This window comes from Bifidobacterium sp. LH_449 (assembly GCF_056356755.1).
Map to the genome: position 1 here is coordinate 57672 of NZ_JBKEUV010000004.1, position 115343 is coordinate 173014.

The 115343-nt window shown below is 60.2% G+C and carries 88 protein-coding genes, 5 tRNA genes and 1 pseudogene (2 of these 94 cut by a window edge); 36 read left to right on the forward strand and 58 right to left on the reverse strand.

Annotated elements, in window-relative coordinates:
• The 22 genes from AC1AX7_RS04550 to AC1AX7_RS04655 all read right to left on the reverse strand — a co-directional run.
• Window positions 1-350 carry the start of an MFS transporter gene (locus AC1AX7_RS04550; protein ID WP_476508913.1) on the reverse strand. It extends 1003 nt beyond the left edge of the window, so only the first 350 of its 1353 coding nucleotides appear in the window; its start codon is at window positions 348-350; the stop codon falls past the left edge of the window.
• Between the two features lie 480 nt (window positions 351-830).
• On the reverse strand, window positions 831-2372 hold the full coding sequence (locus AC1AX7_RS04555) for an MFS transporter (protein ID WP_476508914.1): 1542 nt from the start codon (window positions 2370-2372) through the stop codon (window positions 831-833).
• Between the two features lie 235 nt (window positions 2373-2607).
• Window positions 2608-3690: a LacI family DNA-binding transcriptional regulator gene (locus AC1AX7_RS04560; protein WP_476508915.1), complete on the reverse strand. Its 1083-nt coding sequence runs from the start codon at window positions 3688-3690 to the stop codon at window positions 2608-2610.
• A gap of 324 nt (window positions 3691-4014) precedes the next feature.
• Window positions 4015-5529: a sucrose phosphorylase gene (gene gtfA / locus AC1AX7_RS04565; RefSeq protein ID WP_476508916.1), complete on the reverse strand. Its 1515-nt coding sequence runs from the start codon at window positions 5527-5529 to the stop codon at window positions 4015-4017.
• A gap of 179 nt (window positions 5530-5708) precedes the next feature.
• Window positions 5709-7043: an MFS transporter gene (locus AC1AX7_RS04570; RefSeq protein WP_476508917.1), complete on the reverse strand. Its 1335-nt coding sequence runs from the start codon at window positions 7041-7043 to the stop codon at window positions 5709-5711.
• Between the two features lie 298 nt (window positions 7044-7341).
• On the reverse strand, window positions 7342-7713 hold the full coding sequence (locus AC1AX7_RS04575) for a fluoride efflux transporter FluC (protein WP_476508918.1): 372 nt from the start codon (window positions 7711-7713) through the stop codon (window positions 7342-7344).
• Window positions 7713-8441: a fluoride efflux transporter FluC gene (locus AC1AX7_RS04580; protein WP_476508919.1), complete on the reverse strand. Its 729-nt coding sequence runs from the start codon at window positions 8439-8441 to the stop codon at window positions 7713-7715. The genes AC1AX7_RS04575 and AC1AX7_RS04580 overlap by 1 nt, the downstream gene beginning before the upstream one ends.
• Before the next feature lie 233 nt (window positions 8442-8674).
• Window positions 8675-9961 carry an adenylosuccinate synthase gene (locus AC1AX7_RS04585; RefSeq protein ID WP_476508920.1) on the reverse strand — a complete coding sequence of 429 codons (1287 nt, stop codon included), beginning with the start codon at window positions 9959-9961 and terminating at the stop codon, window positions 8675-8677.
• Between the two features lie 166 nt (window positions 9962-10127).
• On the reverse strand, window positions 10128-11216 hold the full coding sequence (gene fbaA / locus AC1AX7_RS04590; protein WP_476508921.1) for a class II fructose-bisphosphate aldolase: 1089 nt from the start codon (window positions 11214-11216) through the stop codon (window positions 10128-10130).
• Between the two features lie 129 nt (window positions 11217-11345).
• The gene (locus AC1AX7_RS04595) at window positions 11346-12470 is read right to left on the reverse strand and encodes a helix-turn-helix transcriptional regulator (protein WP_476508922.1); all 1125 of its coding nucleotides are present in this window, start codon (window positions 12468-12470) and stop codon (window positions 11346-11348) included.
• 375 nt (window positions 12471-12845) lie between these two features.
• Window positions 12846-13058 carry a hypothetical protein gene (locus tag AC1AX7_RS04600; RefSeq protein ID WP_476508923.1) on the reverse strand — a complete coding sequence of 71 codons (213 nt, stop codon included), beginning with the start codon at window positions 13056-13058 and terminating at the stop codon, window positions 12846-12848.
• Between the two features lie 30 nt (window positions 13059-13088).
• Window positions 13089-16133 (reverse strand): type I restriction endonuclease subunit R, encoded by a 3045-nt coding sequence (locus tag AC1AX7_RS04605; protein WP_476509034.1) that lies wholly within the window; start codon window positions 16131-16133, stop codon window positions 13089-13091.
• 14 nt (window positions 16134-16147) lie between these two features.
• The gene (locus tag AC1AX7_RS04610) at window positions 16148-16534 is read right to left on the reverse strand and encodes an Abi family protein (RefSeq protein WP_476508924.1); all 387 of its coding nucleotides are present in this window, start codon (window positions 16532-16534) and stop codon (window positions 16148-16150) included.
• A gap of 104 nt (window positions 16535-16638) precedes the next feature.
• Window positions 16639-17247, reverse strand: coding sequence for a restriction endonuclease subunit S (locus tag AC1AX7_RS04615; protein ID WP_476509035.1), 609 nt, complete (start codon window positions 17245-17247; stop codon window positions 16639-16641).
• The gene (locus tag AC1AX7_RS04620) at window positions 17223-17858 is read right to left on the reverse strand and encodes a restriction endonuclease subunit S (RefSeq protein ID WP_476508925.1); all 636 of its coding nucleotides are present in this window, start codon (window positions 17856-17858) and stop codon (window positions 17223-17225) included. Before AC1AX7_RS04620 ends, AC1AX7_RS04615 begins: the two co-directional genes overlap by 25 nt.
• A gap of 2 nt (window positions 17859-17860) precedes the next feature.
• The gene (locus tag AC1AX7_RS04625) at window positions 17861-19423 is read right to left on the reverse strand and encodes a type I restriction-modification system subunit M (protein ID WP_476508926.1); all 1563 of its coding nucleotides are present in this window, start codon (window positions 19421-19423) and stop codon (window positions 17861-17863) included.
• A 723-nt stretch (window positions 19424-20146) separates the two neighbouring features.
• Window positions 20147-20220, reverse strand: a tRNA-Gly gene (locus tag AC1AX7_RS04630).
• A gap of 184 nt (window positions 20221-20404) precedes the next feature.
• Window positions 20405-21349, reverse strand: a complete 945-nt coding sequence (htpX, locus tag AC1AX7_RS04635; protein WP_476508927.1) for a zinc metalloprotease HtpX — start codon at window positions 21347-21349, stop codon at window positions 20405-20407.
• A 225-nt stretch (window positions 21350-21574) separates the two neighbouring features.
• Entirely contained in the window at window positions 21575-22852 is a 1278-nt protein-coding gene (locus AC1AX7_RS04640) for a serine hydrolase (RefSeq protein ID WP_476508928.1), read from the reverse strand.
• Between the two features lie 211 nt (window positions 22853-23063).
• On the reverse strand, window positions 23064-24509 hold the full coding sequence (locus tag AC1AX7_RS04645; RefSeq protein WP_476508929.1) for an FAD-dependent oxidoreductase: 1446 nt from the start codon (window positions 24507-24509) through the stop codon (window positions 23064-23066).
• Between the two features lie 304 nt (window positions 24510-24813).
• Entirely contained in the window at window positions 24814-26949 is a 2136-nt protein-coding gene (locus tag AC1AX7_RS04650; RefSeq protein ID WP_476508930.1) for a heavy metal translocating P-type ATPase, read from the reverse strand.
• Between the two features lie 353 nt (window positions 26950-27302).
• The gene (locus tag AC1AX7_RS04655) at window positions 27303-29252 is read right to left on the reverse strand and encodes a trypsin-like peptidase domain-containing protein (protein ID WP_476508931.1); all 1950 of its coding nucleotides are present in this window, start codon (window positions 29250-29252) and stop codon (window positions 27303-27305) included.
• A gap of 306 nt (window positions 29253-29558) precedes the next feature.
• Here AC1AX7_RS04655 and tgt point away from each other — a divergent pair, with 306 nt between their 5' ends.
• The 3 genes from tgt (at window position 29559) to AC1AX7_RS04670 (ending at window position 32515) form a co-directional block, all read left to right on the forward strand.
• A complete protein-coding gene (tgt, locus tag AC1AX7_RS04660) occupies window positions 29559-30860 on the forward strand; it encodes a tRNA guanosine(34) transglycosylase Tgt (protein WP_476508932.1) in 1302 nt (433 codons plus the stop codon).
• A gap of 156 nt (window positions 30861-31016) precedes the next feature.
• Entirely contained in the window at window positions 31017-32078 is a 1062-nt protein-coding gene (locus AC1AX7_RS04665) for a nitroreductase family protein (RefSeq protein ID WP_476508933.1), read from the forward strand.
• A 351-nt stretch (window positions 32079-32429) separates the two neighbouring features.
• Window positions 32430-32515, forward strand: a tRNA-Leu gene (locus tag AC1AX7_RS04670).
• A 1061-nt stretch (window positions 32516-33576) separates the two neighbouring features.
• On the opposite strand, the gene AC1AX7_RS04675 is transcribed toward AC1AX7_RS04670, so the two are convergent.
• The 3 genes from AC1AX7_RS04675 to AC1AX7_RS04685 all read right to left on the reverse strand — a co-directional run bounded on the left by AC1AX7_RS04675 (window position 33577) and on the right by AC1AX7_RS04685 (window position 38525).
• Window positions 33577-34464, reverse strand: coding sequence for a DMT family transporter (locus AC1AX7_RS04675; RefSeq protein WP_476509036.1), 888 nt, complete (start codon window positions 34462-34464; stop codon window positions 33577-33579).
• A gap of 365 nt (window positions 34465-34829) precedes the next feature.
• Window positions 34830-35903 carry an alpha/beta fold hydrolase gene (locus AC1AX7_RS04680; RefSeq protein ID WP_476508934.1) on the reverse strand — a complete coding sequence of 358 codons (1074 nt, stop codon included), beginning with the start codon at window positions 35901-35903 and terminating at the stop codon, window positions 34830-34832.
• 204 nt (window positions 35904-36107) lie between these two features.
• Window positions 36108-38525: a S9 family peptidase gene (locus AC1AX7_RS04685; RefSeq protein ID WP_476509037.1), complete on the reverse strand. Its 2418-nt coding sequence runs from the start codon at window positions 38523-38525 to the stop codon at window positions 36108-36110.
• A 306-nt stretch (window positions 38526-38831) separates the two neighbouring features.
• On the opposite strand from AC1AX7_RS04685, the gene AC1AX7_RS04690 reads away from it, so the two are divergent.
• From AC1AX7_RS04690 to AC1AX7_RS04730, 9 genes are all read left to right on the forward strand, one after another.
• Window positions 38832-39533, forward strand: a complete 702-nt coding sequence (locus tag AC1AX7_RS04690) for an FhaA domain-containing protein (RefSeq protein WP_476508935.1) — start codon at window positions 38832-38834, stop codon at window positions 39531-39533.
• A 27-nt stretch (window positions 39534-39560) separates the two neighbouring features.
• Window positions 39561-40082: an FHA domain-containing protein FhaB/FipA gene (locus AC1AX7_RS04695; protein WP_476508936.1), complete on the forward strand. Its 522-nt coding sequence runs from the start codon at window positions 39561-39563 to the stop codon at window positions 40080-40082.
• A 108-nt stretch (window positions 40083-40190) separates the two neighbouring features.
• The gene (locus tag AC1AX7_RS04700) at window positions 40191-41774 is read left to right on the forward strand and encodes a PP2C family protein-serine/threonine phosphatase (protein WP_476508937.1); all 1584 of its coding nucleotides are present in this window, start codon (window positions 40191-40193) and stop codon (window positions 41772-41774) included.
• Window positions 41771-43192, forward strand: a complete 1422-nt coding sequence (locus tag AC1AX7_RS04705) for an FtsW/RodA/SpoVE family cell cycle protein (RefSeq protein WP_476508938.1) — start codon at window positions 41771-41773, stop codon at window positions 43190-43192. The genes AC1AX7_RS04700 and AC1AX7_RS04705 overlap by 4 nt, the downstream gene beginning before the upstream one ends.
• Window positions 43189-44655, forward strand: coding sequence for a peptidoglycan D,D-transpeptidase FtsI family protein (locus tag AC1AX7_RS04710; protein WP_476508939.1), 1467 nt, complete (start codon window positions 43189-43191; stop codon window positions 44653-44655). Before AC1AX7_RS04705 ends, AC1AX7_RS04710 begins: the two co-directional genes overlap by 4 nt.
• Complete coding sequence (locus tag AC1AX7_RS04715; RefSeq protein ID WP_476508940.1) at window positions 44652-45575, forward strand: serine/threonine-protein kinase; 924 nt, start codon at window positions 44652-44654, stop codon at window positions 45573-45575. Before AC1AX7_RS04710 ends, AC1AX7_RS04715 begins: the two co-directional genes overlap by 4 nt.
• 11 nt (window positions 45576-45586) lie before the next feature.
• Window positions 45587-47668, forward strand: coding sequence for a Stk1 family PASTA domain-containing Ser/Thr kinase (gene pknB / locus AC1AX7_RS04720; protein WP_476508941.1), 2082 nt, complete (start codon window positions 45587-45589; stop codon window positions 47666-47668).
• A gap of 297 nt (window positions 47669-47965) precedes the next feature.
• Window positions 47966-48262: a DUF2089 family protein gene (locus tag AC1AX7_RS04725; protein ID WP_476508942.1), complete on the forward strand. Its 297-nt coding sequence runs from the start codon at window positions 47966-47968 to the stop codon at window positions 48260-48262.
• On the forward strand, window positions 48259-48435 hold the full coding sequence (locus AC1AX7_RS04730; RefSeq protein WP_476508943.1) for a hypothetical protein: 177 nt from the start codon (window positions 48259-48261) through the stop codon (window positions 48433-48435). Before AC1AX7_RS04725 ends, AC1AX7_RS04730 begins: the two co-directional genes overlap by 4 nt.
• A 103-nt stretch (window positions 48436-48538) precedes the next feature.
• On the opposite strand, the gene AC1AX7_RS04735 is transcribed toward AC1AX7_RS04730, so the two are convergent.
• Complete coding sequence (locus AC1AX7_RS04735; RefSeq protein WP_476508944.1) at window positions 48539-49663, reverse strand: class E sortase; 1125 nt, start codon at window positions 49661-49663, stop codon at window positions 48539-48541.
• A gap of 8 nt (window positions 49664-49671) precedes the next feature.
• Window positions 49672-50481 (reverse strand): DUF881 domain-containing protein, encoded by an 810-nt coding sequence (locus tag AC1AX7_RS04740; protein ID WP_476508945.1) that lies wholly within the window; start codon window positions 50479-50481, stop codon window positions 49672-49674.
• Between the two features lie 161 nt (window positions 50482-50642).
• Here AC1AX7_RS04740 and crgA point away from each other — a divergent pair, with 161 nt between their 5' ends.
• Window positions 50643-51122, forward strand: a complete 480-nt coding sequence (crgA, locus tag AC1AX7_RS04745) for a cell division protein CrgA (RefSeq protein ID WP_476508946.1) — start codon at window positions 50643-50645, stop codon at window positions 51120-51122.
• Window positions 51123-51373: 251 nt separating this feature from the next.
• On the opposite strand, the gene AC1AX7_RS04750 is transcribed toward crgA, so the two are convergent.
• Together AC1AX7_RS04750 and AC1AX7_RS04755 are read right to left on the reverse strand one after the other, a co-directional pair.
• Window positions 51374-52675 (reverse strand): THUMP-like domain-containing protein, encoded by a 1302-nt coding sequence (locus tag AC1AX7_RS04750; protein ID WP_476508947.1) that lies wholly within the window; start codon window positions 52673-52675, stop codon window positions 51374-51376.
• A 533-nt stretch (window positions 52676-53208) separates the two neighbouring features.
• On the reverse strand, window positions 53209-53994 hold the full coding sequence (locus AC1AX7_RS04755) for a rhomboid family intramembrane serine protease (protein WP_476508948.1): 786 nt from the start codon (window positions 53992-53994) through the stop codon (window positions 53209-53211).
• A gap of 129 nt (window positions 53995-54123) precedes the next feature.
• On the opposite strand from AC1AX7_RS04755, the gene AC1AX7_RS04760 reads away from it, so the two are divergent.
• On the forward strand, window positions 54124-54339 hold the full coding sequence (locus tag AC1AX7_RS04760; RefSeq protein WP_476508949.1) for a hypothetical protein: 216 nt from the start codon (window positions 54124-54126) through the stop codon (window positions 54337-54339).
• A 196-nt stretch (window positions 54340-54535) separates the two neighbouring features.
• Here AC1AX7_RS04760 and AC1AX7_RS04765 read toward each other — a convergent pair whose 3' ends face one another.
• Entirely contained in the window at window positions 54536-56980 is a 2445-nt protein-coding gene (locus tag AC1AX7_RS04765) for a glycogen/starch/alpha-glucan phosphorylase (protein WP_476508950.1), read from the reverse strand.
• 423 nt (window positions 56981-57403) lie between these two features.
• Here AC1AX7_RS04765 and AC1AX7_RS04770 point away from each other — a divergent pair, with 423 nt between their 5' ends.
• Both AC1AX7_RS04770 and AC1AX7_RS04775 read left to right on the forward strand, forming a co-directional pair.
• A complete protein-coding gene (locus AC1AX7_RS04770) occupies window positions 57404-58015 on the forward strand; it encodes a response regulator transcription factor (RefSeq protein ID WP_476508951.1) in 612 nt (203 codons plus the stop codon).
• A complete protein-coding gene (locus AC1AX7_RS04775) occupies window positions 58012-59217 on the forward strand; it encodes a sensor histidine kinase (protein ID WP_476508952.1) in 1206 nt (401 codons plus the stop codon). The genes AC1AX7_RS04770 and AC1AX7_RS04775 overlap by 4 nt, the downstream gene beginning before the upstream one ends.
• A 150-nt stretch (window positions 59218-59367) precedes the next feature.
• Here AC1AX7_RS04775 and AC1AX7_RS04780 read toward each other — a convergent pair whose 3' ends face one another.
• The gene (locus tag AC1AX7_RS04780) at window positions 59368-59865 is read right to left on the reverse strand and encodes a hypothetical protein (protein ID WP_476508953.1); all 498 of its coding nucleotides are present in this window, start codon (window positions 59863-59865) and stop codon (window positions 59368-59370) included.
• Window positions 59862-60356: a hypothetical protein gene (locus AC1AX7_RS04785; RefSeq protein WP_476508954.1), complete on the reverse strand. Its 495-nt coding sequence runs from the start codon at window positions 60354-60356 to the stop codon at window positions 59862-59864. Before AC1AX7_RS04785 ends, AC1AX7_RS04780 begins: the two co-directional genes overlap by 4 nt.
• A 158-nt stretch (window positions 60357-60514) precedes the next feature.
• Between AC1AX7_RS04785 and AC1AX7_RS04790 the strand changes: the two genes are divergently transcribed.
• Window positions 60515-61009, forward strand: a complete 495-nt coding sequence (locus AC1AX7_RS04790; protein WP_476508955.1) for a sterol carrier family protein — start codon at window positions 60515-60517, stop codon at window positions 61007-61009.
• Window positions 61010-61203: 194 nt separating this feature from the next.
• On the opposite strand, the gene AC1AX7_RS04795 is transcribed toward AC1AX7_RS04790, so the two are convergent.
• The gene (locus tag AC1AX7_RS04795) at window positions 61204-61575 is read right to left on the reverse strand and encodes a DUF3073 domain-containing protein (RefSeq protein ID WP_476508956.1); all 372 of its coding nucleotides are present in this window, start codon (window positions 61573-61575) and stop codon (window positions 61204-61206) included.
• A 146-nt stretch (window positions 61576-61721) separates the two neighbouring features.
• Between AC1AX7_RS04795 and trpS the strand changes: the two genes are divergently transcribed.
• Window positions 61722-62822, forward strand: coding sequence for a tryptophan--tRNA ligase (gene trpS, locus AC1AX7_RS04800; protein ID WP_476508957.1), 1101 nt, complete (start codon window positions 61722-61724; stop codon window positions 62820-62822).
• Between the two features lie 756 nt (window positions 62823-63578).
• On the opposite strand, the gene AC1AX7_RS04805 is transcribed toward trpS, so the two are convergent.
• Complete coding sequence (locus AC1AX7_RS04805) at window positions 63579-65315, reverse strand: threonine/serine exporter family protein (RefSeq protein ID WP_476509038.1); 1737 nt, start codon at window positions 65313-65315, stop codon at window positions 63579-63581.
• Window positions 65316-65635: 320 nt separating this feature from the next.
• Between AC1AX7_RS04805 and AC1AX7_RS04810 the strand changes: the two genes are divergently transcribed.
• The gene (locus AC1AX7_RS04810; protein WP_476508958.1) at window positions 65636-68392 is read left to right on the forward strand and encodes a phosphoenolpyruvate carboxylase; all 2757 of its coding nucleotides are present in this window, start codon (window positions 65636-65638) and stop codon (window positions 68390-68392) included.
• 170 nt (window positions 68393-68562) lie between these two features.
• On the opposite strand, the pseudogene AC1AX7_RS04815 reads toward AC1AX7_RS04810, so the two are convergent.
• The 9 genes and pseudogenes from AC1AX7_RS04815 to AC1AX7_RS04855 all read right to left on the reverse strand — a co-directional run.
• Window positions 68563-69589, reverse strand: a pseudogene (locus AC1AX7_RS04815) (RNA-binding domain-containing protein); the annotation flags it as partial.
• Between the two features lie 463 nt (window positions 69590-70052).
• Window positions 70053-71894: an FAD-dependent oxidoreductase gene (locus tag AC1AX7_RS04820; protein ID WP_476508959.1), complete on the reverse strand. Its 1842-nt coding sequence runs from the start codon at window positions 71892-71894 to the stop codon at window positions 70053-70055.
• 94 nt (window positions 71895-71988) lie between these two features.
• On the reverse strand, window positions 71989-72552 hold the full coding sequence (gene ahpC / locus AC1AX7_RS04825; protein WP_476508960.1) for an alkyl hydroperoxide reductase subunit C: 564 nt from the start codon (window positions 72550-72552) through the stop codon (window positions 71989-71991).
• A gap of 234 nt (window positions 72553-72786) precedes the next feature.
• Window positions 72787-74718: a glycoside hydrolase 5 family protein gene (locus AC1AX7_RS04830; RefSeq protein ID WP_476508961.1), complete on the reverse strand. Its 1932-nt coding sequence runs from the start codon at window positions 74716-74718 to the stop codon at window positions 72787-72789.
• Window positions 74719-74747: 29 nt separating this feature from the next.
• A complete protein-coding gene (locus AC1AX7_RS04835; RefSeq protein WP_476508962.1) occupies window positions 74748-77411 on the reverse strand; it encodes an InlB B-repeat-containing protein in 2664 nt (887 codons plus the stop codon).
• A gap of 212 nt (window positions 77412-77623) precedes the next feature.
• The gene (locus tag AC1AX7_RS04840) at window positions 77624-79741 is read right to left on the reverse strand and encodes a hypothetical protein (RefSeq protein ID WP_476508963.1); all 2118 of its coding nucleotides are present in this window, start codon (window positions 79739-79741) and stop codon (window positions 77624-77626) included.
• 118 nt (window positions 79742-79859) lie between these two features.
• Window positions 79860-80693, reverse strand: coding sequence for a carbohydrate ABC transporter permease (locus AC1AX7_RS04845; protein WP_476508964.1), 834 nt, complete (start codon window positions 80691-80693; stop codon window positions 79860-79862).
• Window positions 80690-81550 carry a carbohydrate ABC transporter permease gene (locus tag AC1AX7_RS04850; RefSeq protein WP_476509039.1) on the reverse strand — a complete coding sequence of 287 codons (861 nt, stop codon included), beginning with the start codon at window positions 81548-81550 and terminating at the stop codon, window positions 80690-80692. Before AC1AX7_RS04850 ends, AC1AX7_RS04845 begins: the two co-directional genes overlap by 4 nt.
• Window positions 81551-81776: 226 nt before the next feature.
• Window positions 81777-83033 carry an ABC transporter substrate-binding protein gene (locus AC1AX7_RS04855; protein WP_476508965.1) on the reverse strand — a complete coding sequence of 419 codons (1257 nt, stop codon included), beginning with the start codon at window positions 83031-83033 and terminating at the stop codon, window positions 81777-81779.
• 301 nt (window positions 83034-83334) lie between these two features.
• Between AC1AX7_RS04855 and AC1AX7_RS04860 the strand changes: the two genes are divergently transcribed.
• From AC1AX7_RS04860 to AC1AX7_RS04880, 5 genes are all read left to right on the forward strand, one after another.
• Window positions 83335-84333 carry a LacI family DNA-binding transcriptional regulator gene (locus AC1AX7_RS04860; protein ID WP_476508966.1) on the forward strand — a complete coding sequence of 333 codons (999 nt, stop codon included), beginning with the start codon at window positions 83335-83337 and terminating at the stop codon, window positions 84331-84333.
• Between the two features lie 96 nt (window positions 84334-84429).
• Window positions 84430-85113: a carbonic anhydrase gene (locus AC1AX7_RS04865; RefSeq protein WP_476508967.1), complete on the forward strand. Its 684-nt coding sequence runs from the start codon at window positions 84430-84432 to the stop codon at window positions 85111-85113.
• 170 nt (window positions 85114-85283) lie between these two features.
• Complete coding sequence (locus tag AC1AX7_RS04870) at window positions 85284-86618, forward strand: hemolysin family protein (RefSeq protein ID WP_476508968.1); 1335 nt, start codon at window positions 85284-85286, stop codon at window positions 86616-86618.
• 206 nt (window positions 86619-86824) lie between these two features.
• Window positions 86825-87304: a Dps family protein gene (locus AC1AX7_RS04875; RefSeq protein WP_476508969.1), complete on the forward strand. Its 480-nt coding sequence runs from the start codon at window positions 86825-86827 to the stop codon at window positions 87302-87304.
• 295 nt (window positions 87305-87599) lie between these two features.
• Entirely contained in the window at window positions 87600-88892 is a 1293-nt protein-coding gene (locus AC1AX7_RS04880) for a serine hydrolase domain-containing protein (protein ID WP_476508970.1), read from the forward strand.
• A gap of 55 nt (window positions 88893-88947) precedes the next feature.
• Here the strand turns inward: AC1AX7_RS04880 and AC1AX7_RS04885 are convergent, their stop codons facing one another.
• The gene (locus AC1AX7_RS04885) at window positions 88948-89667 is read right to left on the reverse strand and encodes a M48 family metallopeptidase (protein WP_476508971.1); all 720 of its coding nucleotides are present in this window, start codon (window positions 89665-89667) and stop codon (window positions 88948-88950) included.
• Window positions 89668-89827: 160 nt separating this feature from the next.
• On the opposite strand from AC1AX7_RS04885, the gene AC1AX7_RS04890 reads away from it, so the two are divergent.
• The 3 genes from AC1AX7_RS04890 to AC1AX7_RS04900 all read left to right on the forward strand — a co-directional run bounded on the left by AC1AX7_RS04890 (window position 89828) and on the right by AC1AX7_RS04900 (window position 90127).
• Window positions 89828-89901 (forward strand) — tRNA-Ile (locus AC1AX7_RS04890).
• Window positions 89902-89949: 48 nt separating this feature from the next.
• A tRNA-Ala gene (locus AC1AX7_RS04895) sits at window positions 89950-90022 on the forward strand.
• 32 nt (window positions 90023-90054) lie between these two features.
• Window positions 90055-90127 (forward strand) — tRNA-Ala (locus AC1AX7_RS04900).
• Between the two features lie 331 nt (window positions 90128-90458).
• Here the strand turns inward: AC1AX7_RS04900 and hxlB are convergent.
• The 6 genes from hxlB to AC1AX7_RS04930 all read right to left on the reverse strand — a co-directional run bounded on the left by hxlB (window position 90459) and on the right by AC1AX7_RS04930 (window position 96173).
• Window positions 90459-91010, reverse strand: coding sequence for a 6-phospho-3-hexuloisomerase (hxlB, locus tag AC1AX7_RS04905; RefSeq protein ID WP_476508972.1), 552 nt, complete (start codon window positions 91008-91010; stop codon window positions 90459-90461).
• Window positions 91007-91627, reverse strand: coding sequence for an orotidine 5'-phosphate decarboxylase / HUMPS family protein (locus AC1AX7_RS04910; RefSeq protein WP_476508973.1), 621 nt, complete (start codon window positions 91625-91627; stop codon window positions 91007-91009). Before AC1AX7_RS04910 ends, hxlB begins: the two co-directional genes overlap by 4 nt.
• Window positions 91624-92595 carry a sugar kinase gene (locus AC1AX7_RS04915; protein WP_476508974.1) on the reverse strand — a complete coding sequence of 324 codons (972 nt, stop codon included), beginning with the start codon at window positions 92593-92595 and terminating at the stop codon, window positions 91624-91626. Before AC1AX7_RS04915 ends, AC1AX7_RS04910 begins: the two co-directional genes overlap by 4 nt.
• Before the next feature lie 132 nt (window positions 92596-92727).
• Complete coding sequence (locus AC1AX7_RS04920) at window positions 92728-93471, reverse strand: sugar phosphate isomerase/epimerase family protein (RefSeq protein ID WP_476508975.1); 744 nt, start codon at window positions 93469-93471, stop codon at window positions 92728-92730.
• Window positions 93472-93553: 82 nt separating this feature from the next.
• A complete protein-coding gene (locus AC1AX7_RS04925) occupies window positions 93554-94879 on the reverse strand; it encodes a gluconate:proton symporter (RefSeq protein ID WP_476508976.1) in 1326 nt (441 codons plus the stop codon).
• A 265-nt stretch (window positions 94880-95144) separates the two neighbouring features.
• Window positions 95145-96173, reverse strand: a complete 1029-nt coding sequence (locus AC1AX7_RS04930; RefSeq protein ID WP_476508977.1) for a LacI family DNA-binding transcriptional regulator — start codon at window positions 96171-96173, stop codon at window positions 95145-95147.
• A gap of 164 nt (window positions 96174-96337) precedes the next feature.
• Here AC1AX7_RS04930 and gdhA point away from each other — a divergent pair, with 164 nt between their 5' ends.
• On the forward strand, window positions 96338-97684 hold the full coding sequence (gdhA, locus tag AC1AX7_RS04935) for an NADP-specific glutamate dehydrogenase (RefSeq protein ID WP_476508978.1): 1347 nt from the start codon (window positions 96338-96340) through the stop codon (window positions 97682-97684).
• Window positions 97685-98071: 387 nt separating this feature from the next.
• Here the strand turns inward: gdhA and AC1AX7_RS04940 are convergent, their stop codons facing one another.
• The 7 genes from AC1AX7_RS04940 to dnaA form a co-directional block, all read right to left on the reverse strand.
• Window positions 98072-98617 carry a DUF3566 domain-containing protein gene (locus AC1AX7_RS04940; RefSeq protein WP_476509040.1) on the reverse strand — a complete coding sequence of 182 codons (546 nt, stop codon included), beginning with the start codon at window positions 98615-98617 and terminating at the stop codon, window positions 98072-98074.
• Between the two features lie 77 nt (window positions 98618-98694).
• Entirely contained in the window at window positions 98695-101325 is a 2631-nt protein-coding gene (gyrA, locus tag AC1AX7_RS04945; RefSeq protein ID WP_476509041.1) for a DNA gyrase subunit A, read from the reverse strand.
• Between the two features lie 107 nt (window positions 101326-101432).
• A complete protein-coding gene (gene gyrB, locus AC1AX7_RS04950; RefSeq protein WP_476509042.1) occupies window positions 101433-103487 on the reverse strand; it encodes a DNA topoisomerase (ATP-hydrolyzing) subunit B in 2055 nt (684 codons plus the stop codon).
• Between the two features lie 268 nt (window positions 103488-103755).
• Window positions 103756-104238, reverse strand: coding sequence for a DciA family protein (locus tag AC1AX7_RS04955; protein ID WP_476509043.1), 483 nt, complete (start codon window positions 104236-104238; stop codon window positions 103756-103758).
• Window positions 104238-105482: a DNA replication/repair protein RecF gene (gene recF / locus AC1AX7_RS04960; RefSeq protein ID WP_476508979.1), complete on the reverse strand. Its 1245-nt coding sequence runs from the start codon at window positions 105480-105482 to the stop codon at window positions 104238-104240. The genes AC1AX7_RS04955 and recF overlap by 1 nt, the downstream gene beginning before the upstream one ends.
• 40 nt (window positions 105483-105522) lie before the next feature.
• Window positions 105523-106647: a DNA polymerase III subunit beta gene (gene dnaN, locus AC1AX7_RS04965; RefSeq protein ID WP_476508980.1), complete on the reverse strand. Its 1125-nt coding sequence runs from the start codon at window positions 106645-106647 to the stop codon at window positions 105523-105525.
• Between the two features lie 427 nt (window positions 106648-107074).
• Entirely contained in the window at window positions 107075-108598 is a 1524-nt protein-coding gene (gene dnaA / locus AC1AX7_RS04970) for a chromosomal replication initiator protein DnaA (RefSeq protein ID WP_476508981.1), read from the reverse strand.
• 315 nt (window positions 108599-108913) lie between these two features.
• Here dnaA and rpmH point away from each other — a divergent pair, with 315 nt between their 5' ends.
• The 8 genes from rpmH to AC1AX7_RS05010 all read left to right on the forward strand — a co-directional run bounded on the left by rpmH (window position 108914) and on the right by AC1AX7_RS05010 (window position 114878).
• Window positions 108914-109048 (forward strand): 50S ribosomal protein L34, encoded by a 135-nt coding sequence (gene rpmH / locus AC1AX7_RS04975; protein ID WP_007054596.1) that lies wholly within the window; start codon window positions 108914-108916, stop codon window positions 109046-109048.
• Between the two features lie 16 nt (window positions 109049-109064).
• A complete protein-coding gene (gene rnpA / locus AC1AX7_RS04980; RefSeq protein WP_476508982.1) occupies window positions 109065-109424 on the forward strand; it encodes a ribonuclease P protein component in 360 nt (119 codons plus the stop codon).
• Entirely contained in the window at window positions 109424-109741 is a 318-nt protein-coding gene (gene yidD / locus AC1AX7_RS04985; protein WP_476509044.1) for a membrane protein insertion efficiency factor YidD, read from the forward strand. Before rnpA ends, yidD begins: the two co-directional genes overlap by 1 nt.
• A gap of 2 nt (window positions 109742-109743) precedes the next feature.
• Window positions 109744-110748: a membrane protein insertase YidC gene (yidC, locus tag AC1AX7_RS04990; RefSeq protein WP_476508983.1), complete on the forward strand. Its 1005-nt coding sequence runs from the start codon at window positions 109744-109746 to the stop codon at window positions 110746-110748.
• Window positions 110749-110874: 126 nt separating this feature from the next.
• Window positions 110875-111411: a Jag family protein gene (locus tag AC1AX7_RS04995; RefSeq protein WP_476508984.1), complete on the forward strand. Its 537-nt coding sequence runs from the start codon at window positions 110875-110877 to the stop codon at window positions 111409-111411.
• 68 nt (window positions 111412-111479) lie between these two features.
• Complete coding sequence (rsmG, locus tag AC1AX7_RS05000) at window positions 111480-112226, forward strand: 16S rRNA (guanine(527)-N(7))-methyltransferase RsmG (RefSeq protein ID WP_476508985.1); 747 nt, start codon at window positions 111480-111482, stop codon at window positions 112224-112226.
• A gap of 247 nt (window positions 112227-112473) precedes the next feature.
• Window positions 112474-113454: a ParA family protein gene (locus AC1AX7_RS05005; RefSeq protein WP_476508986.1), complete on the forward strand. Its 981-nt coding sequence runs from the start codon at window positions 112474-112476 to the stop codon at window positions 113452-113454.
• Between the two features lie 2 nt (window positions 113455-113456).
• A complete protein-coding gene (locus tag AC1AX7_RS05010; RefSeq protein WP_476508987.1) occupies window positions 113457-114878 on the forward strand; it encodes a ParB/RepB/Spo0J family partition protein in 1422 nt (473 codons plus the stop codon).
• A gap of 128 nt (window positions 114879-115006) precedes the next feature.
• On the opposite strand, the gene trxB is transcribed toward AC1AX7_RS05010, so the two are convergent.
• Window positions 115007-115343, reverse strand: the final stretch of a protein-coding gene (gene trxB / locus AC1AX7_RS05015) for a thioredoxin-disulfide reductase (RefSeq protein WP_476508988.1). 605 nt of this gene lie beyond the right edge of the window; only the last 337 of its 942 coding nucleotides appear in the window; its start codon lies off the right edge, out of view; the stop codon is at window positions 115007-115009.

Genomic DNA, 115343 nt, shown 5'->3' on the forward strand with positions numbered 1-115343 from the left:
GTCGGCAGGCAGCCGATCAGGAAGGTGGCCACGCCCATGGCCATCAGGGAGACGACCAGCGTGGTCTTGCGGCCCATACGGTCGCCGAAGTGGCCGAAGATCAAGGAGCCGACCGGGCGCGCGATGAAGGCGACGGCGAAGGTCACGAGGCTGAGCAGCAGCGCGACGGTCGGATTGGTCGTGTCGGAGAAGAAAATATGCGGGAAATAGTTCGCCGCGGCGGTGCCGTAAGCGTAGAAATCATAGAATTCGATGGCGGTTCCGACCATCGAGGCGGCGATGACGGTCTTCACCGAATCGCGCACCATTGCGGCGGCTTTTCCAGTCGTAGCTTCGACTGCGGTGGTCATATCAATGCTCCCAAAAATCGTGGTATACGTCCGTTTTTGGCTGAGCCTTCCGCATTTCGTCGCTGCGCCTTATGGGCTATATATGACGAAACCCTGCGTTTTGCAGGGTCTTACTTGGTTGAAGCCGAACCCTGCCACGCGTGGGACGGGGTTCAAGCCATGCTCGATCAGCCCGCCAACGACGACGGGATAATAATTCGTGCGGCCTGCATTGCATATGCATACATTCCAGTCATCGCGGCGAACCTCCTTTCGGGCTTTACAAATCCTCCTGTTGAACCGTTGTTCAACTTTCGTTGTGCAATGTAGGCCTTGCCGGCGTCCACATTCCAGCGATAGTTCACTATTTGGACGCCGCTGTTTGCGCAGTAATAGTGAAAAATGTGATTGCGATCTGTAATTACAACAAAGCGGTGGCGCCTTCCACATACGAAAACGCCACCGCTTGTAATTAGAAAATCAGCAATAATACCGTGTGATTCAGGCGCGTACTGCGATTGCGGCAAGGCCGGACAGCACTACCGCGACGACTGCGGCGAGCAGCAGCACAGCATATGATGCGCCGGTTACGGCCATCAATGCTGCGCCGGCGGCAACGCCGATCAGCGCGCCGACGCTGCCGGCGAATTGCATCACGCCGACATATCGTCCGGATTCGCGAATATCCGGCAGCACTGCCATCGCCAGCGGCTGGCCGACGCCGTCAAACAGCGCGAAAGCGAATCCGCTGAGCGCGGCAAACACCACCATTGCAAGCACCGACGGCACGATCCAAACGCCCAGCAATCCCAACACATACAACATGCAGGCCGCAATCGTAGGAATGCGCAGATCATCGAAATGCTGCACGATCGGCCCCAATACGAACGCGCCAATCAGCGATGCGGCAAACGACGCAAGCGCCATCATGCACACCGTAACAACGGTAGCGACCAACCCGCCCATAGCATCAACAATGAAATAGGCGACGATATACCACTGGAACACGCCAGTCAACGCGACAGCGGCCGCCATCATCATGCGGGACGCGCATGCAAACGTGAACTTCGGAGCGTTTTTCGCCAGACGATATGCGGCGAAGAATTCGCTTTTACGGCGCACTGCGATCGCTTCGCTGGAACGTTCGCGCGGCAACACCAGTACAGAAAGGATGCCGGAAATGGCGAAAACAGCTGCGTAACGCGGGAGGGCGGCGGCCAAGTCATCAGAGGAAAGCGCGCCGAAAATCACGCCCAGCAGCTGGCCGAGGGCAAGACCGACGCCACGCCAGGCGTCGGCTTTGTCGCGGAATTTATCGGGGATGCGTTCGCCGAATGCAGAGGCAAGCGGAATCGCCATCATGACGTAACCGAGCTGCACCAGCACCCAGCAGGTCGTCATGAAAACGATTTGTCCAACGCCAAGAAGCAACGTGAACAGGCCTGCGACCAAACCACCGGCAATGATCCAAGGCGTACGACGACCGAAAGGTGTGCGCGTATTGTCGGACTGCTGCGAAATCAGGGCATTGCACAGCACCGAAGCGACTATGCCGATGCCCATCAGCGTGGCGAGCGCCGTTGTACGACCGTCTCCGGCGACGCCGGCGACGCGAATAGGCACCAGTACAACGTTCAACGCCGCCCAGGGGATGGTGATGAACAGCGCAGCCAGCATGAAGCCGATTTTCATGCGGGTCACTTCGCTACGCGATGGGCGGTATCCGTCGGCGTCCACCATCGGGTCACGCAAATCAAGGAACGATGATTCCATATTCGGCACGGCGACGTCGATGCCGGCGGCTGCGGTGACCGGCGAGCCGGCGGCGTTGAGGCGAGCCGCCTGCACTTCAGGCTTTTCGTTGGAGGCCTGCGGCTTGCGCGGACGCTGCTTGACGGTCAGTCGTGCGATGGCGCTTTTTTCTTCCGGGCTCAGAACCTTGTCGAAATCAGGGCGATCATCGATGCCGGGACGGATGAAGACCTGGCCGGGCAGCGGTGGCGGGGTTGGCGTGGACTCGGTATCGTTGTTTTCTTCTGTCATCTTTTTTCTCTCGCGTCAGACTGCATCACAACAAAGAAAAACCACCCGCATGCGACTGCAACAGCGCATTACGAGCGGTTTATCAACATACCTGCATGCTATCAGGGCGACGCGAAATGACGGACGGAAGACAACGACGGCTGGGAGACAGTGACACGCCACGCGCTGTACGAACGTATGATGTTGCCGCTGACCGCCTAGACCCGGCAATGCCGTCGGGAATGCAAGACGCATTCTAATGCCGCGTACTGTCGCCCTGTACGAAGGTGACGGGAATCAAGTCCATGGCCTCGGTGATATCGCGTGGGGACAGGTCGCCTTCAGGCCCCACACCGACAATCCCGACCATGGACGCATCAAGTTTGCCGCCTTCGGCTTCGCGCGCCTGCAGCAATCGATGCACCAGCCGCCGCGCAATGGCCCGACAATCCTGCCGTACGCACGTCAATGCGACACCCGCCGCATCAGCGACGAACGTGCCATCATACGCGACGATCTGCAAATCGTCCGGAATGCGAATGCCACGCCGGATGGCCTCTTGTGCGCAATACGCCACCACATGGTCGGCCCCGACGATGACATCGGCATCAGGATATCGGTCCAGCACGGACAGCGCGATTTCACGCTGCATCCCGAATTCCGCGACGTCGCCCACTTCCACATAGTCATAGCGGACTCCGCTCTCGGACAGCAAGCCTTCCATTGCGGTGTGGAAACGCACCGTAGGGAACGTGGTGCCCATGCCACCGGCATAGTCGACGAATTGCGAACGCGGCCCTCCCATCGACACGACATGTCTCACGCCGGTCTTCAGCAGATGCTCGGCAATCAGCCGTCCACCCCTGTCATGATCCGAGCCGACAGCAGGGATGCCATCGCCCAGATACCGATCGAACGCAACAACCGGACGCCCGATGGAAGTCCAATACTCCGGCGGATAATCCGTATGAGACGCCATGATGATTCCGTCCACCATATGGCGGCGCAGCATATCCACATATTCTTTTTCGCCCTTGGTGCCCTCGGACGTGGAGCACAGCATCATGTGCAAGCCGTGATCGGAAAGCTCGTGATGGATGGCCGAAATCAGCGCGGAGAAGAACGGATGCCGGATGGATGGAACAACGACCCCGACGATATCGGTGCGATCGCGGTACAAATTACGGGCAAGCTCGTTGGGGATGTAGTTGAGGTCCTTCATCGCGGATTCCACACGTGCACGCATATCATCGGAGACATATCCGCTATTGTTCACCACCAACGACACCGTGCTGAGCGAAACTCCGGCCTTCTTGGCCACGTCACGCATGCCGACCATGACTCCTCCATCCTTCATACGACAAGTTTCCGACGGCGCCCCGGCGAAAGAACGCGCATTACAGGATACTCAGACGCTCACCATCGAACGCGACGCATGCTGGATGGCCGTCACGATCGGCAGGCAGCACAACAACGTGAGCAGATTGACCATCATCAGGTCGAACACGACTCCCATGATGCGGAAGAACGCATTGTTTTGATCAAAAAAACTTGGCCATACCAACATCCTCACACATAAGACGCACCGCGTCGATATTTACCGGCGCGACAACGTATGACAAAGGCGGCGCCCCTTCGCGAAGGCGCCGCCCCGAACGAACCGTCAGGCAATGACCGGAGGATTGGCGATCAGATCGTCGGTGCGGTGCGCACCGCCGGCATCCGTCCAGGAAAGCGAGGCAACCGGGGTCTCGTTGTCCATGCCAAGCCCACGTCCCGGTTCGAAGGTGAGGCTGGCCGAAGTGGTCTCTCCCTTCCAGATGAAGGTGATGGCCTTGTCACCGTCCACCTCGTAGGAGAATTCGCCGTCGAAGGCGTCGAGCGTGTTGCGCAGGCGGCACAGCGCGTTCAGGGCCTTGACCACCGGGCGTTCAAGGTCCTTGTCGATTTCCTCGACCGTGTAATAGTGACGGTTGATGTCACGTCCGACGTTGCTGCGACGCAGCAGGTCCATGTCGTTCTTGCCGGCGAGCGCGCCGACATAGTAGACCTGCGGCACGCCCGGCAGGAAGAACTGCACGGCGCGGGCGGCGATATAGTGCTGGTCGTTGCAGCCCAGCGCGGAATAATACGTGCTGTTGACCTGATAGAGGTCCAGATTGGAGGCTGCGGCGCCGGTGGCGGCCTGGGATTCTCCATTGGTGTTCGCGTGGATGGTGTTGACCAGATTGTCCACGTCTTCGTCCGGAATCAGACCCTTCAGGCTGCGGTCAAGCTGGTCGGAACCGATGTCGATGACACCGATGCCGTCATGTGTATCGAGCACGGTGACGGCATTGTTCGGACGCACCTCCGTCCAATGCGCGACCGGCTCGACATGTCCGGTGAACAGGCTGTGCAGCAGCAGCGGCGGCAGGGCGAAGTCGTAGACGCGGTCGACCTTGGACGCGATTTCGATCTGCTTCTTGTAGTAGGAGTGCACTTCGATGAGGATCTCCAGACCGCGCTTGACGCCTTCTTCGCGCAGGCGGGAGATCAGATTGAAGGTCTTCGGGGTCATGAAGCAGCTGGTGCCGGCTTCCTTGGCGCCGTAGCCGACTGCGTCGAGACGGATGTAGCTGACATGGCTGGCGGCCATCTGGTCGAAGATCGACATCAGGTATTCCCAACCCTTGTCGGAGTCGGTATCGATATCGACCTGCTGCGGGGTGAAGCTCACCCACACCAGACGGGTCTTGCCGGCGAATTTGTAGTGGGTGAACGGCAGGCCCGGACGCGGGCGGTAGATGCCGGCCAAGTCCTCTTCGGTGGCGCCGTTCGGGAACACGGAGCTCATGGTAAGGAACATCGGATAGTATTCGGATTCCTCGCCCTTGACGAGCACGTCCTGGAACTGCTTGGATTCCCAGCTCATGTGATTGACGATGGCGTCGACCATGATGCCGTGGGTTTTCGACAGTTCCGCGACATCGTCCCAGTCGCCCAACCGTGGATCGACTTTGGTGTGGTCGATCGGGTCGAAACCTGCGTCAGCGCCGTCAAACGGCGTGAAGAACGGCAGGATGTGAACGCCGTCGTATACGCCGTCGAAACGGGTACGCAGAATATCCGTCATTGATGCGATCGTGCCCTCACCCAGCCGGTCCGCATAGGTGATGAGCTGCACTTTGTTCTTCATTAGCCCTCCCTGGCCTCGGCGCATCATGCCGCCAATTTCATCGTTCGAGACGGGACGGTCCAATCGACCTCGCCGTCATCGAACCGGTTCGACAATAATAACGCAAAATATCCGCCATCACACGATTTCGCGTGTCGAACCGGTTTTGCACACAACAAGTCGAATTATGGCGTCCGCCGTCACCGGATATTGCGAATACGCATGATCAGCCCCGCCGCAACCAGCACCACGACAATGCAGACGGGGAACACCAGCTGGTAGTTGTTGGTCATCGCCACGATAGCCGACGTCAAAGCAGAACCGATCACCGAGCTCAACGTATTGGCCATGTTGAGCACTCCCAGATCCTTGCCCGCCTCCTTCGGGTTCGGCAGAATGGACACGTTCAACGCCTGATCGATCGCGTTGTACACGCCATAGCCGAAGCCGGCTATTCCCGCGAACAGGTACATGCCCATCTCATTCGGAATCAGCCACGGCATGGCCGCGCCGACCGCGAACAGGCAGCTGGACAGCGCCACCGGCAGCTTCCTCATGCCAAGGTAATCGGCGACCGGCCCTGCGACCACAGCCGCGATCAGGGAGGCGATCATGGTGATCACCGACATCTTCGCGATGATCGTCGCAGCGGCATTCGAAACGCCGACGGCGTTCATGCCCGAATCAGCGAGAATGTAGTACTTGATGATGTACAACTGATATCCTGTGATCATCTGATATCCGGCGACCATCATCATGCGGCCGAACAATGCGTAGTAGAAATTCGCGGATCCCTTGCCGTGCGGCGGGACGAATGCGCGCAGGATCATGGCCAGGCTCAGCTGCTCACGAGGCTCGTCAACGTTGGAAGGCTCGCGAGGCCAGATACCCACGACGATGATGCCGATCAAAGCGAAGCCGAGGGCACCGACCATGAAACCCATCGGAATATTGTTGATCATCAGCGAGCCCACCAAGGAGCCGGCGGTCTGGCCCAGCACACCGCCACCGCCCATGAACGAAGACACCGTGCCACGGAACTTATCCGGCACACGATCGGACATCGTCGCGACGAACGGGGCGTTCATCCAGTTGTAGAACAGCTGAATGCCGCACCACAACAGCAGGATCAACGGCAGGGACCTCGCATGGACCAATCCATACACACACAAGCCGCACAGAACGCCGCCGGAAGCAATCCACAACGTGCGTTTGCCGAAACGGGACCGCGTCAGATCGGAGAACGTGCCGAACACGATGTTGGCGACCAACGCCACCACGGAACCGACACTGTTGATCAGGCCAATGAACGTGGCCCTTTCGCTCGGCGCGATCTGATCGACCAGCTGCGGGACCAGGATACCGGACAACGAAGTCCACACGATACCGGTGACAATCAGGCTGATGGTGAAGCCGGCGCCCAGGCGAAGCACGCCGACCACGCCAGGATGCTCACCATTGGCCGCGGCCAGAGAATCATACGAGTCGACCGGCCCTACGCCGACCGCCCGCGTCATATTGTCATTGTTGCCCATAGGGTTGTTCCTCTCTTAATCCCCTGCATCAACATGACCCGCAGACCCCGGCATGGCAAAAAGACCGAAATCACGCATGGAATTGCACTCATAAGGATTCCCGCCGCCGAAGTCCCGACTCAGACGTAACACATCGTCCGCGGCGCATGGAACATCATTCCTTGGCCATCGAACCGGTTTATGCTAATGCAAAACCGGTTCGGTTCGCATATTTTCCGCGTGTCGAACCGGTTTTATACGACAGTCGCGGAATCCATGAGGCATGGCTGACAGCCATGCACGTACACGTCGCAACGCATTATCGGGTGAGGGAGACGAACCACCAGCCTAAAGCCACACACACCATTGGCACGACGACGGTTGCCAAACAGTACGCGCCGGCGACTGCGAAACGGTGCTGACGAACAAGCGTGACCATTTCATTGATGGCCGTCGAAAACGTGGAAAAGCCCCCTAGGAATCCCGTCACGAACAGCAGATACGCATTCGGATCAGCCACATCGTAAAACGCCGACGCCGCGGCGATGCCGGCAAAAAAGGTCGCCAATACATTGATTACAAACGTATGCAGCGGAAAAGCTTCCTTCCAGCTCTGCTGGATGGAAGTATTCACGACGAAGCGCGTCATCGCGCCCAATCCGCCGAACAGACACACACCCAAGAACAGCATCAGCGCACCTCCCCTGTAATCGGATCGGCCACGACCGGAATCTGATCAGTGCTTGGATGCAGATCGTCGTGCGGGGCTTCGTGTAAGTCGTTGCGCGCGTTTTCATGCTGGCCGTCGTACGGCGTCGGCACGACAATGCCGCCTTCCGCCGCTTGCGGACGCTTCTTGTGACGCTCCGTCAACGTGTTTACCGCAACCTGTGCGGCGCGCTTCGAAGACAGCTTCATCGCCGCCGACACCGCCAGCGCAGCCACAATAAGGCCACACAAAAAACTCGCCGCCGTATATACGGCGAATCCCGCATATTCGCCGGCCTGCAGCGAATGAATATTTTCAATTGTCAGCGCCGACAGCGTGGAAAAGCCGCCGCACATGCCCATACCGACTCCGCGATTCGCCAATTCACGGACCCTTTTGCGAATCCATGTCGCCTGCGCCCAATATGCGGCCAAAAATGCGAATATGCCGCACGCCAGCATATTCGCGAGGAACGTTGCAGGATGAAACGCGCTGAACACACCGGTCTGCGCGGCTGCAGACGGCATCAGCAACGACAGCCCATACCGTAGCGCCGTACCAATGCAGCCGCCCACGAAGACGACGACATACAGCATCACGTCGGCCAGCGGATTGAAACGTGCCTGCATACGCTTCATCGGGGCCAGCGGAATCTTCGGAGGATTGTCAGGCGACGAGGAATTCGCGCCGGCCGGCCGCGGTGTATCCATGGTGGTTTCTCCATCCCTTACGCAACGACGATGCTTCACTACACATCAACTGTACAAAACGCAGTCCACTGCGGGTTGACCGCATACCAATCATCAAACAGACCAAATATCGATGTGCGCCAATGCCGGCAGCGGCAACAATGTGACGGCCGACCACTGTCTCGCAGCGGTCGGCCATGACATTTACGGAATATGCGAATCGTAATCCGATTGGAATCAGCCGTTCAATCGATTCAGTCCAGCAGCGAATTGATTTCGATGATGTGATCGCGCTGCGGTCCGGTACCGATCACAGAGATGCGGCAGCCGGAGATTTCTTCCAAGCGCTTCACATACGCCTGGCAATTGGCCGGCAGCTCCTCGAAAGAGTGCATCTGGGAAATGTCTTCATCCCAACCCGGCATGGATTCGTAAATCGGCTTCGCGGCGGCGAAAGCGGCCTGATCGGTCGGCATCTCGTCGAAACGTTCGCCGTCGACGTCATAGGCCACGCAGATCGGAATCTCCTTCAGACCCGTCAGCACGTCCAGCTTGGTCAGCACGATGTCGGTCAAACCGTTCACGCGGGAGGCGTAGCGGTTCACCACGGCGTCGAACCAGCCGCAGCGACGCGGGCGGCCCGTGGTCACGCCATACTCATGGCCCTGTGCACGCAGCCAATCACCCTCCTCGCCGAACAGCTCGGTCGGGAACGGGCCTTCGCCCACACGGGTCACATACGCTTTGGAGACGCCGATCACGCGGGAGATCTTCGTCGGGCCGACGCCGGTACCGGTGCAGGCGCCGCCGGCGGTCGGGTTGGAGCTGGTCACGAACGGGTAGGTGCCGTGGTCGACGTCCAGCATCGTGGCCTGGCCGCCTTCGAACAGCACGGTCTTGTCCTCGTCGAGGGCCTTGTTGAGGATCAGGGACGTGTTGGCGACGTACGGCTTCAGACGCTCGCCCAGCTTCAGCAGTTCCTCGGTGGTGGCGTCCACGTCGATGGCGCGACGGTTGTACAGCTTGACCAGCATCTGGTTCTTCTGATGCAGGCTGGCTTCGACCTTGTCATGCAGATGGTCGGCGTTGAACAGGTCGTGCACGCGGATGCCGACACGGTTGATCTTGTCGGCGTAGGCCGGGCCGATGCCGCGGCCGGTGGTGCCGATCTTATGCTTGCCGAGGAAGCGTTCGGTCACCTTGTCGAGTACGCGGTGGTACGGGGCGATCACATGCGCCTCCTCGCTCACCAGCAGACGGGAGCAGTCGACGCCGCGGGCCTCGAGGCCGTCGATCTCCTCGAACAGCACTTCCGGATCGACCACGACGCCGTTGCCGATCACCGGGGTCGCACGCGGGCTCATGATGCCGGACGGCAGCAGGTGCAGCGCATAGGATTCGTCGCCGACGACGACGGTGTGGCCGGCATTGTTGCCGCCGTTGAAACGTGCGACGTAATCGACGCTGCCGCCGATCAGATCCGTTGCCTTGCCCTTGCCTTCATCGCCCCACTGAGCGCCGATCAACACGATTCCAGGCATGATTGCACCTCCGCTTGAAGCCCGATTCCGCCGGGCAACAAGCCTACCGTAGACCCTCTACTGAAAGACGGCGATTGTCCTTATTTCAAGCGCGTTGTCCCGCGCATGGAATCATGCGGACACGCGCGGGACGAATGCGGGGCGATGCAGTCCGGAGACGCCGCCCCTACTTCAGCGCCTTGCCGGCGGAGCCGAGCTGCACGCACGCTTCGACCACGCGCGCGGCCATCGCGTCTTCGGCTTCACGCCCCCAGGAACGCGGGTCATACAGCTTCTTGTTGCCCACTTCGCCGTCCACTTTGAGCACGGCGTCGTAATTGCGGAACATGTGTCCGGCGATGGCGCGCGAGAACGCGTATTGCGTATCCGTATCGATGTTCATTTTGATGACGCCATATGAGACGGCTTCCGCGATCTCCTCCGGACTGGAGCCCGATCCGCCGTGGAACACCAGCGCGAACGGTTTGCCTTCCGGCATATCCGGCAGCGAACACGCCGACACGGACGATGCGCCCAACGATCCCAGGCGCCCATCATGCGTGGCCCTCCACACTTCGTCCTGGATGTCACGCAGCAGCTTCGGACGCAATCGCACGATGCCCGGCTTGTACGCGCCGTGCACGTTGCCGAAGGTGAATGCGGCCATGTAGCGGCCATGCTCGCCAAGCCCCAGCCGTTCGGCGACGCGCACGCCATCGGCGGGCGTCGAATACAGTTTTTCGTTGATTTCCGCGCTATGCCCGTCCTCTTCGCCGCCGACCGCGCCGATTTCGATTTCGAGAACGGTATGGGCCTTCACGGATTTTTCCAGCAGCTCCTGCGCGATGGACAGGTTTTCCTCCAACGGCACCGTGGAGCCGTCCCACATATGCGACTGGAAGGTCGGCTCCTGGCCGCGCTTCACCTGATCCGCCTCATGCGCCAGCAATGGGCGCACCCATTCGTCCAGATATTGCTTTGCGCAGTGGTCGGTGTGCAAGGCGATGGTGATGTTGGGATATCGCGCGGCGACCTCATGCGCGAACGCGGCGAACGCGAGCGAGCCGGTGACGCGATCATTGACGGTTTTCCCGGAGAAATAGGCGGATCCGCCGACGGACACCTGGATGATGCCGTCGGATTGGGCTTCGGCGAACCCCTGCAGAGCGGCGTTCAGCGTCTGCGTGCTCGTCACGTTGATGGCGGGGTACGCGTATCCGCCGTGTCGGGCGGCGTCCAGCATTTCAGCATAACGTTCAGGGGTTGCGATTGTCATGATTCCATTATCGCCCCGAAATGGGCGTGGTGCCGCCCGAAACCGCCGTTTTATGTGTGATGTTGGTTACGGGGACGGCGGCCTACGACGCGGCTGCGATGCGGCGCGACGGCCGCCGTGATCGCATCGTCACCGTGGGCCGTCGTCGCCGTGCCAGACACGCAGTATATGCGTGATCAGAGAGCTGATGGCGCACAGGATGCCGCCGATCGGCCAGGCCAGCCAGAACAGTCCGGTCCCGGCTCCCCATCCCCCGGCGTCGCCTATGAACAGCATCGACAATCCGATGATGGTGGCGAGCAGCATGATGATGCCGCAAACAGCCCCGTTGATCTGGTTGTACCGGTCGTTCTGATACTCCCATGATTGTTCGTTGTATTCCTTTTCGGCCTCATGGTTGTACTCGTCGATGTTGAAGCGGCCGTACCGCATGCCGAACAGCACTATGCAGAACACGCCCGCAGCGATGAACAGCAGCATCACGCTGACAGGCCACCCGTCCTCCACGGCGAGCACTTCGCTGGAATATATCAGGACGGATATGCCGACCAGGATCAAAGCGATGCCGACCACGATGCCGACCGCGAGTTCGCGCACGCCTTTCGCGCGGTCTTCGGCCTGATAGAAGTCCTCGACGTACGGATGCCTGCGAACGAACTCGCCATGCGCCATCATGCTCGGAATCAGAAACGCGAGTCCCGCGACCACACCGATGATGATGCAGAGGAACAGCAGAAAATCGTTGAACGCGCCGCTTCCGAACAGGGAATGGCCTTTATCGAACAGCATCGCCACGCCCACGCCCACGATTATCAGCGCCACGCCCGTCGAAATCTGCCATGCGAAACGGCGCATATGCTCGTCATAGCCGACGACATCCTGCGGGCGCCCCTGCGGCATCGGCATATCCGTTCGGGCATCGCCGCGCGTGACGGTCTGTGCCGTCGCAGACGACATCGCGTGCGGGGACTGCGTCGTGCCGGCGGCCGGCAACGTGGCCGGCGTCTCGTCCGACGGAACGGATGCGGATTGCGCGTTCGCCGCCGCCGGATGGCGCACATCGCCCATCACCAGGTCGTCCAGCGTGCATCCGAACAGGTCGCACATCATCAGCAGCTTGTCCATTTCCGGATACGCCTTCTCCGACTCCCATTTGGAGATCGCCTGTCGGGAAACGCCCAGCAGCATCGCCAGCTGCTCCTGCGTCATATTGCGGGAGCCTCGCAGGTATTGCAGATTCTCTCTAAAGCTCATCGTATTCACCTGACCTTCACTGTCTCATCTTCCCATACGATCGGGTGGTTTCAGCTTGCGTCAAAGGCGTGGTTGCATTCCACCATCTTTCGGTTGCATCGGCACATGCGACCGACATTCCCCGCAACCAGCGGTTGCATCCGCGGAATTCCAATGATTCTGAGGCACACGGCAAAACCATCCGACAGCCCTCGCCGTCGCCGTGCCAGTCAAGGAAAGCCATATGCACGAGCATTCACTGCGACCGATGCGTCCGTCTCCGCAAACATGACCGGTCGAGCTGAGCGACCATCAACGTACTTGTTTTAAACCTGTGATATGTGTACTTTCCCTCCTTTATGATGAACTGCACCCACATTCAAAGAAGGAGACCCATCAGCATCCACAAAACAGAGGCTTTACATACGCTTCAGTGTTGTTGTCGAAGAACTTTTCAGCGGGCTGACGTTCGGTTTTATGCTTAACCAGCGCATTGGCAAAAATCGTCTCGACCCATTGGGCCAGTTCATCGCTTTCACCGTTACTGCCTCTGTGCGTAAGTTCTTCGTACATAGAGTCGAGCAGCCGTACTTTGCCGCAGGCAGCCATTTCCGTTCGTCCTTGGAGGCAGCCGTTCCCTCACATTCCGACAAAGCGATCGAAGTATTGGCGGAACCGCTTGACGACTCGGCTCTTCATCAGCTCGTATGCGTTGCTCGGCGCAAAGCGCGATACCGGGGGCAACATCGACACTATTCTGGTGCCGTCCGTGTCGATGTATCCTTCCTTGAAGCAGTCGACGATGAACTGTTCAGCCAGTCCCGTCTTCAGGTGCTCCTCGCTGACGATATGCTCGAACTCCTCCTGTTTCTTGCGGGCGATGTATTCCTTCCAGTCTCGTTGCACGTCCGCACCTGAGGACAGGGATTCGACGAACGAGTCGATGAGATCTTTTTTACTGCGCAGGTCGGGCGAAGACATGATGGTGCGGTTGATGTCCGCGATGATCGCCTTATTCTTCATATGCCCATCATGGTATTGGGCCACGAGTGCGAGGATGTAGTCGATGTTCACCTCAATCTGCTTGACCAGTTCCGCTTCAAAGACGACGTCGTCGTTGATGATTTCCTTGTCGGTTTCCTCATGCGAACGCCGCTGCTGGTAGAGATCGATGTACGAGCTTTGGTAGTCCTGCAGGTCGCGCAGGCTCAGCACATCATCATTGGAGAAATCGTCGAAGGCCTGGAGGATGTTGCGTAGCCGCAGGATCGAGCCGAACAGGGTGAGGAAATCCTTCTGAGCCTGTTCTCCGACGATTTCCTCGCCCAGAGGGAACTGTTTGAGTAGTTGCGAGACCTTCTCGTTGTATGCAGCAAGATATTCCGCATATGGTTTAAGCACCACCGTGCCCTTGGCGTCCTTGTCTCCGAACAGAGCCAAGGCGTCATCCACCTCCTGTCGCAAATCGCGGAAGCAGACGATGTTGCCAAAGGTCTTCACCGAGTTCAGGATGCGGTTGGTGCGGCTGAACGCCTGCATCAGGCCATGCTGCTTCAAGTTCTTGTCCACCCACAGGGTGTTGAGCGTCGTGGCATCGAAGCCGGTAAGCAGCATGTTCACCACGATGGCCATATCCAGGTCGCGGTTCTTGAGCCGGCGGCACAGATCCTTGTAGTAGTTCTCGAACTGGTCGGGTGCCGTGCTGAAACTGCTGCCGAACATTCGGTTGTAGTCGCCGATCGCGGCATCGAGGAGATCCCGTGATGACTGGTCAAGGCCAGCGGTCTCGAAGTCTTCGTCATCAATGAAGCCCTGCTCTCCGGGGTCAGCCTCGTTCGGTGCGAAACTGTAGATCAGGGCGATCTTCAACGGTTCCCCACCGCGTTCGACCTGCTGGCACTGGAACTCGGCGTAATATTGCTTGGCCATGTCGATGGAATCCGCAGCAAACAGCGAGTTGAAGCCGCGAATGCGCCGTTCCTTGAGCATATAACTAGATTGCCGCTTGGTTTTCTGGTCGAAATGGTCGAGTACATATGACACGACCGCGCCCACACGCCGCGGATCGCTTAGCGCTTTGGCTGCATCGATGCCATACACCTGTTCGTCCTTGACGCCTTCCTTGCGGCGCACCGTATCCACATAACCGATACGGAACGGCAGCACGTTGCCGTCCTTGATCGCGTCCACCACCGTGTACGAGTGCAGGCAGTCGCCGAATGCTTGTCCAGTGGTGCGCAGGCCGGGAGCGCCTCCGGTTTTCGCGTTCACGGCGAAGATAGGCGTACCGGTGAACCCGAATAGGTGATAGTTTTTGAAATGCTTGGTGATGGCAGTATGCATCTCGCCGAACTGGCTGCGATGACATTCGTCGAAAATCAGCACCACATGCTGCGCGTAGACATCGTGCTTGGGATTGCTGCGGATGAATGAGGAAAGCTTCTGAATCGTGGTGACGATGATCTTCGCGTCGGGGTTGGCCAGCTGATCGGCAAGTACCTTGGTGCTCTTGTTGGAGTTGACCGCGCCCTTTTTGAAGCGCTCATATTCCTTGATGGTCTGGTAGTCGAGGTCCTTGCGATCCACGACGAACAGCACCTTGTCTACACCGTCCATGTTGCTGGCGAGCTGCGCCGTCTTGAAACTGGTCAGCGTCTTGCCGCTGCCTGTGGTATGCCACACGTATCCGCCCGCCTCGGGCGTGCCGAGCTTCTTCGGATTGTATTCGCTGATGAGAATGCGGTTGAGGATGCGTTCAGTGGCTGCAATCTGGTATGGACGCATCACCAGCAGGTCATGCTCGGCGGTGAACACGCAATATCGAGTCAGGATATTGAGCAGCGCATGCCGAGCGAGGAACGTCTTGGCGAAACCCGTCAAGTCGGCAATGACATGGTTACGTCCGTCGGCCCACCAGCTGGTGAACTCAAAACTGTCGGAACTCTTCTGCGAACGGCCCGCTGTGGAACGGCCTTCCATCTCGTGGATGTGCTTGAAGCGCGTGGTGTTGCTGTAGTACTTGGTGTGCGTACCGTTCGAGATAATGAAGATCTGGGCGTACTCATAGAGTCCCGATCCAGCCCAGAAGCTATCACGTTGGTAACGGTTGATCTGGTTGAACGCCTCCTTGATCGCCACGCCCCGTCGCTTCAACTCGATTTGAACCAGTGGCAGACCATTGACCAAAATCGTCACATCATACCGGGTCGGATGACTGCCGCCCTCCTCCTCGAACTGGTGAAGCACTTGGAGACGGTTGCTATGAACATGCGCCTTGTCGATGAGACGAATATTCTTCGTCGTACCATCATCACGGTTCAGGATCTGGATGTTGTCTTCCTGGATCAACCGGGTCTTGTCCTCGATGCCCGCCGTCGAAGAGGCGATAACCTCATGGAAGAAATGTGACCATTCATTATCGGTAAACTGGACATCGTTCAACTTCTCAAGCTGAGTGCGCAGATTTGCGATAAGCTCGGACTCCGTATGCACGGAAAGTCGTTCATAGCCTTGGGATTCGAGGACGTGCAGCAGCTCCTCCTCCAGATCCGCTTCGCTCTGATACACGGTCTCGCGGCTGTGGTCAGGCTCATATTCGGCCACCACCGTGCTTTCCGCGTCCTCGGCCACGAGCTTGTACAGCTTGCCGCCATCCGGCAAATCCATATCCGACTGCTCCGTCATCATGGGCTCCTTCTTCATCTACATTTGTCCGCGAACCTTGAACGCAGGGTGAGTTCCACCCTCGCGGTGCCCTTGAGAATGATGTTGCGCAGCTCCTCGTCCATCGCATAGGGAGTGAGGAAGTCAATGTCCCGCGTTCCAGGCCTGTATCTGTTGTCGCCAGCCGCTGGGTTGACTTGGAATGGGCGGAAATAACCCGATAGACGGTAGTAGTTGCAATCAAAGAGTACCCGCCGCAGTTTTGTCTCGTCCGTGATTACCAGACCACGATCTGACATTAGAGCGATCATCTGATCGATGGTTTTCGCAGGTTTGGACTCCGCCCCGGTATGAGAAGAGCCCCCTGGTTTGAGCACTGTGAGTAGGCTTAGGGAGCTGCTGTTATTCACCATGCTAGTCATACCCTCACATTTTGAAAAGTCTGCGGCGCGTCTCAGCCATGCTATGCGTTCCCATGGTCCGACAGGCGACCATGCGCCGACTCGACTATTCCCATGGCGAAGCGTCACGCGGCAAGTTCGTCGAATGACAGCAGACGGTCCCGGTAGTACTCGTACTGCCGACGGCGAGCCTCGATCTCGGCGGGCAAGCCGGAGCTCAGGTCATTGGTGAGCGTGTCGAAACGGTCAAGGATGGAGACAATTCGGCGTTGCTCTTCGATCGGCGGCAAACTGATAGGATACAATTTCACCTTCTTAGCATTAATATTCGATTGCGAGCCCTCTCCCAATGCTTTTAGATGTTCATACTCATTGGAAAGCCAGTGGAACACATATCGGACATCGGCTTTGCTCTCGTCAATCTGTAAGTTACAACATGCTTGATTGGTTGTTAAGGGAATGCTGTTCACTGCTACCTTTGCGGCCGTCGCCCCATACATTGCCACAATCACACAATTGGCCGGTATCCACTGGGCAGCCGAATTTTTCAATCCTTCATCTGAAATGGTGGCTGAAGTTTGATTAATAACATTGAAGTCAACATCCTGAGTCCTCAACCATGGGACATTTCCATCATAGTAATCATGACGCCTTGATGATGGTGTTCCACCTGAACAGATTCGGATGCAAATATCCTGAATACAAGCGGTTATGACTCTCTCTCTCTCTTGAATGTGAGGAGTTCATTGCGGTAATGGGCGTACTGCTTCCTCCGCGCCTCCAGCTCCGCCTCCAGCTCCGCCTCCAGCGAGCTAAACGAATCCAGAATCCGAACAATCTCCTCCTGCACCGGCAACGGAGGAACCGGAACGGCGATTTTTGCCAAGTCATCCTTCTTGATTTCCATTACTTTAGTTCCATGCACATATGCGCGTTTGCGCTGAAAGAAATCCAGCGTTTGGAAATAGTAAGCAAGATATTTCGCATTCTGGTGATGCCTAACAACGATTGAATGGCCGCCAGTTACGATGTCTGTCTCGCCAAGCCACGCAACTGCTTTACATACATCCTCAAGATTTTCGCTAGTGGCTGTCACAATCAAATCATTTGGATGGACCTTAAGAAGTTTGTCTGCGAGCTTTTTGTCTACGAACGAAATGGTCTGAGACGTAAAAGTATCGTATCGCGTATAAATCTGACCATAATGGATGCATCCAATACCTTTGTCCGTAAAATCCTTCTTTTGCAGACCATTCCCCCGGTATAACTCCGCAATAGTACCCAGAGGCTTGCGTTCAACCCCATCAGGGCAATATTTTGCAATCAAATCGTCAATCCTGCTCACCACTATGCCTCCAAATCCGCGACGATGGCGTCGATCCGAGCACGAAGTTCGTTCTCTCGCGCCACGATGTCAGCAATTTGCCGGTTGAGCTCGTCGATGTCGATCTTCTCTCGCTCATCCTTGGGCTGCACGTATCCGCTGACCGACAACACGTAATCGTTCTTGCGGATATCCTCAAGCGAAGCGACAGTGGCGAAATGCTCGACCGATTCGCGTTTCACATAGGCATCCATGATTGCGGTGATGTCATCGGGCGAAAGCTGGTTCTGGTTGCCGACGTGCACGAACCGTTCCGACGCGTCAACGAACAGCACACTGTCGTCGGTCTTCGATTTCTTGAGCACGATGATGCAGGTGGCGATGGAGGTGCCGAAGAACAGGTTAGGAGGCAGTTGAATCACTGCGTCGATGAAGTTGCCCTCCAGCAGATATTTGCGGATCTTCTGTTCCTTGCCGCCGCGGTAGAGCACGCCGGGGAACTCGACGATGGCCGCAGTGCCGTCGGCCGCCAACCAGGAAAGCATGTGCATGGTGAATGCCAGATCGGCCTTCGATTTCGGCGCAAGTACACCAGCCGGGGCAAATCGTGGGTCATTGATGAGCGTGGGGTCATCATCACCCTCCCACTTGGTGGAGTACGGCGGGTTGGACACGATCACCTCGAATGGCTCGTCATCCCAATGCTGGGGGTTGATCAGCGTGTCACCGTAGGCAATGCTGAAATGGTCGTAATTCACATCATGCAGGAACATGTTGATACGGCACAGGTTATACGTGGTCAGGTTCTTCTCCTGACCGAAAAAGCCTTGCCGGACCTTATCCTTGCCCAGCACCTTGATGGACTGCAGCAGCAGGGAGCCGGAACCGCATGCCGGATCGTAAACCTTGTTCACTTCGCTCTTGCCATAGGTGGCGATGCGGGTCAGCAGCTCGCTGACTTCCTGTGGAGTAAAGAACTCGCCACCGGACTTGCCGGCGTTTGCCGCGTACATGGTCATCAGATACTCATACGCGTCACCGAACGCATCAATCGCGTTGTCCGCAAAACTCTCCGCGCCCAAATTCAAATCACCAATGGCGTTGAGCACCTTCACCAACTTGGCGTTGCGCTCCACCACGGTGTCTCCGAGTTTGCGACTATTCAGGTCCAGATCGTCGAACAATCCACGCAGACTATTTTCGGAGCGCGAGCCGGCGGCTGAACCTTCGATGTTTTTGAACACCCGTTGCAGCGTCTCGTTCAGATTCTCGTCCCCATCGGCACGTCTGCGCACATTGGTGAACAAATCGGACGGGAGGATGAAATAGCCCTTTTCCTCCACCATCGACTTACGCACCTGCTCAGCGGTGGCATCGTCCAGCTTGGCATAGTCAAAATCCATATCGCCGGCCTGGCGCTCGTACTCGTTCAGGTATGAGGTGATGTCCTCGGAGATGAACCGGTAGAACAGGAATCCCAACACATACTGTTTGAAATCCCAACCGTCGACCGAACCACGCAGCACGTTGGCGATGTTCCAAATCGTTTTGTGCAACTCCGCGCGCTGCGCTCCGCTATTCATCATGCCATGCCTTCTTCAGAACCGTAGGATATACCTTCCAACAATACCAAGCGCACAGGTTCGCGCCAGAGGAAGCGACATACGCGTATTGTGCATCACATCGAGAGCCATAGAGTTCCCGTTCCTGCCTCAGCAACAGTGTTCCCGCTATCGACCAGAATCGATTTGCTCCCGCGGTCTACCGACCTACCTGCCTACTTATTGGAACCATCGAGATTTGGCGGCCTACTCATTCGCCCTACCGACCTACATGGAGAAAGCAATGTAGGTCGGTAGGCCGAATGAGTAGGTGAAGAAAACCCTTATAGCAGCAGTGAGTAGGCAGGCAGGCTGGTAGGCCGCTAGACGAGCGAATACCAGTCTCCGCCTCTCATGCCTTTTCTGCACTTGACTCTTCTCGAAGCCGTCAGATTTTCCAAAGCGTCATTCATGCTGTCTTTCAGACTTTTCGAGAAAGAGCGGCGACAAGCCCGACTAAGTCTGGCCAAGCCAGACCCGCCCCATCCGATGAGCCGGGACCGAAAAATCCACCCCAGCCATGCGATATGGAACGATCCCAGACGTGTCGGGTTCAGGGCATTGGGGCAAATTCATACTATTCAGCACTGATATAGTTGGCCTCTCTCTCGTGACAACATCCATCTGAAACCATGTGATCGAGGAGATAGCATCGTGAACGAAAATCGTTGGAATGATTGGGTTTTGCGACCCCGCCATTAGGGCGAATGGAGCGGATGACGGGAGTCGAACCCGCCTCTAAAGCTTGGGAAGCTTTCGTTCTACCGATGAACTACATCCGCATAGGCAGTGCCGCGACCGCCATATGCCGCGCACAATGCGCTAGTGTAGCACGGCTTTCCCGTATCGCCGTCGCCATGCCGCAAAAAAATGGAACGCTATAGGAATCATAAGATTCCGGGGTCGGACGACAGAAGGGAAGACGGCATCAGGAAAGCCGCGGAAGAACAGCCGACGAAAGAGCGGCTAGTAGCGAAGTCGACCGGCGAAGTTGGCGTCGATTCCTTGGGACTGCATCTCCTGGCTCATCTGCATGAGACGGGCGATACGCTCTTCGGTCGGCGGGTGGGTGGAGAACAGTTTGGACAGGCCTACGGAAGAGAACGGATTCGCAATCATCAGGGCGGCCGCGGACTGGGTTCCCGCCGTTTTCGGCATCTGATTGACCTGCGCGCCATACGTGATCTTATTCAACGCGGACGCCAGCGCCTCCGGATCGCCAGTCAGACGGCTTCCATCCTCATCCGCATCATATTCGCGCGTTCTTGAAATCGCCATCTGAATCAGCGATGCCGCAATCGGCGCAAGAATCACGCTCAACAGCACGCCGATCAGACCAAGCCCGCCGGCGCCGCCTTCGCGCGAATCCCGCGAATCACGGCCACCGCCCGAGTACAGCAGCATATATCCCAGATAAGAAATCACCGTCGCCAATGCGGAAGCCACTGCCGACGTCAGAATATCGCGATTGTACACATGCATCAGCTCATGGCCGAGCACACCGCGAATTTCGCGCTCGTTCAGCAGCTGCAGCAGACCTTGCGTGCAGCATACCGCCGCGTGGCGTTCGTTGCGGCCGGTCGCAAACGCATTCGGGCTCATTGTCGGAGCGATGTAAACGCGCGGCATCGGCTTGCCGGCTTTCGCGCTCAGCTCACGTACGATGCCGTACAGCACGGGCGCTTCCCGCTCGCTCACTTCGCGGGCCCGCATCGAGGCGATCGCGATACGGTCGGAGAACCAATACGACATGAACGTGGTGCCCACGCCAATCAGCAGGTATAGGCCCAACGTGTCCTGACGCGCGCCGGTAGCCCACCAGATAAGCATGATGATGGCCCACATCAACGCAAACAACAACGTTGTTTTCAGGCCATTGAAGTGACCACGCACGTGCATCTTTCCGTCCATAGGGCCAGACTAAACAGGCTGTCTGAAATTTTGCTGGACATCAGCCAAAGGAGAAAGTTTCACGTGAAACACGATTGTGCGGATCGCGGCGCGACCTGCCGGCGGCGGCGACCGGAGGCGACCAGCAGCAATCAGCGACACTCCGGCACCACCGTCAACGGCATCGCCAATGGCTTCGCCGGCGGCGCCGCAATGCGGCGCACCGCATCCGACGCGACCCCGACATCACATATTCGACGTATGGATATCGTCCAGCACCGTCACCAGATCGCTCAGCATCGAATATTCGCCGCACGCATCAGACAGCACGGCCAGCACGTAATCGCCGGAATCAGAAGCGACGATGCCGGCATCGTTCAACGCGTACAGGCCGCCCTCGCCATTGATCCAACCGGCTTTTGCGTACACCGTGTAGCGGTCGCCCAGCGCCAAATCAATCGTCGAATTCAGCGTGCCGTTGAACAGGCCGCCCAACCATCGTCGTGATTCGGCGGAAGCGGACGCAGTCGTGGAAGAAGACGGAGAAGCGACATCGGAAGAGGCCGCGGCCGACGTGGAATCATCTTCGGAGAACAGGAAATCATATCCGCCGATCCACATGCGCGCCAGGTCCTCCGCGGAAAAATACGTGTACAGCTCGCCGTCAAGGGACACGCCATATTGCCGCGCCCACGATACCAGCGTCTGCCTTCCGTACGTCAAATACAGCGAAACGTAGGAATCGTTGTCGGATACCGTGATCGTATTCTCCAGCAATTGCGCCGTCGCCGCGTCCCCGCCGGCAACGCCCGTCGCGCCCTGCCAGACGGCGTCCAAATCCATTGCGCCGCTCGCGGCGGCCGAAAAAACATACGGGCCCTTGATCGCGGACGCGGAATATTTGCCGTCGCCGGCATACGAGGCCAGCGTGGCGCCCGTGGTCATATCGACCAGAACGAACGATACGGAGTAGCCGGAGGAATCGAACAGCGACAGCTCCCGCTCCAAGCGGTTTCGCGAATCCTCGTTCAACGCGAAACCGCTGGTCGCGATGCGCGCGGAATCATCCAAAGCATCCAGCTTCGCCAAAGCCGCTTCGATGCCGGTTTCCACGGAGTCCGGCGCTGATTGCGCGGTCTTTGAAGAAGTGTCGACCGTTGTATTTGACGCATTCGATTGAGCGTCGCCTGATCGCGCATCGGTCGCCGCAATGACGCCCCACGGCATTTCGCCGGCGCGCGACGCCCGCAGCATTATGCCGCCTACGATCAGACACACGATCACCACTGTCGAAATACAGGTGACGATAAGACGATGGCGGCGCTTCGCCAGCACTGTGCGGTATCCGCGTCCTGCCATCACATGATGGCCGTTCATCGCGCGGTGTCTGCGCGACGTATGATCGCCGGAGCCTGCAGGATGCCTGGATGCCTCGCCGTCCGCGACCTGTGCGCGATCGCGCGGCGTCGGCCGGAATGGTTCGGCCTGTCGGCCTGGCATTCGGGATTCAGGCATATCGGACATCGTGAGGTCGCCCCTTCAAAAAGGATGCAGTGCGGACAGGCCTCTTCTGTATGAAAAAGAGGCCACGGGCATTATACGGCCCGCAGGCCTCCGTTGAAATTCGAAATTCCACACGGCCCCGCGTCCCCGTCCCCGCGGCCCAGCCGAACGTCTGGTGGACGTCAGCCGGACCCGCTCGGGATACGGCAGGGCACGCGCGGTCGGCGACGAATCAGGCGTGCGCCAAGGCGCGCATCTGATCGGGCTCGATGACCTTCTTGTGCTCACGGCCTTCCTTCGCGCCCTCGGCGCGTTCGAAGGCGTCGATCTTCTTCCATCCGGCGAAGTCGATCGGCTTGACGCCGCGTTCCTTCAGCAGGCGGTCGATGGATTCCGGATCGCGGTCTTCGGCCACGCGTCCACCTTCGGCGGCCTTCGAAAGGTCTTCAAGCATGTTGGTCACGATCATCAGGGCGTCGGACTTGGTCGAACCGATCAGGCCGACCGGGCCGCGCTTCGCCCAACCGGTGGCATACAGGCGTTCGCGCACTTCGCCGCCTTCGGCTTCGGTGGTGATTCGGCCATCGCCATTGGCGTTGGCCAGATGGGCGCGCTTCACGTCATAGGCGATGCCCGGCGCTTCGGCCGGCTGGTAGCCGATCGCATGGTACACGGCCTGCACCGGGTATTCCTCGAACTCACCGGTGCGCGTCATGCGGCCGTCCGCGGAAGTCTCCGTCTTCTCCACGCGGATCGCGCGCACCTTGCCGTCCTCGCCCAGCACTTCGACCGGAGCGGCATTGAAGTGGATGTAATACTTGCGATCCGCCGGATTGCCTTCGAAGTCGACGTCGCCATCGTCCTCCATGTCTTCGGCCATCTCACGGATCGCGAACAATTCCTCGACCATCTGACGGGTCAGCTTATCCTTGCCGGCCTCCTCGATGGTGTCGTCATCCAATTCGAAATCGTCTTCGTTGATGATCAGCTGCACGCCCGGCAGCTTCTCCATTTCGCGCAGTTCCTGCACGGAGAACTTCGCCTGGGCCACGCCGCGGCGGATGAACAGATGCAGCACGCGGGCCTTGTTGGTCTTGATGCCTTCATACACGTTGTCCGGAATGTCGGTGCGGGCCTTCAGGTCGTCGGCGTTGCGCATCAGTTCGCGCGCCACGTCCATGGCCACGTTGCCGCCGCCGATGACGGCGACTTCCTCGGCATCGAGCGGCCATTCGCGGGCACCGGTCGGATAGCCGTCATACCATTCGACGAATTTCGCGGCGCCGTACACGCCGTCCAGGTCGGCGCCCGGCAGTCCAAGCGGCTTGTCTTCGACCGCGCCGGTGGCGAACAACACCGCATCGTAGCGGGCAAGCAGATCGTCAAGCGTCACGTCCTTGCCGAATTCCACGTCGCAATACAAGTGGATGTTCGGGTTGTCGAGCGTCTTCTCCAACGCGTCGGCGATGAATTTGATGGACGGGTGGTCCGGGGCGACGCCGTAGCGGACCAAGCCGAACGGCACCGGCAGCTTTTCGAACAGGTCGATGCGGGCGTTCTCGCCCAAACCCAATTCCGCGCCGGTCTTCTTCAGCTGGCGCAGGAAAATGTCGGAAGAGTAGACGCCGGCCGGGCCGGCGCCGATCACGGCAATACGAAGTTCATTATTCTCAGTCACGATGTACAGGTTATCGCAAACCGACGAATCACAACAGAGGGGGCATATGAATGAGGCGGCGGCATCAGGGCGGTGCCGATGGGGCACCGGCAGCCGCCATCGGCACATGACAGCGACCGATTATGCCACATAGCACGCAGCCATATGGCATAATCGGTCGCCAACGTCATCTTTACCGACCAATCATGGCATATGGCTTCGTGCAAAAGAGCAAGATTGGTCGCTACGGTAAGCGCACAGGGCGAACCGGGCAGCAAGGTGGCCTCGAAGCCACCGGCCGCCGTTCAAACATCAGCGAATCCGCTTAATCCTTGTCGATCAACGCAGTCAGCGCCCACAGAATCGACACGACGTCGATCGCTTCCTGCATGAACGCGCCGACTACCACCGGAATCAGATTGAACGCGGCCGCGACCATGCCGATCAAAGCCAGTCCGAGGCCGATGCAGACAGCCTGGAGCATCACCCGCTTGGTACGGCGGGAAATGGCGATGGCCTTCGGCACACAGGAAATGTCGTCATTCATGATGACGACCTGCGCCGATTCGGACGCCGCCGTGGACGTGCCGTCGGTGATGGCCATGCCGATATCGGCCGCAGCCAGCACGGGCGCGTCGTTCACGCCGTCGCCGACCATCATGGTGATGGTGCGGGTCAGCGATTCGCCGGTGAATTTCGACAGCAGACGATCCCACCACGGCACCTCGCATCGTTCCATGGACGCGTTGCGAATAGTGGCCAGCTTGCCTTCCGGCAACAGTTCGGCGTTCACGTCGGTGATGCCGACCTCGTCCGCGATGATGCGCGCCGAAGCCTCCTTGTCGCCCGTGACCATGGTCAATTCGTCGACGCCCATCGCGCGCAGCTGGTTCAGCGATTCAACGGCATTGTCACGCGGGATGTCCTTCAATACGATGCGCGCGGCAAGACGCCCGTCGACGGCTACGAACGTGCCCATCTCGTCCGGGGCGAGAGCACCGAATATCGCGCTTGGCTTCAACGAATCCGCCGGCACCGCGCTGATGACGTCTTCCATTACGTAGGCGAAACGGCCGACACGCATGCGATGCCCATTGATTTCGCCACGCACGCCTTTACCGGAGTCTTCAGCGATACCGCGCACGACAGGGGTGCCGCGCCTGTCGCCGTCGATGCGCGCTGCAGCTGCGACGCCTGCCTTGGCGATGCCTTTGGCCAGGATGTGCACGGAATACGTTTCGATGATGCCGGCCAATTTCAGGATTTCATCGGCGGAAATATCCTCTGCGACGGCGGTTGACGACGTCACCGTCACGGATGGCGTATCCACGCGCACGACCTGCGGCTGTTTGACGGTAAGGGTGCCGGTTTTGTCGAAGAAGATGTGGGTGACGCGTCCCAACAATTCCAATACTTCCTGCGTTTTGATGAGCACACCCGCCTTGGCGAGGCGGCCGGTGCCGGCGATGTAGGCGACGGGCGCCGCGATAAGCAGCGGGCATGGCGTGGCCAGGACCAGGACCTGGGCGAAGCGGGTGGAGTCGCCGGAGACGAACCATGCGGCGCCTGCGATGATGAAGGAAATGACGGTGAACGGCACTGCGAGCAGGTCGGCGGTCTTGACGACGGCCGCGCGTGAATTCTGCGCGGACGACACCAGTTCGAGGATGCGCTGATACTGGGAGTCGCGCGCCAGTTCGGTGGCGCGCATGGTCAACGTGGCCGCACCGTTGATGGCGCCCGACATGATGCGCGCGCCGGCATATACTTCACGCGGCACCGGCTCACCGTTGATATTGCTCAGGTCAAGCGTTGCGGAGATGCTCAGCAGTTCACCGTCGACGGGGACCGTCTCACCCGGCAATACGACGAGCACGTCGCCGAGTTTCACGTCTTCGACGGGGATGGTGTTGAAGTGCGACTGCGCTGCCGCATCCTGCGCGTCCGTCGTTTCCGATGATGCCGGCGCGTTTTCCGGCTTCGCCATGCGGAAGCCGTCATCGGCGACGCGACGTGACGCCGGATCGGTGATGTTGTGCGGGCCCACGCCTGGCAGTGCGGCGACGTGCGCGATTCGCGGCGCGGCCTCCAGCAGTGCGGTCAGATTGTGTTCCGCCTTGGATTGCGCGTATTCTTCGATGGCCTCGCCGGAATAGATCATCAACAGGACGGCCCAGCTTGCCCAATACTCCTGCACCGCCAAAGTGGATAGGATGGCGACGACGGCAAGGATGTCGACGCCGACGTGGCCGTGACGGATGTCGTCGACCATGCCGCGGACCGTGTCGATGACCGTGTAGACGACCAGCGCGATGACGATCCACTGGCCCAGACTTGGATTGACCTGCCAAGACAGTTCGCCCCACGGGCGATAGTCCCACCAGAACGCCAGCGGCAATGCCGCGAGAATGACGACCGGCAGCAACGGGACGAGTTTGCATACAGCGATGAGTTTTCTCATCGTCTCTCCTTACGTCGCAATCGGTATCGGCATATGAACAGGTCAAACGGTTCATATGCCAGTGCTGCATTTCACGCCTTGTTAGCCCATCGACGAAATGCTTCGCACGATACACGGCGTAAAGATCAACAACGGTATTCAGTTATGGGTTTCATCATGCCGCCTTGGCGGGACTTCACAGTATACGCAGCCTCACGGCATGACGTGCCGACCACCCTATCAGACGGCATGGAATCCTCGCGGATGGCAGACGCATGACGTTTATGGCTTGTATGGCGGCAAACGGCAGGCGGGCCTGCACCCGGGGTTCCGGATGCAGGCCCGCCTGCCGTCAGTCCATACGGGTCATCGGGTTACCACAGACCGAACGGGTCGGACAGGCCGCCGTCGTCCCAGCCCCAGCCGTTGCCGTTCTGGCCATCCTGGCCGTCCTGGCCATTGCCGTCCTGGCCGTTCTGACCGCCCTGACCGTTGCCCTCGTTGCTGTCGCCGCTGGACGAGCTGCCGTTCACGGCCGACTCCTCCTGATCCAGAGTCACGTCCACATCCATGGTCTTGCCGTCACGCACGATGGTCAGCGTCACCTTGTCTCCAAGCGCGGCCGCACGCACGAATCCGAGAAGCGAGTAGTTGTTGTTCACCGCATTGCCATTGAATGCGACGATGGTGTCGTTCACCTTCAAACCGGCCTTGTCCGCCGGACCGCCCGAAACCACAGCCGGACCGCCGGTGGACGGGGTGACGACCTGGGCGCCGCCGCGGGTGACGCCGTCCGCTTCAACGGTTGCGCTGGTGATGGTCACGCCGAGCGCTACATGCTTGACGGAGCCGTTCTCGATGATTTCATCGGCGACACGCTTGACCAGATTCGAGGGGATCGCGAAACCGATGCCGATGGAGCCGGCGGTGCTGCTGGAAGTCGCCGTCGATGCGATAGACGAGTTGATGCCGATGACCTGGCCGGCGGCGTTGAAGGTCGGGCCGCCGGAATTGCCCGGGTTGATGGCGGCGTCAAGCTGCACCGCGTTGGTGACGATTTCGTTGTTGTTGTCGTCGGTAACGGTGACAGGACGATTCAGTGCGGAGACGATGCCGACGGTTGCGGTGTCGTCGTAGCCGAGCGGGTTGCCGATGGCCATGACGGATTCGCCGACGGCCAGATTGTCGGAATCGGCGAATTCGACGGTGTTCAGATCGTCGGGCGCACCCTGCAATTGGATGACCGCCAGATCGGTGGTGACGTCGGCTCCGACCAACTGTGCGGAATAGATCGTGCCATCCGCCAGCGTCACCTGAATGACCTGCGCGCCGGAAACCACATGATTATTGGTGACGATATATCCCTTGGAATCGATGATGGCACCGGAGCCTGCGGCCGTCGCATTGCTGGTCTGCACCTGGATGGAGACGACGGCGGAAGACACCTTGCCGGCCACTGCGGACCAGTCGACTGCTTCTCCGCTTTCCGCCTTGGCGGTGCCGGAACCGGACTTATTCGATGTGACGTTCGACAGGCTGTTGCTGTTCGGAACCGTCACCCAGCCGTTGGTGATGGCGGCGTAGCCAACGCCCAGGCACAATGCGGCGCTTACCAGTGCGGCGACCACGCCGGTTGTCACAGTGGTGGCCATTTTGCTCGGGGTCTTCGGCTGACCGGGCTGGTTCGGCTGATTGGGCTTCCCCGGCTGCATCGGAGAGCCGGGCCAACCGCCTTGGCCGGGCTGCTGGCCGCCCTGACCGTTTGCGGCGCCCTGCTGCGGCGCGCCAAACGGATTACGCGGACCGTTGGCCTTGCCGTTCTGCGGCGTTCCCGCCGCCGGACCAGCGCCGAACATGCCACGATTCGGGTTGGCGAAAGGATTGCCGTTGCCCACGCCGTAAGGATTACGGTTACCCTGCTGCTGTCCGGGCTGGGGCTGCTGCGCCGGCGGCATCTGCGAAGCCGGTGCGCCATTGGCGGCGCCCTGCGGATTCTGCGCGGTCGGGGTCGGCCCATACGCGCCGTATTCCGGCGCCGGGCGATACAGCGGAATCGCGTTGCTGTCCGTATTGTTGCCTCCGGCCATGTGACCGGCATTATCGGCGCTGCCGGCGTCATTCGTCACCGGCGACGCGGAGACGACGGTCCTCTCCCCCGCCGCCGCGGAATAATCCGGCTTCGACTCATCCGTATGCAGTTCGACGGTCGGCTGCGTTTCAATCGGCTGCGTGGCGGCGGACTGCGCCTCCGCCGGGCGATCGTCCTTCGGCTGCGACTGCTGAGCGCCGTTCTCAGCGTTCAGGCCATCATGTTCTTCAGCCATAATCCTGCTCCTTAAAATCTTTCCGTCATTCGGCTCCGGCTGTCTGCCGCTTCCTCTGTACCGAACTCGCTACATACGAGTAAAAACACTCGCACTGGAAGTTTCCTGAATATTTGTTGGAAGAAATGGACAAATTTTCTTTCAGCTTGCATGACATGAAGGCATCGCAAGGACGCCGTGCGGGCAACGGCACGGCGACGGCATGCCGGCAAAGACACGGCGACAACGCCGCACAACGGCGGCGCGCCGCCACACCGCCCGGCAATGCGGCGTCTCCAATACAGCGTCTCCAATACAGTGGACGTTATGACGAGTCTTATTGAACATCCGCGCGGCGCAGAGCCCGGCAAGCCCGGCGACCGAAGCGCATTCTCCTTCGAAACCATCACAAGGCTTCCCGATTCCGCCGAGGGCAAAGGCCGCGGCGGCGCCCGTTACGGACGCACCGGCATCATCCACACGCCGCACGGCGACATCCGCACCCCCGCCTTCGTGCCTGTGGCCACGCAGGCCGCGATGAAGGCCGTACTGCCGGAAACCATGAAGGACATGGGCGCGCAATGCCTGCTGTCCAACGCCTTCCACCTGTACGAACGCCCCGGCGAGGACGTGCTCGACGCGGCCGGCGGCCTGAGCAGATTCATGAACTGGGATGGCCCGACCTTCACCGATTCCGGCGGATTCCAGGTCCTCTCATTGGGCGCCGGCTTCAAGAAGACGCTGGCCATGGACGTCACCGGCATGAAATCCGACGACGTCATCGCCGAAGGCAAGGAGCGCCTCGCCTTCGTCGACGAGGACGGCGTCACCTTCAAATCGCCGCTCAACGGATCGCTGCATCGTTTCAGCGCCGAAATCTCCATGGGAATCCAACATAAGATCGGCGCCGACATCATGTTCGCATTCGACGAGCTGACCACGCTGATGAACACGCGCCGCTATCAGGAGCAATCCGTCGAACGCACCTACCGTTGGGCGCAGCGCTGCGTCGCCGAACATCGGCGACTGACCGAAGAGCGTGTCGGCAAGCCGTATCAGGCGCTGTATGGCGTCGTGCAGGGCGCCAATTATGAGGATCTTCGTCGTCATGCGGCCGAACAGATCGCATCTCTTGACTTTGATGGCGTCGGCATCGGCGGCGCCATGGAAAAGCGCATCATCGGCGACATCTGCGCATGGATCTGCGACGCCATGCCGGAAAACCGCCCGCGCCACGTGCTCGGCATCGCCGCTGTCGACGACATTTTCGCCTGCGTCGAAAACGGCGGCGACACCTTCGACTGCGTCGCCCCGGCGCGATGCGGCCGCAACGGCGCGATCTTCACGCGCGACGGACGCTACAACATCAAGCGCGCGCAATTCAAGACGGATTTCGGCCCGCTGGAGAAAGGCTGCACCTGCTATACGTGCACGCATTACACGCGCGCCTACGTCGACCATCTGCTGCGCGCCCGCGAAATGAACGGCTTCACGCTGGCGACGATCCACAATGAGCATTTCTTCATCAAACTGCTCGACGACATCCGCGCCTCGATCGACGGCGGCTATTTCGACGAATTCCGCGACGAGACGCTGGCCCGCTTCTACGCGAACGGATCGCGCGGCTGATTTTTGGGAATGCCGCCGCACGGCCACATCTGGCTGTAGGAGGCGCCGCCGTGCGGGAGGCACCGTCATGCGGAAGCGCCGCTACGGGGACGATGTCAAACGGGAACGCCGCCACAGGGGAACGCCGCCACACAGCGACGGCGCGAAAGGAGAATCATGGATCTGCTGGAAGCGATGGAGCGCCGTCATGCGATCCGCATGTATACCGATGAACCGGTTGACGCCGCGGCATTGGCGGCGTTGCAGGATGAAATCGACGCCTGCAACGCCGCCTCCGGCCTGCATATGCAGATGGCGGCCGGATTGGACGATGCGCTGCTTGGATTGAAGACGCATTACGGGCGGTTCAAAGGCGTGCACAATGCAATCGCGTTGATCGGCCGGGCTTGCGGTGAGGCCGCCTCCGACGACGACCTCACCGCCGCTCCCGCCGCAAGCCCCGCCGCAGATGCTGCCGCCATTCCGGCTTCCGCTCCCTCCCCTGTCCCCAGCCCGACCTCCGTTCCTTCCCTCGTTTCCAGCCCGGTCTCCGCCCTCTCCCCCGAATCCAGCCCGGCCCCAAAAATGGGGCAACGGTGCGGGGAATCCGGTTTGGATGGCGACAAGGCCGCCGACTTGGAGGAAAAGGTCGGCTATTACGGCGAACGGCTGGCGTTGCGCGCCGTGCAGCTTGGCCTGGATACATCCTGGGTGGTGCTGGACGACGCCAGCGCCGCCGCTGATGCTTGGTGGACGCTGGATGACGGTGAGGCCGCGATTTGGTTCATCGTGTTCGGGCACGGCGCGCGCGGCGGCACGAAGCATCGCAGCAAGCCGATGGAGGAATTGTGCGCAATCGAAAACGCTGCGGATGACGCGACAGCCGATACTGCCGCCAATACCGACGCCGACGCACTTTCCGGCGCGGCCGCCGACGTGACCGCCGATATGGCCACCGCCGCGCCCACCGATGTGGTGGCTGACACGGCGACTGACGCGTCCGCAGCGGCTTCCGCGTCTCCCGATATGGCGTCTGCGCCGGAATGGTTCCGTGCCGGCATGCGCGCCGCGATGCTGGCGCCGACATCGTTGAGCCAGCAGCCTTTCCGCTTTACGCTGCACACGGACGGCACTGTTTCCGCGGAAGCGTTGGAAGGATTATTCGCGCACGTCGGATTGGGATGCGCGAAATACCATTTCGAAATCGGCGCAGGCGAAAACAATTTCCGCTGGCAATGACATTGCAAATGCCATCGATCACGGCCCTGACAATGGCATTTGCAATGACCATGCGATACCGCCGGCGCTGCCGGCATTGATTCCGCACCGCCATTTGCAATGTCATCGATACCAATATCGGTGATGATATTCGTGCTGATTATGCAATACTGGTGGCGCTGTCGGCGCTGACTTCCGCATCGACCACGGACATTGCTGACATCGCCTTGAAATCGGCGCAAATACCGCGATGTCGGCGGCTCTATCAGCAATTTCGGCATCATATCGGGGAGCATATTGAGAGTGCGACACGCCGAAATGCTTCCCGATTTGCATTCCTCGCCTTTCAACAGTAAATTATCCAACTGTTGCGCGAGCGTGGCGGAATGGTAGACGCGCTGTCTTCAGGTGGCAGTGAGTGTATGCTCGTGGGGGTTCAACTCCCCCCGCTCGCACCAGCAAAAAAGGCTGAAGCCCACAGGGTTTCGGCCTTTTGCTTTACCCGTTGACTTCCCCGTCGCAGTCCGGCTTACGCCCGCACTGCGACGCCGGGTAAAACCGGGATTCCGGACGCCGCCTTTAATGGTCAAAACGTTAATACCACCCCGGCATGCTTACGCCTGCAAGGGCTGAGGGGCATCTTGAACCCACATCTTGTTACTTACGCCCCCGCATTTGTTACTTATACCGTCACTTACGCCAGTTTTTGCCGCTTACGCCGCGCAAAGCCCACGGGCAGCATCCAACTGACACTTTTGACCGCAACACGCCGTAGTCGGCGATCAAAACTGTCAAACGCGGAATGACGAAGCCCGCCCGGAACCTTGCCTCCTGACAGTTTTGACCGAGACACACCGACAAGCACGGTCAAAAACGTCAAGTATGGGAAAACGCGGTCTGTTTGAAGCCTCACTTCCTGACAGTTTTGACCGACAAGGGCGGCGTGTTACGACCAAAAACGTCAGCAGAAGGAGGACAAGCCCCCTGTCGGGCAGTCCTATTGACAGTTTTGACCGAGACACGCCGTAGTCTGCGATCAAAAGCGTCAAATGCGGAAAACGCGGTCTGCTTGACGCCTTACCTCCTGACAGTTTTGACCGACAAGGGCGGCGTGTTGCGACCAAAAACGTCAAACGTGGGAAGACGAAGCCCGCCTGAGACCTTGCCTCCTGACAGTTTTGACCGCAACACGCCGCCGAGTGAGGTCAAAACTGTCAAGCACACGCAGACAGGGGCTGGCAAGACCTTATGCCTGACAGTTTTGACCGCTAAAGCCGGCGTGTTGCGGTCAAAAGTGTCAGAGGGGGAGAGAGGGGGAGCGTGGAGAGGGAAGAGGGAAGAGGGAAGAGGGAAAGGAAAGGGAGAGGGAAGGGAGAGGGAAGGGAGAGGGAAGGGAGAGGGAAGGGAGAGGACGGCAAGCCGTATGCAGATACGGAGGACGCAGCATGCCGCTGGGATAGGCACCGACGGTCGGGGCAAACTTACGCGGATGCGGGGATGCTGGACCGGCCCGGCCGGCTTAGCGGAGGATGAAGACCATGATGATGATCATGGCGAAGCCGACCAGGTCCGTGGGCAGGAATACGGCACCTGTCCACCAGACGGCGGTGACCGTGGCCATCAGCGGTTCGGTGGTGCCGACCATCGTGGCACGCATCGAGCCGATACGCATCACGCCGGCCATGAACAGCCAATATGCGCCGAATGTGCCGCCCACGACGGTGAACACCATCAGCATCACGCCGAAGACGTCCAGATCCGGCGCTGTCGCCCATGGGCGAACTATCGGCAGCAGAATCAGGCCGGAAATCATGAACATCACGCCATTGGCCACGAAATTGCCCCATTTGGCGATCAGACGGGTCGGAATGATCGACAGGGCAGCCGTAGCGAATGCGTCACCCAAGCCCCAGAGCAAACCCGGAAGCGGCAGCTTCAGCGTGGTCAGATCGCCTCCTGTGGAAATCAATACCGTTCCCACAAAGGCCAGCGCGACACCGATCAATTCGCGTTTCCCCGGCAGCCGCCGTCCGCGCAGACACACGTAGATCAGCACAAAAGCCAGGCTCAACGTCTGCAGAACGGTGGCCGTGGCGGAATTCGTCCAATCGATCGCCGACAGATACGTGACCTGCGTCATCAGCACGCATACCACCGCGCAGGCGATCATGTACGGATAGCTGCGGAAATCCTTCACCGCGCCCTGCAGCATTTTCGGCGCGATAAACGCCGCGCACACGCAGAACAGCATGCCTGCGAAGATCTGGCGCACCGACGCGATCCATAGCGGGTCGGCGGCGTAGTCTTCCAGCAGAATCTTCGAAACCGTGGCGTTGGAGCCCCATAAAATGCCGCCGGCAGCGGTCAGAAGGATGCCGATGATCAGATCGCGCGGCCGTTTTTCCATGGTTGCGGCCAACGTGGGGTCTTGCGACGAAGCCGTCATCGAATCGCCATCATCATGTTGTCCATCACGCTGCTTCTTCGCCCGTACACGCACCGATGCCACCGTCCGCCCTTCAGTCACGTCTATTGTTGTGTATTCCAGTTTGCATTCCACCGAAATACTAGCGAAAACCGTCAACGGCACGCCCGCATCGAAAAGGCGAAGACATAAGCGCGGAACACCGGCCACGCAAAGATACGGCGCGACCGCAGCACAAAACGCAGTACAGCCATAGCACAAGCGTTACGCAAAAACGCAGACGCAGCCGCCAGCACGGCCATGCCATGGTCGCGGCGCAGCCACAGACGCCCGGACGGGCGGTGTCCTCATCTCAGCGCGACCGAGGCCTCCGGCGTATCGTAAAACGCCAGAATCTCCTGCAGATACGGCTTATACGTGCCGTTCGGCATCGAGAAGATCTCATGCAGCGAATCCGGGAATCGCCTCACCTGAATGTTGCCGCCGCCGTCCTTGACACGTTCCACGAAGCGATTCTGCGGCTCGTTCAGCACCCACACGTCCTTGCCGGCCTGGAACAGCATGATCGGCGTTCCGATTGCGGCGCAGGCTTCCGGATCGAGCACGGCGCGGGACATGCGCAGCGCCTGCCGCACCCATTCGAAGGTCGGCGAAAACATCTGATTGCATTCGTCATCCAGGCGCAGCTGATGATACCAGCGCATACGCGCTTCGGAGGCATCTTCATAGCCGGCGATGCTGAATTGCGGATCGAATTCGCTCTGCCCGGTCACCTTACTGCGGCCGAAGCCCAATGCGCAGACGATTTCGGTCAATACGCGGGCCATCCCGTTGGGGATCCCCGTACTTGGCGCGATCATCGGTGCGGACAGCACGGCTTTGTCGAACAGCGTCGGATACTGTTCCAATACGATGGCGCCGATGCCGCCGCCCATCGAATGGCTGAACAGATTCAGCGGGCGGCCATCCGCATACTGATATCCGATTGTGGACGCGAATTTCGCCAGATCGGCGATATAACGCCGCCAATCGTCGACCCACACCAATCCGGACGATTTCACGTCGCGCGCGGAATGCCCGTGCCCACGATGCTCCATGATGCAGACCGAATATCCGGACAGCAGGAAGTACCAGATCAATTCGGAATATTTCGGCGCGAATTCGGTGAATCCGTGACTGATCACGATCGCCCCGCGGAACACGCCGGACGCCTGAGGCTCGCACAGTTCGTCGAATCGTGCGGCGTCGTAACACAGGTAATGCAGACGCCCGGGCTCCTCCAGCGCGGGCAGCGGGGCGCCGGACGCGTCCGTTTCGGCCGGTTCCATCCATCCTTCAACGCAGCATGCTTCCAGCGCGGGCATCACATGGCCGCGCATGCAGTCGGCATACGACGATTCGTCAATCAGTGAAAAGTCCATCGCTTCTACATTATTCCAGCAACGTTTCCGAAAACCGGCATCCCCGCGAAAACCGGCCCGCAGCGAAATCCTCTGCGGGCCGGCGGGCCGACGGATCAATGAGCCTCATGCGCCTTATGCGCCGCATTCGACGCATGGCCTCAAGCGCGGCCCAAGCATGGCGCACGCCTCCACCGACCCGCCGGCGCATCCGCCGGAGACGTTTCAGCGCATGCCCAACGCGTCGTACAGGAAGTCGCGCTGCAATGTGAGCAGGTTCTGCGCCACCGTTTCGTCGTTGGTCATATGCGTGATTCCGGTGAGCGGCAGGAAGGTGTGCGGACGGCCCGCCGCCATCAATGCCTGGCTGAGGCGCAGGCTGTGCGCGATGGTGACGTTGTCGTCGGCGAAGCCGTGGATCAGCATGAGCGGGCGGCGCAGCTTCGGCGCGTCCTCGACGATGCTGTTACGCGCGTACACGTCCGGATTCAGACCGAGGTAGCGTTCCGTGTAGTGCGTGTCGTACAGCGTCCAATCGGTGGGCGGCGCGCCGGCGCAGGCGGCGTGGAAGGTGTCGGGGGCGTCGAGCACGGCCAGTGCGGACAGGAAGCCGCCGTAGGACCATCCGATCATGGCGACGCGGTCGGTGTCGGCCTGAGGCAATGCGGCCTCGCCGCGGGCGGTTCGTTCGGCGTTCAATGCGCCGATCGCCGCAGGCAGCGCGTTGACGGCGTCCACCTGGTCGGCGAGCGTGACGTCCTTCATGGCTTCGAAGATCTCACGGTCCCACTTGGGGCCGCGTCCTGTCGTGCCACGCCCGTCCGTGGTGACGACGAGGAAGCCCTGATCGGCCCACCATTGGGCGTCCCAGTAGTAGGACTGGCCGCTCACGACTTGCTGCACGCCCGGACCGCCGTATGGCTTCATCAAAACCGGCAGTTTGGCGGCATCCGCGTAAGCGCTGCCGCCGCTCGGCGCGATGATGGCGGTGTACAGGCCGCGTTCGCCCATTCGCGTGAAGACGACGTTGGGGGTGAAACCGGGTTCGGAGGCGTGGTTATTGATGACGCAGACCGCGATGCTGGCCTTCGCGTCGGTCGGGGCGCCGTCGGACGGCGTTGCGGTTTCGCAGGAATGCGACATGATGGTGTGCGCGGATTGCATGGTGCGGCCGGTGATGACGCTGCCGCGTTCGCCGCGCGACATCGTCCAGACGCCCGGCTTGACGGTTTGCGGCGTCCACGTGCCGTCATAGTCGATGCTGACCACGTCGAAGCTGCGGGCGTCATGTTCGGATGCGGTGTCCGCCCAGATGGCGGGCACGTCGGCCATGATTTCGGGCGTGCGCTGGACGACGCACAGCACGTCGTCGTCGGTGACGTCGAGGACCTCGCGCACCTGCAGGCCGGCCGGGGTGAAGGCCTTGCCGTCGACGGTCAGACGGTTGGTGTCGGCGTCCATGTCGTTGAGCGCGCAGATCAGGCGGCCGTCCGGCGTGTGGCACGGAGTACCTGCGACAAGGTCGATCCACTGGTCGTTATGGTGCGTTTCCAACACGTTGGTCGTGCCGTCCGAGGCAACGCGCAGCACCTGGTCGTTGCGCTGCAGGCGATCCTGCACGAGGACCAGCGGGTCGTGGCCCTTGCGCCAATCCACGGCGGCCACGTATTCGTAGGCCTTGCGGTCCCATTGCACTTCGGGGGATTCGCCGGTTCCGGCATACCGGCCGTCACCGTCGAACAGCAGCGTCAGCAACGTCAGATGCACGTCGGCGTTGGCGGTCAGCGCACGCGGGTAGCGCGTGCCGTTTGCCGGATGGCCCGGGTTGGCCGGATCGCTGATGTACCAGATCGGTTCGGGGGATTCGTCGTAGGTTTCGAACAGCACCTGCGTGGAATCCGGGCTCCACCAGAAGCCGTCGTAACGGTCCATCTCCTCGCCTGCGGCGAATTCGGCAAGACCGATCTTCCACGTGTCGCCGTCTTCGCGCGCATCGTCGCCGCACACGCCGAACACCGTGGAGACGCCATCGGCATCGACGGGAGCGGCGTCGCCTTCGGCTCGATCGGCGATGTCGACCAGCACCAGATGTTCGCCGGTCGTATACATCACATGGCGTCCGTCGGGAGAGATGCGCGGATTCAGCACCGGCGCGTACGCGCCGCAAAGGGCGCCCGCGGCCAGCTCGCGGGTACGTCCGCCATCGCCGGTCTCGTTGATTTCGGTGAGGAACAGCATGCCGTTGATCGTGAACACGACGCGGTGCCCGGCGGCATCCACCGAATAGCCGACGATGCCGGAACCGCCTTCGCGGGCGCGTTCGCGGCGGGCCTTCTCTTCGGCGGGCACGTCTTCGGAATCGGCATCGGCCAGCAATTCGCGCGGATCGGCCAGCAACGTTTCACGTGAATCGGTATCACAGGACTCGGCATCCGCATCGATCACGCTCATCCACAGCGACGTCACCAAATCCTCAGGCCCATCGGAGCGCAGGAACAGGGCGCGTGAACCGTCGCCGACCACGCGGGCGGAGCGCGGAGCGCCGCACGTGAAACGCAACGTGCGGGCTTTAGTGCGGGGGAACAGGGCAATGGCGTCATCGCCGGCAGCCGTCGCAGCGGCGGCGCCTTGCGTCATTTTCATTTCACTCATGCCACACACGCTATCACCAACGAGACACACGTCAGAGGGCAGCGTCGCGCAGCCACAAGCAAAAAGCGGCATCCCGCATCCCGTGAAGCATAACCGCAACGCATAGCGCAATCGAAAACAGCGCAACACGATCACGCCGTGTGCACCGTACGCAACCATCCTCCTATTTCATTGCAAAAACAGCAAACAATCCCCACTTGAATCCCGATTACATTGAATTTTTTGCAATTATTGCCCCATCGAATTGGAACACGTACCCACCCCGCGTAGGATAGGTGAAGATAGAAAGGGACTAACATGAGCGTTCTCGACCGTTTTGAGAAGAGCGTGGAAGGCGCAGTCAACGGCGTATTCGCCAAGTTCGGATCCAAGGATCTGCAGCCTGTCGACCTCTCCAGCGCCTTGGAGCGCGAAATCGACGCCGAAGCGATGCCTGTCGGCCGCGATCGTACGGTGGCCCCGAACGAATACCGTTTCAAGCTCAGCACGCCGGATTTCGACCGTATCGAACAGTGGGGTTCCGAAACCCTCGCCAATGAGCTCGCCGACAATCTGACGCAGTATGCGAAAAGCCAGCACTACGCGTTCGTCGGCCCGGTCGTCGTGATCTTCGAGGAAGACCTCGAACTGTCCAAAGGCAATTTCAACCTCAGCTCCGAATCCGTGCAGGGCAATGCGGTTCCGGTCACCACGGATTCGCAGAACGAAGACAGCCCGATGCTTGAGGTCAACGGCAACCAGTACCTGCTGACCAAGGACAAGACCGTCATAGGCCGCGGCTCCGGCTGCGACATCGTCATCGACGATCCGGGCATCTCCCGCAAGCATCTTGAAATCGACATCACCGACAACGGCACCATCGCACGCGACCTCGGATCGACCAACGGCACCTACGTCGAAGGGCATCAGGTCCCTGCCGCCACACTGCTGGACGGCAACACCATCACGATCGGCCGTACGCGCATCCTGTACTGGGCTTCGTCTCAGGACCAGGAGTAGCCCCACCCTAACAAGGGACTTCCCTCTATGCTCACCGAACTGACCTTCGCGATCTTCAAGTATGGCTTCCTGGCACTGTTGTGGCTGTTTGTGCTGCTGTCCATGCGTTCGTTGTATCGCGATATCGAAACATTCAGCCCGCGTAAATCGCGGGCTCATCGTCGTAAGGAGAGGCATGCCAAGAAGGCCGTGTCCGCTCCTGCGCCCGTCGCGACCGGGCGTCCGGCGCCGGCCAATGAAATTTCGCGTACGGGAGCCCCGTCGCTGCTGATCATCATTGACGGCCCGCTTGCCGGCACATCCGTTCCTCTGACCGGCGACACCATCACATTGGGCCGCGCCGCATCCAATACCGTGGTGCTGGACGATGAATTCGTCTCCTCGCATCATGCCCGCGTCTACCGCGATCCGGCCACCAATCGATGGGCCATCGAGGATCTGGGCAGCACCAACGGCACCGTGGTCAATCAGCGGCGGCTGACCGAACCCACCGTGCTGGCTCCGCGCGTTGCGGTGCGCATCGGTGCGACCACCTTTGAATTGAGGTGACCCGTGTCGATTCAGTCAGATCATCCAACACAGCAACCCCAGCAAACCCAACCGCTTCAACACGATCAGCGGAATCGGCCGGCTTCGGCAGACGTTCCGACGCTGTTCATGTATTCCACGACCGTCTCGGATGTCGGTACGGTCCGCTCCAATAATCAGGATTCTTCGTTCGCGGGCGAACGTCTGATCGCGGTCTGCGATGGCATGGGCGGCCACGCCGGCGGCGACACCGCGTCGACGATCGCCATCCGTTCGCTCGCGCATATCGAGCAGGACAATCTGCAAGGCGATATCGCCGCCGTGGCGAAGATGATGGTCACCTCGGTCATGGCTGCGCACGACGCCATCGTCGGCAAGGCCAAGCGCGAACGCCGCCTTGCCGGCATGGGCACGACGGTGGTCGCGGCGACGCTTGTTTCCGGATATTGGATTTTGGCGCATATCGGGGATTCCCGCGCCTATCTGCTGCGCAACGGCAAGCTGACGCGCATGACAACCGACCACAGCTACGTGCAGCATCTGATCAATACGGGCCGCATCACGGAAAGCGAAGCGCGCAATCATCCGCAGCGCAACGTCGTCATGCGCGTGCTGGGCGACTTCGACATCGATTCGCATCCCGACATCGCCATCCGCAAGGCGCATCCCGCGGACCGCTGGCTGCTGTGTTCCGACGGCCTGTGCGGCGTTTTGGAGGACTCCACGCTGCAGGAGGCCCTGTCCACGTATTCTTCGCAGGACGAATGCGCGCAGCGTCTGGTCGCGATGGCGTTGCGTGCGGGCAGCACGGATAATGTGACCGCCGTCATCGCCGACGCGACATTGGCGCTGGATGAAAAGGCCTTCGACCTGCCGCATCAGACGCCGCTGGTGGGCGGCGCCGCCAGCTCCAGCCTGGAGCCGATCGCCGACATCATCAACGAGCCGGTCGCGTCCGCGCCCGCGTTGCGCCGCGAGGAGAAGGAATCGCCTGCGCAGCGTGCCGCTGCTTTGGTGCAGGGACGCGCCGCGCAACAGAATCCGGAGGAAGAGGCCGATCAGCATATCGCGCAGCCGTCCATCGCCCGTGAGGAAAGCGGCGCGCTGACGAATCCCGATACCGGCGAGATACCGGTGGTGCAGAAGAACGACGGACGCGTCACGTCCGATCCGAACGACCCCGAAGTGGCGTCCGCGATTCGCGACCAGCAACTCGAGCGGCGCAAGGCGAATCGCGCCAAGTCGAAACGCACCCGCGTCATTGCGCTGATCGCGATGACGCTGACTTTGGCGGCGCTTGCCGCCGGCGCGGCCGGCGCATATTACTGGTCGCAGACGAAGTATTATCTGGGCGACGACAACGGCTCGATGACGATTTTCCAGGGAATTCCAACGAATATCTTCGGTTTTGAACTATCGCATCCGATCGAGTCGACCGGCATGAGGACCGCCGATATGCCGCAGTCATGGCGCCAGCAGTTGGAGCATGGCATCACCGTCGATTCGTATGATGAAGCGTTGCAGCATGCCGATCTGATCGAACAGCAGGTGCAGCGGTTCAAGGAAGAGGAAGACGCCAAGAATTCGGATAAAACGGCTGCGGACGCCGGCACGAAGTCGGATACCGCCGACGGTGCCGGCAAAACCGACGGCACGCAGAAGAACGATGACGCGCCCGCTTCCGATGCCACGCAGGACGGTGATGCCTCATGATCGCGTCCCGTCTGAGGCAATGCACGTCGATGCTGTTCACGATGCTGATATGCGGCATCGCCTTCTTCCAGATGTTCAAACGCACGACGGGCGGCTTCCCGGCTGATTTCATGTGGATGCTGCTGACCGTCGGAGCGTTGTATCTGGTGCTCTGGGGTCTGATGATCAAATTCCAGCCGTACGCGAATCAGACGATTCTGCCGTGCGTGATGCTGCTGACCGGCATCGGCGTCACGATGATCACGCGCCTCGATCAGGACAGCGGCACCTCCACCGGCATGCGCCAGCTTGTCTGGCTGATTCTTGCGCTAGTGCTGTGCGGGCTGCTTATCGTATTCATGCACGACTACCGCATTCTGCGGCGCTTTTCGTATGTCTGCATGGTCGTGGGCCTGGTGCTGCTGCTTTCCCCGATGCTGCCGTTCATCGGCTCCACGCAATACGGCGCGCGCATCTGGGTGGAGATACCCGGGCTGGGATCTTTCCAGCCGAGCGAATTCGCCAAACTGTTCCTGTCCGTGTTCTTCGCGGCATACCTGTTCGACCATCGCGACCAGCTTGCCGTGGGCGGCAGGAAATTCCTCGGACTGCAGCTGCCGCGCATCAAGGACATGGGCCCAATCATCATCGTATGGCTCGTGTCGATGGGCGTGCTCATCGTCCAGCGCGATCTGGGCACATCGCTGATGTTCTTCGCCATGTTCGTCTCCATGCTGTATGTGGCCACAGGCCGTAAAAGCTGGATCGCCATCGGCATCATCGCCTTCGCCGCCGGCGCCGTGCTGGCGGCAAGCATCTTCAGTCATGTCGGAGCCCGCGTCGACGCCTGGCTGCATCCTTTCAGCGCCGAACAATACGGCAAGGAATTCGGCGGTTCATACCAGCTGGTCACCGGAATCTTCGGTATGGCGTCCGGCGGCATGTTGGGCACCGGCCTGGGGCAGGGGCATCCTTCGATCACGCCGCTGGCGAATTCGGACTATATCTACGCGTCCGTGGGCGAAGAGCTTGGTCTGACCGGTTTGATGGCGGTATTGATGGTCTATCTGCTGATCATCGCGGCGGGCATGCTCACCGCGATGAAAATCAAGGACGGATTCGGCAAGCTGCTCGCCTCCGGTCTGGTCTTCACGATGGCGTTCCAGGTGTTCACGGTCGTCGGAGGCATCACGTTGGTGATTCCGTTGACCGGCCTGACCATGCCATACATGGCCGCGGGCGGCTCCTCGCTTATCGCGAACTACATTCTCGCCGCGCTGCTGCTCGTCATCTCCAACGCGGCGAACAAGCCGGAGCCGGAACTGTCCAGCGAGACGTTCCAGCATGAAGCGCTGGCCGCGCTGCGCAGGCGCGAACAGAAGGCGCAGGAACAAGCGGCGCCGGCGAATCCGCGTACCGTTTCGGGAGGCGCACGATGAACAAATCCCTGCGCCAACTGTTTACGGTCGTGCTTATCCTGTTCGTCATCCTGGGCGGTTCGACCAGCATCATCATGGCGATCCGCGCGAACGAATTCAATGCCGACCCGCGCAATTCCCGCGCGTTGTATTACGAATACGGCACGCCTCGCGGCGCGATCCTGGCCAGCGACGGATCGATCATCGCCCAATCGACCGCCGTCAACGACGCGTTCTCGTACCAGCGCGAATACACTGACGGCGCGGTCTACGCGCCGATCACCGGCTATTTCTCCATCAGCCAGCGCGCAGACCGCGGTCTGGAGGCTTCGCGCGGCGAACTGCTGTCCGGCCAGGCCGACCAGCTGTTCTGGCAGCGTTTCAAATCGACGCTGACGGGGGAGACGAACGAGGGCGCCTCCATCGAAACGTCCATCGACCCGGATCTGCAGAAGACCGCCTATGACAGGCTCGGTTCGAACGACGGCGCCGCAGTCGTGATGGAGGTCGACACCGGTCGCATTCTCGCCATGGCCAGCACGCCAAGCTATGACCCGAACGCGCTTGCCGGACATGATACCGCCGCCGTCAACGATACGTACGCCAAGCTGACGTCCGATCCGACGAATCCGATGCTGAACCGTGCGACAAGCCAGCTGTATCCGCCGGGATCCACGTTCAAGACCGTCGTCGCCGCAGCGGCTTTGGAAACCGGCGAATACGACGTCGATACGCAGATTCCCGCCGGCTCGTCGTATACGCTGCCCGGCACGAACACGGCGCTGACGAACAGCGTCTCCAGCGCCGACGGGTCCAACGGCAAGATCTCCTTTGAGGACGCGCTGGCGTATTCGTCCAACACTGCATTCGCGCAGCTGGGCGTGGCGCTGGGCCAGGACAAGGTCGCCGACATGGCTCGGAAGCTGGGGTACGGCTCCGCCATCACCGTCGACGGCAACGATTCGACCGGCATGCCGATGATGGCCGTGGCTTCGCAGTTCCCGTCCGACCTGACCGACGACAGGCTGGCGCTTGCCTCGATCGGGCAGGGGGACACCCAGTCCACCGTATTGCAGAACGCGTTGGTCGCCGCCGCCATCGCCAACGACGGCGTGCTGATGACGCCGACGTTGGTCGATCGCGTCCGTGCCAGCGACCTGTCGGTGATCTCCGAAACGAAGCCTAAAGTGATGTCTGAGGCGTTCAGCGCGGACACCGCCGATAAGCTGACGCGGATGATGGAATCCGTCGTCACCAAGGAAAACCAGAATCTTGCGATCGACGGCGTACAGGTCGCCGCGAAGACCGGCACCGCGCAGATCGGCGAGAACAACGAATCCATCGACGGCTGGGTCATCGGCTTCGCGCCGGCTGACGATCCGAAGTATGCGGTGTCCGTGGTGGTGCACAACGTGGATCTGTACGGCTCGTTTGCCGCCGGTCCCATTATGAAGGCCCTGCTGGAGGAGGCGATGGCTGAATGAAACTGATTGAGGGGCAGCTGATTCATCGGCGTTACCGCTTGGACTCCCGCCTGGCGCAAGGCGGTATGGGCGAGGTATGGAAGGGCTACGACATTCAGTTGGGCCGCCCCGTCGCCATCAAAGCCTTGCGCGACGATATCGACAACCAGGAGGCGAAGCGTCGCCGTCTGCGTGCGGAAGCGCATAATTCCGCCAATTTGGCGCACCCCAATATCGCCGCGCTGTTTGAATACTACGAGCATGACGGCATCGGATTCCTGATCATGGAATATGTGCCGAGCAAATCACTGGCTGACCTGTACCGCGAGCAGCATGTGATGGATCCGACGGAATTGCTGCCGATTCTGATCCAGACGGCACGCGGCCTGTTCGTCGCGCATTCGCATGGCGTGATTCATCGCGACGTGAAGCCGGCCAATATCATGGTCTCGGACAGCGGGGAAGTGAAGATCACCGATTTCGGCGTCTCCTATTCGACGAATCAGGAACAGATCACACAGGACGGCATGGTCGTCGGAACCGCGCAATATATCTCCCCCGAGCAGGCGCAGGGCCAGCAGGCGACGCCGCAATCCGACATCTATTCGTTGGGCGTGGTCGCCTATGAAGGCCTGTGCGGACAGCGCCCGTTCACGGGCACGACGCCGGTCGACATCGCCGCGGCTCATGTGAACAATCCGGTGCCGCCGATGCCCGACACCGTGGATGTGCAGCTGCGCGAATTCGTCATGTCGATGCTGTCGAAGGATCCGCTTGACCGCCCCAAAGACGCATTGGCCGTCTCCCGTACGCTTTCTCGCATCGAGCGGCGTCTGCTCGACCAGCAGACCATGATGGCCGATACGACGACGGTGACGCCGTCCGGCCGCATGCCACGACGCGTTTCCAGCAAACCACACCTGATGCTTAACGGAAATTGAAGGGAAGAACAATGAGCAACCACCTGCCCACCTCGTTAGCGAACGGCCGCTATCAGCTTGTGCAGCTGATAGGCCGCGGCGGCATGGCTGAAGTGTACATGGCGTCGGACACGCGCCTGGGCCGTACCGTGGCCGTTAAGCTGATGCGCGCCGATTTCGCCTCCGATCAGATCTTCCTGAGCCGGTTCCGTCGCGAAGCACGTTCCGTGGCCCAGATGAACAATCCGAATATCGTCAACATCTACGATTCCGGCGAAGAGGAGATGGTCGGCGACAACGGGCAGGTGGAGCGGCTGCCGTATCTGGTGATGGAATACGTCAAGGGCCAGACGCTGCGCGATATCCTCAAGGTCAACGGCGCCCTGAGCCAGCGCGACGCCGAACAGGTGATGCTCGGCGTGCTCGGCGCCTTGGAATATTCGCACCGCATGGGCATCATCCATCGCGACATCAAGCCCGGCAACATCATGATCTCCGAGCAGGGCATCGTCAAGGTCATGGATTTCGGCATCGCCCGCGCTTTGGACGATTCCGCCACGACGATGACGCAAAGCCAGGGCGTGGTCGGCACCGCGCAATACCTGTCCCCGGAGCAGGCCCGCGGCGAAAACGTCGACATGCGCTCCGACCTGTATTCCGCCGGCTGCGTGCTGTATGAGATGCTGACGGGCCGACCGCCGTTCACCGGCGACTCCGCCGTCGCGATCGCCTACCAGCATGTTTCCGAAGTGGCGACTCCTCCGAGCACGCTGGTGCCGGGCCTGCCGAAGATGTGGGATTCCATCTGCGCCAAGGCGATGGCCAAGGATCGCCAGAACCGCTATGCCACGGCCAGCGATTTCAAGAACGATCTGCTGACGTATATGAACGGCGGCGTTCCGGTCGCCGCGGCGTTCAACCCGCTGACCGACCTGTCGAATATGAAGGCCCGCAAGCAGGCCGAGCAGGATGCCGCCACGGTTGCGTTGAATCCGATGGATGATGCGGGGGCCACGCAGGCGTTCAACCCCGTTACCGGCCAGTTCCAGCAGGTGATGCCCGACGCCGCCACCGCGACGATGACGCGCGCCGAACAACGTGCGGAAGTGACGAAGAAGAAACGACGCAAGCAGATCATCATCGGTTCGATTATCGCGGCGATCATCACGATCGCGCTGGCGTTCACCGTATTCGCGATGATGAACGGCGACCAGACGGACGATACGCCGGAGCAGATCACCGTTCCGACGCTGGCTTCGGGAGACAGCGAGGCCCGTGCCATCGAAAAGCTGATGGCGGCCGGCTTCGAGCGTGACGACATCACCATTGAGGAGGACACCGAATCCGACATGCCCGAAGGCACCTTGACCAAGCAGGATCCGGAAGGCGGCACCAAGGTCGATAAGGGAACGGAGATCACCGTATGGTTCTCCGCGGGGCCGCAGAGCATCACCGTGCCGGACGTGTCGAATATGACGCAGGATGAGGCCAGCGACGCCTTGGAGAAGGCGGGCCTGACCGTTGCCGGCGTGCAGAGCGAAAACAGCGGCGTCATCGACAAGGACAAGGTGATCCGCACGACGCCGGCCGCCAGGAGCACGGCCAAGAAGGGCGACAGCGTCACTTTGGTGATTTCCAACGGCATGGTATCCGTACCCGACGTGACCGGCCTGGATGAGAATTCCGCAGCCGACACCCTGCAGCAGCAAGGGTTCGAGAACCGTACCATCAAGTATGAGGAGTCCAGCACCGTGGAGCAGGGCAAGGTGATCCGCACGACGCCGGAGGCGAATACCACGGTGGAAAAGGGCACGCCCATCACCATCTACATATCGTCCGGCGTGGCCCAGGTCACCATTCCGAGCGTGCAGCTGGGTGTTGATACGTATGCGACGGTTGTGCAGAAGCTACAGGCCGCAGGCTTGGCAATCAACGTGTCCGGCCCGCAGGACGACAACGCCATCGTCATTTCGATGAGCCCTGCACCGGGAACCGCCGTGGATGCCGGCAGCACGGTGACGATCACCACCGCACAGGGCGCCGGCAATAACGGCGATACCGGCAACGGCGACAACGGCCAAACCGGTGACGGCGACGAGACCGTTCAGCAATAATCAACATCTCATATGATTGTGGCGGCGCTTCCGATAAGGGGCGCCGCCACAATCATATGCAATGAAATCTGCGACAGCATCCGTCAATCATTGTAACGGAATACCACTCGATCCCACCAACGAGTTGTCACCCTCTTGTTCACAGGAGACCGGCAATTCGTTTTTTGGAAACTGCGATATTCATCGCTAGCCGAAAAGAAAAATCAACATCAATGAGACCTTTCCTTATTCATCATTGACAAATCAAAAAAATTGAATATTATTAATATAAAATCAATATTCTTCAAGGAGGTGTTCGTGAAGCAGCTGCCGGATTGGCTAGCAAATCTGGCGGACGATGACATAACATTCATCAAAAATTTCATTCTGTCGTCCGGCTCCCTCAAGCAGATGGCCCATCTTTATCAAATTTCATATCCCACAATGCGCATTCGTCTTGACAGACTCATCGAGAAAATACACCTCTCGGAAGAATCCGAAGACGATTCATTCATCTACCTTGTAAAAAGTCTTGCCATCGATGAGAAATACGACGTACAAACGGCTCGGACTCTCATCGAAGCATACAGAGAGCGGAAGGAGGAAAACAAATGACCGCAGCAATGCTTTTCGCCCCTCTTTTGACCATCATATTCGTCACTGGCGTATGCGTTCTTGTCATTCTCATTGCCAGAAGCCTGATTCGGTATTCGACTTCATTGCGCGATAAGAATCATCAACAGAAAAAGAATAAGGAAATCGACAAACTCATCGTGCACGATCTGTAAACATATCAGCAGGATTCATCTTCCGTCACATATCGCCGAAACGGCAAGACCATCCACACTGCAGGACAGAGCGGCTGCGCCCACAGCCTCTCCGTCCTGCGAATCAGCCGACTGCATAATTCGACATCTGCTGCAGTGCCGGAATATTGGAGGCCGCCCAGGGGAAGCCCCATTCGAACAGGGCGGCGGCAACGGCGAACGCCAGAATCAGCATCAGCACGATACGAATCGGCAGCACGCCCGGCTGCAATCGCGACAGGGCGCCGTACAGGCTGAAATCAGGCTTGCGGCGCAGGCCTTCTCGAATCGCGCGGCGCGCAGGCCAGCGCCAGGCCAGCGCCGCGGCGGCGAACAGCACCACGTATACGGCCAGCGCGCCGAGAATCAGCGGCCGCAGGGAATCGATCTGCGCGACAGGCGAGGTTTCGCCGTTATTGACGAAGCTCACCTTTCCGGATTCGTCGACGGACGCCAATTCCTGGGGTATGCCGTCGGACACCTTCGCCCAGTACTGCAATTCGCCATAGCTGATCCAGCGATGCGTCGGCGTCGAATACTTCGGCTCGCATGTCGTCATCGTGATCATGCGCTTGGTCGGCGCCGCCCCCGGGGTCTCCGGATTCGCCGAAATCACGTCGATATCTTCCGGCAGCACGATTTCATAGCTGGTGTACCGGTAGACATACCAGTAATCCTGCGTACGGACGATGATCGCGTCCCCGGGCTGCAGCTTGTCCACATCGCCCAACGGCTGGCCATAGCCGTTGCGATGGCCGGCGAATGCGAAATTGCCCAGTTCGCCGGGCATCTGCGAGGAGGAGTAGTGGCCGAGTCCGTGCTCGTTCAATTCGACCAGCGACGTGCCTTCCACCAGATTACGGCTCCACTGTTCGCCGAAACGGGGAATATACACCTGGGCGATGAGCTCGCCTTCGGAGACGTTTGTCGGCGGGATAGGCGGATCGCCCTCCTGCGGCTGGGCGATCGTCGTTTCGCCTCCGTCCCCGCCCGGCGATTGCCATGATGCGGATTGCCTCGTCTGCTCCTGCACATGCTCGGACTGCACGCCGGTCCACCACATCTGCCATGCGATATACAGCGCGCAGACCGCCGCCATCGTCAGCAGCAATTCCGCGACGACGCCCAGCATGACCCATACCCTGCCATGCGAGGAAGCGCTCGACGGATTCGCGCTGCGGTGACGGCCCTTCTGTATGTTGCGTTCCATCCGAATTCCTATTCTCCTGTATGTGTGGTTGTCGTATCGGATGCGTCGGCGTCTCCGGCCGTCGCATCTTCATCATCACCGTTTTGCACCGACGCATACCGCAACGGCTGCAGCACGGCATCGGTTTCCTCAAAACGCAGATTGTCCTTCGTCTGAACGTCCCAGCCCAGGCCGAACGCCGACACGTACTGTTTGTAGATCTCGATCGCCTTGGAATCGTCCAGCGCCTCCAGCATGCCGTCAGTCGGGCCGATGGCGGAGACCGTGAACGGCGGCGAATACTTCTTGCCTTGCAGAAGCAGCACGTTGCCGACACATCGCACGGCCGAATTCGACAGCACGCGTTGATCCATGATCATCATCGACTCCGCGCCGCCGGCCCATAATGCGTTGACCACCGCTTCGATATCCTGCTGGTGGATCACATAGGCGTCGATATCCGCGCTGGATCCCGAACCGTCGACCGCGTTCTGCCAGAGCGGGGAATCATCCAATGTGACCGTGACGCCCGGCCCCTCAACGGCTTTCAGCAGTGTGCCGGAGCCGGCGTCTTCACCGTCGCTTTGGCTGGCGCCGTCGCCAAGTGTCTCGCTTAACGTGTCGATCTGCGAGCTCAGGTCGTTGATCTCATTTTGCAGATCGTTGGCGTATTCCATGCGCTGCTCGACCAGGTCGGCCGTGTCGGAAGACACGGTCACCGACCGGTTCACGCGCAGATTCGTGGTCAGCAGCAGACCGGTCAAAGCAAGAACGATGACCATTCCCACGCTGCCGAACCGCGTATACCGGGCGTGCCTGCCCGCGGCATGTCTTCCCATCGCCCCTCCAATCGACGATCCGACGCCTGATGCGGATGCGATCAACGCGTTTTCGCAAAAACCAACGATTTTCCTCGAATATCGAGCGATTTACTCGCAATTGTAAGCATCGCAGTCGCCGCTTTCGAGTCTAACCACTATTATGACTTTTAGCCTATTGAATGGAGACTATGCTGATGGCTAACGAAGAGCTACACGAAATCGACTCGGATGCGCAGAAGGATTGGCAGGCCGAGGCTTCCGGCGACACCGACGAAATGACCCAGGCACAGGCCGAGGCCACCGCCGACGATGAGGATAAGGCCACGTCCGAAGACGACGAGCTGGGCATTCCGATGGACAAGGTCGAGGCCGTGCTGAACGCGACCATCGATAAGGACGACGTATCCCCGCAGATGCGCCGCATGATGCAGCGTCAGGTCGAGAACACCCGCCGCGTCGAGGAATCCATCAAGGGCACCAAGTCGAATCCGCGCTGGTTCGTGCCGCTGTTCTGCACGCTGATGGTTCTCGGCCTGATCTGGGCCGTGGTGTACTACCTGTCCGGCAACTATCCGATCCCGAACATCGGCGCATGGAATCTGGCCATCGCCTTCGCGCTGATCATTCTCGGCTTCCTCATGACGATGTGGTGGCGCTGAACTTCACGATTTTCGAATCAGCATGATCGCTTCCGCGCGGGCATGCGCCGACCGCCACCGCAGGCAACGTGTCCATCCGTGATGCGTCGCCGCACGGCGACGGTAGGCGTGCGCCCGCGTTTTGCACTGTCCACTCGCAGTCACGGCGCGGTCAGGATACGGCCATCACGCCATTTGCACGTCGGCCGTTTACGCACTGGCATATACCGGTACTCGTCGCGGCATCGCATAATGCTTTGCATCGCACGGCGTCACGCTCGCATGGCGTCACGCATGGTTTGGGTGGCGCTGCCGGTCTTATGCGTTCTGATCAGCACGCGGCGGCCGCCCTGCATCGTCGTCGCGAACAAGTAGACGTCGCCGCCGTCTTTCAGCTTCAGCTTTTTGCGCAGGTCGGCCGCGCTCATCGGCACGTTGCGTACGGCGATATTGGCGTGCGTCACGCCGTCAAGCAGCGTTTTCACGTCTTTTTTGCCCATGCCGCCGATCGCATCGATGATGAATCCTCGCCCGGGGAAAGTCGGGCTCGGCTCGGCCGCGACCATCAGATGACTGCCCGGCCCGATCTGTTTCACGCCGTAGAGCCGCTCCACCAGATCGAAGCATCCGGCTTTCATAATCGACGCATTCGGCTCGTACAGATATTCCATATTCGGCAGGGCCGCATTGCCGACGCTCATGCCGCGCGTCGATTCGCCGGCGCGATAGCGCAGCCGCTGGTCGTCGTTGACGCAGGTGATTGTGGGGCCGCCGGCAACGTCGCCGCTGGCGCCGGTCGTGCCATCTGCGCCGTCCGCATCGCGTTGCAGGACGAGCAGCAGCTCCTTGCATTCATTATTCGTCGATACGATATGGACTTCGCTCACATGCCCCTTGAAATCGGCGACGGTTTTACGCCAGTCCAGCATCGGAGACAGTTTGATGACGACATGCGCCGCCTTTTCGAGCAGTTCGTCGCGCAGGGCCAGTACGTTCGGCGTGCAGTCTTCGATCGCATAGGTGCGGCCGCCGTGCGCGTCACGGCGCGCGGGGTCGACGACGATCAGGTCGACGGGCTGCATGGCATGCAGATATTCGACGGCGTCGGCATTGACGATATGCGCCTGGTCCAGGCCAAGCGCGCGCATGTTGTGTTCGGCGAGCTCACACAGATGCGGCTGGCGTTCCACGTAGACGGCGCGGTCGAATCCGGCGCCCATATAGGAAAAATCGACGCCGAAGCCGCCGGTGAGGTCGACCATGGTGGCGGCCGCCTTTCCGGCAACGCCGGTTTGGGATTGAGGCGGATCGCACAGGCGCCGCGCGATTTCGGCCTTATAGCGCGCCGTGAATTCGGAGGAGCATTGTTCCATGGAAATATGCGCAGGATAGACGATATCGTCGCAGGCGGCCCACTGCGGAAGCTTGGACTCCGCGATGCGGCGTCCTGCGATTTGGTCCAGGGCGAAGGGGATATCCAGGCCTTCCGCAGGTTTCGCGCTGAGCGCCAGCGTACGGACGTCATCGTCACGATGCGCTGCGATGAATGCTGTGGTCTGTGCGGTAATCTCCATACGCGGCATTGTACCCAGCGGCGTCCCGGTTTTGGCCCGGTGCGCATCGATGTTCAATCCCATGTTCGGATCAGCAGCGTTACGAAAGCGCTCATGCGGCGTTCCGACGAACTTATAGGAGTCTCAAACCCATTCCGAAGTCAGACGATCGATATCGTGACGGACTATTCCACTTATCCACAATTCACTGTGGATTGCGTGTGGATACAATTTCCCCACCCCTATATATAGGGAACGCCCACCTGCTGAAACCTATTTACAGGGCCGCTTTTCCAAGGTTTTCCACTATGTGCATAACCTCTTTTCCACATTTTTCCTCTTCCGAAAAGGGCGGAAAATGTGCATTTGTGGATATATCTGTGGATAACTCAGCCGGTTTTCCCCGACTTATGCGCAAGTTATTCCCATGTTATCCACATGTTTTTCCACACTTGTGCATAAGTCGGATACGATGGCTTCCTCCGTCTTGAATCGAAGCGCACAATCACAGGAAAACCGACCGCCCACCGGCTGTGACACCGGACCATCCGCCGTCACAGCCATGCGATCGTCAGAGGATTGGCGAGATTGCACAGCACTGAAATCGCGACCGCCAACACCAGCATCACCGACCCGTAGGCAACGGTTCGGTATGCAAGGCTTTTGCCGCGCAATGCGTGCAATCCGGAGACCAGCAGCCAGGTGAAGACGCCGCCGCATACGAATCCGCCCAAATGCGCCTGCCAGGCGATGCCGCCGATCATGAACGGCATCAAAAAGTTGATACCCATCCAGATCAACATCGAACGAATGTCATACCCCACACGTCGATACACCACAAGGATCGCGGCGAACAGGCCGAACAGCGCGCCGGAGGCGCCATACGCGCTGGTGAGCCAGCCTTCGCCGTCCGGGCCGATCAAGGCCCACAGCATCATGCCGGCGTCGCCGCCAAGCCCCGACAGCATATAGAGCGCAAGGAACGGCAGATGGCCCATCATCCGTTCAAGGATCGGCGCCACGCTCCACAATGCCAGCATATTGAACAGAATGTGCACGATGGAACCCGGATCATGCATGAACATCGACGTGACGAACGTCCATGGATGCGACAGCGCCGTCACCGGCGCGAACGCCCCGTAGGCGACCATCATGCGCAGTCCCGTGGGCCATACAAGCGACAGCACCAATTCGACAAGCCATACGATCACGCACACCGCCAGGATCGCGGTCGCGATGACGGGATCGTTATTGCGCCAGTGATACCGCAGGGCGCGTTTGGAGAACATGTCTTTAAGCGAAGGGGAGCCCGGGAACAGGCTGAATCGTTGATATGCCATGTTCTTACTGTAGCGGGCGGCATACCGGACTTGCGGGCGGCAAATCACCCAATCGTCACAAACGACGACTTATGATGGGAAGCAGATTGGTCTGAACGTGCAGGCCAACGCCTAGGGAAAGGAGCCGTAATGGAGAACAAGTCTTCTAACGGTTGGAAGTTCTTCGCACTGCTCTTCGGCGCATTGCTCGCCGCAGTCGTCGGACTGTACATCTACAAGCAGCAGAATCCGGATTATGATCCGTGGGAGGAGCCGTGGGAGAACAGCTCTTCTCCGGTCGATCTGGGTCTGGCCAAGGATGCGACCGCCGACGAAGAAGCCGAGGCCGCCGAAGTGGAAGCCTGATCCACGCAACGACGGGCTTTGGACGGGTTCCAAGGCCCGTTTTTTCATGCCCGGATTCCATGGGATTCGAGCTTATAGGAATGAGCGGATGAACCAACAAAGCAGTGGAATGGCCGTATGGCCATTCCACTGCTTTGCGACCATCGGATACGGGGCGGCCGGCCCGATGTCCAACGGTCGGCCGCCGATTGCCGTATCAGGCCATCGGGCCGGTGTGCCAGATGCGCTCCAGATAGTCTTCGATGGAGCGGTCGGAGCTGAAGTAGCCGGAGTTCGCCACGTTGAGCAGGGCCTTGCGGTTCCACTCGAGCGGCTCGCGGTACAGGGCCTCGATGTCGGACTGGATCTCCGTGTAGGCGTGGAAGTCGGCCAGGGTCATGAACCAGTCCTTGGTCAGCCAATCGGCGACCAGCGGGGCGAAGGCGTTGCGGTCACCGTTGGAGAAGGTGCCGCCGGCCACCATGTCGATGGCGTTCTTCAGGCGTGGGTCGGCCTCGTAGTAGGCGGCCGGGCTGTAGCCTTCGGCGTACAGCTTGTCCACTTCCTCGACGGTCATGCCGAACAGGAAGAAGTTCTCCGGGCGCACCAGCTCACGGATCTCCACGTTGGCGCCGTCGAGGGTGCCGACGGTCATCGCGCCGTTGAGGGCGAACTTCATGTTGCCGGTGCCGGAGGCTTCCTTGCCGGCCTGGGAGATCTGCTCGTCCAGGTCGGTGGCCGGAATCAGGTGTTGGGCCAGGCGGATGTTGTAGTTGTTCGGGAAGAACACGTTCAGCTTGCCCTTGACGTCCGGATCGTTGTTGACCACGCGGGCGACGTTGTTGATCAGCTGGATCGTCATCTTGGCCAGATAGTAGCCCGGAGCGGCCTTGGCGCCGAAGATCACCGTGCGCGGCAGCACGTCGTCGGCGTCGACGGTGCCGTTCTTGATGTCGGCGTAGCGGGCGATGACGGCGAGGATCTTCAGGGCCTGACGCTTGTACTCGTGCAGACGCTTGACCATCGTGTTGAACATCGTGTTCGGGTCGAGTTCGACGCCGTACTCGCGCATGGCGTAGTCGGCGAAGTCGACCTTGTTGGCCTGCTTGACTTCGGCGAAGCGACGGACGAATTCGTCATCCTGCGCCAGCGGCTCCAGGCCCTTGAGCAGTTCCAGATCGTTGAGCCATCGGTCGGTGCCCAGGCCTTCGGTGATCAGGTCGGACAGGCGCGGGTTGGCGAGCTTGATGAAGCGACGCGGGGTGACGCCGTTGGTCACGTTGGTGAACTTGTCCGGATACACGTCGGAGAAGTTCTTCAGCGTGACGTCCTTGAGCAGCTGGGAGTGCAGCTCGGCGACGCCGTTCACATAGGAGCCGCCGTAGGTGGCGAGGTAGGCCATGCGCACCGAGTCGCCGGTATAGATGACCATGTCCTTGATCTTGTCTTCGTCGACGCCCTTGGTTTCGAGTTCGGCGACGAACTGGTCGTTGATCTTGCGGATGATCTCCAGGTGGCGCGGCAGCAGGCGGCCGATCAGATCGGCGGACCACACTTCCAGGGCTTCCGGAAGCAGCGTATGGCACGTGTAGTTGAAGGTCTTGGTGGTGATGGACCAGGCGGTATCCCAGTCGTAGTCGTATTCGTCCATCAGGACGCGCATCAGTTCCGGAATGCCGATCACCGGGTGGGTGTCGTTGAGCTGGAAGCAGATCTTCTTCGGGAAGGTGGTCAGGTCCGGCTTGTCTTCGCCCGGATAGAACACGCGGATCGCGTCATGGATGGAGGCGGAGACGAAGAAGTACTGCTGTTCCAGACGCAGTTCCTTGCCGACCTGGGTGGAATCTTCCGGATACAGGATCTTGGAGATGTTTTCGGCGGCGACCTGCGGCTTGACGGCGTCGAGGTATTCGCTGCGGTTGAAGGCCAGAAGATCGAATTCGTCGTAGCTCTTGGCGCTCCACAGGCGCAGCGTGTTCACACGGCCGGAGGCGTAGCCCGGAACCATGTAGTCGACCGGCACCGCGCGCACGGACCAGGCCGGCTTCCAGACCTTCTTGCCGTTCTCTTCGACGACTTCGCCGCCGAAGTTCACGCGCTGGGAACGGTTGTAGTCGATGTGGCCCCACGGCTCCTCATTGGCCAGCCAGTAGTCCGGACGCTCGACCTGCTTGCCGTCGGCGTCGAATTCCTGCTTGAAGATGCCGTACTTGTACTGGATGCCGTAGCCGAAGGCCGGAACGCCCAGGGAGGCGAGCGAATCGATGAAGCAGGCGGCCAGACGGCCCAAGCCGCCATTGCCCAGACCCGGCTCGTATTCGGCGTCGACGACATCCTGCACGTCGAAGCCCAGTTCCTTGACGGCGCCGTTGAACTGTTCGGTCAGGCCGGCGTTGAGCAGCGCGTTGCACAGCTGCTTGCCCATCAGGAATTCGGCGCTCAGATAGCCGACGGCCTTGGTGTTGCCGTTGACCATGTCATGCTGCGTGGTCATCCAGGAATCCATCAGATGACGACGGACGGCCGTCGCCGCAGCCACGTACACATCGGCGGCGGTTGCATTCTCGACGGTGACGCCCTGCGTGTACTTCAGCTGTTCGCGGATTTCATCGGCGAATTCGGCCGCGGTGACAGGGGACTGAGGTGCGGTGATTTCAGTCATATATCTGACTCCCTTTAACGAATATCGTTCTGAGTGAACCATTATGCCGCGCGCCGATCGTCTTTTGCGTGAACGCAATCCGAACGGTACGCGACAAAATGCAAACGTTCTCAAAATATAGAATAACGCTTTCTAGAAAAAAGCGAAAATCCTAGATTTTACGACTGCACTCGTTTGCATAAACCGATTCTCTTATCTCACGGCAATCATTACATTGCCTTGACAGCCCATTGTAGTCGATGCCCATCCGTCCGACCACCCGAGCGAACAATGCACCGACATGCGCCACGTCCGGATTCCCCTCGACTCCTTCCTTCCAAAGTCAGCGTAACGTTCATGAATTCGTTGCCCACCCGCGGCCCTGCCTAACTATGATGAGAATCACTGCCACCTTGATCATGTACCGGACAACGGGGGGAAAGTATGGAGGAGACGGCGGAGCCCATTACCGTAGGCATCGTGGATAACGACATGCTGGTACTGGAAGCGTTGTCGCATCTCATCGCCCAATGCCAATCCAGAATCCAAGTGATATGGACCGCAACGACCGCGGAACAGGCGTTCGGTCTCTGCATCCGGTCATCGTCTCGCCCTCAAGTCGTATTGACGGATATCCAGATGCCCGGCATGTCCGGCGTCGAACTGGCACAGCGATTAGCCCAACATACTCCGCAGATCACCGTCATCGGCCTGACTGCGTTTGCGACAGATTCCGACAGCGAACAGACAACGCACATGCGCATCCTGCCGAAAGACATACCGGTCACCGTTCTGCTCCGATATATCGGCATCGCAACAAAAAAAGACATAGCATTGCAAAAGCCATCGCAGACCCCTCGCAAATGTCCGCTGTCTCACACTGAAACAGCGATCCTCAGCCAGTATGCCCGAGGACGAACCACCAGTACCATCGCGCATTCGATGCAGATAAGCGAGACCACCATCAAAACACATATGCGACGCGCATTCGCCAAATTGGAAGCCCACAGCCGAACCGAAGCCGTAGCCATCTGCAAGGGGCAAGGCTGGATATGACCATGGCCAGATTCCCCATCCCTCCCAAATCTCAGATCATTGCGCCAGCGGTCTGCATGCTGATATTCATCGCAGAAGCGTTGGCCACCGAACGGCAACTCACGAATTTGGAATTTACCTGCGCTGTCCTATACGCATCCCTGCTGGCGGGAATGACGATATCCCGCATCGCGGCACCGTGCGTACTGCTGTTGTTGGCTCTGGCCATCACACTGATGCCCCAGATGGTATACGGGCCCTCTGTCCTGTGGGGTACCTGGGTCGCAATCGTCCGTCTCTCAATGCAAGCGCCGCCAACGCTTCCTGTCACGCTGACAGGCGCTCTGACCATTGCGACGTACGCATATCAAGTCCTACAGCATTTACCCATCACCGTGGGAGTGGTCTGCATGTCTGCGACATACCCTTTCGCCCTGTTAATGGGACTGCTCATCCGCAAACAGCGGGAGATAGATGCGCTCAAAACAGCGGCCGCCCTCGCACAGCAAGAAGCGAGAATACGACAGCGGGACAACACGGTGATAAGGCTGCTGCACGATTCCGTGGCCGCATCCATGACGTACGCGTTGATGCTTTGCAGGCAGGAACAACAATGTCTGAAATCATGTGATGAGCCCGAAGAGTCGACGATACTGCTGCAACGACTCGACCAGACGCTGCTGCGTGCGCTGCGCGAAATACGGACAGGCGTCATCCGCCCCTTGATGAACACCTCGCCGCAAACAGAAATGCGCAATGCCGACAGTTCCAATACCGAACCGCGAGACGACCGGCGCAGCTATTTGTTCGACACCATCAACGAGACTCAGCAACGACTGGAATCCCTGGGCTTCACCGGATCCTTCACAGTCGACGACATACACCTGTTGCCGGCAGAATACATCCCCTCTGTACACGACATCATCCAGGAAGTGACAAACAACATAATGAAGCATGGTGCGCCTGGCCCGTTTTTGTTTCACGTATCACTTCGGAATGGTGAGTTGTGCATCATTTCATCCAACATCACCGACAACGCCGCCGAACATGAACGACAGAATGACGTTAATCACACAACGGGAAACGTTCGGTACGGTTGCTCATTCATCAAGCAGACCGTAGAGGCGCTGTCCGGCACAATCGCCATCAACGATGAGGATGGCGAATGGACCATTTCGATTTCCGTTCCTGTGCCGGACAACGCTTCATCGATCGCCGCATAGCCATTGCAGGGGCACCGGACACGGTATACCTCTGCCAACCGTATCCGGACCAGAGCCATAGCCGACCTTCGGCTCATCCGCCAGTATCGGTGTGATGCTCATTAGCGCCAATGCGACGACCGCAATACCGGATAGTAATTTCATGTCTTATCAGCTATGCGCCAGCCAGGGCTCATTTGTCGGCACCTTAGCGTGCACAGACACACGGTTGACGATATCGCAAGGTGCCACGACATCATATCGGGTGTAATCGAACTCGTATCCACGAGACCCCAATTGCACCCATTGAGTCGTATTGGTGGTATTGGTCCACGACCAACCCTGCATTTCAGAAATGGAAACAGACCGACTGATGTTCGAACTGATACTGGCTTGCGCAAAACTCACGACTTCAACAGCAAAGCCCGCGCTGACGGCTGCCTCCACCGTAGTGGTCTTCGCCACTTCCACTTTGTAGGTGGCACCTGGGTCAAGCCAACTTTTAGGCAGACTGCCCGGCATGAAAACCCTGGTTACGTTACTTGAATACTGGTGCCGCCCCATCTCCGGACACGCCCGGGTCTCGACACCCTGCGCACATACCGGCAACGACATCAACATGGCAGCCGCCGCCACGGCACCGGCCACCACTTGTCTCCATCTTTTCATGATCGATCCTTTCCTTCATAAACCGTTACAATCATTGACGTCTGCCCACCGGTTTCAATCGATACGGCATCCGCCTCGGGAAAAAGCCCGACAGGCAACGAGACGACTTCCAATCCCTCCGGCGTGCAAGCCTCCGACTTGATCAGCCGTCTGCTCTCGTCGCCCCTGCGCAAAGAGATGGACATCGATTGGTCAGCGGATTGCCGGCACATATAACCGATGTAGTACGTATGACCATCATCGGTTCCCGCGGAAAACGGTATGAGACCGGAACCGGATAAAGCCCCGGAACCGAGTTGTTGAACCAACGCAGGTCCGTTGGCTTCGCCGAAGAAATCATCACGCATATAGGCATCCAATGATTCAACGGTAAATGACTTCACCGGGTCAGTTTCCTCATCAGTCTCCCGATGTTGGCATGATCCGACCACCAGCACCGATGACATCACCATCACCGCTGCCAGTACCCGATCCCTGATAACTGCGCGCATGGCCACTGCCCTCCAATTTGGAACCTCATTGTCCTCGTTCCTGGGATACGTTCACATCCCATGTCTACAGTGTTACGCTTCACACAGCGGTTCGCCACCGTCTGATGTACTACAAACGGTCAGGACGTCCGTCACCCATGTAGGTAACAATGAATGACATGCCAGCCATACGAGAACAGGACATCGAAAAAGGACGCGCCGCCTGGCAGCAGTGGCGCGACGCCGCCAATCACATGCTCGCCGCGCAGGACGTCCCCATTCCGCGGATTCCGTCGGATCGGATCGCATCAGACATCGACGACGCAGCGGGCGACGCCGACAATGGCGACGCCGCCTTCCGACTGGCGTTATCGCCGACGCTGCCGCGCCCGACATGGGCGATGGCGGTGCGATACACGCTGTCTCTGCTGGAACGCAAAGCCCCCGGCGAAGGCGTCGAAGTGCGCGTCGCCCCATGGGGCGCCATCAAGATACTGGAAGGCCCCGCCTCCGATCCGCATAACCTCACGCCGCCCGACGTCATCGAATTGGATCCCGCCGTATGGCTGCGCCTCGCCGCCGGCGTCACCACATGGGATGAGGAAAAGGAGGCGGGCCGCATCAGCGCGGTCGGCGAACGCGATAATCTAAGCAATCTGCTGCCGCTGCGATGACGACGCCCCGCAATGACGATATTCGCGGAACGACGCCGCCCGCACAATGATCGCGCCCGCGGCGCGGCGCCGTCATCGCAACGGGCGTATCGCAGGCAGCGATGCCATTGAATCATCAATCAAACAATCAATACGATAAGGGCCGCCTGCTGAATCCCATCGCATCCAACAGGCGGCCCGAATAAATCGCAAAATCACTGCTTCGGCTTCAACGCGCTCGGCATCGGCATCGGAATGGGCTTGTGAGGCTTGGCTGCAGGCGATGCCGCAGGGAATTCCCCGCTCGTCGCCTTCGCCGCAGCTTCGGCCGCCCACTTGGCGTACTCATCAAGATCGTCATCCACAGAGGAAGCATCAGCATCGGCCGAAACGTTTTCGCCAGCATCGCTGACATCCGCATCATGGGAATACTGATCTTCGATATCCGCAAAAGGATCGAACGAGCCGGTTCCCGGCTCCTGCGCACCCAGCTCCTTGGCGAGCTCGTCGTAATCCGTATCAGTGGTCAAGTACTTGAGCTTTCGAGCAATCTTCTGCTGCTTGGCTTTTTGACGTCCGCGGCCCATCAGACCCCCTGGGAAATTACTGTGCTATCAAATTCATCAACATACGAGAGTACCACTAGTTTTGTTTTCTTTCGTTGTCGGCTCAGACTTTTACGATAAAAACCAATTCTTTTACAAGATTTCAACATATGTAAGGGGCGTACACGATGGCGGACGAGACCCAGGGCCAGCAGATCACCGCAGCCGGAAACGAAATGAGTGCAAGCTTCCTCGCCGCAAAGAAACGCTCCGACGCCACCATGGCCAAGCTGGAGGAAAACCCCGGCAAATTCACCATGCTCACCGGCGACCGCCCGACCGGACGCCTGCACCTGGGCCATTATTTCGGCTCCATCCGCGAACGCGTCGCCATGCAGAACCGCGGCGTCAACACCAACATCATCATCGCCGACTATCAGGTCATCACCGACCGCGACACCACCGAACACATCGAAGACAACGTGCTCAATCTGGTGCTCGACTACATGGCCGCCGGCATCGACCCCGCCAAGACGATGATCTTCACTCATTCCGCGGTTCCGGCGGAAAACCAGCTGATGCTGCCGTTCCTCTCGCTCGTCACCGAAGCGGAACTGCACCGCAACCCCACCGTCAAATCCGAAATGGAAGCCTCCGGCCACGCGCTGACCGGCCTGCTGCTCACCTATCCGGTGCATCAGGCCTGCGACATCCTCTTCTGCAAGGCCAACGTCGTTCCGATCGGCAAGGACAATCTGCCGCATGTGGAAATCACCCGCACCATCGCGCGCCGCTTCAACGAACGCTACGCCAAAAAGAACCCCGTATTCCCGGAGCCGTCCGCGATCCTGTCGGAAGCGCCGGAAATCCCCGGTCTTGACGGCCGCAAGATGAGCAAGTCGTACGGCAACTCCATCATGCTGGGCGCCACCGCCGAAGAGACCGCGAAGATCATCAAGAAGAGCCCGACCGATTCCGAACGCCGCATCACCTTCGACCCGATCGCCCGCCCGCAGGTCTCCGCCCTGCTGACCACCGCGGGACTGGTCACCGGCCGCGACCCGAAGGACATCGCCGAGGAGATCGGCGACTCCGGCGCAGGCGCATTGAAGGCCTACGTCATCGAATCCGTGAACGGCTTCCTCGCGCCGCATCGCGAACGCCGCGCCGAGCTCGCCAAGGACATGGACACCGTTCGCGACATCCTCAACGACGGCAACAAGCGCGCCAACGCCATCGCCGAAGAGACGCTGGAGCAGGTCCGCGAAGCCATGGGCATGAAGTACTGATTCTTACGCGCGGGCGTGCCGGCGGCGGGCGTGCGGATGACGGGCGCCCGCCGCCGGCCTGTCTGTATGCCTGCCCACCGGTATGCCTGCCCACCGGTATACCGGCCCACCTGCATGCCGGCCTGTCTGTATACCGGCCTGTTTGTATGCCGGCCCTATCCGTCTGCGCGCCGGCACATCTGCAGTCTGTCCTTCTACACGTCTGTCCTGCTGGTATCTGTCCTATCGGCGCCCGGCCTGCTGACGCCCGCCCGCCTGTCCTGTTGGCACTGTCCGCCTGCCCTCCTGACACTTTTGACCGCAACACGCCGCAACCTACGATCAAAAACGTCAATTGAGGTCCTCTGGTTTGGCTCCCCCAATCCAGAGGACTCCTTCTTCTGACGTTTTTGACCGCAACACACCGTAGTCCGCGGTCAAAAACGTCAAAACCGAGGCCCTCCAATGCAGCGTTCCCACCCCACTGGCCCTTCCGCTGACACTTTTGACCGCAACACGCCGTGACTCGCGATCAAAAGTGTCAGGGGGACGGGCAGAACGGGCGCCGTGTGCGTCTGAAAGCCCCATCGCGGCGCCCATCTTTGACGCTTTTGACCGCAGTCCTCGGCGTGTTGCGGTCAAAAGCGTCAAAGATGGGCGCCGCCGGACGGAAACCCCATGCCCGGCCATCCTCACAGCGTCCGCACAACAGCACAACAGGCCGCCCGCACAGCAAGCCGCCTTATGGCAGGGGCCACTATGCCCCTAGACAGGCCGTCAGATGTCGTAGCGCCAGGATTTGTCGGTGATCACGCGGGCCATCGCAAGGCCGATCGGCAGGCAGATGATCACCATGAACGCGCGGAAGGCCCAGTCCAGCGCGCCCTGCGTATCGAAACCGCCCAAATGGTACATCGCCTGATACATGTACAGGCCGGGCACCATGATCACGATGGACGGCACGGTCAGGCAGATGCGCGGATATCCCAGATAGGTCGGCAGCCATCCGCGACGCACCGATTTACGCCACGCCGCCGCCAGCAGGCCGGCCAGCAGCGCGCCGACGAACGCGCCGGCTTCGGCGGGCATGCCGAAATCCACCAACGTCAGGCGCAGCGTATTCGTGATCGCGCCGATCAGCGCCGCCACCAGGCACATGCGCTGCGGCGAATTGAACATCACCGAGAAGCCCCACACGCCAAGGAACGAGAACAGTGCACGCAGCAAGGCGTTCAATGCCGGATCCAGGCCAAGCGATTCGAAGCCGGTCGGATGCAGATGCACCAGTGAAGCGACCATCCAGCCGGCCAACGTGCCGATCAGCACGATGCACAGCACGTAGGAGATGCGCTGGATGCCCGAGGGGAAGTCGATTTTCGCCATATCCAGACCTCCCGTGATGAGCGGGAATCCGGGGATGACGAACAGCATCGCCCCGATGTACGCCGTGTCGTGTTCCAATGCGACCGGATCGAACAGTCCGATCATTCGCAGCATGCCGGTGCAGGCCAGCGCGGCGACGGCCACGCAGATGAACGTCACGAAGAATTGGTTGAGATGATGCGCGAACAGACGGCGACGCAGCCAATGGCCGAGGCCGGCTCCGACGAAAGCGCCGATCATGTCGTACGGGCCGCCGCCGAGCAGGAAAACGAAGGACGCGCAAGCCAACGCCGATGCAAAACCTGCGAAAGCGGGGGAGTAGAGCGGTTTGCGCCGCTCGATCAGATCGAGCCGCTCATGCGCCTGACGCACGGTGATGCCGCAGGGACGAGCGTCATCGCCATGCTGCGCATTCATATGATCGAAGTGCTGCGCATACTGGCCTTTCGGCAGCCTGTGCGGTTTCGCCGTTTTCCTCTGTGATCGGGACGCGGCAGCGGACTTCGCCGTATTGCCGGCATCATTCGCATTGCCGGCATCATGGGCGCCGTCGGCATCGTTGATGACAACATTATTGATGACAACATTATTGATGACTTCATTATTGATGACGTCATCATTGGCAGTGCCATCATCGACGATGTCCGCATTGGCGGCATCATTGCCGACTGCATCATCCACAGCCTGCGTCTCCTGCTGTTCGCGTCCCAATTTGACGGCTCGCATCATGGAATGCCGCGCGTTGGGGTCGTCCAGATGCTCGACGAGTTCTTCGGAAACGTCGGAATGCAGGTGATACATGCTGCTATTGCCGAGATTCACATTGAACCAGTCGGCGAAATGCTCCAGCAGCCAGATCCGTTCGGTGTTGACGCCGGTGGTCGGCAGATCGACGACTTCGGTGATGCGGTTCCTGCCATCCGTGCAGGACGCTTCGATATCGGTCAGATTGACGTCGGCGCGCACATGCACGCCCAACGGATAGGCGAGACGATGCATCATCTCACGAACGCGGAAACTGCCCGTGCCGGCACCCAGATCAAGCATGCCGACACGAACGATGACGCTGGCCTTCGCCGCGATGCCCGCTTCGGTGATGGGCTTGTCCCAATCCCTTTCGATATCCTCCATATCAAGCGGAATGGAATGCGTATGGTATTTGGTCACCGCGGCGGCGCCGCTTCCTTCGTTTTCGCTATGCGCATGCTCTGAACTCACGTATATACATATGTACTCCAACCCCACCCACAATCGGCCGGAGACGACGTCGTCCCGGGCCCGGCCGGCGAATTTTGGTCAAAACACCGTTTCTGTCGCTCGGTCGGGCATACAATATTCACCAACTTGCCGAACAACGGCTGTGGGCTCGCAACGACTGGCCAAAACAACCGCGGAGGAGCCGCGGATGACCAGTAGACCGAGCAACCGAATGTTTGGAAGAAGGAGGTCTGATGACAGATAATGATCAACAGATCACGCCCGCGGACGCGATTATCACCACGTCCGGCACCGGGACCAAGGGCCCCGAAGAGCGCGATCTTCCCGTATCCCTTAAAGCCGACATGGACCTGTGCCTGCAGATTCTGCGCGAGGTCCTCGGCGAATTCGATGAGCAGCTGCTCGCCACGTTCGACACCGTCCGCCAGTATGCGGTGGATGCCAGTGCGGAACGTTTCGCCGGCGCGCTCACCGACACCCACCCGGAGCAGGACGATTTGATGATGGCCGTCAAGACCATCGACTCAATGAATCTGCACGATGCGCAGCTTCTGGCCCGTGCATTCGCCACCTACTTCCACCTCGCGAACCTGTGCGAGGAAAACTACCGCGTCTCCGTGCTGCAGGAGCATGAGGCCCAGGTCGACGAGAACCAGGCGGTCGATCCGGTGAACGAAATGACCTGCGCCTACCACAAGCTCATCGGCGAAATGGGTCCGGCCAAGGCCAAGGAGCTGCTGGAACGTCTGGAATTCCATCCGGTGTTCACCGCCCACCCGACCGAGGCGCGACGCAAGGCTGTCGAAGGAAAGATCCGCCGCATTTCCGAACTGCTGGTCAGGCATAAGCTTCTCGGCGGCTCCGACAAGAAGGAAAACTACCGTCGCCTGTTCAACGAGGTGGACGCGCTGTTCCGCACGTCGCCGATCGCGTTGAAGAAGCCGACCCCCGTCGAAGAGGCCGACACGATTCTCGACATTTTCGACAACACGCTGTTCCAGACCATTCCGCTGGTATACCGTCGTTTCGACGATTGGCTGCTCGGCGACAAGGCCGGCATGGTGCCTCCGGAATGCCCCGCGTTCTTCCATCCGGGCAGCTGGATCGGCTCCGACCGCGACGGCAACCCGAACGTCACCGCGAAGGTCAGCCGTCAGGTGGCCCGCAAGTTCAGCGACCATGTGCTCGCCGCGCTGGAAGAGGCCACGCGTACCGTCGGCAAGAACATGACGATGGAAAACGACACGACTCCGCCGAGCGATGAGCTCAAGAGCCTGTGGAATCATCAGAAGGAAATGAGCGAGCGTCTGACCGACAAGGCCGCGCTGATCTCCACCAAGGAAATGCATCGCGCCGTCATGCTGGTCATGGCCGATCGTCTGCATTACACGATCGAACGCGACGCCGACCTGATGTATCAGAGCTGCGACGATTTCATCGCCGACCTGAAGACCGTGCAGCGTTCGCTGGCCGACGCCAACGCCAAGCGCGCCGCGTACGGGCCGTTGCAGGATCTGATCTGGCAGGCCGAGACCTTCGGCTTCCACATGGTGGAGATGGAATTCCGCCAGCATTCCGTCGTGCACTCCCGCGCCTTGGAGGACATCCGCGAGCACGGTCTGCACGGCGAACGCGGACCGCTGCAGCCGATGACGCATGAGGTGCTGGACACGTTCCGCGCACTCGGCGCCATTCAGAAGCGCAACGGCATGAAGGCCGCCCGCCGCTATATCATCTCGTTCACGAAGAGCGCCCAGAACGTCAAGGACGTGTATGAGCTGAATCGTCTGTCGTTCTCCCATCCGGAAGATATGCCGACCATCGATGTGATCCCGCTGTTCGAACAGCTTGAGGATCTGCAGAATTCGGTGGACGTGCTTGAGGACATCATCAAGATCCCCGAGGTGCAGGCTCGTCTGAAGGCCACCGGCGGCAAGATGGAAGTCATGCTCGGCTACTCCGATTCCTCGAAGGATGCCGGCCCGACCTCCGCGACGCTGGCGCTGCATTCCGCGCAGGAACGCATCGCGAAGTGGGCGGAGTCGCATGACATCGATCTGACGCTGTTCCATGGCCGCGGCGGCGCCGTCGGCCGCGGCGGCGGCCCGGCCAACCGTGCCGTGCTGGCGCAGCCGGTCGGTTCGGTCAAGTGCCGTTTCAAGCTCACCGAACAGGGCGAGGTCATTTTCGCCCGCTACGGCAATCCGGCCTTGGCCATCCGCCATGTCGAGTCCGTCGCCGGCGCGACGCTGCTGCAATCCGCTCCAAGCGTCGAAAAGATCAACACGGATATGACGGACAAGTATGCGGACATGGCCCGCACGCTGGATGAAGCCGCGCATGCCCGCTATCTGGATCTGCTGAACACGGATGATTTCGCGCCGTGGTTCTCCACGGTCACGCCGCTGACCGAAGTCGGCCTGCTGCCGATCGGCTCCCGCCCGGCGAAGCGCGGTCTGGGTGCCAAGTCCTTGGACGATCTGCGCACGATTCCGTGGATCTTCTCCTGGGCCCAGGCCCGCATCAATCTGGCCGCATGGTATGGTCTCGGTTCCGCATGCGAACAGTTCGGCGATCTGAACATGCTGCGCAAGGCGTATCAGGAATGGCCGCTGTTCTCGACGTTCATCGACAACATCGAAATGTCGCTGGCGAAGACCGACGAGCGCATCGCCAAGATGTATCTGGCGCTCGGCGACCGTGACGACCTGCGCGACAAGGTCCTCGACGAAATGGAACTCACCCGCAGCTGGGTCCTGAAGATCGTCGGCGACGAATGGCCGCTGCAGCACCGCCATGTGCTCGGCCAGGCCATCCGCATCCGCTCCCCGTATGTGGACGCGCTGTCCGTCACCCAGGTGCTGACGCTGCGTTCGCTGCGCAAGCGCGTGGATAAGGAAGAGCTGAGCCAGAGCCAGCAGGCGGGCTTCATCTACCTGATCCTGTGCACCGTTTCGGGCGTCGCAGCCGGCCTGCAGAACACCGGCTGATTCCAGGCGTAACCGCGTATGGCAGTGTGGGCGCGACCGGAAACCCCGGTCACGCCCACACTGTTTTTGGCGCGGTTTTGGATTTAATCCCAGAATACGTCCAAAACCGTCATGCCGGACGTTTCCGATCGAAAGCCCCAATCTAATCAGAGACATCACGACCAGAATCATCAGACCATCACATAATGGGAGTCCGGCCCGTTCCCTTCATGTTTCGGTTTGCCCGACTGCTCCAATTTTTTCAGCAACCGATATGCGCTGATATACGACAATCCGAATAATTCCATGACGTCAGCGGTCTTTATGCTGCCCCCGTTCTTTTCGGCCAATTCCATCACCATGGCATTACGCCGCGCCGATTCCGTTCCGCGTTGCTTCGCATACGACGTCATCGAATCATGCTCTTTGCGATAGCGGGAACTTAACATCACAATCCTGGAGGGACCGCTGCCAGCATCTTCAATCAGACCGGTTTCAATCAAGTCGGCGACCGCACTGGTAATGCGACGATTCTCCACTTGGGAAAACGCGCATAACTGATTCATCGTCAAACGACGATGCTCTCTGAGCACAGACAGCACAATCATCGACCATACCGACAGGGGCGCGCCGCGCCGCCGTTCTTCCTCGGCCATCATCATCGATCAGGAAACGAACGGATCCCATCTTCGCATAGTCACGATGGCAGAACGCGTTAACCATGGCTTCACGAAAGGCCTGATGATCGAAATTCGCGACGTTGATATGGAGCAGGCCGCTCATGATTTCATGATCCGTATTCCAAGGCCGCATCAGATCATCGATATGATCGAACATACTGACCACAGGCATGGCGAAGGGATCCGTATTGATCCTCGGCGAAGTTCCCTGCATGACCTGAAACACCGCAGTGGCCGTCGGCACAGAACGCCGCAAAGCAGCCGTTTTGCCTATAGTCAGTAATCCGGCGACAGATGGCTGCATGCCATTGGGACCGTCTACGACCAATTCCAAGGCCCTGTCGAATTCCTCGTCATCGAATGCCAGCAGCGAACTGCGCGCATTGGATAGACGGATATGCTCGCGCAACGTATTGCGGGCATTCGGATCCAAATCATCCATAGTGGATTCCGGCGCCGGTTGAATGCTGTGACTCCGCTGCTGCGAAAGCCTGCCCACGAATTGCGAAACAAACAACGGCACCACTTCATTGCGTCCTTTCATTTATCCTTTCAATAATTCCAACATGAAAGAATAGGGTGCTAACATGTTGGAATCATTGAAAGGATAAGCGAAGGATAAAGTCGAAAAACGGCTTAATATCAACGCTTTTGACCTTGCAGGAATACTTTCGGCACATCTTCTGACAGCTTGAAAGAAAAAAAAAAATGGGTGAAAGCCGGCAATGACACACAAATAAGTGATGACAAGCAGTGAAGATCGGACTGCTTCTCCGGCTTTCGATTACTTTTACATCCAAAACCGCGGCCTTGGACGAAGCCACTGCGCAAAAAGTGACGTTTGCACCATCATTTTCGTCACTTTTTGCGCACTGCCCTCGTCGAATACAGCAGTTTTGGACGCTGCCAAGCCAAAAAGCCGGCGCGCAGCCTGGACACGGACAGGCAAGTGGCCGGCTCAAGGATGGAAAAGAACGGAAAACGGGAAACGGGACGAGCGGCTATGCGCCCAGCAGATCGAGCATCTGCGGGATGTTCTTCTTGCCGAATTCCACCCGCTGGCCGCCGTCGGCGCCGTCGATGACGATGCAGGGCACGCTCATCGCGCCATACCGGTCCTTCATTTCGGGGAAGCGCGACACGTCGTACGCCTCGGCCCGCACGTTCGGGTTCAGCGACGCGATGCGCTGCGCGGACAGCACGGTTTCCGGGCACATCGTGCAGGTCAGCGACACAAGGACGGTCACGTTCGTGGGCTGCGTGATCGACATGGCGCGTTCCGCCAGTTCCTCGCCGAGCGGCTGTCCGGGGCCGGCCGCGTTGTAGAGGCCCAGCACGAAGGAATTGAATTCGTGGCCGCCGGGCACGCCGTGGAAGGCGAGGCCTGTGTAGACCAGTTCGTCGGATTCTTCGCCGTTCACGCAGACTCGCACGCATGGCCGCGCGCAAGGCATCACATCGGAGGCGTCGAAGACCGCACGGCCCGCGTCATCCGTTTCGATGGCGCAGCCGATTGCGGCGCCATCCGCGCATGTGATCGCAGGAGCCGCATCGCCGCCGATGACGCTGCCGGCGGCGTCGAAGGAGACACTGCGCAGCTTGCCGTCGGACAGGGCGACCATATCGTCGATGAACCGCTGCAATTCCGCCGATGCTGCGGTGTCGTCCAATTCGAGGACCAGTGTGGCCGGTTTCGCCATCCGACCGAATACCATTGCCAGCTGCGCGCGCACGGCTTCGGAGAAGATTTCGCCGGATTTGCGTGCTGCGGAGGAGGATGCGGAAGAGGACGCGGCGGGGGAGGATGCGGCTTTCGCGGATTGCGCGGTTTCCGATTTCGCGGCCTCCGCCTTGGAAGCGGATGAGGTATTGTCGGGGCGCGGCGGCACAAGCCCGGTCTTTTCGCTCATCTGCTTGGCGTAACGCTCCAATTCCACGGCGGCGATGGCGCCGTCCGCGGTGGCGGTGACGACCTGGCGCAGATTCTTGACGCGCAGATCGCCCGCCGCGTATACGCCCGGCACGGAGGTTTCCAAATAGCCGTGTGTGACGACGTAGCCTTGCTCGTCCAGTTCCACGACGCCTTTGACCAGGTCGGTGGCCGGCACGTATCCAGCGAATACGAACACGCCGAAGCTGCCGTCGCCGGCGGGCTTCCACACGGATTCCTCGTCGGTGCGCACGTCGCGGATCATGGCTTCCTTCAAGCCGCCGACACCGCCGATCACGCCGTCAAGCACGGTGTGGTAGCGCACTTCGATCTTCTCGTTGTTCTTTGCTTCCGCCGCGACGGAAGCGTCGCAGGTGAAGTCGTCTTCGCGTACCAAAATGGTGACTTTGCTGGCGTATTTGGTCAGGAACACCGCTTCCTCCGCAGCCGCGAAGCCGCCGCCGATGACCAGAACCTCCTTGCCTGCGAAGAATTCGCCGTCGCAGGTCGCACAGTAGGCGACGCCGCGGCCGGCGTATTCGCTTTCGCCGGAGAAGCCGATTTTGCGGGGGGCGGCACCGGTGGCGATCAGGATGCCGAATGCCTTGAGGTCGCCGCGAGTGGTGTGCACGGTTTTGATGTCGCCGTCGACGTCGAGGCCGGTCGCTTCGGCGGACATGAATTCCGCGCCGAAATCCTGCGCCTGCTGACGCATCGTCGCGGTCAGCGCCTGCCCGGAAGTGCGGCGTACGCCCGGATAGTTCACCACTTCGTCGGTGATGGTGATCTGGCCGCCGAAATCGCCTTTTTCAAGGATCAGCACGCGGTAGCGCGCACGGGCCAGGTACAGGCCTGCGGTCAGACCGGCGGGGCCGCCGCCGACGACGATGACGTCGTAAAGATTGTCTTGCATGAATCGCCTTTCATGGAAAAAGCCCCTCCGCCGCCTGCTGGATACGGCAGTCGCGCGAAGGGGAGATATTTGTTTACCAGTGATTCAGAGCAGATCAGAGCTGTCCGACGAGATCCAGGCTCGGTTCGATGGTTTCCTCGCCCGGCTGCCACTTGGCGGGGCAGACCTGGTCGCCGTGCTCGTAGACGAACTGGGAGGCCTGCACGCGGCGCAGCAGCTCGTCGGCGTTGCGCCCGACGTTCGAGGAGATGACTTCGTAGGCCACGACCTTGCCTTCGGGGTTGAGGATGAAGGTGCCGCGTTCGGCCAGGCCGTCGGCTTCGTTGTAGGTGTCGAGATCGCGGGCAAGCGTCGCCGTCGGATCGGCGACCATCGGGTATTCGATCTTGGCGATCTTTTCGTTGGCGTCATGCCATGCCTTGTGCACGAAATGCGTGTCGCAGGATACGGAATAGATTTCGCAACCGGCCTTCTTGAAGTCCTCGTACTTTTCGGCGAGGTCCTCCAACTCGGTCGGGCAGACGAAGGTGAAGTCGGCCGGGTAGAAGAAGAACACGGACCAGTGGCCGAGCACATCCTGCTTGGTCAGGGTCTTGAATTCGTCGTTCTGGAATACGTTTGCGGTGAAGTCGGTGATTTCGTGCTGCAGCATCGTCATGGTTGTCCTCCAGTCATTCGGCGCCGGCATCCGGGAAGACGGACACTTCGGCGTGCGGAACTGCCTTTCCATCGTATGGCAGCAGCGGTTTGCCGCACACGGCCTTCCGCCGTCGGCATGATGTGAGGATGCTCACCTTGACTCGGAACCGACACGACCCTGTCCGTGAAAAACGGCGCGATGTTTCATGTGAAACATCGCGCCGTTTTTCACGGACAGGGAGCGGCTATGCCATCACTGGACCTTGCTCACCTTGATGAAGGCGGAGCTGATATCATCCATGGCGATGCCGTCGAAGGCGATGGAGCCACCGGCGTCCACCGTCGCGGTCACGGACTGCACGGTCCGCGCATGGTCGGTGTTGTCGTTGACCATGGCTTCGACGGTGTAGGTTCCGGCTTCACGGACCGTCACGGTGACGGGCCGGGACGCCACCTGCCCCGCACCGTTGTGGTAGTCCCACCACAGCAGCCCCATGGCCGTGTTTTCGTCCGCCGTCTCCAGCGTGGTCAACGTCATGTTCGGATCCGCCGTGGTCATATGGATGTTGTTCGTGCTGTCGGCGCTCACCGGCTGAGCCGACCACAACTCATGCTCGTAGGCCGTGGAGATTTCCATCAGGCTGCGGACCGTCTTCTTCATCTGGACGGCCGTGGACTGCATCTCGCCGAACGAATACAGACCGAAGCCGATGCCGCCTCGCGCGAAGGTGTCGAGTATGTCGCTCTGGGTGTCCGGCCCACGGTCCCAGCCGATGCCGATTTCGGACGGGAACAGGCCCGGCAGCTCCTGCGCCACGGAGGACAGGTCGGAATCGGAGGAACCGTAGAAGTCGTCGACGTTATGCCGCACGTTCTCAGTGCCGCCGTAGTACATCGGCGCGATGAGGTCCAGGCCGGCATCGCGGTAGAAGTCCAGATCCTGGCCGCCGGAATTGCGGGGATTGGTCGGATCCTTGTCCACGTCGGAGGACTGGAAGTTCGTCGTCAGCACCTTATACGGATCCTCGGCACGCATCGCGCCGACCATCGACTGCCACACGCCCAAGCCGAGCTCCTTGCGGAAAAGGACCTTGTCGGAGCTGCCGGTCCGATCCTGCCACAGCTGGAACATGGCCTGGTAGTACGGATTGGCGCTGTTCGGATTATCGTAATAGTTGTAGTCGTCGCCGCCGCACAGGCCCTCCTCGTTGCCGACCTGGTAGCCGATGACGGTGTCGCTGTCGCGATAATGCTTGGCGAGGGTATGCAGGGCGGTCATCAACTGCTTATGGATGACCGGATGCCAGTATTCCGGGTACATTTCCGGAACCGCGGCGTCTCCATTATGCAAAGCGGTGTAGCTGTCGACCGTCCTGTTGCCGCCACCCCACTGGACGCCGTAGCTGTAGCCTCCCTCATCGGCAAGGTTATACACGGACGTCTTCGTTCGGCTGGCCTCGTCCTCCTCATATCCCGCAGGGCGGACGCCGTCCTCATATGCCGGCATATTGCGCTGGATGTGGAAGAACAGCACCCAGAACACCTTCAGCCCCGCTTCGTCCGCCCACTGGACGAGATCGTCCATCACGGCGAAGTCGAACTGCGGATTGTCGGGGTCGACGGTGCGATCCCATTCCGCCCAGTTGACGGTGATCTGCACGGTGTTGAACCCGTAGTCCTCCTTCATCTGGCGGAACGCCTCCCGCATGCCCGCCTCATAGTCGCCGTCCTGATAGAACGGGCTTTGCTGAGAGGTCACGCAGGAAAACAGTTTGTCTTGGCGAACGGCGTACACGCCTTCGCATGAGCGGGAGTCCCAGAAGCCGGTTTCCGTGGCCATCGGCAGGAATTCACGCACTTCGCCGTTCTCGTCCTTGACCATGAACGTGATCTTGTTGTTGTCAAGACGAACCAGGGCGGTGTTCGTATCGGTTGCGGCCAGCTCATCCGGGGTGAGCACGGTCGCCTGCTGCGGCGTCTGCAGATCAAGCACACCGGTGTCGAGCAATGCCTGTCCGTCGCGTTCCAGAACCTGCTGGACGCTCAATGGGGAGGACTGTGCGTCGACCGCCTCTGCGGACGCCATCGGGCAGACAGCCATGGCCGCCGCCGCGATACCGGCAACCGCCATTGTCAGGCGGCGGGCCAGGGAACGCCTGGCCCCAACATGATTATGTGTAGTCATTGTTGATGATTCTCCTTACGGAATCCGATTCATTGACGGCGCTTGGCACGGATTTGGGTGATGATGAGGGCGGCGGCCGCTGCGACGATGGCGACGATGCCGACGCCCATGACTGCGGAGCCGGTGTCACCGATGCCTTCGTTCGGATTCGCCGAATCACCCGGCTTGGCGGGGGTCTCCGGATTGCCGGGCTGGCTTGGATCGGTCGGCTTGTCGGGATCGACCGGCTCATCGGACTTCTCCCACTGCGCGTACAGGGTCAATCCGCCCGCGGGGATCGTACGGGAGCTGCCGACCTGATATTCCTCGCCGGTGCCGTCAGCGGAGGTGTTCCATCCGGAGAACGAATAACCGGAGCGCTTCAGCCCGCTGCCGTCCGACACGGTGAAGGTCTCTTCGGTATGGCCGTCGACGGCCGTGACCGTACCTTCTCCCGCATTGGCGTCATACGTGACGGACGCGTCGTTGGCCTGCCACTGCGCGTAGAGCACGATGTCATCGCCCGGAGCGACGGACAGGCGGCCACCGGCCTGATACGCCTCGCCGGAGCCGTCCGACGCGGCGTTCCAGCCGGAGAACGTGTAGCCTTCTCGCATCGGCGTTTCCGACGGAATGGTCTGCTCATATCGATCTGCGACGGGAACGAGTCCCATGTCGCCCGGAATCGCGGTCGCGCGATATGCGGAACCGCTGTCATTGGCCTCGAAACGAACGGACCGCGCCTGGGCCACGGTTCCCGGGGCCAGTGCGTATTCGCCGAACAGTCCGGGCATCACGTCATCCAGACGTTCCGGATCGCCCTCCCACTGCGCGATCACGTTCAGATCGCCTTCGTGCAGCGGCGAACCGTAATGGAACGGCTGCTTGCCGATGACGATGGTCTTCGGCGCGCCGGCCTCATCGAATCCGAAATACACGGATTTCAGCGCGATGCCGGCCTGGTAGCTCGGATTCGCGGAGAACGCACGGTATCCGATCTCAAGACGGTCCATGCCCGAAGCCGGGAAGTTGACGGATTCCAGGGCGCCGGATTCGCCGTACTTCTGACGGAAGGCCTGATCGCCGATGACGAGCTCATGGTTGTTCTGCGGGAAGGTGACGGTGCGAAGCGCGGCGGAGGCGTGCACGTCCTGACGGAAGGCGTTGTCGCCGATGGTCAGCGTCCACACGTCGGAGGGGAAGCGCACGGAGGCCAGCGCGGCGGAGCCTGTGGACGTGTACTGGAAGAACGCGCTGTCACCGATGCACAGGGTGTCCAAACCGTCCGGGAACCGAACGGAGGCCAATGTCGGGACGCCGTTCTGCTGGGCCATCGCCCAATCCTCGATGACGAGATCCATCACATCGCCGGAGGCGTCCGTGAAGTTCAGCGCGGTGATGCCCTGCGGCATGGCGCCGCGCTTCACCGTCACCGTGCCGTTGCCGGCGGGCACCTTATCCAGGTTGACGGTCGCGACGCCGTCAGCATAGGAGACCACGCCGTCCTCGCTGTCGGAGCCGAGCGTTGTGATCTCATACGTGCCTGCAGCGGCCTCGACCACATTCACGGTGAAGCCGACGGAGAGTTCCGGACGCCCTGCGACCGCCACGGTGATGGTCTGTTCACCGACCGTCTGGGCGTCGAATCCGGAAACCGTATACTCATTGGCCTCCAGAATGCGTTCGGTGCCGTCTTCGGCATATCCGGCCACCACCATGCCGGTCAGATCAAGGGAACGGCCCTTCCTATACGTGGTGTGGTTCGGGGCGGACAGCAGCTTCAGGCTCTTCAGTGCCGCAAGGTCTTCCGGAACCCCGACGGTGACCTTGAACGTCGTGGTCTTGTCCGGGTCGGCCGTCATGGCGATCGTCACTTCCTGCTCGCCCGTCCTATTCGGATCGTAGGAGACGATATCCCAGGCATCACTGCCCAACGGGATGCTGGTGCCGTCGCTCATGGTCATGCGCACATTGACGGTGGACTTGTCGATCGCCTCTCCGATGTTGTATTCGGTCCTACCGACGGATTCGACGACGATGCCGGTGATCTCGTCGGCCGGCGCCTCACGGACCAGGCTGAAATCATCAAACGCCATCCATCCGCCGGCCTTGGCCATCTTGACCGAGAAGCCCGCTTCCACCGTGCCGCCGTCCCAGTGGAACGTCGTGGAACGGGTGTCCCAGTTGCCGCCGCCGGCGAGGGTCAGGTTCTCATTCCATCCCTGGAACGTTCCATCGGCTTCGACGGGACGCACGAACACAGTGGCGTCGCCGGATCCTGCATCGCCGACGCCGGACCCCGTGAAGGTATACCATCCCTTGGGCAGTTCAAGGCTCTGCGACAATTCCGCCTCGGTCAGATTGACGCGGTCCCAGAAATTGTATCCGTACTGGCCTTCATGATGGTTGCCGGTATCGACGCCGTTGGTGTTCTGACCGTCCACACGATCGTCGCTGCCGACCTTGTAGTTCACGGTCCAACCAGCATCGTCGCCGTTTTCGAAGCTGCCGTTGTTCATCAGGTTCCGGCCCAGAGCGACCTCGTCACCGCCATCGGCGGCCTTCTCGCCCTGAGCGTCACCGACTTCGAGGACGGAGACGTGATCCGCGGCCGCGGGATGCGCCCCGTCGGCCTCCTGCGAACACGCGCCCAGACTTGTCAGCAGCATCGTCGCAAGAAAGCCGCCGACAATGCGTCGGGTAGTGATTTTCATTCCTTGTTTCCTTTCCTTGCCGGCGAAACGACACGAACGTCATATCGCCGATTGGTGTAAGGACGGTGCCACATCGTCACTCGCCCCCCACCAAAACCCTTTTCCTCATTTGCCCCCGTGGCAGCTGCCGACGCCGATGATGGCGACAGCCTCTTAATGCCGGTGTAAGACGACATGACGCGCCCATCCGACGGAAGGACGCGCCTGCATATTCAGACTTCCGGGAACCCTTCTGCATCCATCAATCGCAGCCAGATCGCCAGATGCCAGTACTGGTCGTTCGACAGGGCGTCCGCACGATGCGCCGGCTGCCCGCCGATGCTGGACGGATACATGAACGCGCAGGTGCCCGAACCGTCGGGGTTGTAGTTCGCCATATTGGCCCGCATGATGCGCAAGGCCAGCGCATCGGTATCGGCGGTGCGCAGTTCCATGGGAAGACGAGCCAGCACGGTCGCGGTCAGGGACGTCCAATAGTGGGGGAACACGTCGCCGAACTGACGGCAGATGCCGAACCAGTATCCGTCCCAGTGCCGCAGTCCGATGCCGTTGAGACGCACGGAGGGCTGGGGGCCGCCGAAGGCCAGCAGCCAGCGCAGCGTCTCTTCGATGGCGGCAAGGTAACGGGCGTCGCCGGTGATGCGGTGCGCTTCGATGTACAGGTTCACCAACGGTGCGGTGATGGACTGCTCGTAGGCGACTTCGTGGTCGGGCAGGTCCTTGCCGATGCCCAGGAAGTAGTCGGCGCTGGCGACGACGTGGCCTTCCACCGAGTCGGCCTGGTCGGCCCGACCGGCGTCGCGCAGGTAGCGGGCCGTGCGGGAGCTGACTTCGCCGAAGCTGATCGCCAGGAAATGCTCGCCGCCCAGCGCGGCCATGCTCGTCAGCAGGTTGAACGCCATGTCCAGATCCGCGGCATCGCCGGTGGCTTCGTAATGGTCGCAGAAGAACTCAACGATCCACGGCATGTCGTAGATGCGTTCGCCGAAGGTGTCCTCGCTTTGCGAGGACCCGCGACGGGTGCGGTAGGAATCGTCGATCAGGTATGTCATGAGGAATTCCCGCCACGAGTCCACAACGGACTGCGCCTGCGGCAGCACGTCCTCCGTGCCGATCCAGCCGCGGTTGATGGCTTTTTGCAGCAGGACGGCCATGCTGATGCGCTCGGAGCCATCCGTCCAGTCGGACCATCCGCCGTCGTCGACGCGCATGCCGGTGCGCGTGTCCACCGGCACGATGCCGGCCGCGAGCAGCCCCGGCCGGTCGACCGCGACATGATGGGCCATCACATAGCCGCATACCGCCTGCACCGTTTCCTTGACGGTGTTGTGGAACAGCACGTCGACACGTCCGACGTGGCCCTCCTCCCCGATGCCAAGGGTATAGATGCCCGGTCGGTCAGCAGTCACACGATAGCCGTGTTCGGTGGCCTCGATGCGCATGTCCGCGCAGGTGGGCTCCTCCAGTATCCCGCCCGCGCAGGTGCGGCCCGGAGCGTATGCCGGCAGGGCGGCCTTGATGCAATGCAGCGGCACGCCGGTCGTGATGTCGATCGAGCCGCCCATTGTGGAGGCGTATTCGGAAAGGGTCGCCATGGGTCGGGTGTCATCGAGGAAGGCCTCGCGATCGGTGTACCAGCCCAGTTCCCAGCGCAGCACGTAGGATTCGCCCGGCTGCAGCGTGATCACGGGCTGTCCGCCGAAGGCGTCGGGATTCAGCGCATGGTCGGTGACGCACAGCACGATATGCCCGCGGGTGTTGGAGCTGGTCACCTGTGTGCGGGATTCGATGGAGTAGGCGCACAGGGATCCTTCGCGCACGATCAGGCCAAGGGCCGGGTCGTCGGGGCCGATGCCCGACATCGGTTCAGCCAGCACCCAGGACCATGCGTCACCGGTGAAGATGTGGGTGTTGACGCACTCGGTCAAAGCGCGCATGCCGCCCGGATACCAGTCGTTGAACGGCGTCTGGATGCCCAGTCCTTCGATGCGCACCGGGCAATCGCCGGTATTGCGCCATTCGAACCGCTCGCTCAGGCGCTCCCCGCCGCCGCGCGTGATCTCCAAAGACAGTCCGGCGACAGCCAGGTCGTAGGAGAGCCGCTCCGTGGACTCGTCGAGCGGTGTTCTGGAGGAAGGCATGTTCCAGCAGGCGGCGCCACGGTCGGTCACCACGGAGCCCACGCCCCAATGATGCTCGCAGGTCTGCCACATCAGCGAATCGTCGAGCAGATATCGACGCCGTGCGGCGTTCTGATGGGTGAAGGAGAGCGGCGCACCCGTGACATCGTCGAGCAGTGCGGCGCCTTTGCCGAAATTGATGGTGGTCATAACGGAAGCGTTCCTTTATGCGAATGATGGTTGAAGACCGAAGATGCTTTCCTTTGTTGTAAAAACCGGCATCCGAACGGAAAGCTCGAAGTTTCGGATGCCGGTCGTTTCGTTGCCGTCAGCCCTTGACCGATCCGGCGACCAGTCCGGCCACGATCCACTTCTGGCAGAAGCAGAAGAAGATGAACACCGGAAGCAGCGCCAGCACGGTGATGGTCATGAACAGCGGCCAGTTCGTGGTGAACTGCTGGACCGCGTTGTATACCTGCAGCACGACGGTCTGCTTGTCGGTGGACGAGAGGAACACGCTCGGCAGCAGGAAGTCGTTCCACGTGCTCATGGTCTGGAAGACGACCACGGTGGTCAGAATCGGCTTGATCAGAGGCAGCACGATCCGGCGATAGATGCGGAACGGGCCGGCGCCGTCGATCTTGGCGGCTTCGAAAAGCTCCTGCGGCAGGGACTTCATGTAGCCGACGATCAGGAAGTAGCAGAACACGCTGCTTCCCATGTACAGCGTGATCAGGCCGAACAGGGTGTTGACCATATGCAGAGAGGATTCCATCTTGTACAGCGGCAGCAGTGTGGCCTGGGCCGGGATGGCGAAGGTGATCATCAGGATGGAGCCGACGATGACGGTGAACTTCGACTTCTTCTGGATGACGCCGTAGGCGGCCATGGAGCCGACGAGCACCTGCAGGAACACGGCGACGACGGTGACGATGATGGTGTTGGCGAAGGCGCGGATGATCTTTCCGTCCGCGAACGCATCGACGTAGTTGGTGAAGGTCCATTCCTTCGGCAGACCCAACGGATTGGTGATCATGTCGACCGAGGTCTTGAAGGAGCTGATGATCACGTAGTACAACGGGACTGCGCACACCAGGGCCAGGGCGAGCACCACGACGGTGCGGATGATCTTGCGAATGAGATCTTTCTGGGACTGTGTCATTGGAATCTCCTCTGAACCGCATTGGAAATGCCCATCTGAATGGCGATGACGCCGATGCAGGCGATGGTGAACAGCGTGGAGAGCGCCGAGCCGAGACCGTATTCGGACTGTCCGATGCCCCTCAGGATGATGGACTGGGTGATCGTGTTGGTCGCATATCCCGGACCGCCGCCGGTAAGCGTGTATGGCAGATCGTAGATCTTCAGCGCGCTGGTCATCAGCAGGAACAGCGAGGTGACGATGCCCGGCGTGAGCTGGGGCAGGGTGATGTGGATGAACTGCTGCCACGAATTCGCGCCGTCGACCTTTGCGGACTCGTAGAGGTCGGAGGGGATGGTCTGCAGGAATGCGAGGTACAGGGTCGCATGCCAGCCGACCTGCATCCAGATGGCCACGAAGATCACGCAGAACCGCGCCCAGTTGTCGTCGGACAGCCACTGCACGGATTCCAATCCGATGGCGTTGAGGACCTTGTTCATCACACCGGAGTCAAGCGGGGAGAAGATGTACTGCCAGATGAGGCCGATGATGGCCTGTGCCGGGACTCCCAGGAAGAAGAACAGGGAGCGGGCGAAGCTGCGGCCCCACATGGCCTTGTTCAGCGTCACCGCCAGCGGGATGGCCAGCAGGGTCACGATGATCGTGACGGAGAACGAGTACAGCAGCGTGAAGCCCAATGCGGTGAGCAGCTTGGGGTCCTGGAAGATGGTGATGTAGTTCTGGATTCCCACGAACTTGAAGGTCGTGGAGTAGCCGTCGTAGTCGGTCAGGGAATAGAAGAACGACTGGGCGAGCGGCACGGCCGTCAATACGACGAAGATCAGCATGATCGGCAGCAGGAACCAGAACGAGGCCATGTTCTCGTAGAACGAGGCCGTGAAGCGTCCCGGACGCCTGTTGCGCCGGAGGGTTGTGTTTGCGGAAGTCATGGTATTCGGAGCTTTCCTATCGTAAACCATTGCTTATTGGAAGAGCGCGCATGAAAAAGGGACCCGCGCCGACGCGACCTTTGACGGCGGCATACCGGCGCGAATCCCGTTATGCGGAGAAGAAGGTGAGGAAAACGAGGTTATATGAGTCGGATCACTTGCTCGCTTCGGCCCACTTGGCGTCCATGGCCTTGGCGAAGTCTTCCGGAGTGGTCTTGCCCTGGACCAGCATCTGCTGCTGGGCGGCCATCTCGGCGGACATGGCGCTCGGTCCCTTGGCGAAGTTGACCCAGTAGTACTTGCTTTCGTTGAAGTACTGTTCGAACACGTCCTTCAGCTCTTCCGGAGGCTCGTTGCGGTACTGGTCGGAGATGGAGGTGGTGCCGGCGTCCTCGGTGAAGATCTTCAGGCCTTCTGCACTGTTGAGGAAGGACAGGAACTTCTTGGCAGCGGCCTGCTGGTCCTCGCTGGCCTTGGAGGAGATCGCGAAGCCCTGATCCGGGCCGCCGTTGATCCACTGTTCGCCGTCCTTGTACGACGGCATCGCCGCGACGCCGAAATCAACGCCGGCGGCACGCAGATCCTCGAGATCCCACGGACCGGAGCGCATGACGGCGAGGTTGCCGGTGAGGAACTCCTGCTTGACCTGATCGGCGCTCAGACCAACGCTCTTCTGCGGGATGACGCCGGCCTTCACCGCGTCGGTCCATGCGGTCAGAGGCTCGACCCATTCATCGGCGAAGGTGGATTCGCCGTTGAAGATCACCTCGTCCTGGACCGCGTTGCCTTCGGCTGCGTAGTAGCTGGCGAGCAGGCCTTCGAAGGTGCCGGACGGCTGGGTGTTGAAGTCCTCCAGGAATGCGGTCTTGCCGCTGTCGTTGATCTTCTTGCCCATTTCGATGAACTCGTCCCAGGTCGCCGGCAGGGTATCGTATCCGGCTTCCTTCAGGATGTCCTTGTTGTAGAACATCACGCCGACCCATGCGGACACCGGCATGGCGTAGGTCTTGCCGTCCTGGGAGAACAGGGTGAACTGGGATTCGTCGATGCCTTCGAGGAAGTCCTCGCCGCTGATGTCGAGGGCCTGGCCGGCCTCCATGACGTCGGTGCGGTTATCCATGGTCAGGTTGAAGATGGTCGGCGGTTCGCCGCCGGCCAGACGGGTCTGCAGGGTCTGGACGTACTGGGCGGGATCCTGGCCGTACTGGACGTCGATCTTGATGTCCGGGTTCTTCTCTTCGAAGGCCTTGACCACGCCGCCGATCTGGTTCTCCTTGAAGTAGGAGTACATGGAAATCGAAGTGGCGGAGGAATCAGCGCTTTCACCACCGCATGCCGCCAGCGGCATGACCATGGCGAGAGCCGCAGTGGCACCAATGACGATGCGCTTCGTATTCTTTTGAATCTTCATCGAATCTCCTTTGTATCAATGCTCATCGTTGAAGCGTATAAACAATATAACCAAGGGAATCCAATAAAGCAACCAAGCCCCCCCCCACGGCGTGTTGCCATACAGGACAAAGGAAAAGCATTATCCCCAAATGGCCGAAAGCCAAAGAATCCGCAAAAAACGAGCGATTTTCCAAACGGTTGAATTCATCATCCTCCATTTAACGTTCACCGGTATATTATTTATACGCTTCACCAAACCGTTCACACAGATATACAATTGGAATAACCGCTCGTACAACGCGGAAAGGGGGACGAGCATCATGGCCACAGCCAAGGACGTCGCAAAACTGGCCGGAGTCTCGCAGGCCACCGTCTCATATGTGATGAGCGGGCGTCGCACGATCTCCGAAAAGACCAAGCAGCGGGTTCTTCAAGCGATGCAGGAACTCAACTATTACCCCAACGCCAATGCGCGCGCGCTGGCCGCGAACCGCACAGGCGTCATCGGAGTCGTCGTCAGACTCGACCAATACACGCAGATGGCCGAACTCATGCCGTACCTCTCCGAAATCCTCAAAGAGCTCAGCAAACACGACTACACCGTCACGCTCATCCCTTCCGAAGGCGACATCGACATCGTCCAGCGCGCCGCCGGACAATCGCAGATCGACGGCCTGCTCGTCTTCGACATCGAATGGCACGACCAGCGCATCCCCGCACTGACGCGGCTCAACCGACCGACCGTGCTCATCGGCACGGCGGAAGACACCGGCATGCTCAGCTCCGTCGACGTGGACTATGCGCGCATCGCGCAGCTCGCCGTCAACGAGCTTGTCGACGCCGGCGCCCAGCACATCATCTGCATCGGCGACGCCGACCAGCAGTCACAGCGGTATTCCTTCTCCCGGCAGTTCATCACCGAAGGGCGCAGCACGGCCCAGGTGCTCGGCGCCGAATTCGAGATCTACACGCCCACCCGCGCCGGATGGCAAGGCATCTGGGACATCCAGGACCTGCTCATGGAGCACCGGGACGAACATTGCGGCATCGCCGTACGAACGCCGCAGAACATGGACTGGATCCTGCAGCTCATGAACGAGCTTGACATCACCCCATGCTCCGATGATGTGCCGCTTGTCGCCGTCTGCACGGATTCCTACGCGGAACAGGCACGATTCACCGTATCCAACGTCGACCCGATGGCGGGGGAGATCTCCCGCGTCGCGATCCAGCAGCTCATCAAACTCATCGAGCATCCCGACCTGCCGCCGACGCGCACGCTGGTCATCCCGCACGTCACCAAACGCTCCACCACCTGAGCGTCCCACGCCGTGGGCATACATCCAACGTTGTGACGCAGCATCGTCAATAATAGGGGAGGAATGCCAACACCACCACGGAAAGGCAACGCGCATATGTCGAATGCCGAGAAAACGCACGAATCAACAGCCAATTCCACCTGGAGCCGCATGCTCGCCGGAAACCGCCGCTTCGCCGAAGGCAAGGCGGAACACCCCTGGCAGGACCAGCAGACACGCGAATCGCTGATCGAAAGGCAGAGCCCGGACGCCGCGGTCCTATGCTGTTCCGATTCACGCGTCGCCCCTGAGATCATCTTCGACGCGGGACTCGGCGACATGTTCACCGTCCGCACCGCAGGTCAGATCATCGACGACGGCGTCATCGCATCATTGGAATACGCCGTATCCCGACTGCATGTCAGCCTGCTGGTCGTCATGGGCCATCAGGGATGCGCCGCCATCGACCTGGGCACCGGCGAATTGCAGGCCCTGCTCGATCAGGTCACCGAAGAAAGCGCCGACGCCAACGAAACGGCCGCGATCATCGAAAACCTCGATGAACGAATCCTCGAATCATCATCGGTGATGCTGCGCACCGTCGGCATGTCGATATGGCAGGCCCGCGAAGCCGAAATCCAGGATCACGACGACATCGAACGCGTACACATCGCGCACACCATCGAAGACCTCGTCACCCGATCCGAAATCATCCGGCATGCACTGGCGACGGAGCAGCTGATGATCGTCGGCGCACGATACCAGCTTGATTCCGGCAAGGTGGAAGTGCTCAGCTTCTGAACGACCACGGATCGCATGTGCGCCGCACGTCGTTCCTGCGGCGTGCACAGCCCGCACATTGCATACAGCACACACCGCCTGCGGCGCACGCGACCATGCCGCATATGCCGCATCATTCCTTCCGCAAAAGCCCCGAGTAATTGACAGGACATTCCTCTAATGTGGAATCCATGTCACTTGGCCTGAACATTCTGCTGATCTTCGTCTTCCTTCTTCTCGGATCCGTTTTCGCAGGCACAGAACTGGCATTGGTCTCCCTGCGCGGATCCCAGATCGATCAGATGGAGCAGGAGGATGCCCGCGGCGCACGCGTCGCGAAAATCGCACGCGACCCGAACACGTTCCTTTCCACCGTGCAGATCGGCGTCACGCTTTCCGGCTTCCTTTCCGCATCGTTCGGCGAATCCTCGATCTCACCGTTCATCGTGCCGATCGTGGAAGGCTGGGGCGTACCCTCGCAAATCGCGGCGCCACTGACCACAATCACGCTGACGCTCATCATTTCGTACTGTTCCATCGTCATTTCCGAAATGGTGCCCAAGCGCATCGCCATGCAGCGCAACGAACAGATCGCGAAGGCCGTCGTGCCGGCCATCGACGGATTCGCCACGGTCTGCCGCCCGATCATCTGGCTGATCGGCAAGAACACGAACGGCATCGTCCGCCTGCTCGGCTTCGACCCGAACGAGACCGAAAGCGAAGTCTCCGACGAGGAGCTGCGCGTGCTCGTCAACTCCAATTCCAACCTGAGCAAGGACGAACGCACCATCCTCGACGATGTGTTCGACGCCTCCGAAACCATCGTCGCCGAAGTCATGAGGCCCCGCGCCGACGTCGTGTTCCTCAGCGGCGACCAGAGCATCGAGGAAGCGGTCGAATTCGTGCGCGAAATGCCGTATTCCCGATATCCGGTCACCGGCAGGGATTTCGACGACGTGCTCGGCTTCGTGCATGTGCGCGACCTGTTGGACGTGCAGGATCCGAATGCGAAAACCGTGGCCGACGTCACCCGCGAAGGCATTTCGCTGCCCGGCACTTCACGGCTGCTTCCAAGCCTGTCGCTGCTGCGCAAGCGCGGCATCCATCTCGCCGTCGTCATCGACGAATACGGCGGAACCGACGGCATCGTCACATTGGAGGACATGACCGAGGAACTGGTCGGCGACATCCGCGACGAATACGATCTGCCCGAAAACGGCAACGGCAAAACCGCCGGCGGCAACGTTTTCGCCAATGGCGTCGCCACCATCGAAGGCGGAACCACCATCGAGGATTTCGCCGATCTGACCGGCATCGAATTGGAGGACGGCCCGTATGAGACGATCGCCGGATATTTCCTCGCCAATACCGGCAAAATGGGAGCCGTCGGCGACACGCTGACCTCCGACGACGGCTACGACATGGTCATCACCAAGGTCGACGGCCGTCGCATCGAAACCATTGAAGTGCGCAAGCACAAGGAGACGGCGGAGGGCGACGGCACAGACGACGCCTCCGACAGGTAAGGCGGATCGCGGGCGATGCGTGTCCGACGGGCATCCGTTGCGTGTCCGCCGCGCAGCCGACGCGCATACAGCATGCGGACGGCAAAGCATCCCGATGACGCGCTCCGCCGAATATCCGGATATGCCGCCCTGCAAAACGTAAACTGAAGATACGTATTCCTTGACGTATTTCTTCGACGTATTTCCACGAAGGAAAGGAGCCAGCCATGACGCTTGCATTCACGGTCCCGGGATTGGACGAGGCCACCAGCGAAAAGGCGATCGCCATTCTGCAGAATCGGCTGAGCCATGAGCAGGAGACCGCGCTGATCCTCAAGCATGCGCATTGGAACGTCACCGGTCCGAATTTCATCGCCGTGCATGAGATGCTCGACCCGCAGGTCGAAGTGCTGCTGGCGCAGGCCGACGAGACGGCGGAACGCATCGCCACTTTGGGCGGCGCTCCGGACGGCCGCGCCGATGCGATCACCCGCTACCGCACCTGGACGAAGTTCCCGATGGAGGGACGCAACAGCACCGAGGACTATCTCAAGGCGCTGATCGACCACTACACGGAACTGATCGAAGAGGACCGCCGCGCCATCGCCGAGCTGGACGAGCTGGATCTGGTCAGCTCGAACGTCATGCAGGATCACCTGCAGGAGCTTGAGAAGTTCCAGTGGTTCATGCGCAGCCATTTGGCATAGACGGTGAGATGATCGGATTCGAAGCGATTACGTCTGATGCGATGTGATTCGATCCGATTCGATCTGATTCGACCGGCAGGCGCCGTCGCATATGATGGCGCCCGCCAAATTGTTGATGCCGCCGTTTCGCCGCCTCCAATCAGATATCAGCCATCAATAAATACATCATCATTATTCCATCCTTTCCGCCAATATCTCATCGCCGATATATTGCATTTCCACAGAACGCCCATCATTAAATACAATCATCAAACAATATCGTTCCGGCGTGGCACAATGTCATTCGGAAAGGACGATGATGAACGAAGATGCGCGGAAACTGATTCACAACGCCATGGGCACCGCGGTCGAGCGCGGCGAAATCGCAGGCGCGAACCTCCTGGTGGTACGCCGCGGCGAAGAGCTCCTCTACGACGAGGCCGGCCTGCGTTCCATCGAACGCGACGAGCCCATGACACGCGACACGATCTTCCGCCTCTACTCGCAGACCAAGCCGGTCACCGGCACCGCCGCCATGATCCTGCTGGAACGCGGCCTGATCGATCTGGCGGAACCCGTCAGCGATTTCCTGCCGGGCTTCGCCGAACCTCGCGTCATCGCACAGTCCCTTGACCGGCTCGACAACGACATCCCCACGGAAATGGCCGGGCAGGGCACCGGCACGACCGAAATGGCGACGACCGTTCCCGCGCAGCGCGGCCTGGTGTTCCGCGACCTGCTGACCATGTCCTCCGGCCTGACCTACCCGGACTCCAACCATGCTCCAGGCCGTTACGCGGCAACCGTATTCGATGAGATCGACCGTCGCCTGCACTCCGACGACCCGATGGGCACCGTTGAAATCGCCGATCGCCTCGGCGGCAGCCCGCTGCTGTTCCAGCCGGGATCGCACTGGATGTACGGCACTTCGGCCGATATCGTCGGCGCCATCATCGAAGTGGTCACCGGCAAACGTTTCGGCGACTTCGTGCGTGAGGAGATCCTCGAGCCGCTCGGCATGCACGATACCGATTTCTACGTTCCCACGGAAAAGCAATACCGTCTCGCGGCCGTATACGACAATCCGAACAACCCGGTACGCCCCGAAAACGCGGGAAAGCCGCTGCGCGAAGTCGAGACCGACCATCTCGGCATCGAATATCTGGGCAGCGCCGACCCGGCATTCCAGTCGGGCGGAGCCGGCCTTAAATCCACCGTCGACGACTATGCGCGGTTCGGACAGATGCTGATCAACGGCGGCGAACTGGACGGCGTACGCATCCTGCAGCCCGAAACCGTGCAATACATGACGTCGTCCGCATTGACGCCCGAACAGCAGGCCGATTTCGAAAACTGGCAGAACGGCTACGGATACAACGCTTTCATGCGCACCGCGCAACGCCCCGGACGATCCGAATCCATCTGCAATCCGGGTGAATTCGGCTGGGACGGCTGGCTGGGCACATATTTCTGCGACGATCCGACCACCGGCACGACGATGCTGCTGATGTATCAGCTCACCAACGCCGGCACGACGCCGTTCACGCGCAAGGTGAAGAACATCGTCTTCACGCATTTGGATGAGCTCACGCACGGCAGGGCCGCGTAAGGCGGCGCCAATCAGGCACAGGCAGCGGCGCGGCGGGCGGATGATGTTCCGCCAATCACTGCGTCGGTTGCGCGGCCGGCAGCACCACATACCGGTTCAGCGCATGCCTCGTCGCGCGCCAATCGGGCAGGAACAGGTCCATACGTCGCTGGAAAGCCGCGCCGTGTCCCTTCTCCCACAGATGCGTCATTTCATGGACCAGCACATATTCCAGGAATTTCGGCTCCATGATGCCCAATTGCAGGTTCAGCCGAATCCGCCCGGTGGCGGGCGTGCATGAGCCCCATCGTGTTTTCATGATGCGCAAGGTGATGCGCGTAGGACGTTTGCCGATAACGGGCTCCCATTTCGCGAGCAGTGCAGGCAGCTGCCGATCGATGGCGTTCCGCGCGCGACGCATGCGTTCAGGCGTCCACACGATGTCGTCATCAATGCCGTCATTGATGACGTCGCCGCCCGCATCGCCGTCGCGTTGTTCGCCGCCATTGCGGACGTCGCCGTTCCGCCGGCCTTCAGCGATACGCCGCCGCGCCTGCAGCATTTCATCACGATGCCGGTCGATCCAGGAGCGACGCCGACGTACGAACTCAATGATGCTCGATTGCGGCAGTCGCGGCGGCGCCGATATGACGACGTCGGCGTTCGGCGGCTTCAAACGCAGATACACGTTTCGTATCGGCTTGCGGACGATCGCTATATGCAGGCCGTCAACATCGATGTCAGCCCTGCTCAACACCTGATTGCTGGCTGATGGTGAAGTGCGGCGATATGGCATATCGTCATTGTAACGAGCATGCGGCAAGGATTCGGGGATAGACAGACCTGCGACCGATCATGCGGCAGCAAGCGCGACACGCCGAAGACTCTTCGATTTTGACATATTTGTTTTCACCAGTAGTATATCTACTCGTTGCGCCGTTAAGGTGCATGAGATTGGGCCCGTAGCTCAGGTGGTTAGAGCGCATCCCTGATAAGGATGAGGTCGGAGGTTCAAGTCCTCCCGGGCCCACCGAATAAAAAATACGGCGGCATCCAAGGCCGCTTATTTTTTACAGACGGGGCTATAGCGCAGCTGGTAGCGCATCTGCTTTGCAAGCAGAGGGTCGCCGGTTCGAACCCGGCTAGCTCCACTTGGTTCGATGATTATCATCGGGTCTTTTTTGGGGCTATAGCGCAGCTGGTAGCGCACCTCCATGGCATGGAGGGGGTCAGGGGTTCGAATCCCCTTAGCTCCACGGATTCAAGCCGGTCCTTGTGACCGGCTTTTCATATTTCCCCTTCGATGCCGGTCTCGTTTCCATGATGGAGGGACGTCGGCAGGGGCAGCCGCGGGCTTCCGCGGAAATGCCTACAGACATGGATCAGCCGCCATGGGCATTTCGCAGGCATTGCATGCCGGGCATCCTGCGAGATTCCTGCGGATTTGTTACACTGACCGCCCGATCCCAGAACGGCCTGCGGTATGCATCACGAAAAACCCGCCGAAGCGGAACCGTCATTGCGATTCCGCCACGGCGGGACGGCACATCGCACAGGATTCCCGTACGACGCCTCATGTTTGGTCGTTTATTCCACGTTCGCGTGGTTCGCGTTCGCGTCCGCGTCGGAAACGTCGTCACGACGGGAGATCTTCAGGCACAATGCGTCCAATGCGATATGCACGGACTGGTCGAACAGGGAGCTGAGCAGCTGGATGGAGCCGCCGGCTTCGCCTTTCACGCGCCCCGGCACGACGATCACCGCGTCCGCGGCCGCGGCCAGCGGGGATTCCGGCTTGGAGGTGACGGCGATGACCTTCACACCGTGCTTCTTGGCGGCCTCCGCGTCTTCGACGGTGCGACGCGTGGTGCCGGAACCGGAGATGGCGAGCAGCACATCGCCTTCATGCATGGACGGGCAGATGGTTTCACCCATCATGTAGCTGGTGTAGCCGATGTGCATCATGCGCATCGCGAAGCCGCGCGCCTGGAATCCGGAACGGCCTTCGCCGGCGGCGTAGACACGGGAATCCTTGGAGATCAGCCGCATCGCGCCGTCGAGGTCGGATTCGTCCATTTTCGCGACGACGCCTTGGATCTCTTCGACGATCTGGTCGAGGATACGCTGTTCTGCGGTCATTTCATTTCCTCCTTGCATGCCGCGCATGCCGCGGCGATATCGTCGGCCTTGGTGATGGCCGAACCCATGATGACGATGTCGACGCCCTCCGCGGAGAGCCCGGCAAGCTGATGGCGTTTGATGCCGCCCGCGATGGCGATATGCCGGATCTGCGGGTGGCGTTGTTTGAAGGCGCGCACTTGGGCGACCGGGTCGGCGGTGGCGCCGGAATCGACGGATGTGTGCAGGCAGTATACGGCGTCGGGAAACGCGGAGATCCGTTCGATGCGCGCATCGTCGCATTCCAGCAGGTCGATCATCATGACCCTGTCATGCGCCGCCGCGGATGCCGCGCACGCTTCCAGCGTTCCCATTGACGACGATCCCATGACGGTCAGATAGTCGAATCCGCATTCGTATCCGAGGTCGAATTCGTATTTGCCTTCGTCGCAGGTTTTGATGTCCCCCAATACGGCGGTGCCGTCGGCGGCTTCGATGATGGGATGCAATGCACGGACGCCGAATTCCTTGGTCAGGGATGTGCCGACTTCGATGATGTCGGCGATCGGCGCGGCCTGTGCGACGATGTCGACGGCACGTTCGACGGGGACACGGTCGATGGCGACTTGCAGCTTCACAGCGATGCCTCCTTACGCGGCGTGTTGGCGATGAACGAGGCCAGCTCTTCGGTGGTGGGCAGGCCTTCGGAATCGGAGACGCTGGTGACCTGGATGGCGCCGACGGCGTTGGCACGCTCCAGGAGATGTTCGTCGTCAAGGCCTTCCAGCAGCGCGGTGATGACGCCTGCCGCGAATCCGTCGCCGGCGCCGACTGTGTCGACGACTTCCACGACGAAGCTGGGAACGACGGTTTCGATGCGGTTGCCGTCGGCGTCACGCTCGAACAATGCGGATCCGGTGTCGCCGAGTTTGATGATGACGCGTCCGACGCCCATGTCCAGATAATAGTCGGCGATGTCCCGCGCGTCGGTTCTGCCCGAGAACAGGCGGCCTTCGGAAAGGCCCGGCATGAAGACGTCGCACATGGAGGCCAATGTGTTGGTGGCGTCGATCATGTGCCGTTCGCTGTCCCACAGCGTCGGACGCGGATTGGGGTCGAAGGTGACCAGCACGTTGTGCGCTTTGGCTTCCTTGACCAGTCGTACGACGGTTTCGTATGTGTTGTCGGCGAGGGCCGTGAACACGCCTGTGACATGCAGGATCTTCAGCCCGTCGAAGTCGATGCCGTCCACGATGTCCGGCGTGGTTTTGGAGGCCGCGGAACCGGCGCGGAAGTAGATGACCTTCGGTTCGCCGTCGCTGGAACGCACTTTCAGCTGATATCCGGTGGCGGCGCCGTCCATGCGACGGATATTGGCGGTGTCGATGCCGATGCCGTTCATATAGTCGACGATCAGGCAGCCCTGCCAATCGTTGCCGAGTGTGGTGACATAGCCCATGGAATGGCCTTGCCTTCTGACGCCGATGGCGACGTTGAATTCGGCGCCGGCCATTTGACGGGGCAGCGTGCGGGCTTCCATATAGGTTTCGGGGGAGTCGGCGATCAGGTTCACCATTGGTTCGCCGATGGTCATGACTTCGGTCATTGATGGTCCTTCCTGTGGTTGTGTGTGCTCGTGTTGCGTCTGGTGGATGGTGCCGGATATGTCCGATTCCACGCAATGCCGATGTCGGAAAGAATGCAATGTGACGGCTTTGCGTGGAATGCGGCTCATGGTTCAGTCGACGACCGCGCGGACTGCGGCGACCTGTTCCGCGACGTCGTCGGCCGCGATCGGGAATTCCAGGAAGACCGGTACGGATTCCGGCAGCTGCGGAAGCATGTTCCGCCAGTCGATGACGCCGTCGGCCAGCATCGTCGTGGAGAGCTGCGCACGGTCGGCGGCGCCGTTCACGTTTTTCAGATGGAAGACGGTGATCGACGGCAGCAGTTGGGCGAAGGCGGCGTCGGCGTTTTCGCCGCGCCAGAACCAGTTGCCCAGGTCGAAGGTGTAGCCGATGCGGCCGCCGTTGTCCTTGATGTTGCGCAGCGACGCGGTCGTGCATTCGAGGGTGCCGTTTTCCGGGGTCTGGTCGTTTTCGATGGACAGCGTCACGCCGTGGGCCGCCGCCGCTGCGTCGATCGCCGCGATGACGTTCCCGTCGACGTCTTTGATGTCGCCTTGGTTGAATTTGACGTTTGCGACGCCCATGCGTCGGGCTTCGTCCAGAAACCCTTCGAAACCGGGATTGACGTCGCCGTTGATGGTGATCGATTCCGGCACGGAATAGAACAGGTCGAGGCCGTTGGCGCGGGCGGCTTCGGCGATGGCGTCGAATTCCTCGTCGGTTTTGATGTATTCACGGCGGACTTCGGCCAGGGTGATGCCGTGGCCCGCGATGACGGGAAGGATTTCGGACTGCAGCGCGCCGTCGTTGAGTTCCTGCATGTAGACCAGTGTGTTGATGCCGATGGTGGTCATGGTGTTGCTCCTTTGTTGATATGAATTGCGCTGTGGATTCGTTGGTGATGCGTTGTCCGGATGGCCCGTGGCGGAGGCTGGGTCAGAAGAGCATCAGCGAGGCCAGGCCCATCAGGGCGAAGGAGACGATCCAGTAGACCGGAACGCCGGTCTTGAGGAAGGTCTTGGCGTCCAGTCCGGTGTATTCGACCGACCACATGTTCCACGATTGGGTGAAGCAGGCGGAGACGCCGAGCATGGACGGGATGACGAGCAGCGCGTACAGGAACCAGACGTTGAACATGCCCGTGCCGAGCAGGATGGTGACGACCGCGGCGCCGGCGCCGTACAGTTCCAGCGGGCCGCGGAACAGTGCGAGCGGTGCGAGTACGCATACCGCGATGGCGAGCACGAGTTCGTTGTTCGGGATGAACTGGCCCAGCACCGGGGCGAAGCTGCTCAACGCCTTGATCGCCGCAGCCTGGAACATCGTCAGGCAGAACAGCATGATGAGCAGTCCGCCGATGTCGCCGATGGCGATCCTGGCGGTGGAGTTCAGTTTTTCGACGAAGCTTTTCAGGCTCTTCATGTTGCCGGTGAACAGGAAGGTCGCCAGTGTCGCGACCAGCAGCGAGGGGACCGCGTCCCATTTGAAGAAGATGCTCAGCGCGACCGGGACGACGGGCATGACGTAGGTCCAGACCGGCACTTCCGGGGTGTTGACGGCGTCGCTCGGATCGCCGACTTCGTACGGCTGTCCGTTGCGGATGCGCTTTGCGTTGAGCAGGATGAAGACGACGACGGCGAGCATCTGCACGATCATCGCGACGATGCCGAAGTTCAGGTAGTGGTCGCCCCATTCGACGACCTGCCCGTCGGGGGACTCGTATCCTTCGTAGAAGGTGGCGAACTGCACGAAAAGCACGCTGTTGACCCACATCGCGGCGCCGATGGACAGGGTGAACACGGTGACGGCGATATGCTTCGGAACGCCGATGCGGCCCATGATGGGGAAGAGGATGACGCCGACCGCGATGGCCGATCCGACGCCGTATGCGCTGGTGAAGATGAGGCATACGACGAGTGCGATGAGGATGGTCGCCAGGACGGGCTTGCGTTCGCCCACCGCCGCCGTGCGACGGGAGATGGATGCGGCGATGCCGGTGTCGACCAGTACGCGGCCGAACCATGCGCCGAATATGATCTGCACGGCGGTGGAACCGTAGTTCAGCGCCGGTTTCGAGAAGGTCTCATTGATGAAATCGAAAGGTTCGCTGATGCCGAATGGCACGCCGATGAAGTAGACGACGGTCCATAGCACGGCCATGCAGAAGAATCCTACTGTCAGGTTTCCGCCCTTCATCGCATAGACGATGAAGCCGACGAACGAGACGATAAGCAGGATGCCCATAATCCAGGTGCCGATCATCGATCCGCTCCTCCTTGAGCTCTGTGGGTTGTCAACTGATACATGATTTTGAGTAACCGTTTTCGTTAACCGTTTACGATTACCGGTTAACAACAAGGATACATTGCTTTGTGTATCGGTTAACTACGGCGTGTCGTCACTTTCCATATGGCATGGGCGCACAATCGGGAGCCCGGAAACGCGCGGCCGCGACGTATCCACCGTCACGGCCGCATATCGCTGCGACAGCTACGCGGACAACATGCGTAAAGAATCGTGCGACGAATCAGCGACGTATGGAGGTCGACGCGAACGTGCACAGCCGCGCCGGCATCTCCTCCAGACGGTACGGACCGTCATAACCGTCATATGTGCGCGCGATGAGCATCTCCGCGGCGCGGCGCCCCATCTCGACCGGCCCCTGATCAAGGCACGTGATGCCGACGCCGCTGTACTTCGCCCAATGCTCGTCGGCGAACGCGCACACTCCGACCGAACCGCGCGCCGACGAAGGAAGCGCCTCGATCACATCGCGCATGCTCTCGTCATTGTTCGCGAACAGGCACACATGATCGCCCGAATGCGCGCGCAGCACCGCGTCGAGACCGTCCGACAGATCCCGTCCGCCATCGCGATACACCAGCGTCTCGCCACGCATCGCACGATCCAGAAAATACTGGGACACCGCCTCACGGCGCATCTCACGCGTCGTAATGCCATCGCTGGGGCGCGTCACATACACGACGTAGTCAAAGCCCCGTTCCATCAGATGGTCCATCATGTCGAACACCGCGCCATGATTGTCGGTCGACACCGCATCGCACATGATCGGCTGCACGACGCGATCCAACATCACCATCGGCTTGTGCCCGCGCGTCGAACAGTAGCGGGACAGCCACTCATCATTGCTGCCGACCGTATTGACGATCAGGCCATCGACCTGCGCATCCAACAGCGACTCGATGTTCGCGCGTTCCATCATCGTCTGGTTGTCGGAATCGCTGACCAGCAGTTGGATGTCACGCGCACGGCACACCTGCTGAACGCCCTTCAGCAGCAGGGAGCTGAACGGATTGCCGATGTCGGCGATGACCACGCCCACCATGTTGCTGCGCGACGCCTTCAGCCCCTGGGCCATCTTGTTCGGACGATAGTCCAATTCGGCGATGACTTCTTCGATGCGCGCCTTCGTCTGCGGCGACATATACGCGAATTCGCCATGCAGATACCTCGAAATGGTGGTCTTCGACACCCCGACGGCCGCCGCTACATCCCCCATGCTGGCCTTGCGGTTCGTCTTCTGCCTGCCTGCCATACGCCCTCTTCCCGTATACGTCAAAGACTCATCCAACTGTACAACAACGGCATCGGCGGACCGCAACGAAGGCAGTCATATGATGAACGCCATCTTGTTTTCTCCGATACGCCCCACATACAATGAACGCGGCGTTTACATCAACCATTCGAACAGGGGAGCACATGTTCACTAACGAATACGTCAAGCGCGTCTACGCTCAGGTCGAGCAGCGCGACGGCGATCAGCCGGAATTCCTGCAGGCGGTGAAGGAAGTCTTCGAAAGCCTCGAGCCGGTCATGGACAAGCATCCGGAATATGAGGCCAACGGCGTGCTCGAGCGTCTCGTCGAACCGGAGCGCGTGGTCAAGTTCCGCGTCGCATGGACCGACGACGAAGGCAAGGTGCAGGTCAACCGCGGCTACCGTGTGCAGTTCAACTCCGCCATCGGCCCGTACAAGGGCGGCCTGCGCTTCCATCCGACCGTCAATGAAAGCGTCATCAAGTTCCTCGGCTTCGAGCAGATCCTGAAGAACAGCCTGACCACGCTGCCGATGGGCGGCGGCAAGGGCGGCTCCGACTTCAACCCGAAGGGCAGGTCCGACGCCGAAGTCATGCGCTTCTGCCAGGCCTTCATGACCGAACTGTGCCGCCACATCGGACAGTTCACCGACGTTCCGGCTGGCGACATCAACGTCGGCGGCCGTGAGATCGGCTACCTGTTCGGCCAGTACAAGCGCATCCGCGACGAATACTCCGGCGTGCTCACCGGCAAGGGTCTGGAATTCGGCGGCTCCCTCGCCCGCACCGAAGCCACCGGCTACGGGGTGTGCTACTACACGCAGGAAGCCATGCGCGTGCTGCGCAATGATTCCTTCGAAGGCAAGACCGTCGTCATCTCCGGCTCCGGCAACGTCGCCATCTACGCGGCGCAGAAGGCCGAGGAGCTGGGCGGCAAGGTCGTGACCATGTCCGATTCCAACGGCTACGTGTACGACCCGAACGGCATCCAGGTCGACATCGTCAAGGACATCAAGGAAGTCAAGCGCGGCCGCATCAAGGAATACGCCGACCGCGTCGAAGGCGCCGAATACCACGAAGGCTGCAAGGGCGTGTGGACCGTCAAGTGCGACATCGCCCTGCCGTGCGCCACGCAGAACGAGATCGACGGGGAATCCGCCAAGGCCCTCGTCGCCGGCGGCTGCACCGTGGTGTGCGAAGGCGCGAACATGCCGTCCACTCCGGAGGCCATCGAAGTCTACAAGTCCAACGGCCTGCTGTACGGCCCGGCCAAGGCCGCGAACGCCGGCGGCGTCGCCGTCTCCGGCCTGGAAATGAGCCAGAACAGCTACCGTCTGAGCTGGACCTTCGAAGAGGTGGACGCCAAGCTCAAGGGCATCATGGAATCCATCGTCGCCAACTCCCTGGCCGCCGCCAAGGAATACGGCGAGGAAGGCGATCTGATGGCTGGCGCCAACATCGCCGGCTTCGTCAAGGTCGCCAACGCCATGGTCGCGCAGGGCGTGCTGTAAATCGCGATTGCCGATCGCGCCCGACTGTCGCCTCGATGCCGCAGAAACCGCAGCGTCGAGGCGATTTTCATATCAATCGAATGGTCGAACGGGCAAGCGATGTGGCCGCTCGCATACGGGAATCCGGTACAACGGCAACATCGGCCGGCAAAGCCAGAGGAATCGGCCGACCTTGATCGGCCGACCTTTCGGGATTGCCGCGTTCCGCCATCACCAATGATCCGCGTCGGCCCATCGGCCAGGGTCTTGTGGAGCCGAAGGACCCCGGCCGCAGCCCTGAACGGCGTTATCGTCTGAAACGATGGGAGAAAAAACGCCGTGATACGAAGTAAGGCTCCCGATGGGGAGCCTTACTTCATGTTTTGAACAGCATCCGACTGGTCTCGATCAGTCGTCGCCGAGGGTGACGTGCAGACCGCCGACCAGCGTGCTTGCCACGTTGTACAGCAGCGCGCCGATGGTGGCCAGAATGGTGATCAGCACCACTTCGGCGATGGACAGGATGGTGACCGCGCTCAGCACGGTCGGCAGCGTGAAGATGGATTCCAGATCCAATCCGTCGGCGTCAAGACCGGTGGAGGAGACCAGTTGGGTCACGCTGTCGAAAACGCCGACCAGATTCAGCATCATCCATATCAGGCCAGCGGCAATGACCTGGATGATGCCGCCCGCAACGGACAACATGAAGCTGACTTTGGCGGCAGACCACGCGTCGATGCGGGTGACGGACAGGCTCATGCGACGGGCGCGCGGAACATTGCGGCGGCTTTTACGAGCATTCCCGCCGCCACGAGTGGCGGTGCCGCTGGTGCCCGAAGCGGAACGCGCAGTGCGCGGCATGTGAACCCCACCGTTTTCGGATGCGCCGGCAATCGGCTCATCGACTTTCATCGCATCGATTTGAGATTCATTGTTCTCGGAGTTCTCGCTCATCATTGCTCCTTAGCGACCAATACACCCGGCCCAAAACAGCTAACGTCTTGGGCCGAGAATATCAGCTTTCACCGACGTTATTCAGCCTGCTGTTCGGGTTGGGACTCCGTTGGAGCCTCCGCAACGGTCGGTTCAGAGGTCACGGCGGCGGCCATGGCATCCTGCCCGACGCCGCCATCGCCGGTCTCGGAATCCTCCTCGTCCTTTTCCGCATTGCGCGCGATGGAGATGATCTCATCATCCTTATCCGGCTTGGCGAAGGTCACGCCCTGCGTATTGCGGCCGGTGCGATTGACCTCGGCCACGTCGGAACGGATCACCTTGCCGGATTTCATGATGGCCATGATCTGATCGTCTTCCGCCACGACGACGGCGCCGACCAGCGTGCCGCGGCCTTCGACCAGCTGCACGGCCTTCACGCCCAAGCCGTTGCGGCCCTGCAGACGGTATTCGCTGATGGCTGTGCGCTTCGCATAGCCTTCGTTCGTGACCACGAACAGGTCCTTGTCGCTGTCGCCCCACACCACGTCCATGGCAAGCAGCTCGTCGCCTTCGCGGAACTTCATGCCCTGCACGCCGGCGGTCTGGCGTCCCATAGGACGCAGCTGATCGTCGTCGGCGCGGAACTTCAGGCTCATGCCCAGCTTGGACACGAGAATGATGTCGTCTTCGGCGTTGCACAATGCGGTGCCGATCAGCTCGTCATTCGTTTCGCCGTTTTCGTCGGTCATCAGACGCACCGCGATCAGACCGCCCTGACGCGGTGAATCGTATTCCGACAGCGCGGTCTTCTTGACCTTGCCGCTGCGGGTGGCGAGCACCAGGTACTTGGCGACTTCGTAGTTCGGGATCGACAGCACGGTCTGGATCGCTTCATCCGGACCGAACTGCAGCAGGTTCGCCACATGCTGCCCCTTGGAATCACGGGAGCCTTCCGGCAGCTCGTAAGCCTTCAGACGGTATACGCGGCCCTTGTTGGTGAAGAACAGCAGCCAGTTGTGCGTGGAGGTCAGGAAGAAATGGTCGACCACGTCGTCCTCGCGCAGCTTCGCGCCCTTGATGCCCTTGCCGCCGCGATGCTGGGCGCGGTATTCGTCGGCCTTGGTGCGCTTGATGAAGCCGGAATGAGTGACGGTGACGACCACGTTCTCCTCGGCGATCAGGTCTTCGACGTTCATTTCGCCGGAGTACGGCAGGATGCGGGTGCGGCGCTCGTCGCCGTACTTGGCGACGATCTCGTCCAATTCGTCGCCGATGATCTGACGCTGGCGCTCCGGCTTGGCCAGAATGTCGGCATAGTCGGAGATCCTGCGCATCAGTTCCTCATGCTCGTCGAGGATCTTCTGGCGTTCCAATGCGGCCAGTCGACGCAGCTGCATCGACAGGATGGCGTCCGCCTGCACCTGATCGACGTCAAGCAGCTCCATCAAGCCGGTACGCGCCGATTCTGTGTCGGGGGAGCGACGGATCAGCGCCACGACCTCGTCGATCATGTCAAGGGCCTTCAGATAGCCCTGCAGGATATGATCGCGCTCTTCGGCCTCGCGCTTCAGATATGCGGTGCGACGTGCGACCACGTCGATCTGGTGGTTCACCCAATGACGGATGAACGCGTCGAGGCTCAGCGTACGCGGCACGCCGTCGACCAGCGCCAGCATGTTGGCGCCGAAGGTCTGCTGCAGCTGGGAATGCTTGTACAGGTTGTTGAGCACGACCTTCGGCACCGCGTCGCGCTTGAGCACGAGCACCAGACGCTGGCCTGTACGGCCGGAGGTTTCGTCGCGCATGTCGGCGATGCCCTGGATCTTGCCGTCACGCACCGCTTCGCGGATGGAAACGACGAGACGATCCGGATTGACCTGGTACGGCAGTTCGGTGACGACCAGGCACATACGGCCCTTGATTTCCTCGGTGTTGACGACGGCACGCATCGTGATCAGGCCACGGCCGGTACGGTATGCCTGTTCGATGCCCTTGTGGCCCAGAATCGTCGCGCCGGTCGGGAAATCCGGTCCCTTGATGCGTGCGATCAGCGCTTCGAGCAGCTCTTCGCGGCTGGCGTCAGGGTGGTCGAGCGCCCAATGCACGCCGTCGGCGACTTCACGCATGTTATGCGGCGGGATGTTGGTGGCCATGCCGACCGCGATGCCGGATGAGCCGTTGACGAGCAGGTTCGGGAAGCGGGCGGGCAGCACGGTCGGCTCCTGCGTCTTGCCGTCGTAGTTCGGCACGAAGTCGACGGTGTCCTTGTCGATGTCGCGCACCATTTCCATGGCCAGCGGGGCCATACGGCATTCGGTGTAACGCATCGCCGCAGCCGGATCGTCGCCGGGGGAGCCGAAGTTGCCCTGGCCGTCGACCAGCAGGTTGCGCATGGACCATGGCTGGGCCATACGCACCAACGTGTCGTAGATGGCGGAATCGCCGTGCGGATGGTACTTGCCCATGACGTCGCCGACGACGCGCGAGCACTTGTTGTAGCCGCGGTCGGGGCGGTAGCCGCCGTCGTACATCGCGTAGATCACGCGACGATGCACCGGCTTCATGCCGTCGCGCACGTCGGGCAATGCGCGTTCGACGATGACGGAAAGCGCGTACGCCAGATAGGAGTCGCGCATTTCCTGCTGCAGATCGGTCGGCTGGATGCGTTCGCCGCTCATCAGACCGTAATCGGTGTCGTCGGCCTCCTGCGGGCTCAACGGTTCCATAGAACCGTCGGGCAGGTTCTGTTCTTCGTTATTGATGTCGTCTGCCACTGTTGTTCCTTGAATCTACTGGTCAAGCGTCTGGAAAGATTGCGGATGCCCGAAGGCGGTCACGCGTCGATGAAGCGCGCGTCGTGCGCGTTGCGCTGAATGAACAGGCGGCGCGGTTCGACCTCATCGCCCATCAGCATCGAGAAGGTCTCATCGGCCTGCGCGGCGTCTTCGATGTGAATCTGCTTCAGAATTCGGTGTTCGGGATCCATGGTGGTCTCCCACAGTTCCTGATAGCTCATTTCACCCAGACCCTTATAGCGCTGGATGCCTTCGCCCTTCGGCAGCTGGCGGCCCGCGGCCTTGCCTTCGGCGAGCACGCGGTCACGTTCCTTATCGGTGTACACGAAGTCGTGCGGGCCCTTGGTCCACTTGAGGCGGTACAGCGGCGGCATGGCCACATACACGTATCCGGCGGTGATCATCGGGCGCATGTAGCGGAAGAACAGCGTCAGGTTCAGCGTTGCGATATGCGCGCCGTCCACATCGGCGTCGGCCATGATGATGACCTTGTGGTAGCGCACCTTCGAAATGTCGAAGTCTTCGCCGTAGCCGCCGCCGACCGCGGTGATCAGCGATTCGATGGTGTCGGACTTCATCATGCGGTCGAGGCTGGCGCGTTCGGTGTTCAGGATCTTGCCTCGCAGCGGCAGGATGGCCTGGGTGATCGGATTGCGGCCCTGGATGGCGGAGCCGCCTGCGGAATCGCCCTCGACGATGAACAGTTCGCATTCCTCGGGATTGCTGGACTGGCAGTCCTTGAGCTTGTCGGGCATGCCGGCCGATTCGAAGATCGACTTGCGACGCGTGTTCTCGCGGGCCTTCTTGGCTGCGATGCGCGCGCGGGAGGCTTCGATGGCCTTCTGGATGATGTTCTTCGCCTCGCTCGGATGCGCGTCGAACCAGTCGCCGAGACGTTCGGTCATCACGCGCTGCACGAAGGTCTTCGCTTCGGAATTGCCCAGCTTCGTCTTGGTCTGGCCTTCGAACTGCGGGGTCGTGAGCTTCACGGACACGACCGCGGTCAGGCCTTCGCGCACGTCGTCGCCGGACAGGTTCTCGTCCTTGTCCTTCAGGATGTTCTTCTCGCGCGCGTAGCGATTGATCAGCGACGTCAGCGCGGCACGGAAGCCTTCCTCATGCGTGCCGCCTTCGGTGGTGGAGATCGTGTTCGCGAACGTGTGCACGGCCTCGGAATAGGCGGTGGTCCACTGCATGGCCACTTCGGCGGAGATGCCGATCTTCAGGTCCTCGGCTTCGAAATCGATGACTTCGTCTTCGACCGGCGTTGCCTTACGGCTTTTGACCAGATAGTCGACGTAGTCCTTGATGCCGTGCATGTACTGGTAGGTCACGCTTTGATGCAGCTCTTCGATGACGTTGTCGCCATCGCCTGCGACCTCGTCGCCGGCCTGATCGACCTGACGCATGTCGGTCAGGGAGATCTTGAGGCCCTTGTTCAGGAAGGCCATCTGCTGGAAGCGGTTGCGCAGCGTTTCGAAATCATAGGTGGTCGTTTCGAAGATCGCCGGATCGGCCCAGAAGGTCACGGAAGTGCCGGTGGATTCGTCTTCGGCCATCGGCTCGCCCTTGTCCAGACGCGCGGTCGGCTTCTGATTGATATAGGTCTGGGTCCAATGGAATCCCTGACGGCGCACTTCGATGTCGACGCGGGTCGACAGCGCGTTCACCACGGAGATGCCCACGCCGTGCAGACCGCCGGAAACCGCGTATCCGCCGCCGCCGAACTTGCCGCCGGCATGCAGCTTCGTCATCACCGTTTCGACGCCGGAAACGCCTTCGCCCGGCACTTCGTCGACCGGGATGCCGCGGCCGTCGTCGACGACGCGGATGCCATTGTCCGGCAGGATCGTCACCTCGATATGGGATGCGTATCCGGCCAAGGCCTCGTCGACGGAATTGTCGACGATCTCATACACCAGATGATGCAGGCCGCGCGGGCCGGTGGAGCCGATATACATACCAGGCCTGATGCGTACCGCTTCAAGGCCTTCGAGCACCTTCAGATCGGAGGCGTCATAATGTTCGGGAGACAGGGATTCGTCCAGCTGCGCGTCCTCCAGCCGTTCGGCGTCCTGCTGTGTGCCCTGCATGTCTTCAGATGAATCCTTCAGCGAATCCGCTTCAAGTTCTGCCACAGAGATTTCCTCCTGCATTTTCGTACGGCAGAAGGCTTTACCACGAGCGATATCCGTCTAGAACGCACGTAAAGGGGCCTTCTAGCCGCTTATATAGTCTGTATGTGATTTTACTAGTCTCCGGGGACACGTAAGGATACGGCGAATTTTCCGGGAACGGCTTCCGGCAAGGCCCTTCGGCGGGATGCTCAGGCCGTCAACGCGAATCGCCTCGATCGCACGATCATCGCCGATACCGGGCACCGCCGCCGCGACGCAGCCGGCCGTTCTGCGGGCCAGTCACACGGATCTCACGCACGTCCAGGCCGGCCAGCCGCTCACGAATCGTTTCGGTCAGCTGCGGGATCAGATAGGTCAGATTCGCGGCCCAAACCGGCGAATCCGTTTGGATGACGAGGATGCCGTCGCGAAAGGAGGCCGCATACGAATGCTGCGCGACGGCGGGGCCCACCACCTGATCCCAATGATTGCGCATCTGCGCGACCTTCAGATACGGCGTCCACTGCCTGTCGGCGGCGAAAACGCCCAGCACGCCGCCCAGCCGATCGGGGTCGCGCCCCGGCTTGCCGAAGCTCTCCCAGGCGAGCTCATTGCGTTCGGCGCGTTTGCGCAGCAATCCCGCACGCGCGCTGACATGCTCGAACACTTCGGCCGGCAGCTTACGCGCATCCAGATGCAAGGTCCTATATACGGGAGGTTCCGCCATCATCCGGCTCCCTGCATATCGGGCGCGGCGTCCATGTCGGAGGAAGTCAGCAAGGAGGCGACGTCAATGATATTGACGGATGCCGTGGCGTCGTTTTGGGCGGCGTCGCCGACCGCGGCGGCGTCACCGGCGGCGCCTCCGGCTGCGGCGGCTGCGAATGCCGGCACATCGCCGGCTGCGGCGACCGTGATCAGCACCTGGTCCTGCTCGGCGGCGAATCGCAGGATCTGCTCGCGACGATGGTCGTCCAACTGGGCGAACACATCATCGAGAATCACGATCGACTTGACGCCGCGCGTTTCCTCCAAAACGCCGTACAACGCCATTTTCAGGGCCAGTGCCATCGTCCACATCTCACCGTTCGACGCGAATTCGCGGGCCGGCATACCGTTGAGCAGCATCGTCATATCGTCGCGATGCGGGCCGATAAGATTCTGCCCGCGCGCGATTTCGCCCGGATAGATGCGCTGAAAATGGCGGCTGATCTCCGCCGCGGGATCGTCGAATATCAGCACCTCATCAAAGGAAGGCTCATATTGCAGCACGGCCCGCTGGTCGTCGCCCGTCAGCGACCGGTAGATGCGGTCGAAAGGCCCGGACAGGCGCTGCAATATGTCCGCTCGCATACGCGTCAACGCGATGCCGGCCTCGATGAATTGCCCCGTCCAGATTTCAAGGCCGTTCAACGCGGAATCGGCGCAATACCGCGGGTCCCCATGATCGGCGTCGGACAGGGCTTTCAGCAGTGCGGCACGCTGTTTCGCGATATGCGTGCACTGCTGGACCAGCTGCGCGTAGCGGGAGTCCAGCAGGGAGCCGGCCTGGTTGATGAAATTTCGTCTGGTCGCGGGATCGCCGGAAACCAGTCGCTGGTCGTCCGGTGTAAACGTCACGCAGGGAATACGGCCGACGATATCGCGCATGTACAGGGAGGCCCCGCCGTTGATGCGCGCCCGGTTGGCGCCGCGCGCGCTGATGGTCGCCTCGTATGTCGTCGGCTGGGATAGGGCGTCGCCGGCATGCACGTTGGCACGGATCACCGCGGATGTCTCGCCGCGGCGCACCAGCGGCAGCGAGGACGACGTGCGATGGCTGGAGCCGGTGGAAAGCACTTCGATGGCTTCGACGATATTGGTTTTTCCCAGACCGTTCGCGCCCTGCAGGATGTTGATCCCGTCCGTCAGGTCAAGCAGGCAATGGTTCCAGGAGCGGAAACGGTCCAGTGCAAGGCGCGAAATGTACATGGTATCGGTCCGGTTGAGGAGCGTGGATTCGAAGGGGACTTCAGCTGTTGAAGCGCATCGGCACCAGCAGGTAGCGGTAGCTCATCGACTCGTTGGAGTCCATATCCTTCTGGCCGTTGAATTCGACCGGCTTGACCGGCGTGGTCATCTTCATATGGACGTACGGCTCGCTGATCGCGCTCAGGCCTTCGATCAGATAGGACGGGTTGAACGCGACGGTGATGTCGTCGCCGTCCATATCGACTTCCAAGGTTTCGCTCGCGTGCGCCTCGTCAATGGTGCCGGCTGCAAGCGTCAGCTCCTGGCCCGAAAACATCATGCGGATCGGCGCATTGCGTTCCGCGACCAGGGAGACACGTTTGATGGCGCTGAGCAGAGCCTGCTTGTCGGTGACGGCATGAATCGGGTAGGAATCGGCGTAAAGACGATCGACCGCCGGGAATTCGCCGTCGATCAGCTGCATCGTCGAAACGCGGCCCGCGTTTTCGACGCCGAGCAGCGAGGAGGATTCCGGATTCAGATTGAGCGTGACGTCATGATGTTCGTCCAAGGAGCGGGCGACGTCGCGCAGCAGGGACCCCTTGACCAAGGCGGTGGTGCTGACGTCCGGATCCTGAGGCGTCCATGGGATGCTGGAACGGGAAAGACGGAAGCGGTCGGTGGAGCTCATGATGATGCTGTCGCCTTGGAACTGAACGCGGATCGCGGTGAGAACAGGACGGTTCTCTTCGCGGGAGACCGCGACGGAAGCCTGGCTGACGGCCTGCATGAAATCCTGGGATTTGATCTGGCCCAGGCTTTGGGGAACGGTCGGCAGATCCGGATATTCGGTTTCCGGCATCAGTTGCATGGTGAACGTCGACTTGCCTGAAGTGATGGTCAGCGTCGAATCGTCAGTGGAAAGATAGGTCTTCTCGTAAGGCAACGTCTTAGTGATGTCTGCGAGCAGCTTGCCCAGGACCAGTACGGAACCGGCTTCGTCCACGCCGGCGTCGATATGGTGGCGGGCGGAAGTCTCGAAATTGAATGCGGAAAGATGCAGCGTTCCGTCGGCGGCTTCCAGACGGATGCCGGCAAGAATGGGATTCGATGGGCGGGAGTCGATGATACGGGTGGTCCATGCGACTGCGTCGGCGAAGCTTTGGGAATTGATTTCGACTTTCATGACAATCCTCGTTTCATCAGGGTTACTGAAGGCCATTCTATCGGCAAATCGGGTGCAGGGTTTTCCGTAGCGGAGTCCGGAGATGGTGGCTATGACGGTGAGGTTATAAAGCTGTAATTCATAGGCATAATAAAGCCGGTGGATATGTGGATAAGCGTAAAAAGAGTTAGTAACAGCGCGAAAAATGTGCATAACTCGAATGTGGATAACTTTTGAGCTGCATGTGGAAAAACCAGCGACTTTTCCACCGGCTGGAGAAGCCGTAAAAATTATCCACAGACCAGCGTGGGCGCTCCACCGCTTATCAACAAAAATTGTGGAGTATTCAACGCGTTGTCCAAAGGGTTTTCCCACAGCTGTGCAAAACTCGGTGGATAACTTTTTTGAAAATACTCCACAATTCCGGTGTGTCGTTCTTTTCGCCGACCTATTTTTTAGTGTTGCGCTGCTTGAGACGGACCGTCAATTCCATGACGTAGTTGTAGATCTCCTGCTTCTCCTGCATCTCATCGCTGATGCGCGTATATGCATGAAGCACGGTCGTATGATCCTTGCCGCCGAACACCCGCCCGATGTCGACAAGGCTCATGCTGGTCATCTCGCGAGACAGGTACATGGCGACCTGGCGGGCCAGCGCGATGTTCTTCGTACGGCGGGACCCGACGATATCGTCGAACGAAACGTGGAAATACTTGGCCACCTGTCCGATGATGTCGGTGGGCTTGATCTCCACGTCGGTGGTGAAGAAATCCTGCAGCGTCTGCTCGGCCAAAGCCCGGGTGACCGGCTGGCTGCTGAGCGAAGCCACCGCCGTGACGCGGGTCAAAGCGCCTTCAAGCTCGCGGATGTTCTCGGTGAACCGTTCCGCGATCAGGTCGAGCACGTCGTTGGGGATGCTGGTGCCGTTCATCGACGACATCATGCGAAGGATGGCGATGCGCGTCTCCAGATCCGGCGGCTTGACGTCGACGGTCAGGCCTGATTCGAACCGTGAGATCAGGCGCGCCTCGAAGCCCTTCAGGTTCTTCGGCGCCACGTCGGAGGCGATGACGATGCGCTTGTTGGCCTGATGCAGGCTGTTGAACGTATGGAAGAACTGCTCGAGCGTCGCTTCCTTGCCGCCAAGGAACTGGATGTCGTCGATCAGCAGCACATCCACTTCGCGATATCGACGGTTGAATTCCGCGATCTGGCCCTGGCTCTGGTTCGGGGTCTGCAGCGCTTCGATGAATTCGTTGGTGAATTCCTCGCTGGTCACATAGCGGACCTTGAGCTTGGGATCCTTGAGCAACGCGTAGTTGCCGATGGCGTTCAGCAGATGGGTCTTGCCCAGTCCCGAACCGCCGTAGATGCAAAGCGGGTTGAAATCACGGCCGGAGCCTTCCGCCACGGCCAGAGCGACGGTACGGGCGAAACGGTTGGAGTCCCCGGGAACGAAGGTGTCGAATGTGGCGTTCTTGTTCAGATGCGTCTGGGCGTCGAGCAGCGGCTTGTTCCTGCCGCCGGGGAACTGGGTCTTCGTCGGGAACGCCTGCTCGGGCATCGAGCTGGGGATGGGCAGCTGCCCCTGTGCCGAGGAATCGCCGTTGCCGCCTTTTTTCGACGATTTCGAAGACTTGGAAGATTTATGGGAAGGGAAAGGCGTCTGCGGTTCCGGCTCCGCGGCCGGTTCCTCCACAGGGACGATCTTGAAGGCCGGGAACATGTTCTGGCCTGTGGCGATCTGCAGGGATTCGAGCAGCGGCTTGTTCAGCTCCGTCTGCAGGGCTTCCTGGGTCGCCCAATCCGGCAGGCTCAATACGATGGTGTTGCCGACCATCGTCTCCGGAGTGACCCGCTCGAACCAGGATTTGTCGCGCGCGGTCAACGATGAATTGACTTTGAGCAGTGCCAGTGTGTCGGACCATACGCCGCGGGCTTGCGCCGACGGATCATGTGCTGTGTTTTCCATGGTCCTCCTCCCCGATAACATGCACTGATATTGGTACAAATTACCTTTCTACTCCGATTCCTAGAAGTTATCCACCGCCTCGCGTGTTGAAAATGATGCGTTTGTGAATAAAACATGGCTGGAAAGGGGATAAGCGCGGACGGAACATCGGCGGAATATCAACATTTTCTGTGGATATCCGTCGGAAAGGTTATCGACAAAAAATGTGAAAAACCTCAGTCTGTTTTGACTTGGTTTAGGGGTCAGAGTAATTTAGTAGAGCTTGACTCATGAGGAGCCATGCTCGAGCATGGCAAAAAACCGGGAGCATTACATATGAAGAGGACATTCCAGCCGAACAACCGCCGTCGCCACATGAAGCACGGCTTCCGCCTGCGCATGCGCACCCGTTCCGGCCGCGCCGTGATCAACCGCCGCCGCGCCAAGGGCCGCAAGTCCCTCTCTGCCTGAGTTTAACGGCATAGCAGTGGAACGGCTGAAAAGTCACCGCGATTTCGTCGCGGTGCTCAAACGCCGTCGTAGGGTATCTCGTGAAGACATCGTTGTGCACTATCTGGTGCATGACGATGTCTGCGATATTGCCTCCGCGGATGCATCGGCCAAACGTGTCGGTCTGGCCGTTTCAAAAGCCGTCGGCAATGCGGTGACCCGCAATGCCGTCAAACGGCGTTTTCGTGTGCTGGCTAAGAAATACGAGGCCGATCTTCCCGAATCCTGCGACATCGTCCTTCGAGCGAAGCCCAGCGCGGCTCATGCGGATTTTCAATCGCTTGACAGGCAGATGTCGGAACTGTTCGCAGCCGTTCGGCGGAAAGCCGGATGCTGATGAAAGCCGATTCCCGCCGCAATGCGCTGATTCGTGGCATCCGCTGGTATCAGAAGCATATCTCCGCGAACACCGCGCCATGCTGCAGGTATTATCCCAGCTGCTCGAACTATGCGTTGCAGGCGATAACGCGATACGGGTCATTGCGCGGGGGCTGCCTGGCGGTACTGCGATTGTTGCGTTGCCGGCCGTGGAGCCGTGGGGGAATTGATGACGTTCCGCAGCGCTATTCCATTTTCTATCGATTTTCATGGTCCAAGGCTCATGAAGAGCCTCGTTTGACCCCTTTGGCCTCAGACGATAAGGAGACGGCCTGACGATGAACCAAGATCAATTCCTGCTCGATAGCGGATTCTGGGGATGGCTGTACAAGCTGCTGACCCCGGTCGAATGGCTGATGACCCAGATCATGGCCATTTTCCATGATTTTCTGACTTTATTGGGAATGCCGTCAGTCGGCTTCTCCTGGGTGTTCTCGATCATCTTCCTCGTGCTCGTGGTGCAGGCCTGCGTCTTCCCGCTGTACTACAAGACGATGAAGTCGATGCGCAAGATGCAGGCGATCCAGCCGAAGATGCAGCACATCCAGAACAAGTACAAGGGCAAGAACGACCAGGCCAGCAAAGAGGCGATGCAGCGTGAGATGATGAAGCTGTATCAGGACAACGACGCGAATCCGATGGGATCGTGCCTGCCGAGCCTGATCCAGGGCCCCGTCTTCATGTGCATGTTCTACACGCTGTCCGCGATCCCCTACATCGCCAACGGAAAGCGTGCGCCGCTCGGCGCCTTCGATGTGGAGACCGCGAAGGAATTCACCAAGACCACCGTGTTCGGCACGAACGTGACCGACACCTTCGTCACCGCGGACACCGGCGGCAAGATCGTCATCGGCTGCTTCGTCGCATTGATGTGCGGCTGCCTGTGGTACATGCAGTTCAACAACATGAAGCGCAACATGCCGGCCGGCTCCGCGAACAAGCAGTCCGAAATGATGCAGAAGATGATGCTGTGGATCTTCCCGATCATGTACATCTTCTCCGGCGTGGCCATGCCGTTCGCGGTGCTGGTGTACTGGCTGACCAACAACATCTGCAATCTCGGCCGTTCGCTGTGGCAGGTGTACGCCTTCCCGACGCCGGGCTCGCCGGCTGCGGAATCCAAGAAGATCCGCGACCATAAGAACGAGAACGCCCGTCGTGAGCGTGCCGGCCTGCCTTCCCTGGAGGAGGAGGCTTTGGAAAAGGCCCGCGCCGAGGCCGTCGATCGCGAGAAGAACGGCTACCAGCGTCAGCAGCCTCATCGCAAGAAGCGCAAGAAATAGCGCGTGAACGACTATTGTCCCGCATTTCGGAGCGAAGTGCGGGACACGCCCTTTCTATGGTCGCGCTGTCGGGACCTTTCAGGGCGGTAGACTTGACCATTAACTCATGAATAAGGAGCAATCACCATGGCTCAGGATGACGACAAGACCATCGACCAGCTCAATGAGGAAGCTGACATTGCCGCCGATTACCTGGAAGGGCTTCTCGACATCGTCGATTACGAAGGCGATATCGAACTGGGTATTCGCAATAATCGTCCGATGATTCAGATCGTCGCCGACGATGACACCGACATCAAGCATCTGATCGGACGTAACGGCGAAGTCGTCGATGCGCTGCAGCAGCTGACCAGGCTGGCCGTCCAGCAGAAGACCGGCGACCGTTCCCGTCTGATCGTGGACGTCGACGGATTCCTGAAGCGCAAGCGTCAGCATCTGCACGACATCGCATTGGACGCCGTCGACGAGGTCCGCGAGACGGGCGAGCCGGTGAATCTGAAGCCGATGAACTCCTTCGAACGCAAGGTGATCCATGACGTCGTACGGGAAGAGGGACTGAAGTCCCGCTCCCATGGCGAGGAGCCGCGTCGTTACGTGACCGTGTATATGCGCGCCGCGGTCGAGGACGACGATGAGGGGTTCGAGGACCTCGTGGACGCCTGATTCGCGGGTTTCACGTGAAACACGCGTAGCGCCGCCGTTGTGCGGCGCTTTTTTATAGGATGGCATACATGACTGATGTGTTTGATGGACCGAAGTCGGATGAGGAAATCGAGGATTCCGGAATCCTGGGGCAGGTGCTGGGCGACGCCTTGCCGAAGCTGCGCATATTCCATAGGAAATTGGCCGAGGAGGGAGAGCCTCGCGGGCTGATCGGCCCCCGTGACGTGCCGATCATCTGGGAGCGTCATATTCTGAATTCCGCTGCGATCGTGCCGTTCGTGAGGAAGGCGACGGAGCATCGCCGTTTCAGGACGGTCGCCGACGTCGGCAGCGGCGGCGGCTTCCCCGGCGTGGTCGCCGCCGCCTGCCTGCCGGATCATGAATTCGTTCTGATCGAGCCGATGGAACGTCGCGTCGAATGGCTGCGCGAATGCGCCGCCGAAATGGAATTGGCCAATGTGTCGGTGGTGCGTGCGCGTGCCGACGACATGATCGCCGCGGTCGGGCGAGGCGGCAAGGGCGCCTCGCGCAAGCCGGCCTGCGATCTGGACGGTGCGCCGATCGCGCAGCGGCATCCGTTCAGCGTGGTGACCTGCCGTGCGGTGGCGCCGATGACGAAACTGTCCGGTTGGACGCTGCCGCTGCTGGCTCCCGGCGGTCGCTTGATCGCCCTGAAGGGGCGGTCCGCGCAGGTCGAGATCGATAAGGCGGCCAAGGAGATCGGCAAATGGGGCGGTTCGGATCCGCGTGTGGTCGAAGCTCCGGTCGGCGAAGGCCTCGAAGCGACGCACGTGGCCATTGTGGATAGGAAGTAAGCAAGTTATCCACAAAACTGCATAACTGGAAAATTTATCCACATTCATCTATGCGGTGTGGATTCGTATGGGAAACCGTTGGAAACACTGTGATCGACGGAGTGGATAACTTCGGGCCTGCGTAAGGTTGTCCACCACTTATCCACACTTATCCACATTTTTGGGCAGTCGGCGGACACGTCCGGCACTGTCCATGCGACTGAAGAAACTGATACATGTTCAACGACTTCCAAGGGGGTACAGGTTCATGAGCGACTCCGAGCGCATTGATGATGGCGCGGCGGTCGAGTCCGCGGCGGACACCATCAAACGTATTTTTGGGGACCACAATTCTCCGCTCGGCATCCAGATCGCCGACGAAGCCACCCGCTATGCGGCGCTGCAGGAGCAGACCTTCCCGCTGCCCGAAAAGACCCGTCGCATCGCGGTCGCCAACCAGAAAGGCGGCGTCGGCAAAACAACGACGGCGGTGAACATCTCCGCGGCCCTGGCGCAGGGCGGGGCCCGCGTGCTGATGCTCGACATGGACCCCCAGGGCAATGCTTCGACGGCTTTGGGCGTAACCCACGCATCGGGCGAGCCCTCGATCTATGACGTGATCGAAGGACGCATGGGCATCGCCGACGTCATGCAGACCTGTCCCGATTTCGAAACCCTGGACGTCGTCCCCGCATCGATCGATCTGAGCGGCGCCGAACTGGAGATCTCCGACCTGCCCGACCGCAACGTGCTGCTCAAGCGCGCGGTCGACGGATTCCTTGAAACCAGCGAACGGCATTACGATTATGTGATCGTCGACTGCCCGCCGAGCCTGGGCCTGCTGGTCATCAACGCGATGTGCGCGGTCACCGAAATGCTGATCCCGATCCAGGCCGAATACTATGCGCTGGAAGGCCTGGGACAGCTCATCAACACCATCGGCCTCGTCCAGACGCATTTCAATCCGACACTGCTCGTTTCCACGATGCTGATCACCATGTTCGACCGACGCACGATCCTGAGCCGTGAAGTGTACGAGGAAGTCAAAAACCACTATCCGACCATCGTGCTTGATACGACCATTCCCCGAACGGTGAAGATCTCCGAGGCCCCGAGCTTCGGCAAAACCGTCGTGGCCTATGATCCGCGCGGCATGGGAGCCATTTCGTATTGCGAGGCCGCGTTGGAGCTCGCCCGTAAATCCCCGTTGGTGTTGCAGGCAATCGAAGCAAGAAGGAATGAGAACTGATTATGTCCACGAAAACACGTTTGGGCAAAGGATTGGGCGCGCTGTTTCCGGTACTGCCCGGCACTCAGGACGAAGCGTCCAAACGGCATGAAGAGGTCTCATCCGATCCGGTGACGCCGGCGGAACCGAAGCCTTCGACAACACCGGTGACGACGAAGGCCTCGAAGCCCGATCCCAAGGCGACGCCGGAACATAAGCCGGCGCAATCATCCGGAAAGGCGTCCGCCGACGCCAAGCCCAAGACCGAGGACAGGCAGGCTTCGTCAGCGCAGAAGCCCGCCAAGCCCTTCAAATCGTCTTCGCGTCGCGCGCAGATGCCGGGAATCAACGACATCGCCCATCCGGCCGACATGTTCTTCAGCCCGGGCGTCGTCGCGCTTGACGCAACGCCTCAGGCCGCTGCGGCACCGGCCGCCGAAGCCAAGACGGGCAAGCAGGACGGCGCCGACCAGGAACCGGAACTGGCTCCGATCCAGGGCGGATACCTGGTCGAACTGAAACTGACCGACGTCGGACCGAACACGCATCAGCCGCGCACCATCTTCGACGAAGACGATCTGCACGAGCTCGCCGAATCCATCAAGGAAGTCGGCATACTGCAGCCCATCGTCGTGCGGAAACGCCCTCTGGAGCAGATCGAAGCCGCACGTGCGGCCAGGAACGTCGAACGGAGCGAAAAGGGCGCGGAAGGCGCCGGAGAGCATGCCGGCGAGGATCATGGACTGAACTTCGACGACCGCATGGACAGCATGTATGAGCTGATCATGGGCGAACGTCGCTGGCGCGCATCCCAGATCGCGGGACTCACCACGATCCCGGCGATCGTGAAAACCACCGCCGACACCGATATGCTGCGTGACGCATTGCTGGAAAACCTGCATCGCGTCGCCTTGAATCCGTTGGAAGAGGCCGCCGCCTACCAGCAGATGATCGACGAATTCGGCCTGACCCAGGCGCAGCTGTCGAAGACGGTGTCGAAGTCCCGCCCGCAGATCGCCAATACGCTGCGTCTGCTGAACCTTCCTGCAGGCGTGCAGAAGAAGGTCGCCGCCGGCGTGCTGTCGGCCGGCCATGCGCGCGCGTTGCTGGGCCTGCGCAACGATGCCGACATCGAGGCGCTTGCCGACCGCATCATCGCGGAAGGCCTGTCGGTGCGCAGCACCGAGGAGATCGTCGCGATGAAGGTCGCCGAAAGCGACCAGCCGAAGAAGCAGAAGACCAATCGCCTCAACCCATGGCTGGGCTCCGCGGTGCAGCAGGGACTGGAAAACCATTTCGACACGAAGGTGTCCATCAAGGGCACCAAGCAGCACGGTCGCATCGAAATCGTATTCTCCTCGCCCGAAGACATGGACCGCATCCTGGGCATGCTGATGCCGCAGACCGGCGACACTGCCGCAGGCGAGACGGACGGTTGGGTCTGAGCGACGATCCGATCCGAACTGATCCGATCGGACAATAGGCGAGGCCGCTTACGAGGATTCCCCGTAAGCGGCCTCGCCTATGCGTCTTTGCGGCATGACCGCGGCCTGGGGCCCGCCGTCAGGGCCGGTCAGCGCTCCTGCGTCAGATACGCCTGCGCGTCGAGTGCGGCGCGGCAGCCCATGCCGGCGGCGGAAATCGCCTGACGGTACACGCTGTCGACGCAGTCGCCTGCCGCGAAGACTCCGTCGGCGCTGGTGCGCGTGCCGGCGCCGTCCACCAGCACATAGCCCTGTTCATCGCGTTCGACGACATCCTTGGCGAAATCGGTGGCCGGCGTGTGCCCGATCGCGACGAAAACGCCGTTGGCCGGCACCTCGCTGACTTCGCCGGTGACGACGTTGCGCACGGTGACGGACTGAGCCCCCGTATCGTCGCCGTTGACGCGTTCCACGACGGAATCGGTC

Excerpts from the sequence above, each read along its gene's own strand:
- rsmG (WP_476508985.1), top strand. The coding sequence starts at position 111,480 with ATGACTGATGTGTTTGATGGACCGAAGTCGGATGAGGAAATCGAGGAT.
- AC1AX7_RS04760 (WP_476508949.1), top strand. The coding sequence starts at position 54,124 with ATGGAGAACAAGTCTTCTAACGGTTGGAAGTTCTTCGCACTGCTCTTC.
- AC1AX7_RS05005 (WP_476508986.1), top strand. The coding sequence starts at position 112,474 with ATGAGCGACTCCGAGCGCATTGATGATGGCGCGGCGGTCGAGTCCGCG.
- AC1AX7_RS04865 (WP_476508967.1), top strand. The coding sequence starts at position 84,430 with ATGTCGAATGCCGAGAAAACGCACGAATCAACAGCCAATTCCACCTGG.
- AC1AX7_RS04605 (WP_476509034.1), bottom strand. The coding sequence starts at position 16,133 with ATGACGGAGCAGTCGGATATGGATTTGCCGGATGGCGGCAAGCTGTAC.
- AC1AX7_RS04700 (WP_476508937.1), top strand. The coding sequence starts at position 40,191 with ATGTATTCCACGACCGTCTCGGATGTCGGTACGGTCCGCTCCAATAAT.
- gyrA (WP_476509041.1), bottom strand. The coding sequence starts at position 101,325 with ATGGAACCGTTGAGCCCGCAGGAGGCCGACGACACCGATTACGGTCTG.
- AC1AX7_RS04860 (WP_476508966.1), top strand. The coding sequence starts at position 83,335 with ATGGCCACAGCCAAGGACGTCGCAAAACTGGCCGGAGTCTCGCAGGCC.
- AC1AX7_RS04885 (WP_476508971.1), bottom strand. The coding sequence starts at position 89,667 with ATGCCATATCGCCGCACTTCACCATCAGCCAGCAATCAGGTGTTGAGC.
- AC1AX7_RS04735 (WP_476508944.1), bottom strand. The coding sequence starts at position 49,663 with ATGGAACGCAACATACAGAAGGGCCGTCACCGCAGCGCGAATCCGTCG.
- gyrB (WP_476509042.1), bottom strand. The coding sequence starts at position 103,487 with ATGCAGGGCACACAGCAGGACGCCGAACGGCTGGAGGACGCGCAGCTG.
- rpmH (WP_007054596.1), top strand. The coding sequence starts at position 108,914 with ATGAAGAGGACATTCCAGCCGAACAACCGCCGTCGCCACATGAAGCAC.
- AC1AX7_RS04855 (WP_476508965.1), bottom strand. The coding sequence starts at position 83,033 with ATGAAGATTCAAAAGAATACGAAGCGCATCGTCATTGGTGCCACTGCG.
- AC1AX7_RS04810 (WP_476508958.1), top strand. The coding sequence starts at position 65,636 with ATGACAGATAATGATCAACAGATCACGCCCGCGGACGCGATTATCACC.
- AC1AX7_RS04915 (WP_476508974.1), bottom strand. The coding sequence starts at position 92,595 with ATGACCGAAGTCATGACCATCGGCGAACCAATGGTGAACCTGATCGCC.
- AC1AX7_RS04625 (WP_476508926.1), bottom strand. The coding sequence starts at position 19,423 with ATGATGAATAGCGGAGCGCAGCGCGCGGAGTTGCACAAAACGATTTGG.
- AC1AX7_RS04705 (WP_476508938.1), top strand. The coding sequence starts at position 41,771 with ATGATCGCGTCCCGTCTGAGGCAATGCACGTCGATGCTGTTCACGATG.
- AC1AX7_RS04750 (WP_476508947.1), bottom strand. The coding sequence starts at position 52,675 with ATGGAGATTACCGCACAGACCACAGCATTCATCGCAGCGCATCGTGAC.
- AC1AX7_RS04835 (WP_476508962.1), bottom strand. The coding sequence starts at position 77,411 with ATGAAAATCACTACCCGACGCATTGTCGGCGGCTTTCTTGCGACGATG.
- AC1AX7_RS04680 (WP_476508934.1), bottom strand. The coding sequence starts at position 35,903 with ATGGACTTTTCACTGATTGACGAATCGTCGTATGCCGACTGCATGCGC.
- AC1AX7_RS04840 (WP_476508963.1), bottom strand. The coding sequence starts at position 79,741 with ATGACCACCATCAATTTCGGCAAAGGCGCCGCACTGCTCGACGATGTC.
- AC1AX7_RS04850 (WP_476509039.1), bottom strand. The coding sequence starts at position 81,550 with ATGGCCTCGTTCTGGTTCCTGCTGCCGATCATGCTGATCTTCGTCGTA.
- gtfA (WP_476508916.1), bottom strand. The coding sequence starts at position 5,529 with ATGAAGAACAAAGTGCAGCTCATCACCTATGCGGACCGGCTGGGTGAG.
- AC1AX7_RS04795 (WP_476508956.1), bottom strand. The coding sequence starts at position 61,575 with ATGGGCCGCGGACGTCAAAAAGCCAAGCAGCAGAAGATTGCTCGAAAG.
- AC1AX7_RS04640 (WP_476508928.1), bottom strand. The coding sequence starts at position 22,852 with ATGTCCGATATGCCTGAATCCCGAATGCCAGGCCGACAGGCCGAACCA.
- AC1AX7_RS04920 (WP_476508975.1), bottom strand. The coding sequence starts at position 93,471 with ATGACCACCATCGGCATCAACACACTGGTCTACATGCAGGAACTCAAC.
- pknB (WP_476508941.1), top strand. The coding sequence starts at position 45,587 with ATGAGCAACCACCTGCCCACCTCGTTAGCGAACGGCCGCTATCAGCTT.
- crgA (WP_476508946.1), top strand. The coding sequence starts at position 50,643 with ATGGAGACTATGCTGATGGCTAACGAAGAGCTACACGAAATCGACTCG.
- AC1AX7_RS04875 (WP_476508969.1), top strand. The coding sequence starts at position 86,825 with ATGACGCTTGCATTCACGGTCCCGGGATTGGACGAGGCCACCAGCGAA.
- AC1AX7_RS04690 (WP_476508935.1), top strand. The coding sequence starts at position 38,832 with ATGAGCGTTCTCGACCGTTTTGAGAAGAGCGTGGAAGGCGCAGTCAAC.
- AC1AX7_RS04570 (WP_476508917.1), bottom strand. The coding sequence starts at position 7,043 with ATGGGCAACAATGACAATATGACGCGGGCGGTCGGCGTAGGGCCGGTC.
- AC1AX7_RS04880 (WP_476508970.1), top strand. The coding sequence starts at position 87,600 with ATGATGAACGAAGATGCGCGGAAACTGATTCACAACGCCATGGGCACC.
- AC1AX7_RS04685 (WP_476509037.1), bottom strand. The coding sequence starts at position 38,525 with ATGAAAATGACGCAAGGCGCCGCCGCTGCGACGGCTGCCGGCGATGAC.
- fbaA (WP_476508921.1), bottom strand. The coding sequence starts at position 11,216 with ATGACAATCGCAACCCCTGAACGTTATGCTGAAATGCTGGACGCCGCC.
- yidD (WP_476509044.1), top strand. The coding sequence starts at position 109,424 with ATGAAAGCCGATTCCCGCCGCAATGCGCTGATTCGTGGCATCCGCTGG.
- AC1AX7_RS04560 (WP_476508915.1), bottom strand. The coding sequence starts at position 3,690 with ATGGTCGGCATGCGTGACGTGGCCAAGAAGGCCGGAGTTTCGCTCAGC.
- AC1AX7_RS04715 (WP_476508940.1), top strand. The coding sequence starts at position 44,652 with ATGAAACTGATTGAGGGGCAGCTGATTCATCGGCGTTACCGCTTGGAC.
- hxlB (WP_476508972.1), bottom strand. The coding sequence starts at position 91,010 with ATGACCGCAGAACAGCGTATCCTCGACCAGATCGTCGAAGAGATCCAA.
- AC1AX7_RS04940 (WP_476509040.1), bottom strand. The coding sequence starts at position 98,617 with ATGAGCGAGAACTCCGAGAACAATGAATCTCAAATCGATGCGATGAAA.
- AC1AX7_RS04775 (WP_476508952.1), top strand. The coding sequence starts at position 58,012 with ATGACCATGGCCAGATTCCCCATCCCTCCCAAATCTCAGATCATTGCG.
- AC1AX7_RS04695 (WP_476508936.1), top strand. The coding sequence starts at position 39,561 with ATGCTCACCGAACTGACCTTCGCGATCTTCAAGTATGGCTTCCTGGCA.
- AC1AX7_RS04585 (WP_476508920.1), bottom strand. The coding sequence starts at position 9,961 with ATGCCTGGAATCGTGTTGATCGGCGCTCAGTGGGGCGATGAAGGCAAG.
- htpX (WP_476508927.1), bottom strand. The coding sequence starts at position 21,349 with ATGGACGGAAAGATGCACGTGCGTGGTCACTTCAATGGCCTGAAAACA.
- AC1AX7_RS04675 (WP_476509036.1), bottom strand. The coding sequence starts at position 34,464 with ATGGAAAAACGGCCGCGCGATCTGATCATCGGCATCCTTCTGACCGCT.
- recF (WP_476508979.1), bottom strand. The coding sequence starts at position 105,482 with ATGTACATTTCGCGCCTTGCACTGGACCGTTTCCGCTCCTGGAACCAT.
- tgt (WP_476508932.1), top strand. The coding sequence starts at position 29,559 with ATGACGAGTCTTATTGAACATCCGCGCGGCGCAGAGCCCGGCAAGCCC.
- AC1AX7_RS04575 (WP_476508918.1), bottom strand. The coding sequence starts at position 7,713 with ATGCTGTTCTTGGGTGTGTGTCTGTTCGGCGGATTGGGCGCGATGACG.
- AC1AX7_RS04755 (WP_476508948.1), bottom strand. The coding sequence starts at position 53,994 with ATGGCATATCAACGATTCAGCCTGTTCCCGGGCTCCCCTTCGCTTAAA.
- AC1AX7_RS04665 (WP_476508933.1), top strand. The coding sequence starts at position 31,017 with ATGGATCTGCTGGAAGCGATGGAGCGCCGTCATGCGATCCGCATGTAT.
- dnaN (WP_476508980.1), bottom strand. The coding sequence starts at position 106,647 with ATGAAAGTCGAAATCAATTCCCAAAGCTTCGCCGACGCAGTCGCATGG.
- yidC (WP_476508983.1), top strand. The coding sequence starts at position 109,744 with ATGAACCAAGATCAATTCCTGCTCGATAGCGGATTCTGGGGATGGCTG.
- AC1AX7_RS04580 (WP_476508919.1), bottom strand. The coding sequence starts at position 8,441 with ATGGATACACCGCGGCCGGCCGGCGCGAATTCCTCGTCGCCTGACAAT.
- AC1AX7_RS04595 (WP_476508922.1), bottom strand. The coding sequence starts at position 12,470 with ATGAGCTTTAGAGAGAATCTGCAATACCTGCGAGGCTCCCGCAATATG.
- ahpC (WP_476508960.1), bottom strand. The coding sequence starts at position 72,552 with ATGACGATGCTGCAGCACGAAATCACCGACTTCACCGCAAACGTATTC.
- AC1AX7_RS04925 (WP_476508976.1), bottom strand. The coding sequence starts at position 94,879 with ATGATCGGCACCTGGATTATGGGCATCCTGCTTATCGTCTCGTTCGTC.
- trpS (WP_476508957.1), top strand. The coding sequence starts at position 61,722 with ATGGCGGACGAGACCCAGGGCCAGCAGATCACCGCAGCCGGAAACGAA.
- AC1AX7_RS04930 (WP_476508977.1), bottom strand. The coding sequence starts at position 96,173 with ATGGCAGGCAGGCAGAAGACGAACCGCAAGGCCAGCATGGGGGATGTA.
- dnaA (WP_476508981.1), bottom strand. The coding sequence starts at position 108,598 with ATGGAAAACACAGCACATGATCCGTCGGCGCAAGCCCGCGGCGTATGG.
- AC1AX7_RS04610 (WP_476508924.1), bottom strand. The coding sequence starts at position 16,534 with ATGACTAGCATGGTGAATAACAGCAGCTCCCTAAGCCTACTCACAGTG.
- AC1AX7_RS04845 (WP_476508964.1), bottom strand. The coding sequence starts at position 80,693 with ATGACACAGTCCCAGAAAGATCTCATTCGCAAGATCATCCGCACCGTC.
- gdhA (WP_476508978.1), top strand. The coding sequence starts at position 96,338 with ATGTTCACTAACGAATACGTCAAGCGCGTCTACGCTCAGGTCGAGCAG.
- AC1AX7_RS04650 (WP_476508930.1), bottom strand. The coding sequence starts at position 26,949 with ATGAGAAAACTCATCGCTGTATGCAAACTCGTCCCGTTGCTGCCGGTC.
- AC1AX7_RS04955 (WP_476509043.1), bottom strand. The coding sequence starts at position 104,238 with ATGGCGGAACCTCCCGTATATAGGACCTTGCATCTGGATGCGCGTAAG.
- AC1AX7_RS04730 (WP_476508943.1), top strand. The coding sequence starts at position 48,259 with ATGACCGCAGCAATGCTTTTCGCCCCTCTTTTGACCATCATATTCGTC.
- AC1AX7_RS04780 (WP_476508953.1), bottom strand. The coding sequence starts at position 59,865 with ATGAAAAGATGGAGACAAGTGGTGGCCGGTGCCGTGGCGGCGGCTGCC.
- AC1AX7_RS04820 (WP_476508959.1), bottom strand. The coding sequence starts at position 71,894 with ATGCAAGACAATCTTTACGACGTCATCGTCGTCGGCGGCGGCCCCGCC.
- AC1AX7_RS04995 (WP_476508984.1), top strand. The coding sequence starts at position 110,875 with ATGGCTCAGGATGACGACAAGACCATCGACCAGCTCAATGAGGAAGCT.
- AC1AX7_RS04830 (WP_476508961.1), bottom strand. The coding sequence starts at position 74,718 with ATGACTACACATAATCATGTTGGGGCCAGGCGTTCCCTGGCCCGCCGC.
- AC1AX7_RS05010 (WP_476508987.1), top strand. The coding sequence starts at position 113,457 with ATGTCCACGAAAACACGTTTGGGCAAAGGATTGGGCGCGCTGTTTCCG.
- AC1AX7_RS04710 (WP_476508939.1), top strand. The coding sequence starts at position 43,189 with ATGAACAAATCCCTGCGCCAACTGTTTACGGTCGTGCTTATCCTGTTC.
- AC1AX7_RS04655 (WP_476508931.1), bottom strand. The coding sequence starts at position 29,252 with ATGGCTGAAGAACATGATGGCCTGAACGCTGAGAACGGCGCTCAGCAG.
- AC1AX7_RS04740 (WP_476508945.1), bottom strand. The coding sequence starts at position 50,481 with ATGGGAAGACATGCCGCGGGCAGGCACGCCCGGTATACGCGGTTCGGC.
- AC1AX7_RS04785 (WP_476508954.1), bottom strand. The coding sequence starts at position 60,356 with ATGCGCGCAGTTATCAGGGATCGGGTACTGGCAGCGGTGATGGTGATG.
- AC1AX7_RS04770 (WP_476508951.1), top strand. The coding sequence starts at position 57,404 with ATGGAGGAGACGGCGGAGCCCATTACCGTAGGCATCGTGGATAACGAC.
- AC1AX7_RS04805 (WP_476509038.1), bottom strand. The coding sequence starts at position 65,315 with ATGGAGGATATCGAAAGGGATTGGGACAAGCCCATCACCGAAGCGGGC.
- AC1AX7_RS04555 (WP_476508914.1), bottom strand. The coding sequence starts at position 2,372 with ATGACAGAAGAAAACAACGATACCGAGTCCACGCCAACCCCGCCACCG.
- AC1AX7_RS04790 (WP_476508955.1), top strand. The coding sequence starts at position 60,515 with ATGCCAGCCATACGAGAACAGGACATCGAAAAAGGACGCGCCGCCTGG.
- AC1AX7_RS04870 (WP_476508968.1), top strand. The coding sequence starts at position 85,284 with ATGTCACTTGGCCTGAACATTCTGCTGATCTTCGTCTTCCTTCTTCTC.
- AC1AX7_RS04600 (WP_476508923.1), bottom strand. The coding sequence starts at position 13,058 with ATGGCTGCCTGCGGCAAAGTACGGCTGCTCGACTCTATGTACGAAGAA.
- AC1AX7_RS04765 (WP_476508950.1), bottom strand. The coding sequence starts at position 56,980 with ATGACTGAAATCACCGCACCTCAGTCCCCTGTCACCGCGGCCGAATTC.